Source organism: Sphingomonas gellani, assembly GCF_900110035.1.
Taxonomy (GTDB): domain Bacteria; phylum Pseudomonadota; class Alphaproteobacteria; order Sphingomonadales; family Sphingomonadaceae; genus Sphingomonas; species Sphingomonas gellani.
The window spans coordinates 222,595-335,598 of sequence record NZ_FOCF01000005.1 but is presented as its reverse complement, the minus strand read 5'-3'; the positions used below and the strand labels follow the sequence as shown (position 1 = coordinate 335,598).

The window sequence follows — 113,004 nt, the reverse complement described above, 5'->3', positions numbered from 1 at the left end:
CTGGCTTGTCGGGATGGGCATGGCTGCCGGTTTCCGCAACAACCTGCTGATGAAGTCGGCCGCGCGGGTCGGCGTGGATGCCAAGGGCGTGGTGACGGTCGCGACCGACATGACCGACATCGGCACCGGCACCTACACCATCATTGCCCAGACGGCGGCTGAGACGATGGGCGTTCCGCTCGACAAGGTTGTGGTTCTGCTGGGCGATTCCTCGTTCCCGGCGTCCGCGGGGTCGGGCGGGCAGTGGGGTGCTAACAACTCCACCGCCGGCGTGTATGCGGCCTGCATGAAGCTGCGCGCGGATGCTGCGCGGCGGTTGGGCATGGACCCGTCCACCGCGACCTTCGCCGACGGCAAGGTGTCCGACGGCAAGCGGAGCGTCGCCTTGTCCAAGGTCGCCGGACTGTCCGCGGAGGACGCGATAGAATATGGCGACCTGGACAAGCGGTTCCAGCAATCGACCTTTGCCGCCCATTTCGTGGAGGCGGCGGTGGACGCCTATACCGGCGAGGTCCGCGTGCGGCGCATGCTGGCGGTGTGCGACGCAGGTCGCATCCTGAACCCCAAATCGGCGCGTAGCCAGGTCATCGGGGCGATGACCATGGGCGTCGGCGGTGCGCTGACCGAGGAACTGGCCGTCGACACCCGGTTCGGCTTCTTCGTCAATCATGACCTGGCCAGCTACGAGGTGCCGGTTCATGCCGACATCCCGCATCAGGAGGTGGTGTTCCTGGACTATCCGGACGCCAAATCCTCCCCGATGAAGGCCAAGGGCGTGGGAGAGCTGGGGCTGTGCGGCGTCGGCGCCGCGATTGCCAACGCGGTGTACAATGCGACGGGCGTGCGGGTGCGCGATTACCCGATAACGCTGGACAAGCATCTGGCGAAGCTGCCGCCGGTCGCCTGACCGGCGGTGGCCCGCTACTCCGCCGCGTGCAGCTGGGTCGGGTCGGTCGAGAGCTCGATCCGATCCCGGCCCAGCCGCTTGGCGCGAAACAGCGCGCGGTCGGCCGAGACCACCAGCGTGTCCGGCGCACGGACGCTGCCCGGCGCCCAGACGTCGATGCCGAACGACATGGTGACGGGCCCCAGCCGCTGCCCGGCGTGATCCACGGTCATGTCGCGGATCGTGCGGCGCAGATCCGCGACACGGCGGCAGATCAGGTCCCGCGACGCGCCGGGAGCGATCACGGTGAACTCCTCCCCGCCATAACGGCACACGATATCGCCGTGGCGGAAATGGGTCTGGATCTGCGCGGCCACCGCCCGCAGCAGCGTGTCGCCCGCATCATGGCCGTGGCCATCGTTGAAGCGCTTGAAGTGATCCACGTCCGCCATCACAACCGCCAGCGACGTGCCGTTGCGTTCCGCCCGCGCGGTTTCCAGTTGCAGCGCCTCTTCCAGATAGCGGCGGTTGAACAGCTTGGTCAGGGGATCGCGGATCGACTGTTCGCGCAGGCGTGATCGTAGATTGTCGTTGACCAGGGCCAGCGCGACATTCTCCATCAGCACGCCCAGCCGGAATTGCTGTTCGTCCTCGGCCAGTCCCTCGACATAGATCAGGCCCAGCACCTCGCCACCCGCGATGATCGGTTCGCACAACCGCTCCACGGGCATGTCACCGGCGGCATGGGCGCAGATCATGTCCGATCCCGGCCGGTCCACCGCATGCGCCTGTCCGCGCCGGAGTGCCCAGCACTGGTTGGGGGCGAACGTCTCCGGCGCGGCGCCGGGATCGCCCCAACTGGCCCGGCGAACCAGCATGTTGCGCGAATGGTTGTGAACGTACAGCGCGCCGGCAATGTCCGGAAACACCTTCGGCAGGAAGCAGCTCAGGACCTCGTCCAGCTCCGTTTCGTCCTGCACGGCATGTAGGCGCCGGGCGACGCCGCTCAGCAGCTCCATCGATTGCTGGCGCGCCTGCAACGTCTCTCCGCGTGCACGCAGTTCGGCATTCGCGTCCGCCAGCTCCGCGCGGACGGCCTGCGCCTGGTCCATCGCCGCGAGCAGGCGCTCGGCCGTGTCGTTATAGGCACGCGCCAGCCGCCTGAATTCCCGACTGCCCAGCCGCCGATCGACCAGTGCACGCGCGTTGCGATCCCCCTCGCCAAAGCGCGTCACGGCATCGAGCAACTGGTGAAGCGGGTCGGACATGCCGGTGCGAACCTGCCACGCCACCGCACCGATCAGCAGCACCAGCACCGGGCAGCCGAGGAGCAGGAGCAGGCGCAACGTGCGGCTGTGGTCGTTCGCCTCCTCCGTGCGCAGGACCATCAGGCGATGCTCCGCCTGTCGCATTGTTTCGGCCTCACGCATGATCCGCGCCATGACGCGGCGGGCGCGATCGCGCTCCGCCGGCACGGCCGCCTGACGCGGGCCGAGCACGCGCGCGCGGGCGATCGCGCCGTTCATCAACTGCGCCTTGGCCTGGGCAAAGCGCTGAAGGGACAACGCGTGCCGCATCTGTTCGGGATTGTCGGCGACCAGCGTCACCAGCGCCGCGCTCACGGTTTCGGCCTCGCGCAGATTGCCATCGAAGCGGGACAGGTAACCGCGATCGCCCGTCATTAGATAGCCGCGCAGCCCGGACTCGGCCTCTCCCAGGTCGCTGGTCAGCGTGTTGATGCTGATGATGACGGTCTGGGTATGCGCGACCCAGCCGAACGCGTCACGCGATCGGTTGCCTGCCTGGAGCAACAACGCACCCAGCAACAGCGCGAGCGCCGCCGACAGGGCGGTCGCGCCATAGATTCGTGCGCCGAGAGACGAGAGCAGCCTCATGCGCGCAACCCTTCGGCGCCAGCGTCGTCCGCCGGCCGCGCAATCAGGCGCTCGAAGTCCTTGGCCGGCATGGGATGGCCGAACAGATACCCTTGGCCGCTGCGGCAACCGCTGACCTGCAACAGCGCCCTTTGCCCCTCTTCCTCGATACCCTCCGCGATGACGTCCAGCCCCAGTCCGTTGCCCAGTGCGGCGATGGTGGACACGATCAGCGCGTCGGTATGGTCGGTCCGCATGTCGCGAACGAAGCTGCGGTCGATCTTCAGGCGGGTGAGGGGATAGGTCTTCAGCACGCTGAGCGATGCGTAGCCGGTGCCAAAATCGTCCAGCGCGATGCCGACGCCGCTGTCGTGCAGCGTCCGCAACGCGTCGAGCATCGTGGCATCGTGGCGCAGGATGATGTTCTCCGTCACCTCCAGCTCCAGGCCGGCCGCGTCCAGTCCGCACCGGTCCAGCACCGCCGCGACCAGCGCCGCCAGCGTGCCCGTGCCGAATTGCGCGGAGAACAGGTTCACCCCCATGCGGAAGCCCGGCAGGATGCGCCGCCACGCGACCGCCTGAGAACAGGCGACTTCCAGGATCCAGGTGCCGATCTCCGTTGCCAGCAGGCCCTGTTCGATCGCGGGCAGGAAATCGCCCGGGCCGACCAGTCCGCGCTCCGGATGGTTCCAGCGCAGCAGGGCCTCCGCCCCGATCAGGCGTCCGTCGGCCAAGTCGACCTGTGGCTGGTAGAACAGCTCGAACTCGTCACCGTCGATCGCGCGGCGCAGTTCCTCCTCACGTTCGCGGCGCGCCAGTGCCTGTTCCCGCAAGGCGACGTTGAACGTACGCCGGCAGCGGCGCCCCTCGCGCTTGGCCTGATACATCGCCAGGTCGGCGCCCGAGATCAGCTCCTCGGCCGAATGGGCATGGGCGGGGAAGGAGGCGATGCCGACACTGGCACCAAGATGCACAGCCTGACCCTCCACCGCATACGGTTTGCCGAGTGAGGCGATGATGCAATCGGCCGCGTGGTCCGGGTCGTCGGTCGGCGCGCCATGCCCCTCTGACGGGACGATCAGCACCGCGAACTCGTCGCCGCCGATCCGCGCCACGGTATCGACCGCCCCCACGCACTCGACCAACCGGTCGCCCACCTGCTTCAGCACGGCGTCGCCGACCCCGTGACCGGCGGTGTCGTTGACGGGCTTGAACCCGTCCATGTCGACGAACAGCAGATGGGCGGGGCAGTGTTGGTCGATCCGCTCCGCGATGCGGTCGAATAACACGTTGCGATTGGGCAGGCCGGTCAGCGGATCGTGATGCGCCAGGTGGAACAGCTTGTCTTCGTTGCGCCGCCGCTCGGAGATGTCGCGCATGATCGCGCCAAAGCTGGCATGACCATCCTCCCGCCACATCGACAGCGACAATTCGATTGGGAACTCGTGTCCGTCCCTGTGCATCGCGTTCAGCTCGATGGTCTTGCCGACCAGACGCGGTGCGCCCCCGCCGGCAACCCGGTGCAGGCCGTTGCCATGACCGCCGCGCATGTGGTGCGGGACGATCAGGTCCAGCCCGTTGCCGATCGCCTCCGCGCGGGTGAAGCCGAACAGCTTTTCCGCGGTGGCGTTCCAGAAGGTGATACGGCCCTGATCGTCGGCGCAGACGATCGCGTCCGGCGATGTCGCCGCGATGTTGTGGAACCGCCGCTGTCCGGCTCGGCGCGCGGTTTCCAGGCGCCGCTGTTCCAGCTTGTTGAGCGCCAGTGCCGCCAGTTCGCGCAACGCCTTGCGATCGCGCGCGGGCAGCCCGGCACGCGGCTGCGGATCGATAAGGCACAGCGTGCCGAGGACGTGGCCGGCATGGTTGCGCAGAGGAACGCCGGCATAGAAGCGGATGCCCGGCTCGCCGCTTACGAGAGGGTTGTCGAAGAAGCGCGGATCGAGCCGCGCGTCCGGCACGACCAGCAGATCGTCGCCGTCCAGCGCGTGCGAGCAAAAGGAGACGTTCCGATCCGTGCCGCAAAGCTGGGTACCCGTGCGCCCCGCGAACAGCTGGCGCGTGTCACCGACCAGCGTGACCAGCGCGGTGGTGACGCCGAACAGTCGGGCAGCGAGGTCGGTGACGTCGTCCAGGCCCGAGTCGACCTCTCCCTCCTCGACACCATATTCGTCCAGCGCGGCCAGGCGCTCGCTCTCATCGGGAAGGAGCTTGGCAATTCTCACAGACTAACCCTTTCTCGCACAAGGGGATTAGGGGCGGGGGGTTAACATCCTCTTCGCCGTGTACGTCCGTTTCCGGTTCCGGACGCCGGCCATGCACGCGCCGCTCTGGCATTGCGGCCCCCATATGCCGCATAGCCGCCGCCATGTTCTTCGCTGCACAGCGCCGCCATCTCGACGACCTTGCCTCGGCCGGACGGACCCGGCGGCTCTCGCCCCGTGCCGGCACGGATTTCGCATCCAACGATTATCTGGCGCTCGCATCCTCGCCCCGGCTTCGTGGCGCGTTGGCCGAAGCGGTGGAGAGGGGCGTGCCGGTTGGCTCCGGCGGGTCGCGGCTGCTCCGTGGCAACGACCCCGAGCATGAAGCGCTGGAGACGGAGGCGGGCGCCTTCTTCGGCGTGGAGGCGGCGCTGTTCCTGGGCAGCGGCTATGCGGCCAATACCGCCCTGTTGTCCGCCCTGCCGCAGCGCGGCGACCTGATCGTGTACGATGCGCTGGTGCATGCCAGCACGCTGGACGGCGTGCGGCTGGGTCGGGGGGATGCCGTCGCGGCACGGCACAACGACGCGGACGCCTTTGCCGACGCGATCGCGTCGTGGCGGGGGCGGGGTGGCACCGGAACGCCGTGGATCGTCGCGGAGAGCCTGTACAGCATGGACGGCGATTTCGCGCCCTTGGCCGCGTTGGCGGAGATTGCTGACCGACACGAAGCGATCCTGTTGGTCGATGAGGCGCACGCGACCGGCGTCTGGGGCATGGACGGGCGTGGTTGTGCGGACCGGCTGGACGGCCGACCAAATGTCATCACGCTGAAGACTATGGGCAAGGCGATGGGGTGCGAGGGCGCGCTGGTCTGCGGCCCCGCGTTGGTGCGCGACTTCCTGGTGTCGCGCGGCAGGCCCTTCATCTTTTCCACGGCACCGTCGCCGCTGATGGCTGCGGTCGCACGGGAAAGCCTGACCATCCTGAGGGACGAGCCGCAGCGTCGCGACGTCTTGCAACGTCTGATCGCCTATGCGGCAGAGCGGCTGGGCTCGGTCGGCGCAACGGCGACGGGGTCCCAGATCATGCCGCTGGTGATCGGTGACAACGCGGCCACCATGCGCGCGGCGGAGGCGGTGCAGGCGGCGGGGTTCGACGTGCGCGGCATCCGGCCGCCGACGGTGCCCGACGGCACCGCGCGACTGCGCATATCGCTGACGCTGCATGTCGGGACGGACGAGATCGATGCCCTGGGCGATGTCCTGAACGCGGTGCTGCGATGAGCCGCGTGATCGTGGTGACCGGCACCGACACGGATGTCGGCAAGACGGTGTTCGCCGCCGGATTGGCCGCCGCACTCCGCGCGCATTACTGGAAGCCGATCCAGGCCGGGCTGACCGACGGCACCGATGCGAACAGCGTCGCAGGTCTGGGGGTGCCCCCCGACCATGTGCTGGCGGAGGCCTACCGCCTCCGTACGCCCTGCTCCCCGCATCGCGCCGCCGAACTGGACGGCGTGGCGATCGACGAGGAGCGGCTGGCGCTGCCGTCGGTGGACGGAACGCTGGTGGTGGAGGGGGCGGGGGGGGCGCTGGTCCCCGTCACGCGCGACCTGCTGTTCGCGGACCTGTTCGCGCGCTGGCGTCGGCCGGTGGTGGTGGTCGCCCGCACGGCGCTCGGCACCATCAACCACAGCCTGCTGACCATCGAAGCTCTGCGCGCGCGTGGCGTGCCGTTGCTGGGTGTCGCGTTCATCGGCGACCCGGTCGAGGACAGCGAGCAGACGATCGCGACGATCGGCGGGGTACGACGCCTGGGCCGGTTGCCGATCCTGCCACGGCTCGATGCCGCCACGTTGCACGCCGCCTTTGCAGAGGCCTTCGACCTGGCGGATCTCCGATGACCAGCTCACCGATCTGGCATCCCTTCACCCAGCATGGGCTGGGGGAGCCGATCCCGCTGGTCACCCGTGCCGACGGTGCCGCGCTGTTCACCGCCGATGGGCGCCGGGTGATCGACGCCATTTCGTCCTGGTGGGTGACGACCCACGGGCACAACCACCCCCGCATCGTCGCCGCTATCCGCGAACAGGCGGAGCGGCTGGACCAGATCATCTTCGCCGGCTGGACGCATGAGCCCGCTGAACAGCTGGCGCGTGGGCTGACCGCGATCATGCCACCCGCGCTGACCCGCGTCTTCTTTTCGGATTCCGGATCGACCAGCGTCGAGGTCGCGTTGAAGATGGCGCTGGGATATTGGAACGCGCGCGGCGAACCGCGGCATCGCATCGTGGTGATGCAGCACAGCTATCACGGCGACACGATCGGCGCGATGTCGGTGGGTGAGCGGGGCGTGTACAATCGTGCCTATACCCCGCTGTTGTTCGACGTCGGCACGATCCCCTTTCCGCATGCCGGGCAGGAGCAGGCGACCCTGGACGCGCTGGAGCGGGAATGCGCCGCCGGCGCCGCCGCCTTCATCGTGGAGCCGCTGGTGCTGGGGGCAGGCGGCATGCTGATCTATCCGGCGTCGGTACTGGCTGAGATGCGCGCGATCTGCGCGGCGGCGGGCGTGCTGTTCATCGCTGACGAGGTGATGACCGGCTGGGGTCGCACCGGCACGCTGCTCGCCTGTCATCAGGCGGACGTGGTGCCCGACATCCTGTGCCTGTCGAAGGGGCTGACCGGCGGTGCCGTTCCGCTGGCGGTCACGATGGCGACCGAACCCCTGTTCGCGGCGCATTACGCCGCCGACCGGTCGCGCATGTTCTTCCACTCGTCCAGCTACACCGCCAACCCGATCGCCTGCGCCGCCGCTAACGCCAATCTCGCCATCTGGCGCGACGAGCCGGTCGCGGCGCGGGTCGCGACCTTGTCACAGCGACAGGCGGAGCGCGCATCCCGGCTTTCCACGCTGCCGGGAGTGCGCGACGTGCGGACGCTGGGGACGATCGCAGCGCTGGGGGTAGGGGACGGGTCCGGCTATCTGTCGAACCTTGGGCCAAAGCTTTTGGCGTTTTTCCGGGAGCGGGACCTGCTGCTGCGACCGTTGGGCGACACGATCTACGTCATGCCGCCCTTTTGCATCGATGAAGCGGACCTGGACGCGGTCTACGATGTGATCGCCGATGCGGTCACGACCTTTGGTCAGGCGACGGCCAACACCTGATCGACATAGTCGCCATAGCCTTCCGCCTCCATGCGCTCCCGCGGTACGAAGCGGAGCGAGGCGGAGTTGATGCAATAGCGCAGGCCGCCGCGATCGCGTGGGCCGTCGTCGAAGACATGGCCCAGATGGCTGTCGCCATGCTTCGATCGCACCTCGGTACGCACCATGCCGTGGGTGCGATCGGACAGTTCGGCGACGTTGGCGGGCTCGATCGGCTTGGTGAAGCTAGGCCAGCCACAGCCGGATTCGTACTTGTCGCTAGACGCGAACAGCGGCTCGCCCGACACCACGTCGACATAGATGCCCGCCTGCTTGTTGCCAAGATACTCGCCCGTGCCCGGACGCTCGGTCCCGCTGCGCTGGGTGACGTGGAACTGCTCGGGGGTCAGGCGGGCGATCGCCTCTTCGCTCTTGCTGTACTGGGCCATGAACACGCTCCTGGCGGCCGGCGCACCATCGGTCCGGCCTGGTTGAATGACCGAGCCGATATAGTGCGCCGCCCCTTCACCAGAAGATGTCGTACACCACGTCCACCACCTGGCCGTAACGCAGGTCGACCAGCAGTGCGTCGTTGTAATAGCGGACCCAGCGATAGGGGCCGTACACCGGCGGCAGCTCATACCCCTGCGGCTCGTCGATCCAGTAATCTTCCGCAAACAGCGGCTGGCTCAGCACGACCCCGACGGAGAAGCGGCGATAGCCGCGCGTCCAGCTGTGCGGGGCGTAGTAGCGCGGCAGGTGGAACCGCCCGCGATCCATCGCGCGACGGCGCGACCAGTCATAGCGTTCGTCCGAGCGCCAGCCCCGGTTCCACGCCGCGCGATCCTGGAAATCGCGGTCGTTGCGATAGGAGTCGATCCAGTCCGCGCGTTCGCGCTGCCAGCCGGTGGAGGGGCGGTTCCAATCGCCACCCCAACGCGGACGCTCGCCACGCGGTCCGCCGGGCCGGCTGGGGTTGCCCCATTGGCCGTCCCAACGGCCGCCGCCGTTGCCGTGCCAGTCCGGGCGCGGTTGGCCGGGGCGCGGCTCACCAACGGGCGGCTGATCGGGACGCGGGTTGGGCTGGCCCATGCCGGGGGGCCGCCACTGCCCACCGCCGTTGCCGCCCCAGGACGGCGGCCGCTGGCCCCAGCCCGGTCGCTGCTGGTTGCCCGCTTCTGGTCGTTGTTGCCAGCCGGGCGCGCCCGCACCCGGGGTTCCGCCGGGCCGCTGCCAACCCGGCCCGCCCGCTCCCGGGGCACCCCCCTGCCGCTGCCAGCCCGGCTGCTCGCCGCCCGGCGGACGCCCTTGTCCGCCCTGCCATGGCCGTATTTGCCCGTCCGGCCGGCGCCAACCGCCATTGTCGCCCGAAGGTGGCCGGGCTCGCTGGCCCTCGCCATGCAGCGAGGCCTGCATGCCGCGCGCATGCTCTCCCGGTACCACAGCGCCCTCCTGCGCACTTGCCGCTCCGGGAATAAGGGCCCCGGCCGCCAACAGCAGTCCCCAAAGCCTGCGCATCGTCTGCATCCTATCCTGCCGGCGCACGAGCCGGCCCCGATGATAGCCACTTTATGGGCGCCCGGTGGTGATCCGTCGCTGAACCGGCCGGTCAGCCGATTGAAAGCTCTATCGCTCGCGGCTCGACGTTTTCGGGGGCACCAGCGCGGGAACGAGCCGCGCGCTGTCCTCCGGTGAGATGCCGGGGCGCGGACCGGCCGGAATGGTCTCCTCGCCACGCATCGCCCGCCCGGCGCGCTGCACGGCCTCGACCAGGCGCGGATAGATGCCGCAACGGCACAGGTTGGTCAGCTCCGCACGGATGCGATCCTCCGACGGGTCGGCGTCGCGGCGCAACAAGGCCGCGGCCGCCATCACCATGCCGGGGATGCAGAACCCGCATTGGCCGACATTCTCGGCCAGGAAGGCCAGCTGGACCGGATGATTGCGCTCCCGCGACAGGCCCTCGATCGTGGTGACGTAGCTGCCCTCGATCGATCCGATCGGCACCTGACATGCCCGGCGTGCCTGGCCATCGATATCCACCGTGCACGCGCCGCATTGCCCCGTGCCGCAGCCATATTTGGTGCCGGTCAGGTTGGACGCGTCGCGCAACGCCCACAACAGCGGCGTCTGCGGATCGAGCCGGTATTCGGTCGGCTGGTTGTTGACGGTGAAGCGGCTCACGGAAGGATCAGGCCGCCGTCGGACCAGCCGCGTGGTTTGACACGAGCCGTCAGAACGCCGCGATGCCGGTGATCGCGCGTCCCAGGATCAGCGCATGCACATCGTGCGCGCCCTCATAGGTGTTCACCGTCTCCAGGTTCATCAGGTGGCGCATCACGTGGTACTCGCCGGAGATGCCGTTGCCGCCATGCATGTCCCGCGCGACGCGGACGATGTCGAGCGCCTTGCCGACATTGTTGCGCTTGACCAGTGAGACCATCTCTGGCGCGAACCGCCCCTCGTCCATCAGGCGTCCGACGCGCAGGGACGCCTGAAGCCCCAACGCGATTTCGGTTTCCATGTCGGCCAGCTTCTTCTGGTACAGCTGCCGTCCGGCCAGCGGCGTGCCGAACTGCTTGCGATCCAGCCCGTACTGGCGCGCCGCGTGGAAGCAGAACTCGGCCGCACCCAGCGCGCCCCAGCTGATGCCGTAACGCGCGCGATTGAGACAGCCGAACGGCCCCTTCAGCCCCTCGACATTGGGCAGCAGGGCATCGTCGCCGACCTCCACATCGTCCATCACGATCATGCCGGTGATGGAGGCGCGCAGCGACAGCTTCCCCTCGATCTTCGGGGCGGACAGGCCCTTCATGCCCTTTTCCAGCACAAAGCCGCGGATCTGGCCGTCATGCGCGTCCGACTTCGCCCAGACGACGAAGACATCCGCGATCGGCGAGTTGCTGATCCAGGTCTTCGTACCCGACAGGACATAGCCGCCATCGACGCGCCGCGCGCGCGTGGTCATGCCGCCCGGATCGGAACCCGCGTCCGGTTCGGTCAGGCCGAAACAGCCGATCCACTCTCCGCTCGCCAGCCGGGGCAGATAGCGTCGACGCTGATCCTCGGAACCGTACGCATGGATGGGGTACATCACCAGGCTGGACTGAACGCTCATCATCGATCGATAGCCCGAGTCGATGCGCTCCACCTCCCGCGCGACCAGGCCATAGGCGACATAGGAGGCGCCGGCACCGCCATATTCCTCCGGGATGGTCGGCCCCAGCAATCCGGTTTCGCCCATCTCGCGAAAGATCGCCGGATCCGTGCTTTCCTGAGCAAAGGCGTCGACGATGCGCGGGGCCAGCCGATCCTGGGCATAGGCGCGCGCGGTGTCGCGGATCATCCGCTCGTCCTCGGTCAGCTGATCGTCCAGCAGAAACGGGTCCGCCCAGTCGAACCTGCCCATCCCTGATCCCGTGCCCGCCATACCATGCTCCTCTACCCGACAGCGCTTCGCGCCGGGCGCGGGGGTTGTCCAGCCCCCAGCCGCCGTTCCCGCGTCATTCCTCGATAACCAGCGCGGTCAGGTCGGTGCGGACGCTCGCCCCGTCATCCTCGATCCGGTCGATCGCCAGGCTGGCGAGCAGCTGACCGCGCATCGGTATGTCCGCGCGCGGCAGGTCGGCGATCCACCGGCCGAGCGTCGGCGCGCGCGGAGCGACCAACGTGATGGTCACCCTGGTGCCGACAAAGGTCGCGCTGGCCCAGGTGCGCCCGCTCGCCTCCTCGACATGCGCGGCCAGCCCGCTGCGTCCGGCGCACGCGACCAATGCACGCGAGATCTGTGCGACCGCGTCGCGCCCGCGGACCGGTTGCACCATCATGGCAGCTGCTTTGCCATGAAGAAGCGCAAACGCTCGGTTACGCGCGATCCCGGGCAACGTCCCCGGCGAAGGTCGCTGACCAACCTCGGGTCCTTTACGGCCAAGCGGCCGAACTTCGTCTCCGGCATGCCCGTACGCCTGAGATAGCGATCGATGTCCGTCATCAACGTCATGGGTGAACACTCCGACTCCCGTCTTGCTGTTCCCGATACGTTCCGCTACTTTTCCAACATGTCTAGGAATTTTTCCTCGGGGAATGATCCGATGCCGATCCACATCGACCGTTCGGCCACTCGCGGGACCGTTGCCGACCCGCGCGACGCGCTGGTCGCTGCGGCCACCCGTCGCGGGGAAAGCCTGACCGCGCTGTCGACCATGCTCGGGCGCAACGCCGCCTATCTTCAGCAATATGTCCGTCGCGGCACGCCGCGCGTGCTGGATGCGCGGGACCGCCGCCTGCTGGCCCAGCATCTCGGCCTGGACGAGGTGGCGCTGGGCGGCACCGTGCGCGACGCCGCGCTGCGCCTGCCGGTGCTCGACATCGCCGCTTCGGCGGGGCCGGGGTCGCTGGTGGACGAGGAGGTGGCGGTCGGCGCAGGGACGCTGGATGCGGCGCTGGCCCGCTCGCTGGGACTGAGGCCCGGACAGGGCAGCGTGATCGGCGTGCGCGGCGACTCGATGGAGCCGGGCATCATGGCGGGCGACCAGTTGGTGGTGAACGCCGGGGATCGGCGACCCGACGCGGCCGGCGGCGTCTACATCATCCGCGTCGATGGCGTGGTGATGGTGAAACGCGTAAGTGGGCGGGGCGGGGCCCTCGTCGCGGTCAGCGACAATCCCGCGGCCGATCCCGTCCCCGACTTGCCGATCGAGGTGATCGGCCGGGTGGTGTGGCAGATGCGCCGCCCGCGCTGATCGCGATGCGGTGTCCCACCGCGCTTACCGGCGGCCGGAGCGCCAGATCAGCAGGGATGCCGCGATGCCGAGCGCGATGCCGGCGAAGAAGCCGATGGTGGTCTGATCCAGCGCGAAGCCGATGGCCGCGCCACCGATCGCGCCAAACGCGATAAAGGCGCCACCGCCAGCGGAAGAAGGTTTGTCGGCCATGCGCCGCCCCTGCCATGTCCCACGCCGGTACACCAGCCGTGCCGATGCGGCACAGCCGGGACAGGTGCGACATCGCGCACCCAACGCCGTTTACCCTCGTGTCCCGCCGTTTCGTAGCGTGTGGTCTCGCTGGCACGGCGCCTGCGTGGGGTGCGGCGATGCAGCTCTATCTTTCCGATGCCGCCGCGGTCGCCGATGCGGCCGATCTGATCCATCGTTTCGGCGGCGACGCGGAGTTCGAGGCCGCCGCACGCGCCAACCGATCCCGCAATCTCGGCAATCACCTGCATTTCTGTCGCTGGCGCCAGATCGAGCGGCTGATCGCGCTGCTTGGCGACGACGAGCCGACCGGCAGCATCCACTAAGCGACAGGACGCGCGCGGGCATATTGTCGGCCCGCGTCCCGGCTCCTAGGAGCCGCTGCATGGTATCGCGCGTCGGGCGGTCCGCGCCTCCGGCCGCCGCCATGCTCCTGCTGATCACGACACCGGCGGCGGCGCAGGATGCCTCCGTGCCGGTGGCCGCCATGCCGTCGCTTCCCGCAACGGCCGCGCAGGTACAGCCTCAACTCGATCCCAACGCGCCTCTCCAGGCCTTGCCGGGGATCGGGGTGGATTGGCCGTCGCTGCCGACCGACTCCGAGACGGGCACCGCCACCACGACCGATGCCGCGGCCGAAACCCGCTATCGCTGGCGGATCGACGGCATCGACGGGATCGGCGATGCCCTGCTGCGACAGCGCTTCGCCGCGGGCTCCACGCTGGACGCGAACGATCGTGAACCGGCCAATGCCGCGCAACTTGATCGCCGCGCGCGAGAGGATGCGGACCTGCTGGTCAGCCTGCTGCGCGCCGCCGGATATTATGATGCGCGCGTGACGACGCGGGTCGATCGCGGCGACCGGCCGCTGGTCGTCCTGTCGGCGGAACCGGGCACGCTGTACCGGTTCGCGGGCGTGCGGCTGGCCGGCGTGGCGGCCGCGGGTGACAAGGCACCCGCGCTCGAACGCAGCTTTGGCGTGGCGGAGGGCGATCCGGTCGATGCGGACAAGGTCAATGCCGGCGACGCGCAGCTGCGCCAGCGCATCGGCGAACAGGGCTTCCCCTTCGCGGTCATTGGCGATCCGCAACTGGTGGTCGATCACGCCACCCGCACCGCGACGCTGGACATGTCGGTCGCGCCCGGCTCCGCGCGGCGGTTCGGGCGCATCGTTGCGTTGCCCGGTAACGGCGTCTTCGACCCCCACCATGTGCAGGAGATCGCACGGTTCCGGTCGGGGCAACCCTATGACTCCACCGATCTGGACGACCTGCGCCGCGCGCTGATCCAGACGGGACTGGTCGCCGCCGCGGAGGTGAAGCCGGTCGAGGGCGCTGACCCCGGCACGGTTGATATCGGCGTGAAGCTGGACCCGGCGCCCCCGCACACGGTTGCCGGCGAGCTGGGCTATGGCACGGGCGAAGGGGCGCGCGCGGAGCTGAGCTGGACCCACCGCAACCTGTTTCCGCCAGAGGGTGCGCTGACGCTGCGCAGCGTGATCGGCACGCGGGAACAGCTGTCGGCCGTTGTGTTCCGCCGCAACAACTTCCACGCGCGCGACCGTGTTCTGACCGGACAGTTCGCACTCTCCCACACCCAGCGCGATGCCTATGACGCGCGCACCCTGGCGGTGTCGGGTAGCCTGGAGCGGCAGACCAACATCTTCTTCCAGAAGACGTGGACATGGTCTCTGGGCGCGGAGTTGCTGGCTACCGATGAACGCGACGTGATTGCCGCGACGGGAGAGCCGCGGCGGCGCACCTTCCTGATCGCGGCGGCGCCGACCAGCCTCAATTACGACGGATCGGACGACCTGCTGAACCCGACACGGGGCTTTCGTCTGGGCGGGCGGGTCAGCCCCGAATTGTCGTTGCAAGGGTCCGCGTTCGGCTACGCCCGCACCCAGCTTGATGCCAGCATCTATCGACCGGTGACGTCGGGGGTGGTGCTGGCGGCGCGGACACGCCTCGGCACGATCCTGGGCGCGCCGCGTGAACAGATCGCGCCGTCCCGCCGTTTCTATGCTGGGGGCGGTGCGTCGGTGCGCGGCTATGGCTACCAGTCGATCGGCCCGCGCGACCCCGACAACGACCCGATCGGCGGCCGCAGCCTGGCGGAGTTCTCTATCGAAGCGCGAGTGAAGGCATTCGGGAATTTCGGGGTCGTGCCGTTCCTGGATGCAGGCAACATCTACACATCGCCGCTGCCCGACATGTCCGGATTGCGGTTCGGCACCGGCATCGGCGTGCGCTATTACAGCAATTTCGGACCGATCCGTCTCGACGTCGGCACCCCCATCAACCCACAGCCGGGTGATGCCAAGGTGGCGGTGTACGTGTCGCTGGGCCAGGCGTTTTGACGCAAGGCCCGCCTGAGGCCCCTCCGGCGCCACGCCCGTGGCGCTGGGTGCTGGGCGCGTTGGCGGGCCTGATCGCCATCCTTGCCGGTGCATTGCTGCTGCTGGACACGGCACCGGGGCACCGCTTCGTCGCGGAACGGATCGGCTCGGTCCGCCTGGCGAACGGCTTGCGCTTTACCGTCGGGCGGATCGACGGATCGCTGTTCTCGAACACGCAATTGTCCGACCTGCGGGTCCATGATCGGCAAGGATTGGTCTTTATCGCGTCACGGGTGGACTTGGACTGGCGCCCCGCCGCCTGGCTGTCCAATCGGCTCGACGTGCGCAGTCTGGTCATTCCGCGTGCGGTTCTGCTCCGGACGCCGCGCACGGTGAAGACCGGGCGGCAGGGCCCGATCCTGCCCGACTTCGACATCCGGATCGGACATCTGTCCGTCGGACGGCTGGACCTGGCCCGCGGCGTCTTGGGTCACACGCGCACCGGCCGGCTGGAGGGACAAGCCGATATCCGACATGGCCGGGCGCTAGTCGCGCTGGACATGGCGGTGGCGGGCAGCGATCGCCTGCATCTGCGACTGGATGCTGCGCCCGATCGCGATCGCTTCGACGTCGATTTCGCCGCATCCGGTGGAGCCGGCGGCATCCTTTCGCGTGCCGCAGGCGGTCGTGCTCCGGTCGCCTTGCGGATCGACGGCAACGGGCGCTGGTCCGACTGGCGCGGCCGGGCAGCGGGCCGGATCGGCCAACGCCCCGTGCTCGACCTGATGCTCCGCGCGCAGTCGGGCCGATACCTGCTCGGCGGCACGATCACCGCGTCGCCGTTCCTGACCGGCAAGCTCCAGCGCGTCACAGCGCCGCGCATGCTGGTGGAGGGCAACGCCACGCTGGACAATCGGCGGCTGACCGGTGCGCTCGCCATGCGCTCCGCCGCGCTGGCCGCGCAGGCGACCGGGACGCTGGACCTCGGCCGGTCCGCGCTCAACAACGTACGTGTCCGGGCGCGGCTGTTGCGGACGCAGGCGCTGTTCCCGAACATGAGCGGGCGGAACGTCGCGCTGCGTGCGATCCTCGATGGGCCGATCGGCACGGCCAGCTTCGACTATCGCCTGGATGCCGATCGCTTCGCCTTTGACGACACAGGGTTCGAGAATGCGCATGCCGCGGGGCAGGGGCGTTGGGGCTCGGCGCCGGTCGCGGTACCGGTCCGCTTCACGGCCAGCCGGGTGACCGGCGTCGGCGACGTCGCCGGCGGCATCCTGCGCAACCTGTCCGCCACCGGCATCCTGCGCGTCACACCAACGATCCTGACCGGCGACGGGTTACTGGTGCGATCCGACAAGTTGACCGGGCGCATATCCCTCCTGCTGAATTTGCGCAGCGGGCAGTATCAGGTCGGCGTCAACGGCGCTTTGGGTCGATACCTGATCCCCGGACTGGGTGTGGTGGACGTGCAATCGCAGCTGCGCGTCGTGCCCGGCCCCGGCGGGCATGGAACGCGTGTGGTGGGGCAGGGCAGCGCGCAGGTGCTGCGCCTGGACAACGCGTTCTTCCGCAGCCTGGCGGGCGGATTGCCCCGGATCGTCACGGGGCTGGAGCGGGGCCCCGACGGCGTGATCCGGTTCACCGACCTGCGCCTGGTCGCACCGTCGATCCGACTCCAAGGTTCGGGCTTCCGACGGCGCGACGGCACCTTCCACTTCGAGGGCACGGGGCAACAGGCGAGCTATGGCCCCCTGTCGCTGGTGTTGGATGGCCAGATCGATCACCCGACGCTGGACCTTCGCTTCGCCCGGCCGAACCAGGCGCTGGGCCTGTCCGACGTGCGCGCGCACCTCGCACCGACGCCGCAGGGCTTCGACTTCCAGGCGGCGGGCACGTCGCGCCTCGGCCAGTTCACCGCGCGCGGCAGCATCCTGCTGCCCAATGCAGGCGACGGGCAGATCGTCGTGGATGACCTTTCCGTTGCCGGCAGCCACGCGTCGGGCCGGATCGACATCGTGCCCGGCGGCTTCGATGGAAAACTGGCGGTGACGGGTGGTGGGCTGGATGGCACCGTGATGTTCCGGCCGGACGGCGAGGTGCAGCGGGTGGAGGCGCATCTGGACGCGCGCGGGGCGCGCCTGGGCAACGGCGTGACCCTGCGCCAGGGCCGGCTGGACCTGATCGTCCGCCTCGATCCGGCGGGCACCGACCTCAGCGCGACGGCGAGCGGTGTGGGCCTGCGTCGCGGCGCATTGAGTCTGGCGCGCTTTGCCGGGTCCGCGAAGCTGGTGGACGGGGTGGGAGAGGTGCGTGCTTCGGCCGCCAGCTCGCGCGGTCGCGCCTTCGACCTGCAAACCGTCATCCAAGTGGGGCAGGACAGTTATTCGGCGGTCGCTCAGGGCAATCTGGACAAGCGTCCGCTGCGGCTTGCCGAGCCGGCGCGGATCACCCGATCGGGCGACGTGTGGCGCCTCTCCCCCACGCGCCTGACTTTCGGCACGGGCGAGGCGGTGCTTTCGGGCAGCCTGGGCACGTCAGGCACGGCGCTGGATGCCACGCTTAGCCGCATGCCGCTGGCCCTGCTCGACATCGGTTATCCGGGTCTGGGCCTGGGCGGCACCGCGTCGGGACGCGTGCGGATGCAGGCGGATGCGGGAGCGCAGCCGACCGGCCGGGTCGACCTGACCGTCAGCGGGCTGACCCGGTCGGGACTCGTCCTGTCATCGCGTCCGATCGACCTGGCGCTGGCGGGCGTGCTGAGCGCAGACCGGCTGGGCGTGCGCGCGGTGGCGGGCTCCGGCGGCCGACCGATCGGCCGGGTGCAGGCGCTGCTGTCGCCGCTGGGCAGCGGGGGGCTGGCGGAGCGGATCCTTCGGGCGCCGCTGACCGCGCAGCTGCGCTATGCCGGCCCCGCCGACACGCTGTGGCGCCTGACCGGCGTGGAGCTGTTCGACCTGTCCGGCCCCGTGTCCATCGGTGCCGATGCGACGGGAACGCTGGCCGATCCGACCATCCGGGGCGCGGTGCAGGCCAGCGGTGCGAGGATCGAAAGCGCGACCACCGGCACCGTGCTGACCGATGTGCGCGCGGCGGGCCGCTTTGCCGGATCGCGGCTGCAGATCGACAGCTTCGCGGCCACGGCGGGGAAGGGTGGCCGCGTCTCGGGCACCGGCGCATTCGACTTCGCCGGTGCACACGGCATCGGTCTCGACATACGCTTGCAGGCGGATCATGCCGTGATGATCGCACGCGACGATATCGGCGCCACCGTGTCCGGCCCGCTCACCTTCCGCTCCGACGGGACCGGCGGGACCATCGCGGGCGACGTGGTGCTGGACCGCAGCCGCTATCGCCTGGGTCAGGCCGCCGCCGCCAGTGCCGCGCCGCGTCTGAACGTGCGAGAGATCAACCTGCCGCCCGGCGCCGACGCGGACGACGAAGCGCCGGCCGCGCCATGGCGGCTGGCGATCCATGCCCGCGCCCGCAGCGGACTTCGCGTCAGCGGCCTTGGCCTGTCAAGCGAGTGGTCTGCCGACCTGCAACTCGGCGGCGCGCCCGACAACCCCGCGATCAGCGGCCGCGCGGCCCTGATCCGTGGCGATTACGAATTCGCGGGACGGGAGTTCGAACTGGTGCGCGGCGTGATCCGCTTCGACGGGCAGGCACCCGCCAATCCCGCGTTGGACATCGAGGCGGATGCGACCTCCACCGGTTTGAACGCGTCGATCCGGGTCACGGGCAACGCCTTTAAGCCGGAGGTCGGCTTTACCAGCACCCCCGCCTTGCCGCAGGACGAGTTGCTGTCGCGCCTGCTGTTCGGCACGTCCATCACCAACCTGTCCGCGCCGGAGGCGTTGCAGCTCGCCGCCGCCGTCGCCGCGTTGCAGGACGGGGGCAACGGCCTGAACCCGATCAACGCGGTGCGCCGCGCCGCCGGGCTGGACCGGCTGCGCATCCTGCCCGCCGATCCGCAGACGGGGCAGGGCACCTCCATTGCCGCCGGTAAATATGTGACGCGGCGGCTTTATGCGGAAATCGTGACCGATGGTCAGGGCTATTCGGCGACCAATGTGGAGTTCCAGGTGACCCGCTGGCTGTCGCTGCTGTCCAGTATCTCGACGCTGGGACGCACCAGCGGCAACGTGCGGGTATCCCGCGACTATTGAGGTGCATGGCACAAATCCGGACGATCATGCATTAGTCGGGGCATGACCCGTTTGTTTCACGTCAGCGATGTCCATTTCGGTGCGGAGGACCTAGAGGCGCTCGCCTGGTTCGAGCGGCTGGTGGCCAAGGAGCGGCCCGACGCCGTCATCATGACCGGCGACCTGACCATGCGCGCGACATCCGACGAGTTCCAGCGCGGCGGCGATTGGCTGCGCGGACTTGGCGTGCCGGTGACGCTGGAAGTCGGCAACCACGACATTCCCTATTACTGGGATCCGTTCCGCCGGCTTATTTCTCCCTACACCCGCTATGCGGCGGTGGAGCGGATGATCGAACAGCCGCTGGACCTGCCGGGCATCACGGTCGTCCCGCTCAAGACCACCGCGCGGGCGCAATGGCGCTGGAACTGGTCGAAGGGGCGCGTCAGCCCCAGCTCGTTGCGTCGCGCGCTTCAGCTGATAAAGGAGGCGCCGGCCGGCGACACGATCCTGGTCGCCGCCCACCATCCCCTGATCGAAGGAGGAACGCGCGGCACCGCGCGCACGCGACACGGCGATTCTGCCCTGACCGCGCTCGCGGAGGCGGGGGCGCATGCTGTCCTGTCCGGCCATGTCCATGATCCCTTTGACGTGCCGGTGGAGCGGAGCGGTCGGACGATCCGGATGATCGGTGCAGGGACGCTGTCCAAGCGGGTGCGCAGTACGCCCGCCGCGTTCAACGAGTTGCGCGTTCAGCCCGGCGGCCGGATCGAGGCAATCGCGCGGACCCTGAGCGATGCGCCCGCCTTGCCGATCAATCAGGCACTCGCGACTGGGCAGCTTTGACGCGACCCGCCGGTTGCGTCGCCGCCACGACCCACTTAGCCTGACACCGATTACACGGAAGGGCTTAGCATGCACGACCTGACCCGGCCGGACGGCACGTTGCCGCAGGACCTGCACGTCTCCCGTCGGACGGCTGCGGGCTTGTTCTTTGCCGGCTACGCACTCGCCGCCGTGTCGGCGGAGGCGTCGCCGATCACCACGCCGGCGGACGGCCTGCTGATCGAAGAGGTGCTGATCCCCAATGGCGTGACGGGACAGGGTGGACCCGGTCCATTGCCAGCCTATGTCGCGCGACCGAACAAGGCTGGGCGACATCCTGCCGTGATCGTCGTCAACGAGATCTTTGGCGTCCATGACTATATCAAGGACATCTGCCGCCGACTGGCCGGGTTGGGTTACGTCGCTGTCGCACCGCAGTTCTTCTATCGCTCCGGCGTGAACCTGCCCGCGCTGACCGATCGGCAACAGATCATGGCGGTCGTGAGCCAGGCATCGCCCGATCAGGTCGACGGCGACGTCCGCGCGGCCTCTGTCTGGCTGAAGGGCCGGCCGTTTGCCAATCCGGCACGGATCGGGATCACCGGCTTCTGCTGGGGCGGCCAAGTCGTCTGGCGGGCCGCGATGGTCGACCCGGACATTCGGGCCGGCGTCGCCTGGTACGGCCAGCTCAAGGACGTCGTCGATCGCGCGGGCGAGCTGAAGGCGCCGGTGCTCGGCCTTTACGCCGGCAAGGACCAAGGCATCCCGCTGTCCGATGTCGAACGTATGCGTGCCGCTCTGAAGGCGGTCGGACGCAAGGGATCGGATATCCGCGTCTACCCGGGTGCGTCGCATGGTTTCCACGCGGATTACCGCGCCAGCTACGATCAGGCTGCGGCCACTGATGGCTGGTCCCGAATGCTGGCGCACTTCCGCGCGCACGGTGTGGGATGACGACACGAGGCTTGGGCAACGCCGAGGCGGATATGGCCGAGGGTTGAGGGTGTGCGGCGAGCGTCTACGTTCCGTCGGCAGATCGACGGTGACGGCGTTGCTGACGCGTGAGCGGTAAGAATTACCACGGGCGAAAAGTGGCCGTTCTGAATGGCAGGCGTGACTTGTGTACGTACCGAGCCGCTTTCTGCCCATGAGCCTCGTGGGCACCCATACCACCAGTGATCGGCACCTGGTATTTGGGCGTACAGCGTAAGGTGACGACACAGCGCTTGAGCAAACCCATGGCGGGTATGGTTGAGGGTGGGCAGCTAGCGCGCAACCTTCATCAGCGGATTAGTGGCGGCGGCGTTGATGACGCGCGAGCGGGTTGGGCTCCGAAGGCTTGAGCCCGGCCGTTCCGGTTGTCAGGCGGAGCTGTGGTAAGAAGCGAGACCACCTAATCCAGGAGCCTTGATGGCGCCTATAGCCCCGGTGATCGGCATCTGGTCTCCGGCGAAATGCCTGCAGCTTCCCGGCTCTTCCCCGCGAGACAAAGATGCCTACAAGCGCCACCACGCGGGGCTTCGATGGGCAACGCTTCGGTGGCATCGAGTTCCGCCTTAGGACAGAACTCTAACCAGACGCAGCCGGCGCATGGTCTGAAACTTGCCGCTCGACTGAAAGGCAGGGCAGCGCCTCCTTCGCACCGCCCTCCCTTACGCGACACACGTCTATAGACGCGGTCGTCAAAATCCTAACCGGCCGGATCAGCTCTTCTTGCGAGCGCGGCGTGGCGCGGCCGCAGCCTCGGTATCTTCCTCCTCGTCATGCTCTTCCTCGCCGGCCTCGGTCAGTGCCTCGCCCAGTGCGCGAAGCTTGTCGGCGTTGGTGTCGGCGCGTTCGGCGATGCGGGTCGTGGCCGTACCCAGGCGATGCAACAGCGAGTGAACGCGGTCGGCATCCGGCTCGTCCCGCTCCAGCTGCTTGCGCAAGGAGGCCAGGTCACGCAAGATTCCCTTGGCACCGGGCACATCGGTGTCGGCCAGCGCGGCTTCCCAGTCCTCCACCATATCCGCGCCCTTGGCCGCCTTGGTGCTGTCCAGTCCGCGATTGATCGCGTTCATCGTTCCGGCGAACTTCAACGCCATTACCCAGTCCCTTCCTATTCGTCATGCCGTCATGATCGCGGCGGGTGGGTCAACGCTGGCGCTCGTCCCGCTTTCCAGCGGGCCGGCAGCATATATCGGCCGGCGATGCTCTAGATTATCGTTTCGGACGATGGCGATACGCCGCCAACGAAAACCGCCGCCCGGATCGCTCCGGACGGCGGTGTTTCGCTCAGCTCAAGACGTGATGCCTAAGCTTCAGTCCTCCGAACGCTCCAGATACTCACCGGCATCCTCGTCGCGGCCCTGACCGGAGGTCACGACCTCGGCCAGCGCGTCGCTGCCGGTGCCGGCCTCGTCGCGAACCGAGCGGGCCTGCTCGGCTGCCCGCTCTTCCGCCGCGCTCGCCGGGGCGACGAAGCTTGCCGCCGACAGGGCCCGCTGCTGCGCACGCAGCGCCGCATCGCGGCTGGAGGCCGCCACGCGCAGACGGTTCATGCCCGCGCCGGTGCCCGCCGGGATCAGCCGGCCGACGATGACGTTCTCCTTCAGGCCCATCAGCGTGTCCTGCTTGCCCTGGACCGCCGCCTCGGTGAGGACGCGGGTCGTCTCCTGGAACGACGCCGCCGAGATGAAGCTGCGGGTCTGCAGCGACGCCTTGGTGATGCCCAGCAGGATCGGCTTACCCATAGCCCGCGCCTGGTTCGGCTCGAGCTTCTCGTTGACCGCGTCCATTTCCTCGCGATCGACCTGCTCGCCCTTGAGCAGCGTGGTGTCGCCGCCCTCGGTGATCTCGACCTTTTGCAGCATCTGGCGAACGATCACCTCGATGTGCTTGTCGTTGATCTTCACGCCCTGCAGTCGATAGACTTCCTGGATTTCCGACACGAGGTATTCGGCCAGCGGCTCGATACCCAGCGTCTCCAGGATGTCGTGCGGATCGGGGCTGCCGCCGATCAAGTTGTCGCCACGCTTGACGTAGTCGCCTTCCTGAACGTCGATCACCTTCGACTTCGGCACCAGATACTCGACCACATCGCCGCCATCCTCGGGCTGGATGCCGATCTTGCGCTTGGCCTTGTAATCCTTGCCGAACACGACCCGGCCGGAAACCTTGGCGATGATCGCCGCTTCCTTGGGGACGCGCGCTTCGAACAGTTCGGCCACACGCGGCAGACCGCCGGTGATGTCGCGGGTCTTCGCGCTTTCACGCGACACACGCGCCAGCACGTCGCCGGCCTGGACCTCCGCATTGTCGTCGACCGACAGCACCGCGCCCGATGCGAGCATGTAGCGCGCGGCCTCCGAGCTGTCCGCGCCCGTCAGGGTCAGACGGGGACGTAGGTCCTCCTTCGACTTGGACGTGACGCGGTACTCGATGACGACGCGCTGGGCGATGCCCGTCGCTTCGTCGGTCTGCTCGGTCAGCGTCTTGCCTTCCAGCAGGTCCTGGTACTTCACGATACCGGCGGTCTCGGTGATCACCGGCATGGTGAACGGGTCCCACTCCGCCATGCGATCGCCCTTCGACAGCATGTGGCCGTCGTCGAACATGACATAGGCGCCGTACGGGATCCGGTGCACTGCCAGTTCGCGGCCGTCCATGTCGACGATCGCGATCTCACCCGAACGGCTGAGCACCACGCGCCGGCCACGCTGGTCGACGATGATGCGCAGGTCGCGGTACTGGGCGGTACCGTCGACCGGCGCCTCCAGGTTCGACTGCTCGTTCAGCTGCGCCGCGCCGCCGATGTGGAAGGTACGCATGGTCAGCTGCGTACCCGGCTCACCGATCGACTGCGCCGCGATGACGCCGACCGCTTCGCCGATGTTCACCGGCGTACCGCGGGCGAGGTCACGGCCATAGCACTTGCCGCACACGCCGATCTTGGACTCGCAGACCAGCGGGCTGCGGATCTTCATGCCCTGCACGCCGATCGCCTCGATCCGGGCGACCATCGGCTCGTCGAGCAGCGTGCCCGTCGGGATGACGACCTCGCCGGTCTTGGCATCGACCACGTCCTCGGCCGTGGTGCGTCCCAGGATACGCTCGCCCAGCGACGCGATGGTGCTGCCGCCCTGAACGATCGCCTTCATCTCCAGCGCGCGCTCGGTGCCGCAATCCTCCTCGATCACGACGCAATCCTGCGACACGTCGACCAGACGGCGGGTCAGGTAACCCGAGTTCGCCGTCTTCAGCGCCGTGTCCGCCAGGCCCTTGCGGGCGCCGTGGGTGGAGTTGAAGTATTCAAGAACGGTCAGACCTTCCTTGAAGTTCGAGATGATCGGCGTTTCGATGATCTCGCCCGACGGCTTCGCCATCAGCCCGCGCATGCCGGCCAGCTGCTTGATCTGTGCCTGCGAACCACGGGCACCGGAGTGCGCCATCATGTAGATCGAGTTGATGTCCTTCTCACGGCCGTCGTCGTTCTTACGAACGGCCTTGATCTCGTTCATCATCGAATTCGCGACCTGGTCGCCGCAACGGCTCCAGGCGTCGATCACCTTGTTGTACTTCTCTTGCTGCGTGATCAGGCCGTCCTGATACTGCTGCTCGAAGTCCTTCACCTGCTCGCGCGTCTCGTCGACCAGCTTGTCCTTGTCCGGCGCGATGATCATGTCGTCCTTGCCGAACGAGATGCCGGCACGGAACGCGTGGCGGAAGCCTAGGCTCATGATCGCGTCGGCGAACAGCACCGTCTCCTTCTGGCCGGTGTGACGATACACCTCGTCGATCACGTCGCCCACGTCCTTCTTGGTGAGAAGGCGGTTGACGATCTCGAACGGCACCTTGTGGCTCTGCGGCAGGGTCTCGCCCAGCAGCATGCGGCCCGGAGTCGTCTCGTAACGCTTCAGATACTGCTTGCCGCTCTCGTCGGTCTGCGGAACGCGGCTGACAATCTTGGTATGCAGCGTCACGGCACCGGCCTGTAGTGCCTGATGCACTTCCGCCATGTCGCCGAGCAGCATGCCTTCGCCCGGCTCGTTCTCCTTCATCATGGACAGGTAGTACAGGCCGAGCACCATGTCCTGCGACGGCACGATGATCGGCTTGCCGTTCGCGGGCGACAGGATGTTGTTGGTCGACATCATCAGGACGCGCGCTTCCAGCTGTGCCTCGAGGCTCAGCGGGACGTGCACGGCCATCTGGTCGCCATCGAAGTCGGCGTTGAACGCGGAGCAGACCAGCGGGTGCAGCTGGATCGCCTTGCCCTCGATCAGCACCGGCTCGAACGCCTGGATGCCCAGACGGTGCAGCGTCGGCGCGCGGTTCAGCATGACCGGATGCTCGCGGATCACCTCGTCCAGGATGTCCCAGACTTCCTTGCGCTCCTTCTCGACCCACTTCTTGGCCTGCTTCAGGGTCATGGACAGACCCTTGGCGTCCAGACGCGCGTAGATGAACGGCTTGAACAGCTCGAGCGCCATCTTCTTCGGCAGGCCGCACTGGTGCAGCTTCAGCTCCGGACCGGTCACGATGACCGAACGGCCCGAATAGTCGACGCGCTTGCCGAGCAGGTTCTGACGGAAGCGCCCCTGCTTGCCCTTCAGCATGTCGGACAACGACTTCAGCGGACGTTTGTTGGCGCCCGTGATCGTGCGACCGCGGCGACCGTTGTCGAACAGCGCGTCGACCGCTTCCTGCAACATGCGCTTTTCATTGCGGACGATGATGTCCGGCGCACGCAGCTCCATCAGCCGCTTCAGGCGGTTGTTGCGGTTGATGACGCGGCGGTACAGGTCGTTCAGATCCGACGTCGCGAAGCGGCCACCGTCCAGCGGCACCAGCGGGCGCAGCTCGGGCGGGATGACCGGCACGACCTCGAGGATCATCCATTCCGGCCGGTTGCCGGACTCCAGGAAGCTCTCAACGACCTTCAGGCGCTTGATGATCTTCTTGGGCTTCAGCTCCGACTTGGTCGTCGCCAGCTCTTCCAGCAGGTCACGCTTCTCGCCCTCGAGGTCGAGGGACTCGAGCATGATGCGTACCGCTTCCGCGCCGATGCCGGCGGAAAAGGCGTCCTCACCATATTGATCCTGCGCGTCGAGCAGCTCGTCTTCGGTCAGCAGCTGGTACTTGTCGAGCGGGGTCAGGCCCGGCTCGATCACGATGTACGCCTCGAAGTACAGCACGCGCTCGAGCTGCTTCAGCTGCATGTCGAGCAGCAGGCCGATACGGCTGGGCAGCGACTTCAGGAACCAGATGTGGGCGACGGGAGCGGCCAGCTCGATATGGCCCATCCGCTCGCGGCGGACCTTCGACACCGTGACTTCGACACCGCACTTCTCGCAGACGATGCCCTTGTACTTCATGCGCTTGTACTTGCCGCACAGGCACTCGTAATCCTTGATCGGACCGAAGATGCGCGCGCAGAACAGGCCGTCACGCTCAGGCTTGAACGTCCGGTAGTTGATCGTCTCGGGCTTCTTGATCTCGCCGAACGACCAGGAACGGACCTTGTCCGGGGACGCGATGCCGATCTGGATCTGGTCGAAGGTCTCGGGCTTCGCGATCGGGTTCGCGAAAGGGGTCATCTCGTTCATAACTTCGTCCCTCTACAGGGTGAATTTCGTCAGCGGCGGGGAAGGTGGGACGCCGTGCCGTGACACGGCGCCCCCACGATCACTCCGCGGCCTCGGCCAACTCGTCGCCGTCCTCGACCGACTTCAGGTCGACGTTGAGGCCCAGCGAGCGCATTTCCTTGACCAGCACGTTGAAGCTTTCTGGAATGCCAGCCTCGAACGTGTCGTCGCCCTTGACGATCGCCTCGTAGACCTTGGTGCGGCCGACCACGTCGTCCGATTTCACCGTCAGCATTTCCTGCAACGTGTAGGCCGCGCCGTAAGCCTGGAGCGCCCAGACCTCCATTTCGCCGAAGCGCTGTCCGCCGAACTGTGCCTTGCCGCCCAGCGGCTGCTGGGTGACCAGGCTGTACGGGCCGATCGACCGGGCGTGGATCTTGTCGTCGACAAGGTGGTGCAGCTTCAGCACGTACTTGTAGCCGACGGTCACCTTGCGGTCGAACGCGTCGCCGGTGCGGCCGTCGAACAGCGTCACCTGACCCGACTCATCGAGCCCGGCGAGGCGCAGCATGTCCGCCACGTCGTTCTCCACCGCACCGTCGAACACCGGCGTGCCCATCGGCACACCCGTGCGGACGTTGTCGGCCAGGTCCAGCAGTTCCTCCGGCGACCGCGCGTCGATCTCTTCGACGTAGCTTTCGCCATAGGCGACCTTGAGCAGGTCCTTGACCGCCTCGGGCGGCTGACCGGCCTGCGGGCTCGGGTTGTCCGCACGCCAGGAGTCCAGCGCCTCGCCGATCTTCCGGCCCAGACCGCGCGCGGCCCAGCCCAAATGCGTTTCGAAGATCTGGCCCACGTTCATGCGGCTCGGCACACCCAGCGGGTTCAGCACGAAGTCGACCGGCGTACCGTCCTCCAGGAACGGCATATCCTCCTGCGGCAGGATGCGGCTGATGATGCCCTTGTTGCCGTGACGGCCGGCCATCTTGTCGCCCGGCTGCAGCTTGCGCTTCACCGCGACGAACACCTTGACCATCTTCAGCACGCCCGGCGGCAGCTCGTCGCCACGCTCCAGCTTCTCGCGACGATCCTCGAACTTATCGCGGATCAGCTTCACGGCATCGTCGTACTGCGTCTTCACCGCTTCCAGGTCGGACTGGCGCGCGTCGTCCTGAACGGCGAACTTCCACCATTCGTGACGATCGACGCTGTCGAGCACCTCGTCGGTGACTTCGCTGCCCTTCTTGACGCCCTTAGGTGCGGCCGTCGCGACCTGACCCAGCAGCATCTCGCGCAACCGGCTCCAGGTCGCGCGGTTGAGGATCGTGCGCTCGTCGTCCGAGTCCTTCTTCAGGCGCTCGATCTCCTCGCGCTCGATCGCCATCGCACGCTCGTCCTTGTCGATGCCGTGGCGGTTGAACACGCGCACGTCGACGATCGTACCGGCGACACCCGGCGGCAGGCGCAGGGACGTGTCGCGCACGTCGCTCGCCTTTTCACCGAAGATGGCGCGGAGCAGCTTTTCCTCCGGCGTCATCGGGCTTTCGCCCTTGGGCGTGATCTTGCCGACCAGGATGTCACCCGGCTCGACCTCGGCGCCGATGTACACGATGCCCGCCTCGTCGAGGTTGCGCAGCGCTTCCTCACCGACGTTCGGGATGTCGCGAGTGATGTCCTCCGGCCCCAGCTTCGTGTCGCGGGCCATCACCTCGAACTCGTCGATATGGATCGACGTGAATACGTCGTCCTTCACGATCCGCTCGTTGATGAGGATCGAGTCCTCGTAGTTGTAGCCGTTCCAGGGCATGAACGCGACCAGCACGTTGCGGCCCAGCGCCAGCTCGCCGAACTCGGTTGACGGGCCATCGGCGATGATGTCGCCGGCCTTCACCACGTCGCCCACCTTCACCAGCGGACGCTGGTTGATGCAAGTCGATTGGTTGGAGCGCTGGAACTTCATCAGCGTGTAGATGTCGACGCCGCTGACGCTCGCATCCACCTCACCGGTGGCACGCACGACGATACGCGTCGCGTCGACCTGGTCGACCACACCGGCGCGCTTGGCGGCGATCGCCGCGCCGGAGTCGCGGGCGACCGTTTCCTCCATGCCGGTGCCGACGAAGGGCGCTTCCGCCTTCACCAACGGCACGGCCTGGCGCTGCATGTTCGATCCCATCAGCGCGCGGTTCGCGTCGTCCTTCTCCAGGAAGGGGATCAGCGACGCGGCGACGGAGACCAGCTGCTTGGGCGACACGTCCATCAGCGTCACCGTTTCCGGCAGCGCCATCAGGAACTCGCCCGCCTGACGAGCCGAGACCAGCTCCTCCGCGAACGAACCGTCCGTGTTCAGCTCTGCCGATGCCTGCGCGACGGTGTGCTTCTGCTCCTCCATCGCGGACAGGTACACGACCTCGCCCGACACCTTGCCGTCGACGACACGGCGGTACGGCGTCTCGATGAAGCCGTACTTGTTGACACGCGCAAAGGTCGACAGCGAGTTGATCAGGCCGATGTTCGGGCCTTCCGGCGTTTCAATCGGACAGATGCGGCCATAGTGCGTCGGGTGAACGTCGCGAACCTCGAAGCCCGCGCGCTCACGCGTCAGGCCGCCCGGCCCGAGCGCCGAGACGCGACGCTTGTGCGTCACTTCGGACAGCGGGTTGGTCTGGTCCATGAACTGCGACAGCTGCGACGAGCCGAAGAACTCGCGCACCGCGGCAACAGCAGGCTTCGCGTTGATCAGGTCGTTCGGCATGACGGTCGAGACGTCGACCGACGACATGCGCTCCTTGACCGCACGCTCCATGCGCAGCAGGCCGACGCGATACTGGTTCTCCAGCAGCTCGCCGACGGAACGCACGCGGCGGTTGCCGAGATTGTCGATGTCGTCAATCTCGCCCTTGCCGTCCTTCAGGTCGACCAGCGTCTTGATGACCGACAGGATGTCCTCGGTCCGCAGCGTCGTCACCGTGTCCGGCGCGTCCAGATCGAGGCGCATGTTCAGCTTGACGCGGCCCACTGCCGACAGGTCGTACCGGTCGGGATCGAAGAACAGGCCCGCGAACAGCGCTTCGGCCGTCTCCAGCGTCGGCGGTTCGCCGGGGCGCATCACGCGATAAATGTCGCTCAGCGCCTGCTCGCGCTCTTCGGCCTTGTCGACCTTCAGCGTGTTGCGGATCCACGGCCCGGTCGCAACATGGTCGATGTCGAGCAGCTCGATCGTGTCGACGCCCGCCTTGTCCAGCTTTTCGAGGTTCTCGGCGCTGATCTCGTCACCGGCCTCGACATAGATCTCGCCCGTCGCCTCGTTGATGAGGTCATAGGCGGAATAGCGGCCGAAGATTTCCTCGGTCGGGATCAGCAGGTCGCTCAGGCCGTCCTTCGCCGCCTTGTTCGCGGCGCGCGGGCTGATCTTCTGTGCGGCGGCGAACACGACCTCGCCGCTGTTCGCATCGACGATGTCGAACGCCGGCTTCACGCCGCGCCAGTTCTCCGCCTGGAACGGAATCTTCCAACCACCTTCGCCGCGGACGAACGTCAGGCGATTGTAGAAATAGTTGAGGATTTCCTCGGAGTTCATGCCCAGCGCATAGAGCAGCGCCGTCACCGGCAGCTTGCGCTTGCGGTCGATACGGACGTTGACGATATCCTTGGCGTCAAACTCGAAATCCAGCCACGATCCGCGATACGGGATCACGCGGGCCGCAAACAGGTACTTGCCCGATGCATGCGTCTTGCCGCGATCGTGGTCGAACAGCACACCTGGCGAACGGTGCATCTGGCTGACGATTACGCGCTCGGTGCCGTTGATGAAGAAGGTGCCGTTCTCCGTCATGAGCGGCATGTCGCCCATGTAGACGTCCTGCTCCTTGATATCGATGACCGACTTGGCCTCGGTATCGGGATCGACCTCGAACGCGGTCAGGCGCAGGGTGACGCGCATCGGCGCGGCATAGGTGATCCCCCGCTGACGGCATTCCTCGACGTCGAACTTCGGCGGCTCGAGGACGTAGTCGTCGAAATCGAGATAAGCGGTGCCGGCGAAATCCTGGATCGGAAACACGCTGCGCAGCGTCTTCTCCAGGCCGGAGACATGGCCCGTCGACTTGTCGGAGCGCAGGAACTGTTCGTAGCTCTCACGCTGCACCTCGATCAGGTTCGGCATCTGCACCACTTCGTGGATGTTGCCGAAAACCTTGCGGATGCGACGCTTGGCGGTGCCGCCCTTCTGCTCGCGCCGTGCGGTTCCGCCGTCGATCGGATTGGTTGCCATGGGTTGTACTTGCCTCATCAGCCAGAAATTTCAGCGCGAATGCCCAGCGACGCAAAAAAGCCGATCGCAGCCATGTGCGTCGGCTTTCAGCGTCGTGGACGCCGCAACTTCCCATTCGTACGGTGCGCTGCGCAACGGCGCTCCATGTCCCGAAAGCTGTGGCAGACGGCTCATATAGTCCGCCCGTGCGGCATTGCCAAGAGCGGCTTTGCGGGTCATCGGGCGGGCTCGGTTGGGCGCCGTTCGGGTCCGGTTCATGTGCGGACGGCTTGCTGGCATGGGACGCGTCAGGTCTGACGGCCGGCGGATGATGGGTGAAAGACTGGAGCATGGTGGTGGGGCGGCGCGGTGTTCAGGATGTGGTGATTGCGATGGGACTGGCGGTCGCTGCCGCGGCACCAGCGAGCGCCCAGAGCAATCTCCAGGCAATCCCTGACAATTTCAGCCTGCCGCCGGGCAATTCCGCGGGCGACCAGATTCCCGCGCCGGCGCAGGTCCCGTTGCCCAGAGTTCGCATCGCGCCGACGCCATCGATTGCGCCGACGACGCCCGCGCCTGTAATCGCAGAGCCGACCACCAAGGCGACCCCGCGCAAGTCGCAACCCGCGCCGCAACCGGCGGCTACCGAGACCGCAACGCCATCACGGACCGCCACGCCGACCCCCAAGGCGGAAGCGCCTGTCTCGACCCCTGCGGAGGCGGAGCCGGTCCCTGTGGCGGCCCCGCAACCGGCTCCGGTCGTAGAACAGCCGGCGCCGCCTCGTACCGCTCCGGCTCCGCGCGAAAGCGTGCGGCCGACGGAGCCGATCGAACCCGTGCCGCTTGGTGAGGGCGCCGGGGGCAGCCCGGCTCCGCAAAGCAGTACCGGCATCGAATGGTGGGTCGGCGCGCTGGCGGCTCTAGTCGTTTTAGCGGCGACGCTGGTCGTCGCGCGGCTGTTGATACGCCGGCGTGGCCAGACGGCGATGGCGGAAGCAACGGCGGCTCCGCATCGCGCCTCGGCTGATCCTCAACCGGTCGCGCGCGACGTTGCGCCGGCGGTCGGCCCCAGACCTTCGCAGCGTCGGGAAACCATGGGAGACGGTCTGACCATCGACTTCCAGCCGAGCAGGGCGGGGCTGAACCTCCTCACGGCGACGGTAACGGGCGAGGTCCTGATCACCAACACCGGCCCGGCCCCGGTCGAGAAGGTGAGGGTGGAGGCACGGCTCATCAGTGCGCATGCCGACCAGGACGGCGAGATACGCGCGATCCACGAGGCAGAGATCGGCAGGCCACTCACCCCCGCATTCGCGTTGCAGCCAGGCGAAACGCGGCGCGTGAACGCCATCGTCGCCCTGCCACAAGGCGCGATCAAGGCGTTGAAGGCGGGTGAGCGCCCGATGTTCGTGCCGCTGGTCGTGGTGTCCGCCGCCTATCAACAGGGCAGCCTGACGCGCCGCGCGGGAGGCGCCTTTGCCGTTGGTGTCGAGCGGGGCGATTCCGCGAAGCTGGCGCCGTTCTGGCTCGACGGCACCCCGCGCATGCACACGCAGGTCGCCGCCCGCACGCACGGAACCCCCTATCGCGGCTGAGGAGCGGAGAACGGGTAGAAGGTCACGCCCTCGGGCAAGGCGCCAAGCGGCCGGCCTTCGCTGCCACCCACCACCGCGTCGATGATACCGGCCAGCTTGGTGGCGTTCGGGTGGTGATCCCCGCCTTGTACCACGAACACGCCGCCCTTGCGTCCGGCAGCGATCGCGGCCCGGTACAACTGGTTGCCCTGGGCGACGGGCACGACCTCGTCATCGGTGCCGTGGATCAGGAACAGCGGCTCGTCCAGTTCGGCGATGCTGGCCCGGTTGTCGTATTTCTCTCCGACAAAGGCACGGGCGATGCGGGGCGTCATGTCGCGCAGGCGGGTGAAGGCTCCGATCGTGACAAGGGCGCGAAGGCGCTGACGCCTTGCCAGGGCGAACGCCACGCCGCTGCCCAGGCTGTGGCCGATCACGATCACCGGGCGGCCATTCGCGATGGCCAGCGCATGGGCGTAGAAGGCGTCGGCATCGGCCGACAGACCTGCCTCGTCCGGACGACCGGGATTGCCGCTATAGCCTCGATATTCCGCAGCGATCATGCCGTAGCCGCGGTTCAGCAGCGGCGAGAGCCAACGCGCTGCGTCATCCGCTCCGCTGGCATTGCCGTGGAAGATCAGCAGCATCGGCTTGTCGGCACGACCCGCCACCTCGACACCGCTCAGCGTCAAGCCGTCCGCTGTCGTGACGTGGTCGATCGTGGCCCCCGGCAGACCCGCCACCGACAGGGGATCATGCGGCGCAGGATAAACGCGGTCGTGGATCAACTGCCCGGCGGCGGGCACGGTGGCCATCAATGCAAGCGGCAGCAGGGGCAGAATAGCTGATCGACGAAGGCGCATCGAGCGAATGCTAGCATGAAGCCCTCCACGCGGAAGAGCCCATGAAAAAAGGGGCGGCACCATCGCTGGCACCGCCCCCTTTCCATGTGCAGGACCGTTGACGACGCGGGCGGAGTCGCCCGCGTCCGATCCGGCAGATTACTTGAGCTCGACGGTCGCGCCGGCTTCCTCAAGCTGCTTCTTGACCTTCTCGGCCTCGTCCTTGTTCACGCCTTCCTTGACGGGCTTCGGCGCGCCTTCGACCAGGGCCTTCGCCTCGGTCAGGCCCAGGCCGGTGATCGCGCGGACTTCCTTGATGACGTTGATCTTCTTGCCACCGTCGCCGGTCAGGATCACGTCGAACTCGGTCTTCTCTTCGACGGCCGGGGCGCCAGCGCCACCGCCAGCGGCCGGAGCAGCCGCAACGGCGGCGGCGGCGGACACGCCCCACTTCTCTTCGAGCATCTTCGACAGCTCGGCGGCCTCGAGAACGGTCAGCTCGCTCAGCTGGTCAACCAGCGCGTTCAGGTCTGCCATGTCACTTCCTTTTGCGTTCGGGGGCGAGAAACCTGCCCCATGTGTCAGTCAAACAATCGCTTTCGCCTGAAATTCAGGCGTTTTCCTTCTCGGCATATGCCGACAGCACGCGCGCGATCTGCGCCGCCGGAGCCTGGGTGATGGTCGCCAGCTTCGTGGCGGGTGCCACGATAAGGCCGACGATCTTCGCCCGCAGCTCGTCCAGCGAGGGCAGGGTGGCGAGCGCTTGCACGCCAGCAACGTCGAGAGGGGTCGCGCCCATCGCGCCGCCCACGATTTCGAACTTGTCGTTCGTCTTCGCGAAGTCGACCGCCACCTTTGCGGCGGCGACCGGGTCGACGGAGCTGGCAAGCCCGACCGGACCCGTGAGCTTGTCGCCCAGCGAGGTATAGTCGGTGCCATCGAGCGCGATCTTGGCAAGCTTGTTCTTGGAGACCTTGTAGGTCGCGCCGGCATCTCGCATCGCGTTGCGCAGTCGGGTCGACTGCGCGACGGTCATTCCGTGGTTGCGGGTGATGACCACCACGCCGACCTCGGAAAAGGTCTGCTTGAGCTCGGCAACGGCCGCGGCCTTTTGAGCACGATCCATGCCATTCTCCACGTTCTGAACCCGTGGCGAGCACGGGTCCGGTTACAATCCGACGCCTGCGACGCATGTCGCGGGGACCGGGGTTGTCCATCGATGGGGAGCATGGACGCTGTCGCAACGAACCGCGCGGCAGACCGGAACGGCGCAGGGGCCGGCCGGAAAATCCTGTTACACCCCGTCTGGGCAGGACATTAAGCGAGGGCAAATCCCACGCACCTGCTGTCTTGGACGGATTGTCCGCCGAAGCGAACGCCGCGCCCTTATGCGAACCGGCGGTACACGTCAACCGCAGACGAAGCGGGCTGGGGATCTGCAATGAAACGGTCATGGGGGCGTCAGCCCCGTGTCACGCCGGCGACCCCCTTCTGTAGCGAACGTGCGCCATCCCCGTGCGATCCGGCCATCATGGCCGACCGGGGGGACGACCAAGATGAAGACGCCGAGCATCACTGCCATGAGCTACCACGACGGCGATACCGATACGAACCGCAGCGGCAATCCGCATATCGATGACCTCGTCAGCGCACGCTATTCCCGTCGCCAGACGTTGCTCGGCGGTTTGCAGGCGGCCAGCGCGGCGGTCTTCGGCGGCATGCTGTTGTCCGCGTGCGGCGATGGGGACGACGAGGCGGCGCTGGTGGATGCGGGGGCGTCCGCCAGCACGACATCGGGCAAGCTCGTGACCCTGAACGGCAGCGTCACGGGGCCGGCCGAGTCGTTCGGCTGGGCGCAGGTCAGCGGCCCCACTGTCGCCTTGTCCGGCGCGCAGACCACGACGGCGACCTTTACCGCGCCCAGCGTCGCCGCCGCGACTCCGCTGGTCTTTCGCCTGTCGAGCACCAGCCGCGATGGCGTACGGTCGCAGGCGGACACGACCGTGACCGTCGGTCCGGCTCAGCTGGGTTTTACCGCCGTTGCGAAGAGCCTTGCGGACATCGTTGCCGTGCCGGCCGGATACTCGGTCACGGTCCTGTACCGCCTGGGCGATCCGATCGCCGCCAACGTGCCGGCGTTTGCCAACAACGGCGCGGACACCAACTTCGCGCTGCGTGCCGGCGACCATCATGACGGGATGAGCTATTTCGGCATGGCTGCGACCGGCAACGCGCCGGACGCGACCAACTCGACGCGTGGCCTGCTCGCGTTGAATCACGAGAACATCACCCAGGCCTATCTGCACCCGAACGGTGCCTCCGGCATGGGCAGCGGCGGCGTCCGGCCGGAAGCGGAGGCGCTGAAGGAGATGGAGTGCCACGGCGTTTCCGTGATCGAAATCGTGCGGGGCGCGGTTGGCTGGTCCTATGTGCCGAACTCTGGGTTCAACCGGCGCGTGACTCCGCTGACTCCGATGAGCTTCAGTGGGCCGGCACGCGGCACGCCGCAGTTGCGCACACGCCATTCGCCCGACGCGACGACCGGCCGTGGCACGATCAACAACTGCGCCAATGGCACCATGCCGTGGCAGACCTATTTGACGAACGAGGAGAACTGGGCCGGCTATTTCCGGCGCGATGCGGGCGACGCGGCGATCCGGTCGGCGGCGGCCGCGGCCAAGGAGAATGTCTCGCTCGCCCGCTACGGCATCCGTGAGGGCGCTGGCGGCAACTACAAATGGACCAGCGTCACGCCCGCCGACGCGGCCAGCACCGTTTACGCCCGCTGGAACGCCACCGCCGCAAAGGATCAGCCGGCCGACGGCAGCGGCGATTTCCGGCATGAGCCCTTCCAGTTCGGCTGGGTCGTGGAGATCGACCCCTTCGATCCCGCCTCCACTCCGCGCAAGCGGACCGCGCTTGGCCGGATGAACCATGAGGGGTGCCAGATCGGTCGGACGATCACCGGAGTTCGCCCCGCCTTCTACATGGGTGACGACGCCCAGAACGAATATATCTACAAGTTCGTCTCCGTGACGCCCTGGACTGCGGCTGATGCCAGCGCGGCGAGCCGGCTGGCGGTGGGCGACAAATATCTCGATGCTGGCACGTTGTACGTGGCCAGGTTCAACGCGGATGGCACTGGTCAATGGATGCCGCTCGTCTTCGGGCAAGGTCCCCTGACGCCCTCGAACGCAGCCTACGCCTTTGCCGACCAGGCGGACGTGCTGGTCAATGCCAGGCTTGCCGCCGATGCGTTGGGCGCCACGCGCATGGACCGGCCGGAGTGGACCGCGGTCAACCCTACAACGGGTGAGATGTATTGCACCCTGACCAACAACTCCTCACGCACCGCGGCGGGCACGGATGCTGCCAACCCGCGCGCCTATAGCGACCCGAAGTCCACCGGGGGCGCCACGAGCGGCAATGCCAACGGCCATGTCATTCGTCTGCGAGAAACCGGGGACACGTCGGAGGCGACCAGCTTCGCCTGGGACATCTACGCGTTCGGCGCTGGCAGCGACCTGGACGCGACCAACATCAACCTGTCGGGGTTGGACGGCAGCAACGACTTCTCGTCGCCGGACGGCTTGTGGTTCAGCCTGCCATCGAATGTTGCGGGGCAGACGACGCCCGTGCTGTGGGTGGAAACGGACGACGGCGCCTTTACCGATCAAACCAACTGCATGCTGCTCGCCGCGATACCGGGCACCGTCGGCGACGGGGGCACGAAGACGGTGGTCAACACCCTTGGCGGCGCGTCCAGCAGCGTGACGATCCGGATCGGCAAGGCGCCCGGCACGACGCTCCGGCGCTTCCTAGTCGGGCCGAAGGAGTGCGAGATCACGGGCATTCACTCGACCCCGGACGGCCGGTCGATCTTCGTCAACATCCAGCATCCCGGCGAGAACGGATCGCCCGCCAACATCACGAGCAACTGGCCCTACAATCAGTCGGGCACGGCAGCCGCCGGAAACCGGCCCCGTTCGGCCACCATCGTCATCACCAAGGACGATGGCGGCGTTGTCGGGTTCTGACCTGTAGCGTTGTCCCAACAGGGCGGGCGTCGGATCCTACCGGCGCCCGCGATGTCCGCCATGGGTCGGACGCGCACTGTGCCGCTGCTGCGGCGGGCCACGGCGCTGTTGCGGCTCCGGCGCACCCTGCAGCAGCTCGATCCGGACACCGCTCTCGTCCTCGCCGGACGCATCTGCGGTCTTGGCCACCGCGTTCATGAAGCGGCTTGCGATGGCGTTCGGGATAGCGAACTGAGTCTCGCCAGCGCCGATCCGGATCGCCCCGACCTCCGTTTTGGTCACATGCCCGCGTCGGCAGATCAGCGGCAGGATCCAGCGCGGATCCGCGTTCTGGCGCCGGCCGATGTTCATGCGGAACCAGGCGACATCGTCGAAGCCCGGACGATGGCCCCGTTCCCGATCGGCCGGCGAGCTGTCCCGGTCGATCAACTCCTCCGGCGCCGGCATCGTGCCGCGATGCGCGCGCACCAGCATGCCGGCGAGCTCCTCCGGTGTCCGCTGCGCAACCAGGTCGCGCGCGATCGCCTGATCCTCCTCGTCGATCTCCACCGGCTGGAGCAGTTGCGCGAGCAAGCGCTCACGATCCTGTGCCCGGATCGCCTCGGGCGAGGGGACGGGCATCCACTCGGCGGCGATGCGCGCGCCGCGCAGCATGCCCTCCACGCGGCGGCGGCGGGGATACGGCACGATCAGGACGGCCGTGCCCTTCTTGCCGGCGCGACCGGTGCGGCCGGAGCGGTGCTGCAACACCTCCGCATCGCGGGGTAGCTCGACATGGATGACAAGGCTCAGCGTGGGCAGGTCGATGCCGCGCGCGGCGACATCGGTGGCCACGCACACCCGCGCGCGCCGGTCACGCAGCGCCTGGAGAGCGTGGTTGCGCTCGTTCTGGCTATGCTCACCCGACAGTGCGACTGCCCCGAAGCCACGCTCTACCAGGCTGGCATGAAGGTGGCGGACATTGTCGCGCGTGGCGCAGAACAGGATCGCCGTTTCCGCCTCGTAGAAACGGAGCAGGTTGATGACCGCATGCTCGATATCCGCGGGCGCCACCGCGACCGCGCGGTACGCGATGTCGCCATGGCCACGATCCTCGCCCACGGTCGAGATACGCAACGCATCGCGTTGATATGCCTTGGCAAGTTGTACGATCGGCCGGGGCAGCGTGGCGGAGAACAGCAGTGTCCGACGCTCCGACGGGCTGCCGTCGAGCAGTGTTTCCAGATCCTCGCGAAAGCCCATGTCGAGCATCTCGTCGGCCTCGTCCAGAACCGCGACGCGCAGTGCCGACAAGTCAAGCGCGCCACGCTCCAGATGGTCCTTCAGACGTCCGGGCGTGCCGACCACGATATGGGCGCCATGGTTCAGCGCGCGGCGCTCTCGGCTGGCATCCATGCCGCCGACGCAGGTCGCGATGCGGCCACCGGCCGCTGCATAGAGCCAGCTGAGTTCCTTGGCGACCTGCAGCGCCAGTTCGCGCGTCGGCGCGATGACTAGCGAAAGCGGCAGCGCGGGCGGGGGCAGAGCACCGTCGGCCAGCAGGTCGCCCGCCATGGCAAGGCCGAACGCTACGGTCTTGCCGGACCCGGTCTGCGCGGAAACCAGAAGGTCGCGGCCGTCGGCCTGTTCCTGCGTCACCTCGTTCTGAACGGGGGTCAGGGCCTCATAGCCGCGAGCGCGCAGGGCGTCGGCAAAGGCGGGGGGAAGATGTGTAAAGGACATGTCACTCGATATGCTTGGCGAGCGACAGGCCCGCGATCCGGTCGGCATTCCCATGGGCGCAAAGACAGATCGCGCAACGTCTTGGAATTCGACAAAAAACAAAGGGGCCGGGATCGCTCCCGGCCCCTTTCGATCATTTACCTAGGAAGCGGATCAGCCGCCTGCAACCTCGGTCACGTCGATGCGGATGCCCGGACCCATGGTCGAGGACAGCGCGATCTTCTTGACGTACTTGCCCTTGGCGCCCGACGGCTTCGCCTTGACGACCGCGTCGACCAGAGCGTCGAAATTGGCGCGCAGGTCCTCGGCGGGGAACGACGCCTTGCCGATGCCCGAATGGATGATGCCGGCCTTCTCGACGCGATACTCGACCTGGCCGCTCTTCGCGTCCTTGACCGCCTGTGCGACGTTCATGGTCACGGTGCCCAGCTTCGGGTTCGGCATCAGGCCCTTGGGACCCAGCACCTTACCGAGACGACCGACGACGCCCATCATGTCGGGGGTCGCGATGCAGCGGTCGAAGTCGATCGTGCCGTCCTGGATCGTCTGCATCAGGTCCTCGGCGCCGACGACGTCAGCTCCGGCCTCACGCGCCTCGTCCGCCTTCGCGCCGCGTGCGAACACGCCGACGCGGACGGTCTTGCCGGTGCCCTTGGGCAGGTTGACCACGCCGCGGACCATCTGGTCGGCGTGACGCGGATCGACACCTAGGTTCAGCGACAACTCGATGGTTTCGTCGAACTTGCTGGTGGCGTTGGTCTTGGCGAGGGCGATCGCCTCGTCGATACCATGCAGCGTCTCAGGCGAGATGTTCCAAACCTTCTGCTTCTTGCTCAGCTTGGCCATGATCTCAGCCCTCCACCACTTCGAGGCCCATCGCGCGGGCGGAACCTTCGATGATGCGGGTCGCCGCCTCGAGGTCGTTCGCGTTCAGGTCCTTCATCTTGGCGGTCGCAATCTCGGACAGCTGCGAGCGCTTGATCTTGCCTGCAGTCGCCTTGCCCGGCTCCTTCGAACCCGACTTCAGGTTTGCGGCCTGCTTCAGCAGATAGGTCGCGGGCGGGGTCTTGGTCTCGAACGAGAAGGACCGATCCGCATAGACGGTGATGACGGTCGGCAGTGGCGTGCCCTTGGGCTGCTCGCCGGTCTGGGCGTTGAACGCCTTGCAGAATTCCATGATGTTGACGCCGCGCTGACCCAGCGCCGGGCCGATCGGCGGCGACGGGTTCGCGGAGCCCGCAGGCACCTGCAGCTTGATATAGCCGGTGATCTTTTTTGCCATGACTCACTCTGTTTCAAGTTTAGCGGTCAGCGGACGCGCAAAGACGCCCTCCCGCAATGGTTTCCAGCGATGATCGGTGGAAGCGCGCGCCCTTATCACTCGTCGACTCGATATGCAAACGGCGCGGCATCGACCTGGTCGATATCGCGCCGTCCGGTTTGCGTGATGTGGCCGGGTTTCGGCCGAGCGAATTACTTCGACCGTTCGACCTGCTCGAAATCGAGTTCCACGGGCGTGGCGCGGCCGAAGATCGACACCGACACCTTGACCTTGGCCTTGTCGAAATCGAGCTCCTCGACCGTGCCGTTGAAGCTGGCAAACGGGCCCTCGAGCACCTTGACCGCATCGCCGATCTCGAAATCGACCTTGATCTTCTGCTTCGGCGCCGCGGCAGTCTCTTCCTTGGACTGAAGCATGCGAGCCGCTTCCGACTCGCTGATCGCCTGCGGCTTGCCCATGGCGCCGAGGAAGCCGGTCACCTTCGGCGTGTTCTTGACCAGGTGATAGACCTGATCGTTCATGTCGAGCTTGGCGAGGACGTAGCCGGGCATGAACTTGCGCTCCACCGCGATCTTCTTCCCGCGGCGCGCCTCGGTCACGGTCTCCGTCGGGACCTCGATCTGCTCGACCAGGCGCTCCAGGCCGAGGCGGGTCGCTTCCGACATGATCGCGTCGCGGACCTTGCCCTCAAACCCGGAATAGGCGTGGATGATGTACCAGCGCGCCATGAGTTTCCGTATCCCTTGCTTGTTTTAGTTGCTGGCGAGCTTCAGCAGCCCGGTAACGACCGCGTTGAAGAACGAGTCCACCGCCAGGAAGAACAGCGCCAGGATGGTTGTCATGATCACCACCATCACGCCGGTCATCACGGTCTCGCGTCGGGTCGGCCATACGACCTTCCGCGTCTCGGCCCGGACCTGGTTGAAGAACTCGATGGGGGTCGTCTTGGCCACGTTTCGCGCTTTCGCCCACTGGTGAATATAACCGCCGGCGAGGCATGGGGCCGCCGCCGGCAACTCCGTTTCGGAAGGCCGGCGAGAGAGGTCCTCGCTGTCGGATTGCGGGCGGATGTAACGGCGAGGGGCGGGGAAGGCAAGTGGTCCGCGGCCGGGCGTATGGGGCAGAGGTAGCCGGCTCGTCCACAAGATCGCATGGCAGGGGCGCTCGGATTCGAACCGAGGGCCTTCGGTTTTGGAGACCGACGCTCTAACCAGCTGAGCTACGCCCCTGTGCGGATGCGCCCCTTAGCGGGGCCACACGCCGGGTTCAAGCGCTTTCGGTCGGCCGTTGACCGCGCAGGCAGCGACGCGTATAGGCGCGCCCGTTCGATGTGGCAGGCCCTCATGCGGTCGGTCAGGCGAACACGCTTGAACATTGCTGGATTCATCAGGGCCCGGGCGACACCGCCACGGCCCTTTTCGTATTCGGTGGCTTTAGGCTCCAGCAAAGTAACCCTTTGAAAGGTGAAGGCTTCATGCCGACGATCAACCAGCTGGTCCGAAAGGGCCGCGAACCGCAGAAGGCCAAGTCCAAGGTCCCTGCGATGGAGCAGAACCCGCAAAAGCGCGGCGTCTGCACCCGTGTGTATACGACGACTCCGAAGAAGCCGAACTCGGCACTTCGCAAGGTGGCCAAGGTTCGCCTGACCAACCAGCGCGAAGTCATCAGCTACATCCCCGGTGAAGGCCACAACCTTCAGGAGCACTCGGTGGTGCTGATCCGCGGCGGCCGTGTGCGCGACCTTCCCGGTGTGCGTTACCATGTGCTGCGCGGCGTGCTCGACACGCAGGGCGTCAAGAACCGCAAGCAGTCGCGGTCCAAGTACGGTGCGAAGCGGCCCAAGTAAGTCGCTCCCGTATTTTCCAAGCTGATTGAAAGGTAAGCCACATGGCTCGTCGTCGTCGTCCCGAAAAGCGGGAAATCCTGCCTGATCCCAAGTTTGGGGATGAGGTTCTGTCCAAGTTCATGAACTCCGTCATGTATGACGGCAAGAAGTCGGTCGCCGAACTGATCGTCTACGGCGCGCTGGAAACGGTCGAGAACCGTGCCAAGCGCGATCCGCTGGGCGTGTTCCACGACGCGCTGAACAACATCAAGCCGGGCATCGAGGTCCGCAGCCGCCGCGTCGGCGGCGCCACCTACCAGGTTCCGGTCGAGGTTCGTCCGGAGCGTGCGCAGGCGCTCGCGATCCGTTGGCTGATCTCCGCGGCGCGCAGCCGGTCGGAGAACACCATGGCGGCACGCCTGTCGGGTGAGCTGATGGATGCGGCCAACAACCGCGGTAATGCGGTCAAGAAGCGTGAAGACACGCACCGCATGGCAGAAGCGAACCGCGCCTTCTCGCACTACCGCTGGTAAGCCCGGCGGCAGGCTTGGAAGCCACCGCAATCTGAACTATATGGTGGGGAGCCGGCGACGCGCCTGCTCCCCACATTGCTAAGGAAACCCGATCCATGGCCCGCAGCCATCCGCTCGAGCGCTACCGCAATATCGGCATCATGGCGCACATCGATGCCGGCAAGACCACGACTACCGAGCGTATCCTGTATTACACCGGCAAGTCCTACAAGATCGGCGAGGTCCATGAGGGCACCGCGACGATGGATTGGATGGAGCAGGAGCAGGAGCGCGGCATCACGATCACGTCCGCCGCGACGACCTGTTTCTGGAACGACAACCGCATCAACATCATCGACACGCCCGGCCACGTCGACTTCACCATCGAGGTCGAGCGTTCGCTGCGCGTGCTCGACGGCGCGGTTGCGTGCTTCGACGGCGTGGCTGGTGTCGAGCCGCAGTCCGAGACGGTGTGGCGTCAGGCCGACAAGTACGGCGTGCCGCGGATGTGCTTCGTCAACAAGCTCGACCGGACGGGCGCTGACTTCTATTTCTGCGTCAACTCCATCATCGAGCGCCTGGGTGCGCGTCCGGCGGTCCTGTACCTGCCGATCGGTATCGAGGGCGGGTTCAAGGGCCTGGTCGACCTGGTCGGGAACCGCGCGATCATCTGGCTCGAGGAGAGCCTGGGCGCGAAGTTCGAATATCAGGACATCCCTGCCGACATGGTGGAGAAGGCTGCGAAGTACCGCAGCGACCTGATCGAGATGGCCGTCGAACTCGACGACGAGGTCATGGAGCAGTATCTGGAGGGCAACGAGCCCGACATCGCGACGCTGAAGAAGCTGATCCGCAAGGGTACGCTCAGCATGGCGTTCGTGCCGGTCGTCTGCGGCTCCGCGTTCAAGAACAAGGGCGTCCAGCCGCTGCTCGACGCGGTGATCGACTATCTGCCGTCCCCGCTCGACGTTCCCGCGATCAAGGGCGTGAAGCTCGACGGCGAAACGCCGGACGAGCGTCCGTCCGACGACGCGGCACCGTTCTCGGCGCTGGCGTTCAAGATCATGAACGATCCGTTCGTCGGCACGTTGACCTTCGCCCGCATATATTCGGGCAAGCTCGAGGCGGCGTCGCAGGTCCAGAACTCGGTGAAGGACAAGAAGGAAAAGGTTGGCCGCATGCTGCTGATGCATGCGAACAGCCGTGAGGACATCACCGAAGCCTATGCCGGCGACATCGTCGCGCTGGCGGGCCTGAAGGACACCACGACCGGCGACACGCTGTGTGCGCAGTCGGCGCCGATCATCCTGGAGCGTATGGAGTTCCCGGAGCCGGTGATCGAACTGTCGGTGGAGCCCAAGACCAAGGCCGACCAGGAAAAGATGGGCGTGGCGCTCAATCGCCTCGCTCGCGAAGATCCCTCGTTCCGCGTGTCGTCGGATGCCGAATCGGGCCAGACCATCATCAAGGGGATGGGCGAGCTCCACCTCGAGATCCTGGTCGACCGCATGAAGCGCGAGTTCAAGGTCGAGGCGAATGTCGGCGCTCCGCAGGTGGCGTATCGCGAATACCTGAAGAAGCCCGTCGACATCGACTACACCCACAAGAAGCAGTCGGGCGGCACCGGTCAGTTCGGCCGCGTAAAGGTGAAGCTGACGCCGGGCGAGCGCGGCGCGGGCATCATCTTCAAGGACGAGATCAAGGGCGGTAATATTCCCAAGGAATATATCCCCGCGATCGAGAAGGGCTTCCGTGAGACGGCGGCCACGGGTTCGCTCGTCGGCTTCCCTATCATCGACTTCGAGATCACGCTGTATGACGGCGCGTATCACGACGTCGACTCCTCGGCGCTGGCGTTCGAAATCACCGCCCGCGGCGCAATGCGCGAAGCGGCGCAGAAGTCTGGCATCACGCTGCTCGAGCCGGTCATGAAGGTCGAGGTCGTTACCCCGGAGGATTATCTGGGTGACGTCATCGGCGACATGAACAGCCGTCGTGGCCAGATCCAGGGCACCGACACGCGCGGTAACGCCCAGACGGTCGAGGCGATGGTGCCGCTGGCCAACATGTTCGGTTACGTCAACGCGCTGCGCTCGTTCACGCAGGGTCGAGCGCAATACTCGATGCAGTTCTCGCACTATGACGAAGTGCCGCAGAACGTCGCCGACGAGGTGAAGGCGAAGCTGGCCTGATCGGGCCTGCCGGTCCCAGGGCTGGCATAAGCTGAAAACACCCGCTATGGGGCCGCGTCCGGCGCGGCTCCGTAGCGAATCCGGAACCAAACCCACGAAGGTAGGAAACAATGGCAAAGGCGAAATTCGAGCGGAACAAGCCGCACCTCAACATCGGCACCATCGGTCACGTCGACCATGGCAAGACCTCGCTGACCGCGGCGATCACCAAGGTGCTGGCCGACACGTCGGGCGGCGTCGCCGTCGACTTCGCGAACATCGACAAGGCGCCGGAAGAGCGTGAGCGCGGCATCACCATCTCGACCGCACACGTCGAGTACGAGACCGCCAACCGTCACTATGCGCACGTCGATTGCCCCGGCCACGCCGACTATGTGAAGAACATGATCACCGGCGCGGCGCAGATGGACGGCGCGATCCTGGTCGTGTCCGCGACCGACGGCCCGATGCCGCAGACCCGTGAGCACATCCTGCTCGCGCGTCAGGTCGGCGTGCCCGCGATGGTCGTGTTCATGAACAAGGTCGACCTGGTCGACGACGAAGAGATCCTGGAGCTCGTCGAGCTCGAGGTTCGCGAGCTGCTGTCCTCGTACGAGTTCCCGGGCGACGACATCCCGATCATCAAGGGTTCGGCGACCGCCGCTCTCTCGGGTTCGGACCAGAAGCTGGGCCAGGACGCCGTTCTGGAACTGATGAAGGCCGTCGACGACTACATCCCGCAGCCGGATCGTCCGCTCGACAAGCCGTTCATGATGCCGATCGAGGACGTGTTCTCGATCTCGGGTCGCGGCACCGTGGTGACCGGCCGCGTTGAAACCGGCCAGGTCAAGGTCGGTGAGGAAGTCGAGATCGTCGGGATCAACGACACCCGCAAGACCACGGTCACGGGCGTCGAGATGTTCCGCAAGCTGCTCGACTCGGGTCAGGCCGGCGACAACATCGGCGCGCTGATCCGTGGCGTGGCGCGTGACGAGGTGGAGCGTGGCCAGGTGCTCGCAAAGCCGGGTTCGATCACCCCGCACACCGACTTCCAGTCGGAAGTGTACGTCCTGTCGAAGGATGAGGGTGGCCGTCATACGCCGTTCTTCGCGAACTATCGTCCGCAGTTCTACTTCCGGACCACGGACGTGACCGGCACCGTCGAGCTGCCCGAGGGCACCGAGATGGTGATGCCGGGCGACAACGTCGCTCTGGGCATCAAGCTGATCGCCCCGATCGCGATGGACGTCGGTCAGCGTTTCACCATCCGTGAGGGCGGTCGTACCGTTGGCGCCGGCGTGGTGAGCGGCATCGCCAAGTAAGGCGCGGCGCGGGGGTTACCCGCGCAGCTGAAAAAAGGTTCCGCCCGATGCACCGAAAGGAGCGTCGGGCGGTTGCCTTTTTATGAGGGTGCCGTTATGCGGCCCCACTCACGAGACAAAAGAGTAACGCTCTTTCTCCGCTTTCTCCGCTTTCCTCAGCGGGGATCTCATCCCGCCGGCTCCCGCCTGCGGCACGAGCCTCGGACCGGCATGGTCCGGGAAGCGGCCGAGGTGTTGCGCACGAACCGGTAGGGACCATGGACAACAATATCCGCATCCGCCTGAAGGCGTTCGATCACCGCGTTCTCGACCAGGCGGCCGGCGACATTGCCGACACCGCGCGTCGGACCGGCGCGCTGATCCGCGGCCCGATACCGCTGCCGACCCACATCGACAAGTTCACCGTGAACCGCGGCCCGCACATCGACAAGAAGTCGCGCGAGCAGTTCGAGACGCGCACCTACAAGCGTCTGCTCGACATCGTGCAGCCGACCCCGCAGACCGTCGACGCACTGATGAAGCTCGATCTCGCCGCCGGCGTTGACGTCGAGATCAAGCTGGCGTAAGGGCCGCACCTCGCCGCGGTCGACTCCGGTCCCGCCGCGTTGTGGCATTTAAGATACCGCCGGTTGCTTGTCAGCCGGGACAGCGTCTTCCGTCGTGTTCCTGCGCTCATGCGTGGGTTCAACCGGCCCGGGACGGGGCTCGCTTCGAATAATCCGGGCTGACCCGATCCTCGCTTCGGCGGGGGTCGCACGCACCCATGGGATGGGCCTGTGGGTGCCTCTGTCAAGGAGTAGTGGATCATGCGTACTGGCGTGATCGCGAAGAAAATGGGGATGACCCGCCTGTTCGGGGACGACGGCCGCCACGTGCCGGTTACCGTCCTGCAGATCGAGGCGCTTCAGGTCGTCGCCCGTCGCGAGATGGATCGGGATGGCTACACCGCCGTCCAGCTTGGCGCAGGTATCGCCAAGGCGAAGAACGTCGCAAAGCCGCAGCGCGGTCATTTCGGCAAGGCCGAGGTTGAGCCGAAGGCGGTTGTTGCCGAGTTCCGCGTGACCGAGGACAATCTGCTCGACGTCGGTGCCGAACTGGCCGCCGATCACTTTGTCGCAGGCCAGCTGGTCGATATCCAGGGTCGTACCCAGGGTAAGGGCTTTGCCGGTGCGATGAAGCGCTGGAACTTCGGCGGCCTGCGCGCGACGCACGGCGTCTCGGTCAGCCACCGTTCGCACGGTTCGACCGGTAACCGCCAGGATCCGGGTCGCGTCTTCAAGAACAAGAAGATGGCCGGCCACATGGGCGATCGCAACCGCACCCAGCAGAACCTCGAGATCGTGTCGACCGACGTCGAGCGCGGCCTGATCTTCGTAAAGGGCTCGGTGCCTGGCTCGAAGGGTGGCTGGCTGTTCGTCAAGGACGCGGTCAAGGTCGACCGCCATGCCGACGCTCCGATGCCGGCCGGTTTGAAGACCGCCAATTCCAACACCGCCGAGGCTGCTCAGAGCGCCGGGGCGAGCGACGCCCAGGAGGCATAAGTGCAGGTCAAGGTTCAATCCTTCGCCGGCGCCAATGCGGCGGACATCGAGCTCTCGGACGAGGTCTTCGGCCTCGACCCGCGTGCCGACATCCTGCACCGCGTGGTGACCTGGCAGCTCGAGAAGCGCCGCGCGACCGCGCGTGGCACGCGCGAGCGTTCGGACGTTGCGCGTTCGGGCAAGAAGCTCGGTCGCCAGAAGGGCGGCGGCGTCGCCCGTCACGGCGATCGGCGCGCTCCGGTGTTCATCGGCGGCGGCAAGGCGCACGGCGCTCGCGTCCGTGACTTCAACCCGTCGCTGAACAAGAAGGTTCGCGCGCTGGGTCTGAAGATGGCACTGTCCAGCCACGCAAAGGCGGGTTCGCTGATCGTCCTGGACGGCTTCGAGGTCGCGAAGACCAAGGAGCTCCAGGGCCACTTCGCAGGCCTGAGCACGGGAAAGCGGACGCTGGTCATCGACGGCGTCGCTGGCGACAGCTTCCTGGCCGCTCGCAATCTGAAGGGCGTGGACATGCTCCCGGCCGTGGGCGCGAACGTCTATGACATCATCAAGGCGGACACGTTGGTTCTGACCCGCGCAGCCGTCGAACAGCTGGAGGCGCGCTTCAATGGCTAAGCCGCAGAACCAGGTGGACGTGCGTCACTATGACGTGATCGTCGCGCCGCACATCACCGAAAAGGCGACGCTCATGTCCGAGCAGAACGCCGTGGTGTTCAAGGTCGCCAACACCGCGACCAAGCCGCAGATCAAGGCGGCCGTCGAGGCGCTGTTCGGCGTCACCGTGAAGGGCGTCAACACGATCGTCCAGAAGGGCAAGACGAAGCGGTGGAAGGGCGTGCCCTACACCAAGTCCGACGTGAAAAAGGCGATCGTCACGCTCGCCGACGGTCAGTCGATCGACGTGACGACGGGGGTCTGAGGGTCATGGCACTCAAGCAATACAACCCGACGAGCCCGGCCCGGCGTGGCCTGATCCTCGTCGACAAGTCGCAGCTCTGGAAGGGCAAGCCTGTCAAGGCTCTGACCGAGGGCAAGCTGAAGACGGGCGGCCGCAACAACAAGGGTCATGTGACCAGCCGCGGCATCGCGGGCGGTCACAAGCAGAAGTACCGTTACATCGACTTCACCCGCCGCAAGTGGGACGTCGAGGGCACGGTCGAGCGGCTGGAATACGATCCCAACCGTACCGCCTTCATTGCGCTGGTGTCCTATGGCGACGGCGAGCAGGCCTACATCATCGCGCCGCAGCGTCTGCAGGCCGGTGACAAGGTAGTCGCGGGCAAGAAGACCGATGTGAAGCCGGGCAATGCCATGGAGCTGGGCCAGATGCCCGTCGGCACGATCGTCCACAATGTGGAGATGAAGCCGGGCAAGGGCGGTCAGATCGCGCGGTCCGCCGGAACTTACGTCCAGGTCGTCGGTCGTGATCGCGGTATGGTGATCGTCCGCCTGAACTCGGGCGAGCAGCGCTACATCCGCAGCGATTGCATGGCGACGGTTGGTGCGGTGTCGAACCCCGACAACCAGAACCAGAACTTCGGCAAGGCCGGCCGCACCCGCTGGATGGGCAAGCGTCCGCTGACCCGCGGTGTCGCGAAGAACCCGGTAGACCACCCGCACGGCGGTGGTGAAGGCCGGACCTCGGGCGGCCGTCATCCGGTCACCCCGTGGGGCAAGCCGACCAAGGGTGCGCGTACGCGCCACAACAAGAGCACGGACAAGATGATCATCCGTAGCCGCCACGCGAGGAAGAAGTAATGGCTCGCTCTGTCTGGAAGGGCCCGTTCGTCGAACTGAGCCTGCTCAAGAAGGCCGAAGCCGCGCAGGACGCCGGTGGCCGTGCGCCGATCAAGACTTGGTCGCGCCGTTCCACCATCCTGCCGCAGTTCGTCGGTCTGACGTTCACGGTATACAACGGCAAGAAGTTCGTGCCGGTGTCGATCAACGAGGACATGGTCGGCATGAAGCTGGGTGAATTCGCGCCGACGCGCTACTTCCCCGGCCACGCCGCGGACAAGAAGGGCAAGCGCTGATGAGCAAGCCAGCATCCCCCCGCAAGGTCGGCGACAAGGAAGCCCTGTCCGTCGGCACGCAGATCCGCGGATCTGCGCAGAAGCTGAACCTGGTCGCGGGCCTGATCCGTGGCAAGAAGGCCGGCGACGCGCTGAACATCCTGCAGTTCTCGACCAAGGCGATGGCTGTCGACGCTCGCAAGGTGCTCGCTTCGGCGATCGCCAATGCCGAGAACAACCACAACCTCGACGTCGACGCGCTCGTCGTCGCCGAGGCGTCGGTCGGCAAGTCGATCACCATGAAGCGGTTCGCCACCCGCGGCCGCGGCAAGTCGACGCGCATCCTGAAGCCGTTCTCGCGGCTTCGCATCGTCGTCCGCGAGCAGGAAGAAGCATAATGGGTCAGAAGTCTAACCCGATCGGTCTGCGTCTGCAGATCAACCGCACCTGGGACAGCCGCTGGTTCGCCGAGGGTGCGGATTATGGTCGCCTGCTGCTGGAGGATCTGAAGATCCGCCAGTACATCATGAAGACGTTGCCTCAGGCCGCGATCTCGAAGGTGGTGATCGAGCGCCCGGCCAAGCTGTGCCGTATCTCCGTCTTTGCCGCACGTCCCGGCGTGATCATCGGCAAGAAGGGCTCGGACATCGAGAAGCTGCGCAAGACGCTGGGTGCGATGACGTCGTCCGACGTGTCGCTGAACATCGTCGAGATCCGCAAGCCCGAGGTTGATGCGCGTCTCGTCGCGCAGTCGATCGCCGACCAGCTGGAGCGTCGTATCGCATTCCGTCGCGCCATGAAGCGCGCGGTACAGTCGGCGCTTCGTCTGGGTGCGGAAGGCATTCGCGTCGCTTGCGGCGGTCGTCTGGGCGGCGCCGAAATCGCGCGTGCCGAAAGCTACCGCGAAGGCCGTGTGCCGCTGCACACGCTGCGTGCGAACATCGACTATGCCGAGGCCGAGGCGCATACCTCCTACGGGGTATGCGGCGTGAAGGTCTGGGTGTTCAAGGGCGAGATCCTGGGTCACGACCCGATGGCGACCGACCGGCTGATGATGGAGGCCCAGACCTCCGGCGTCCGTCCGGCTCGCGACGACCGTCGCTGATCCGACCCCGCTAAGGAGTAACGAAAAGTGCTGCAACCAAAGCGCACCAAGTTCCGCAAGGCGTTCAAGGGCCGCATCTCGGGCAAGGCGCCCGGTGGTACCGACCTGAACTTCGGCGCCTATGGCCTGAAGGCCATGGAGCCGGAGCGGATCACCGCCCGCCAGATCGAGGCGGCTCGCCGCGCGATCACCCGCCACATGAAGCGCCAGGGGCGTTTGTGGATTCGCATCTTCCCGGACGTTCCCGTCTCGTCGAAGCCTGCCGAGGTCCGCATGGGCTCAGGTAAGGGCGCGCCCGAGTTCTGGGTCGCCCGTGTCAAGCCGGGCCGCATTCTGTTCGAGCTCGACGGTGTCGACGGCAACCTCGCCCGTGAAGCGTTCGAGCGTGCTGCGATGAAGCTGCCGATCAAGACCAAGGTCGTTGCCCGCCTGGGCGACACCTCGCACCTCGGAGGCGAGTAAGATGGCCAACAAGATCGATTACGCCGGCCAGAGCGACGATCAGCTGGGTGAGAGCCTAAGCAACCTGAAGCGCGAGCAGTTCAACCTGCGCTTCCAGGCCGCCACCAGCCAGCTGGAGAAGCCGAGCCGCGTGCGTGAGGTCCGCAAGGATATCGCGCGCATCAAGACCCTCCAGGCGCAGCGTTCGGCTGCGGCTGGCAAGTAAGGACAAGAGCACATGCCGAAGCGCGTGCTGACCGGGCTGATCGTCTCCGACAAGGGCGACAAGACGGTGGTCGTGAACGTGGAGCGCAAGGTCAAGCACCCGCTCTACGGCAAGATCATCCGTCGTTCGAAGAAGTATCACGCCCATGACGAGGCGAACGAGTTCAAGGCTGGCGAAACGGTGCGGATCGAAGAGACCGCGCCAATGTCCAAGCTTAAGACCTGGAAGGTGCTGGAGCGCGTGGGCGCGATGGCGGCTCCGGATCGGGTGGACGTCGACGCCTGAGCTTGGCGGCCCGGTCGAAAGGCTGGGCCACAAACGGGAGTGCTTGCATTCCCGGACGTGAGACGGTAGGGGCGTCGCTCCCCCTGGTGCGGCGAGTCCGCGCCGGGGTTCGTTTTTTATAGGCGGGGCTGGGTCGGTATCCACCCCAGGTAAGAGAAGGAAGCAGGATCCATGATCCAGATGCAGTCCAATCTCGACGTCGCTGACAACAGCGGCGCGAAGCGGGTGCAGTGCATCAAGGTGCTTGGCGGTTCGAAGCGTCGTACCGCCGGCGTCGGCGACATCATCGTGGTGTCGATCAAGGAAGCGCAGCCGCGTGGGCGCGTGAAGAAGGGTGACGTGCATCGCGCCGTCATCGTCCGCACCGCGAAGGACATTCATCGTGCGGACGGCTCGACCATCCGCTTCGACAGCAACGCCGCCGTTCTGGTGAACAAGAACGAGGAGCCGATCGGCACCCGTATCTTCGGCCCGGTGGTGCGCGAGCTGCGTGGCAAGAAGCACATGAAGATCATCTCTCTTGCGCCCGAGGTGCTGTAATGGCCGCCGCGAAGATCAAGAAGGGCGACCGCGTCGTCGTTCTGTCCGGCAAGGACAAGGGGAAGACGGGCACCGTCACCCAGGCGCTGCCGAAGGACGGCAAGGTCGTGGTCGAGGGCGTGAATGTTGCGACCCGCCACCGCAAGCCGACCCAGGCCAACCCGCAGGGCGGTCTGGAGCGTTCCGAAGCCCCGATGCACATCTCCAAGGTCGCGCACGTGACCGCGGACGGCAAGCCCACCCGCGTCCGCTTCGAGACGCAGGACGGCAAGAAGGTCCGCGTGGCCGTGAAGACCGGGGAGGCGATCAATGGCTGATTCCTACAAGCCGCGAATGAAGGCGATCTATGACGATCGCATCGTCAAGGCGATGGTCGACAAGTTCGGCTACAAGAACGTGCTCGAGATCCCGCGCATCGAGAAGATCGTCCTGAACATGGGTGTAGGCGAGGCGACCCAGGACAAGAAGCGCGTCGACCAGGCGGCATCCGAGATGGAGCTGATCGCCGGTCAGAAGCCCGTGATCACCAAGGCGAAGAAGTCGATCGCGCAGTTCAAGCTGCGTGAAGGCATGCCGATCGGCGTCAAGGTGACGCTGCGTCGGGAGCGCATGTACGAGTTCCTCGACCGTTTCATCACGATTGCGCTGCCGCGCGTTCGCGACTTCCGTGGTCTGAACCCCAAGAGCTTCGACGGTCGCGGCAACTATGCCTGCGGCATCAAGGAGCAGATCATTTTTCCCGAGATCAACTATGACCGCATCGACAAGGTGCGCGGCATGGATGTGATCGTCACCACCTCGGCGAAGACCGACGAAGAGGCGCGCGAGCTGCTTCGTTTGTTCGGCTTCCCGTTCCCGCAGGACCAGGCCGCCGAAGAGCGGCAGGCCGCGTAATAACGACCTGTCCCCCGGCTTTCGGGTCGGGGGGCCAACTGGAAGAGCTTAAGTCCAATGGCGAAACTGAGTTCGATCAACAAGAACGAGCGTCGCAAGAAGCTGGTGAAGCAATATGCCGGCAAGTACGCGAAGCTGAAGGCCCAGGCCAACGACAAGACGTTGGATGATGGTGAGCGCATGATCGCCCGCCTGAAGATGGCCGAACTGCCGCGCAACGCGAACCCGACCCGCATCCGCAACCGGTGCGAGCTGACGGGGCGCCCGCGCGCTTATTACCGCAAGTTCCGTCTCGCACGCGTCATGCTGCGCGATCTGGCCAACAAGGGCCTGATCCCCGGTGTCGTGAAGTCGAGCTGGTAAGGACACGATCATGGCAGTGACCGATCCCCTGGGTGACCTGCTCACCCGCATCCGCAACGGCCAGCGTGCGCGCAAGGACTCCGTCCTCTCGCCCTCCAGCAAGCTGCGTGTCCGCGTTCTCGACGTGCTGCAGCGCGAGGGATACATCCGTGGCTACAGCGAAGAGCAGATGGGCCCCGCCGCCGGCGTGCGCATCGAGCTGAAGTATTTCGAAGGCCAGCCCGCGATCAAGCATGTTGCGCGCGTGTCTAAGCCCGGTCGTCGCGTCTATAGCGGGTCGCAAGACCTGCCGCGCGTGATGAACGGCCTGGGCATCACCATCGTGTCGACGCCGCGTGGCGTTCTGTCCGACGCCGAGGCGCGCGAGCAGAATGTCGGTGGCGAAGTGCTGGCGGAGGTGTTCTGATGAGCCGCATCGGCAAAAAGGCCGTGGCGATCCCGGCCGGGGTCACCGCGACGACGCAGGACGGTCGGCTGACCGTGAAGGGTCCGAAGGGCTCACTGTCTCTGCAGATGGTTGAGCAGGTCACGTACGACGTGCAGGGCGATCAGATCGCAGTGCAGCCGGCGAACGACACAAAGCGGGCGCAGGCCTTTTGGGGCATGCAGCGCACGCTGGTCCAGAACCTGGTCACCGGCGTGACGCAGGGCTTCTCCAAGAAGCTGGTCATCACCGGCGTCGGCTACCGCGCGGCAGCGCAGGGCAAGATCCTGAAGCTGCAGCTCGGTTACAGCCACGACGTCAACATCGACGTGCCGGAGGGCCTGGAGGTGAAGACCCCCGATCCCACCACCGTCGAGATCAGTGGCGCCGACAAGCAGAAGGTCGGCCAGCTCGCAGCGGTGGTCCGTCAGTGGCGGAAGCCTGAGCCGTACAAGGGCAAGGGCATCAAGTACGACGGCGAGTTCATCTTCCGCAAGGAAGGGAAGAAGAAGTAATGGCCAAGGGTCTTTCTCTTTTCGAAAAGCGGCGTCGCCGCAATCGTACCGCGCTTCGGGCGCGGTCGGGTACGCGTCCTCGTCTGTCCGTTCATCGCTCGGGCAAGCACATCTATGCCCAGGTGATCGACGACGAGGCTGGTCGGACCGTGGCTTCGGCATCGACGCTGGCCGGGCACGAGGGTGCCACAGCGAACGTCGACGCGGCGACCGCAGTTGGTCGTCGTGTCGCGGAGGCCGCAAAGGCGGCGGGCGTGACGCAGGTCGTGTTCGACCGTGGCGGCTTCCTGTATCACGGTCGCGTCAAGGCGCTGGCCGAGGCGGCTCGTGAAGCCGGACTGGAGTTCTAATCATGGCTGACACCAACGAAATCCAGGCGCAGCCGGGCGCTCCGGCAGAGGCCGGCGCCAGCGAGGCTCCTCAGTCGCGCGGCCCTCGTGGCGGTCGTGGGCGTGGTGGTCCGGGCGGCGGTGATCGCGGTCGTGGTGGTCGTGACGGCAATCGCGGTCGTCGCGACGATCGTCGTGGCGCCGAGGATGGTGGCGAAGAGCTGATCGAGAAGCTCGTTCACATCAACCGCGTGTCAAAGACGGTGAAGGGCGGCAAGCGCTTCGGGTTCGCGGCGCTGGTCGTCGTAGGCGACGGCAAGGGTCGGGTCGGCTTCGGTCACGGCAAGGCGCGCGAGGTGCCTGAGGCGATCTCCAAGGCGACTGCGGCGGCCAAGAAGGCGATGGTCCGCGTCCCGCTGCGTGAGGGCCGTACTTTGCATCATGACGGCAACGGGCACTTCGGCGCGGGCCGCGTGACCGTACGTTCGGCGCCTCAGGGCACCGGCATCATCGCGGGTGGCCCGATGCGCGCTATCTTCGAGAGCCTGGGCGTGGCAGACGTGGTGACCAAGTCGGTCGGTACGTCCAACCCGTACAACATGATCCGCGCGACCTTTGAGGCACTGGGCGACCAGACCAGCCCGAAGAGCGTTGCGCAGCGCCGTGGCAAGAAGATCGCCGATCTGCTTGGCCGTGGTCAGAACGCGACCGCCCAGTCCGCCGAGGCGGATGCCGCGGCCGTTGTGGAGTAAGCGAGCATGGCGACGATCAAGATCAAGCAGACCGGATCGCCGATCCGCCGGACGAAGGACCAGCGCGCGACGCTGGTCGGTCTGGGCCTGAACAAGATGCACCGGGTTAGCGAGCTTCGGGACAGCCCTGAAGTGCGCGGCATGATCCGCAAGGTGCAGCACATGGTCGAGGTTCAGGAGGGCTGAGCCCTTCTCGACTTCACAGGTGACAAGTACGGGGAGGGGGGCTAAGCGGCCCCCTTCCTTTTTCCATCAGCGCGACAAAAGCGAAAGCGAGTGCACATCATGAACCTGAACGATCTCCGCGATAATCCCGGTTCCCGCAAGTCCAAGATCCGCGTCGGACGCGGTATCGGCTCCGGCAAGGGCAAGACTGCCGGCCGCGGCCAGAAGGGTCAGAAGAGCCGCGAGGGCGTGTCCATCGCAGGCTTCGAGGGCGGCCAGATGCCGCTCCACATGCGTCTGCCGAAGCGTGGCTTCAACAACATCTTCGCCAAGGATCATGCCGAGGTGAACCTGGGCGCGATCCAGAAGGCGGTCGATGCGGGCAAGCTGACCGGCACCGACATCGATCACGCCGCGCTGAAGGCGGCCGGACTGGCCCGTGGCGGCAAGGACGGCGTGCGTTTGCTCGCCAAGGGTGAGTTCTCGGCCAAGCTGAGCTTCACGGTTGCGGGTGCGTCGGCGTCCGCACGTGAGGCGGTCGAAAAGGCCGGTGGATCGGTGACGATCCCCACGATCGTCCCGGCCGCGGAAAAGGCCGCTGCCAAAAAGGGCAAGACGAAGGCCGCGAAGAAGGCGTAAGCCGCTGCAATCAGGCCGGACGATGTGTTCCTCGGGATCCACTCGTCCGGTTTGATGACGTCGCTGTTGCGACCAGCATTAGACAAGGCGCCATTGACGCCTATATGAGCGGCGGGGCGGGTCACAACGCATCCCGCCGCTTTTGTTTCCAGGCCCGAGGACCGCGAGCGTCGTCGGGAGTACGCACCAGGATACGCACACACGATGGCATCCGCAGCCGACCAGATGGCGCAAAGCATCAGCCTAGCGAAATTCGCTCAGGCCACCGACCTCAAGAAGCGGCTGTGGTTCACGATCGGCGCGCTGATCGTTTTCCGCCTGCTGAGCTATGTGCCGCTGCCCGGCGTGGACCCGACGGCGCTCGGCATCCTGAGCCAGCGGACCACCGGCGGTGTGCTCGACTTCTTCAACACCTTCTCGGGTGGCTCGCTCAGCCGCATGAGCCTGATCGCGCTTGGCGTGATGCCGTACATCACGGCGTCGATCGTCGTGCAGTTGGCGACGTCGCTCAGCCCGCAACTTGCCGCCATCAAGAAGGAAGGGGAGTCTGGCCGCAAGCGGCTGAACCAATACACCCGCTACGGCACGGTCGCGCTGACCGCCGTACAGGGTTACTTCATTGCCGTCGGCCTCGAGACGTTGGGCGCGAACTCTGGCATCCAGGCGGTGATCGAGCCGGGCTTCATGTTCCGTCTTGCCGCCGTGATCTCGCTGATCGGCGGGACCATGTTCCTGATGTGGCTGGGTGAGCAGATCACCACACGCGGCATCGGCAACGGGGTGAGCCTGATCATCATGGCGGGCATCGTGGCACATCTGCCCACGACGCTGGTCAACCTGCTGGAGGGTGGCCGCACGGGGTCGATCGATCCCGTCCGCCTGATCGGCATCATCGTCGCGGTGGTCGCGCTGGTGCTGTTCATCTGCTTCATGGAGCGGGCGCAGCGGCGCATCCTGATCCAGTATCCGAAGCGTGCGACGCAACGGGGCATGCAGGCGGACCGCAGCCACCTGCCGCTGAAGCTGAACACGGCGGGCGTCATTCCTCCGATCTTTGCGTCGTCGCTGCTGCTGATGCCGCTGACGATCAGCCAGTTCGCCGGGCAGCGCGTGGCCGGTGAGAGCAAGTGGGGCGATTTCATCATCACCCTGAACCAGTATCTGCAGCATGGCAGCCCGGTGTACATGGCGCTGTACGCCGCCGGGATCATCTTCTTCTCGTTCTTCTACACGGCGGTGGTGTTCAACCCCGAGGAGACGGCGGACAATCTTAAGCGGCACGGCGGGTTCATCCCCGGCATTCGCCCAGGCAAGAACACCGAGACGTATTTCGACTATGTGTTGACGCGCATCACGGTGCTTGGCGCGGCGTATCTGACGATCATTTGTCTGCTGCCCGAATATCTGGTGTCGGCTCTGTCGATACCGTTCTACCTGGGCGGAACCAGCCTTCTGATCGTGGTCAACGTCACGATGGATACGGTGACGCAGATCCAGAGCCACCTGCTGGCGCAGCAATATGGCGACCTGATCAAGAAGGCGAAGTTGAGGGGCCGGCGCGTCCGCTGAGCGGGCGGGAGCGCCGGACGGCGCGCGGCTGACGATAATCTGGGGAGTGCGATCGCGTGGACATCATCCTGCTGGGGCCGCCTGGGGCGGGCAAGGGAACCCAGGCGCAGCGGCTGGTCGCGGAGCGCGGCATGGTGCAACTGTCCACCGGTGACATGCTGCGTGAGGCGGTCAAGGCGGGGACGCCAGCGGGCCTGAAGGCGAAGGCCGTGATGGAAGCCGGCGAGCTTGTATCCGACGCGATCGTCTCGGCGCTGATCGGAGAGCGGCTGGATGCGATGGATATCGGGTCCGGCGCCATTTTCGACGGATTTCCCCGGACCGAGGCTCAGGCGGAGGTTCTGGACCTTCTGTTGGCCGAACGCGGCCGTAAGCTCGATCATGTGATCGAGCTGGAGGTGGACGAGGGTGCGCTGATCGAGCGGATCGTCGGCAGGTACACCTGTGCGGTGTGCGGGACCGGGTATCACGACCGCTTCAAGCAGCCTGCGGTCGAAGGCACTTGCGACGTATGCGGTTCGACGGAGTTCAAGCGGCGCCCTGACGACAATGCGGACACCGTTCGCACCCGGATGGCAGAATACCGGGCCAAGACCGCGCCGATCCTTCCCTTTTACGAAGAGCGTGGATTGGTGTCGCGGATCGACGGCATGGCCGACATGGCCACCGTGGGCGAGCAGATTGTGGCGGTTCTCGACAGCCGCGATTGATCGCGGCGATTTCGCTTTCTCGCGGTCGTTCTTCAGAACATGCGGTGACCCGGCATGTTTCGGCGTGGGCGGCATACCCGCGAAAACGATAGGTTGTTGAACTCGTGGCTGGGCTGCCCTGACGTGGGCCCGATCAGATCGGGGGCGTGCGCATTCGCACGGTAGCCGGCCACGAAGCTGCGTTAGATCTCGCTAAGTCTCGGTCTCAGGTGCCGCACAACTTAGCCGCTAAACCCGTTGCGCAGCGCTACCATGCTCACGGGCGCGGGCGGCGCCCCGGCTCGGCCGAGGCCGCGCGATCTCGGCGCTGTTGCCCCCGACGGTGCATGACAGCTTTTTCACGCCCCGGTCACCGCTATCTGCATGAGAGCGTTGCTATAAAACACCTCTCGACGCCGATGCGTCGCAAGAGATATCCAGCTCGGCGCCCGAACTCCCGGGGGTGCCGTCGGGGGCCGGCGGGAAGCGTGCTTTCCGTCGGCCTTTCGCGTCAGACCGCAAGTGCTGAAAGGCCGCCATGTCGCGCAAGATCCTGATCGTGGAAGACGACACCTCCACCTCCTCCTATATCGCCAAGGGCCTGGTCGAGGCGGGTTATGCCGTAGAGACGTGCGGGAATGGCCGTGACGGACTGTTCCTGGCTAGTGAGGGCATTTTCGACCTCATCATCGCGGACCGCATGCTGCCCGGGTTGGACGGGCTGGCGATGGTCAGCGCGATCCGGGCCGCAGGCATTGCGACGCCGGCGTTGATCCTGTCGGCCCTGGCCAGCGTCGACGACCGTGTAGACGGGTTGAAGGCCGGCGCCGACGACTACCTGTGCAAACCCTTTTCGTTCGCCGAGCTGTCGGCGCGGATCGAGGCGCTGGTGCGCCGCACCGATCGCACCAGTGCGGAGCCGATGAAGACGCGATTGGGCGTCGGTGATCTGGAGATCGACCTGCTGGCGCGGTCGGTCACCCGCGCCGGGCGGGCCATCCCGCTTGGCGCGCGGGAGTTCGGTATCCTGGAGTTCCTGGCGCGTCATGCCGGGCAGGTGGTCACCCGCACGATGATGCTGGAGAAGATCTGGAACTACCATTTCGACCCGGGATCGAACGTGGTTGACGTGCATATCGGCCGCCTGCGGCGCAAGCTGGAGGATGGCTTCGCGACGCCGATCCTGCACACGGTGCGCGGGGCGGGTTACAAGCTGTCGGCGGAGGGCTGACCGGGGGTGCGGCTGTCGGTTTCCGCGCGCATCACCCTTTTGTCGATCGCGCTGGCGCTGATATCCAATCTGGTGCTGGTCGGCTTCGTCTGGAAGCAGACGCATGACCAGACGATCGCCGAGGTGCGGCGCGAGACGGTGGAGCGGACCGACGCGCTGCTGGCGGTATGGCGCACGGGCGGCCAACCCGCGCTGGTCGAAGCGCTGCGCGGACCGCGCGTTCCGGGCGACATGACCCTGATCGGGGCCCTGATCGATGGTCAAGGCAGGAAGGTCGTGGGGCGCGGCCCGGATCATCTTGCGGCGCGGCTGGAGACGCTGCCGTTCGCGGTGGGGCATGTGTCCGACGCGCCCGGCTGGAGCGAGCGTGATGCCGGCTTCGCCCTGCATCCCATCGGCTCGCACTGGCTGCTCACCGGTCGCATGCTGGACGTGATCGCGGCGGAGGAGCGGGCCATAGAGGGGGCACTGGGCCTTGCGGTGTTGCTCAGCCTTGTCCTGGGGATCGGTGCCGGGCTGGTGGTCGCGCAATATGTCTCGCGCAGGATGGACGCCATCGCGGGCGTGGTGGAAGCGGCCGGGGAGGGGGACCTGTCCCGCCGCGTGCCCGCCGCGTCGGGTGGCGATGCCTTTGATCGGCTGGGGGTACGGCTCAACGCCATGCTGGCCAAGGTGGAGCGCCTGATGAGCGAGTTGCGGCTGGTCACCGACAGCCTGGCCCATGACCTGCGCTCTCCGCTCGCCCGCCTGCGCACGCGAGCCGAACAGGCGGTGTTGATGTCCGAGGCCGGCGGGCGCGAAGCGGCACTGAACGGGTTGCTGACCGAAACCGATCTGGTCATGCGCATGCTGACCACGGTGATTGAGATCAGCCGTTCCGAAGCGGTATCCCGTGATCGTTTCACGCAATCCGATCCGGCCGAGCTGATCGGCGCCATCGCCGAATTGTACGAACCCGTAGTGGAGGAGGCGGGCCTGGCGTTCGACGCAGGCATCGCGGCTGGCCTGCCGACGATGCCGCTGCACCGCGAGCTCTTGAGCCAAGCCGTCGCCAACCTGCTCGACAATGCGGTCAAGCATGGCGGGTCGGGTGGCACCGTCACGCTGACGCTGGGTCATGCGGAGGGTGGTGTGGCGATACGCGTCGCCGACCACGGGCCAGGCATCGCGGTTGCCGACCGCGCGCAGGCATTGAAGCGGTTCGGCAGGCTGGACAGCGCGCGCACCACGCCCGGCGCGGGGCTGGGCATGGCGTTGGTGGAGGCGGTGGCGCGTTTGCATGGTGGACGCTTCGAGCTGGCCGATAACGAACCGGGCTTGGCCGCGACGCTGATCCTGCCGGCTACGTCGATCTAGACTTGACTGCCGTGGCAATGGTTGCCACGGCACCTGTATGGCTTTCTACGATTCGGTGTGCTTCGAGCCTGAGAGCTCCATTGGCTATCAGGTCAAACGCGTTCACCAGGCGATGCTCTTCGCCCTGGAGCCGGTCTTCGCTGCGGAGGGCGTATCCCATGTGCAGTGGTCGGTTCTGGTGTCGCTGCATTACGAACGGGGCCGCACTTGCGCCGAGCTGGCCCGCGACCTTGCCCATGACAAGGGTGCGATGACCCGGCTGATCGACATGATGGAGCAGAAGGGGTGGGTCACGCGGGAGCGGGACACCACCGACCGGCGCAACGTCTTCCTTTCGCTGACGGACGAGGGCGAGGCACTGGCGCAGCATGTTCGCGATCGGGTGGCGCAATGCTGGAACGAGTGGCTGGGCGACCGGCCGGTGGCAGAGGTGCAGCGCTTGATCGACGATCTCGCCTGGCTGCGCGGCCGCATCGAGGGGGCGACACCATGCACATGAACAGGCTGGGCTGGATGGTCCCGGTGTTGCTGGCCGGCTGCGCCGCACCGGAGAGCCGGCCGGCACTGGCGCCGGTCGCCATGGAGGCGCTGGGCCTCGACGCTGCGAACGCACCGGCGATCGATTCCGCGTGGTGGCGCGGCTTCGGCGATCCGCAGTTGGACCGGCTGGTCGACGCCGCAACGGCGGGCAATCCGTCGCTTGATGCGGCCATGGCGCGGGTGCGGCAGGCGCAGGCGGTGCTCTCGGCAAGGGATGCGGAGAATGGACCGAACCTGACGGCCGACGGCACGGCGCTGGGTCAGCGCCTGTCGGGCCGCTACACGATCCCGCCGCCTTATGCGGGCACGGTGCGGTTCGTCGGCACCGCGCAGGCGAACCTCGATTGGAACCTGGACCTTTTCGGGCGGCAGCGGGCGGCGATCGAGGGGGCGACCGCTTCCGTACGCGCCGCCGGGCTGGACCTGTCCGCCGCGCGGATGATGCTCGCCGGATCGGTGGTGCAGACCTATCTGGACCTGTCGCGGGCCGAGCAGGAGGCCGCGGTGGCGCAGCGCGCGATCGCCGCGCGTGAGAATTCGGTGCGCCTGACTCAGGTTCGCATCCGCAATCGGCTGTCGTCGAAGCTGGATGCAGAGGCGGTCGGGACGCTGTTGTCCCAGGCGCGCGAGGAGCTGGTGCGGGCGCAGGGCGCAAGCATGTTGGCGGCGAACGGGCTTGCCGCGCTGGTCGGACGCGGCGCGGACTTCCCGGCGACGCTGACACCGACGCGATTGGCGCTGGATGCCGCCCTGCCGCTACCGTCGCGGGTCCCGGCGGACCTGCTGGCGCGGCGACCCGATGTGCTGGCGGCCCGGTCGCGTATCGATGCCGCAGCCGCCGGACGGCAGGTGGCTCGCCGCGCCTTCTACCCCAACGTCAACCTGACCGCGCTTGCGGGATTGCAGGCGATCGGCATCGGCAACCTGTTCTCGCTGGACGCGGGCACGGCGGGCGGTGGCGCGGCGGTGCATCTGCCCTTGTTCGACAACGGCCGGCTCCGCGCCGACCTGGCGGGCGCGACCGCAGCCGAGGACCTGGCGATCGCCGACTATAACGGCCGCGTGATCGGCGCGGTGCGGGAGGCGGCCGATGGCCTTGCCCGTATCCGCAGCGTCGATGCGCAGCGGGTGCAGGCGGCGGCCGTGGTGCGCGGCTTTGCAGAGACGGGCCGGTTGAACGGGCTGCGCGTGAGCAGCGGCCTGTCGTCGCGCCTCGACCTGGTCGACAATGACGTGCGGCTGCTGGACGCGGAACTCGGCGCTGCCAACCTTCTTCATGATGCCGCTGCGGCGCGGGTCCAGCTTGTGCTGGCGCTCGGCGGCGGATTCGATCCCGTTCAGGACAGCAACCCATGACCGACACCCGTGTGCCCGCCGATCCTGAGGCGATCGTCCAACCGCGCGAGCAGGTGCCGCCACCCGCGAATGGCCGGCCACGTGCGCGTCGCCTGGGTCTGTTGATCCTGGGTGCGATCGTGCTGGTGGGCGTGGCCGTATGGGCGGTGTTCCACTTCCTGCTGGCGGCGCCGGAGGAAGAGACCGACGACGCCTATGTCGCCGGCGACGTGGTGGCGATCACCGCGCGCGACCCCGGCACCGTTACCGCCCTGCACGCGGACAACACGCAGTCGGTGCGGGCGGGCCAGCCGCTGATCGACCTGGACCCGGCGACGGCGGACGTGAACCTCGCCTCCGCCGCGGCGGAACTGGCGCGCGCGGTTCGCACGACCCGCGCCAGCTTCAGCCAGGTGAACGAGAGCGGCGCCAGCGTGACGCAGGCGGAGGCGCAGCTGTCCGCCGCGCGCAACGATTATGCCCGCCGCCGCGGTGCCGCCGCAGAGGGTGCGGTGTCGGGTGAGGAACTGGCCCACGCCGCCGACGCGGTGAAGGTCGCACAGGCCAACCTGACGCTGGCCCGAAGCCAGCAGGCGCAATCGCGCAGCGCGGTGTCAGGCACTGATGTGAACACCAACCCGGCCGTGCTGGCGGCGATCGCCGCCTATCGCCGGGCCGCGATCACGCGGGGGCACATGCACGTCATCGCGCCGATCGACGGCGTCGTCGCTCAGCGCACGGTCCAAGTTGGGCAACAGGTCAACGCCGGCACGCCGCTGATGGCGGTGGTGCCGCTGGACCGGCTGTGGGTCGATGCGAACTTCCGCGAGACCCAGCTGAAGGATTTGCGCGTAGGGCAGCGGGCGACCGTGACCGCCGACGTCTATGGTTCGGGCGTCACGTATCACGGACGTGTCGTGGGATTGGGCGCCGGGTCCGGCAACGCCTTTGCGCTGTTGCCGCCGCAGAATGCCAGCGGCAACTGGATCAAGATCGTCCAGCGCGTGCCCGTCCGCGTCGCGTTGGAGCCGAAGGAACTGCGTGCCAACCCGTTGCGCGTCGGCCTGTCGGTGACGGCGGTGGTCGATACCGCCGACAAGGGTGGGCAGCGCCTGGCCGCACAGGCCGCGCAGCCCTACACCGGGTCGGTGTCCCCCGCGACCGACCCGGCCGTCGAGGCGCGCATCCGGCAGATCATCGCGGCCAACCGCTGATGGCCGGCCCCCCCGCCGTGGAGCAGCCGCCGCTGACCGGCGGGCGGCTGGCCCTGATCGCCTTTGCGCTGGCGCTCGGCACCTTCATGATGGTGCTGGACTCGACCATCGCCAACGTGTCCCTGCCGACGATCGCCGGCAATCTGGGCGTGTCGAGCGACAATTCGACATGGGTGGTCACGGCCTTTGCCGTCGCGAACGGAGTCTTCGTGCCGCTGACCGGATGGCTGATGGGCCGGTTCGGCGTGGTGCGGACGTTCTGCACGGCAGTAGCGCTGTTCACCGTCGCGTCGTTCCTGTGCGGGATCGCGTGGGACCTGCCGTCGCTGATCCTGTTCCGCATCATCCAGGGCGGCGTGGCGGGGCCGATCATGCCCGGCAGCCAGGCGCTGCTGATCTCCATCTTCCCGCACGACAAGCGGTCCACCGCTCTCGGCATCTGGTCGATGACCACGCTGGTCGCGCCGGTGATGGGACCGATCCTGGGCGGGTACATCAGCGACAATTATCATTGGAGCTGGATTTTCCTGATCAACGTGCCGTTCGGCATCTTCGTGTCGCTGATCTGCTGGCGGGGCATGAAGAGCCGGGAGACGCCGACGCGCAAGCTGCCGATCGACACGGTCGGCCTAGGGCTGCTGGTGCTGTGGGTTGGTTCGCTTCAGGTGATGCTGGACCTGGGCAAGAATGCCGACTGGTTCCATGACACCACCATCTGCGTGCTGGCGGTGGTGGCGGCGGTCGGATGCGTGGCGTGGGTGATCTGGGAACTGACGGACGCGAATCCGGCGGTCGACCTGTCGCTGTTCAAGAGCCGCAACTTCACGCTCGGCTCCGTGGTGTTCTGCATCGGCTACGCCCTGTTCTTCGCCAACACGCTGTTGCTGCCGCTCTGGCTGCAGACGCAGATCGGCTACACGGCGACCTGGGCCGGGTTGATCGCGGCGCCGAGCGGGGTGGTCGCGGTTCTGCTGACGCCCTTTGTCGCGCGGCTGACGGGCAGGATCGACGCCCGCTGGCTGGCAACGATCGCGTTCGTGTTCTTTGCACTCAGCTATTACATGCGATCGGGCTACACGACCAATGCGAGCGTGTGGGACTTCATGGTCCCGCTGATGGTGCAGGGGGTGTCGATGAGCACCTTCTTCCTGGCGATGCTGACCATCTGTCTCGACAAGATCCCACCTCAGCGGCTTCCGTCGGCGACCGGCCTGTCGAACTTCACCCGCATTGTCGCGGGATCGTTCGCCGCCTCGATCATCACCACCGCATGGGATCAGCGGGAGGCGCTGCATCAGGCGCGGCTGTCCGACTCCGTGGGCACGGGCATGCCGTTCCAGATGGCGCGCCAGGCGCTGGGCAACCTTGGCCTGACGGACACGCAGGCGGCGGGCGCGATCACGCGGCAGCTTGTCGGCCAGGCCTATCTGCTTGCGTCGACCGACCTGTTCCGCCTGTCGGCGTGGCTGGCCGCGGGATCGATCGTGCTGGTCTGGCTGACGCGGCGGCCGTCCCCACCGGCCGGGCCCGTCGCGGCGGATTAGGCGCTGTTCGGACCGCGCACGCCGCGATATCATGGCGTGCCGGGCCGGAACGGCCGGCCCGCCGAAAGGGAGCAGCATCGATGGCCGACGAAACCCCGCCGCAGGATGGCACCGCGCCGCAGGATGCCGGCTTCGCTCCGCACGGAGCGCAGGCCGCACAGGACTTCGGTGAGCGTGCCACCGACGCCGCGCGGAGTGCCGCGGAGACGATGAGAGAGGCCGGCCGCAACACCATGGAAAGCGGCGCGACGATCAGCATGAAGCTGATCGATCAGGCGGAAAGCAACGCGCGCGAAGCCTTCGCCGCGATGCGTGCCGCTGCGGCCGCCAAGGACGTCGGCGACGTCATGCGCATCCAGAGCGAGTATCTGCGCGACCAGAGCGGACGCGCCATGTCACAGGCGCGCGAGATCGGCGAGTTGATCGCGCAATATGGCAAGGATGCTGCGGCGACCTTCCGGACGGGCGGAGCGGACTAAACCGCCCCTGACGGTATTAGCCGGCGGGTTTGTCCGTGACCGGCAACGGTGTGTCCGGACGTGGCGCGCCGGTCGGCGTCACCGGCCGCGGGCCGTCGGCGGTTGCTTCCAGGCTGTCGTCGCCGCCCAGCGCCCGGTACAGCGTCGCACGGTTGCTGGCGCCGATCAGTCGGGTGGCGATCAACGTGCGCTGAGCGCCGTAAAGCGACCGCTGCGCGTCCAGGCTGGACAGGAACGTCTCGATCCCGCCGCGATAGCGCGCGTTGGTGAGGTTCAGCGTGTCCGACGCAGCCCGTACGCCGAGCTCGTTCGCACGAAGCTGATCCGCCACCGTACCGGAGCGTGACAGGGCATCCGCCGTCTCGCGAAAGGCGGACTGGATCGCGCGCTCGTAGGTGGCGAGCAGGGCGTCCCGCTGTGCCTGTGTGTACCGGACGTTCGCACGGCCTGCGCCGGCCCGGAAGATCGGATAGCTGACCGACGGCGCTGCCGAATAGCTGAAGGCGCCACCGTCGAACAACGAACTCAGCGCGCTGCTGGCGAAGCCGACCAGGCCGGTCAGCGAGATGCGGGGGAACAGCTCCGCTCGCGCGGCACCGATCTCCGCATTGGCGGCGCGCAGTTCGTACTCCGCCTGCACGACGTCGGGACGACGCAGCAGGATGCCGCTGCCGAGGCCGGCCGGGACGTCGGCGACTGTGGGCGCCGCCTGATCGATCGATCGCGACAACAACCCCTGGTCGACCGGGGCGCCGACCAGCAGCTCCAGCGCGTTCTTGTCCTGTGCTAGCAGGGTGCGTTGCAGTGCCAAATCCGCCTGGGCGGTGGCCAGTATGGTCTGCGCCTGCGTCACGTCGGTGCGCGGGCTGACGCCACCGGCACGACGCGCATCCGTCAGCCGCACGCTGCTCTCGGCGACCTGCGCCGTCTGTTGCGCGAGCTGTAGAAGCGAGGAGTCGGCCGCATAGTTGAGCCAGGCGGAGGCAATATCGCCGACCAGCGCGAGGCGCGTGGCGCGTGCCGCCGCCTCCTGAGCGAAATAGCGATCGAGCGCGGCGCGGCTAAGCGACCGGACGCGACCGAACAGGTCGAGTTCGAAGGCGGTGGTGCCGAGATCGACCTGGAACGCGCTGCCCCGGCGCGAGGTGATGACCGTGCCGCCGGATCCAGTGCCGCCCCCCGTACCAGTCCCTGTTCCCGAGCCGGTGCCCGTCCCGGACCCGGTGCCACCGCCGGCATTGCCGTTGCCCGTGCCGGTGCTGCTGCCCGCGGTGGAGTTCGTGCCGTTGCCGCCGCCCGAATAACTGTAGCGGCCGGTGGCATCGACCTGCGGGAACAGGTCCGCGCGCTGGATGCGGTACTGGGCGCGCGCCGCCTGCACATTGGCGGCGGCGACGCGCAGGTCACGGTTGTTGCGCAGCGCCTGCTCGATGATCTCCTGCAACCGGGGGTCCCGGAACACGTCACGCCATGCCAGCGACGGCAGCTGTGCCTCGTTCACCTGGAGGTAGGAGTCGCCCACCGGCCATGACGGCGGGACGGGCAGGTCGGGCCGGACATATTTCGGCGCCATCGAACAGGCCGACAGGCTGGTGATCGCGAGCAACGCCGCGACGCGGGAAAACGGTGTAGGCATCATGCACCCTCTGGCGCGGGCAGGGCGGGGCGGTTCGGCGGCGGCGGCAATTGGGGCGGAGTCGGCCCCGACGGGCCACCATGGGGTCCGCCATCGCCGTCCTTGCCGTCCTGATCGTCGTCGTGGAAGCCGGTGGGCTTGCCCCGCAGCCGGGCCAGGCCATCGCGAACGCCGCGCCGTACCAGCACGAAGAACAGGGGGATGTAGAAGATGGCGAGGAAGGTTGCGGTCAGCATGCCGCCGATCACGGCCGTCCCGATCGCGATCCGGCTGTTCGCGCCCGCACCGGTCGAAATGGCGAGCGGGAACACGCCGAAGATGAACGCGAAGGACGTCATCAGGATCGGGCGCAGACGGATGCGCGCCGCCTCCAGCGCCGCGTCGATCACGCGCTTGCCCTCGCGCTCCGCCTGTTCGGCAAACTCGATCATCAGGATCGCGTTCTTCGACGCGAGGCCCATGGTCGTGAGCAGCCCGATCTGGAGGTACACGTCGTTGACCAGTCCGCGCAGGGTGACCGCTGCGATCGCGCCGACGAGGCCGAGCGGCACCACCAGCAGGACGGCGAACGGGATCGACCAGCTTTCGTACAAAGCCGCGAGGCACAGGAACACGACCAGCAACGACAGGCCGTACAGGATCGGCGCCTGACCGGAGGACAGCCGTTCCTGATAGGACAGGCCGGACCAGGCGACGCTGGTGCCGGGAATGTCGCGAGCCAGCTTCTCGATCGCGGCCATCGCCTCGCCCGAACTCTTGCCGGGCGCGGCGGAACCCTGAAGCTCGTAGGACGGGATGCCGTTGAAGCGGGACAAGCTGACGGGCGCCTGGCCCCAGCTGGTCTGCGCGAACGACGAAAACGGCGCCATCTGGCCTGACGATCCGCGCACGAACCATTGCGACAGGTCGGATGGCTTCTGCCGGAACTGCGCGTCGCCCTGGACATAGACCCGCTTCACGCGCCCGCGATCCAGGAAGTCGTTGACGTAACGGCCGCCCCATGCGGTCGACAGGGTGGTGTTGACGTCGGTCTGGGTCAGGCCCAGCGCGGCGAGCTTTTGCTGGTCCACATCGACTTTCAGCGTCGCCACGTCGGGCAGCTCGGTCAGGCGTACGCCGACAAGCGATGGATCGTCGGCCGCCTTCGCCAGCAACTGGTCGCGGGCCTGCGCGAACTTCTCGGCCGTCATGCCGCTGGAGTTCTGCAACTCCATGGTGAAACCGTTGGACTGGCCAAGCCCGCGGATCGCCGGCGGCACCAGCGCATAGACCTGCGCGTCGCGAATGTTGCGAAACGCGCCAGAGGCACGGCCGGTGATCGCGTCGGCGCTGTTGTCCTTGCCGTGCCGGTCGTCGTACGGCGATAGGGCGAGGAAGGCGAGGCCGGTATTCTGCCCGCCCGGCGCGCCGCCGCCGCCGCGACCGGTGGCGGAGAACATGGTCGCGACGTTGGCGCTCTCGTTCTTGGCGAAATATTCCTCAACCTGCTTCTGCACGGCGGAGGTGCGGACCTGCGTCGCGCCCGGCGGCAGCTGGAACTGGACCAGCGCGATGCCCTGATCCTCCGTGGGCAGGAAGCCCGTCGGCAGGCGCAGGAACAGGATCGCCAGCACCGCCACCGTGACGGCGTAGATGCCGAGGAACAGCCACTTGCGCCCGATCAGCGCCTTCACCCCGTCGCGATACTTGTCGCTGACCGTGTTGAAGCCGTTGTTGAACTTGTCGCGAGCGACCCCGAAGAAGTGCGCGACGCGCGGGAAGTGGCGGCCCAGCCAGCCATCCTCGATCGCATGCCCCTCATCGTTGCGCTTCTTCTGCTTGAGCAGCGTGGCGGTCAGCGCGGGGCTGAGGATCAGTGCCACGAAGACGGACAGGATCATGGCGGACACGATGGTCAGCGAGAACTGGCGATAGATTACGCCTGTCGACCCGCCGAAGAACGCCATGGGCAGGAACACGGCCGACAGCACCAGCGCGATCGCGACCAGCGCCACCGTGATCTCGTCCATCGACTTGATCGTCGCCTCTCTCGGCGAAAGGCTCGGGTCCTCCTCCATCAGGCGCTCGACATTCTCGACCACCACGATCGCATCGTCGACCAGCAGGCCGATCGCGAGGACCAGCCCGAACAGGGTCAACGTGTTGATCGAGAAGCCGGCGAGGTAGAAGATCGCGAATGTGCCGAGCAGGACGACCGGCACGGCGATCGTCGGGATCAACGTCGCGCGCCAGCTTTGCAGGAACACGAACATGACGATCACGACCAGGATGATCGCCTCGATCAGGGTCTTGACCACCTCGTCGATCGACAGCTTGATGAAGTTGGTGCTGTCGTTGGCGTAGGCATACTTGAAACCGGCCGGGAAGTTCTTCGCCGCCTGGTCGATCTGCCCCTTTACCAGTTCGGCGGTCTTCAGCGCGTCGGCACCGGGGGCAAGCAGCACGGCGATGCCCGCGCCGGGATGCCGGTTGATGTTGCTGCGGGTGGCGTAGTCCTCCGCGCCCAGTTCGATATGACCGACATCCTTCAGCCGCACGGTGGCGCCGCTCGACAGCGTCTTCAGCAGGATGTTGGCGAACTGCTCGGGCGTCTGGAGCCGCGACTGCGCGGTGACGGTGGCGTTCAGATATTGCGTGTCCGGCTGTGGCTGTGCACCCAGCTCACCGGCGGCCACTTCCGTGTTCTGGTTCTGGATGGCGGTGACCACGTCGCCCGGCATCAGCTGATACGCGGCGAGCTGCGTCGGATCGAGCCAGATGCGCATCGCATATTGCGATCCGAAGACGTTGGTGTCGCCTACGCCCGGAATGCGGCCGAGCGGGTCCTGAAGGTTGGACGCGAGATAGTCGGACACGTCCTGCGACGTGCGTTGATCCGTCTCGTCGTACACCGCCGCGATCAGCAGGAAGTCGGGGTTCGACTTGCGGACCGTCAGGCCCTGTTGCTGCACCTGTTGGGGCAGGCGCGACAGCGATTGCTGCACCTGGTTCTGCACCTGGACCTGCGCGATGTCGGGGTTCGTCCCCTTGCGGAAGGTGGCGGTGATGGTGACCGATCCGCGTGCGGACGAGGATGAGCTGAAGTACAACAGGCCGTCGATGCCGGTCAGCGTCTGCTCGATCACCTGCGTGACCGAATTCTGCAGCGTCTGCGCGGATGCACCGGGATAGTTGGCCCGGATCGACACCTGTGGCGGCGCGACATCGGGATATTGCGCGATGGGCAGGCCCATGATGCCGCCCACGCCCGCCAGCATCACGATGATGGCGATGACCCAGGCGAAGATCGGCCGGTCGATGAAGACGCGTGACAGCATGTTCGGTCAGCCGGCCCCGCCGCCGGAGCCGCCCTTGCCGCCGGCGCCGTCCTTGCCCCCCTGGCCCTGCTTTGGCGGCGCCACCTGTTGCGGCGTGTCGGCGGGAACGGGCTTCACCGTCTGGTTCGGGCGCACCTTGCCCAAGCCCTGCACGATGATGCGGTCACCGTCGTTCAGGCCGGAGGTCACGACCCAATATTGATCCTGCGTACGTTCTGCCGCGACCTTGCGCTGCACGACCTTGTTGCCGTCACCGATCACCATGATCGTCGCGGCGCCCTGGGGATCACGGGTGACGGCACTCTGCGGCACCAGGAAGGCACGGGTGTTGATCGCCTGCGCGAAGCTGGCGCGCACGAACATGCCGGGCAGCAGCAGGCCCTGCGGATTGGGAAAGCGCGCGCGCAGCGTCACCGTGCCGGTCGACGGGTCCACCACCGCTTCGCTGAACTCGACGGAGCCGGTCTGCGGATAGGTGCCGCCATCGCCGAGCTTCAGCCGGACGACGGCGCGCGTCGGGACCAAGCCGTTCTGGCTGAGCGAGCGGCGCAGCGACAGCATGTCGTTGGCCGATTGCTGGATGTCGACGAACATCGGGTCCAGCCGCTGGATCTGCGCCAGGGGATCGGCCTGGCTGGCGGAGACCAGCGCGCCGACCGTGAACAGCGAACGCCCGATCCGTCCCGTGATCGGCGCCGGGACGGTAGTGAAGCCCAGGTTCACCCGCGCGGTGGCGAGTTGCGCATTCGTCTGGGCCACCGATGCGCTGGCCTGACGCGCCTGCGCCACGGCGTTGGTATATTCCTGCTTGGACACCGCCTCGATCTCGGCGAGGGGGCGATACCGATCCGCCTGGATGCGCGTCGCCTCCGCATTGGCGCGGGCGCTTTGCAGATTGGCCTGCGCCTCGTTGACGGCCGCGCGATATACGCGCGGATCGATCTCGTAGAGCGGCTGGCCCTGGCGCACCAGCGCCCCTTCGGTGAAGAAGCGGCGGCGGATGATGCCCGACACCTGCGGCCGCACGTCGGAGCTTTCAAACGCGCTGGTTCGGCCCGCGAGTTCGGTGGTCAGTGCCGCACTGGACGGCCGGGCAACGACGAAGCCGACCTCCGGCGTTCCTTGCCCCGGCTGTCCGGCGCGCCCGCCGCCCTTTTGCTCGGCATCCTCCTTGCCGCCGCATCCGGCGAGCAACGCGGAAAGTATCAGGAGGCTGGCGGCGGAGCGGCGTGGACGGAACAACAAGGACAAGGGCGCTCCTGCGCTTGACGGACGTGTGAATCGGAAACCGGAGCCACGCGATTGCGGCGGCAAATGCCCCATCGCCCGATTGGTTGCAATTGCTGACCTAAATTTCCGTAATGGCACGAATAAACCCGTAGGCGTTTCCGCGCCTCGCGCGTTTAGCCGATCATGCAGGACGACGACAAGGTCGCCGCCGCGCGCGCGGCGGTCGCGGAGGTACGGGACGGGATGCTGGTCGGGCTGGGCACGGGATCGACCGCGTCGCATGCCATACGGCTTATCGCGGAGCAGGCGCGGGCCGGTTTGCGGGTTGAGGCGGTGGCCACATCGGAGGCGAGTGCCACGCTTGCTCGTTCTCTCGGCTTGACGGTGCTGGATTTCGCGACGGTGTCGCGCGTAGACCTGACCATCGATGGCGTGGATGAGATCGACTCCTGCTGTCGGGCGGTGAAGGGCGCCGGCGGTGCGATGGTGCGCGAGAAAATCGTGGCGGAAGCATCCGACCGGATGATCGCGATTGCCGATGGTACGAAGCGGGTCGAGCGGCTGGGTGCGGCACTCCTGCCGGTCGAAGTGCTGCCCTTCGCGGCGGCGTTCGTCCTTCGACACCTGAGCGGGATGGCGTTGGCGGCGGAGGTCCGTGCAGCGGGCGCGAAGCCGTACTGGACGGACCAGGGCAATTTGATCCTGGATTGCGCGGGCCTTGATCCCGAAGCGCTCGACGACACGGCACAAGCGATCGACGCGCTGCCCGGCGTGCTGGGCCACGGCCTGTTTCTGCGCGAAATCGACGCCGCGTTCATCGCCAGAGACGGGCAGGTCGAACAATTGTTAGCGCAAACGGTTACATGATGGCGTGGCCCGTTGCCCGGCGGTACGCCAGCGCCTAAGGCCCTATTCAAGACCGCAACCCAAGCCGGCGCGCGTGCGTTCCGGCATGAACGAGCGAGGCAACTTCTTTCATGTCCACCAACGATATCGCCGCACGCGCCGCACAGGACGTCGAGGCTCATGAGGACGGCAGCCCCGCACGGCTGGCCATCGACACCATCCGCACGCTGGCGATGGACGCCGTGCAAAAGGCGAATTCGGGCCATCCCGGCACGGCCATGTCGCTGGCGCCGATCGCCACCACGCTGTGGACGAAGTTCCTTCGCTACGACCCCAAGACGCCAGACTGGCCCAATCGCGACCGCTTCGTGCTGTCGGTCGGCCACGCGTCCATGCTGCTCTATGGCCTGATCCACATGGCCGGCATCGATGAGATCGACGCGGACGGCAAGAAGTCGGGTGCCGAGGCGGTCAGCCTGGACGATATCAAGCAGTTCCGGCAGCTGTCCTCGAAGACGCCGGGCCACCCGGAATATCGGCACACCACCGGCGTCGAAACCACGACGGGTCCGCTGGGGCAGGGCTGCGGAAATTCGGTCGGCATGGCGATCGCGGAGCGCTGGCTCGCGGCGCATTTCAACAAGCCCGAATTTCCGGTGTTCGACCACGATGTCTATGTGTTCTGTTCCGACGGCGACCTGATGGAAGGCGTGGCGGCGGAGGCGGCATCGACGGCGGGTCACCTGAAGCTGTCCAACCTGTGCTGGATCTACGACAGCAACAACATCACGATTGAGGGGGACACCAACCTCGCGTTCGACGAGGATGTGGCGAAGCGTTTCCGCGCCTATGGCTGGAAGACGCTGGTGATCGAGGATGCGGAGGATACCGGCGCCTTCGCCAAGGCGATCGAGGAATTCCGCGCCACCGACGACCGACCCACGTTCATCCTGGTGCGATCGGTGATCGGCATCGGCTTCCCGACCCGCGCGGGCACGCACAAGGCGCATTCCGATGCGCCGGGTGAGGAAGAGATCCGCGGCGCGAAGAAGGCTTATGGCTGGCCCGAGGACGCGCAGTTCCGCGTGCCGACCGAGGCGACGGACTGGTTCCGTGAGTGCATGGCAGACCTGGGTGGCAAGACGCGCGAGGCGTGGGACGCGATGTTCGCCCGCTATGCGGAGGCATATCCGGAACTCGCCAACCAGTTGCAGCACATGCGCCAGGGCAAGCTGCCCGACGGCTGGCAGGACAAGCTGCCCGTGTTCGACGCCGACGCCAAGGGCGTCGCCAGCCGCGATGCCGGCGGCAAGGTGCTGAACGCGATTGCGCCCGACATCGAGTGGCTGATCGGCGGCGCGGCCGACCTGTCCCCGTCGACCAAGACCGACGTGAAGGGCGCTCCGTCGTTCGAGCCGGGCAATTACGGCGGCCGCAATCTCCACTTCGGCATCCGCGAACACGGCATGGGTTCGATCGCGGTCGGCATGGCCCTGTCCTATGTGCGGCCGTACACCGGCACCTTTATGGTGTTCTCGGATTACATGCGGCCGCCGATCCGCCTGTCGGCCATCATGGAACTGCCGGTCACGTTCGTCTTCACGCACGATTCCATCGGCGTCGGCGAGGACGGACCGACCCACCAGCCGATCGAGCAGCTGGCGGCGCTGCGTGCGATCCCGGGTCTGGACGTGATCCGTCCCGGCGACGCGAACGAGACGACGCAAGCATGGCGCGCGGCGCTGGAGGCGAGCAGCCATCCGACCTGCCTGATCTTCTCGCGCCAGGCGCTGCCGACGCTGGATCGCGGCAAGTACGCCTCCGCCGACGGCGTGATGAAGGGCGGCTATGTCCTGGCCGACTGCGACGGAACGCCGGACGTGGTGTTGATCGCGACGGGGTCCGAGTTGAGCCTGGCAGTCGAGGCGCATGAGACGTTGGCGGGCGAGGGCGTGAAGAGCCGGGTCGTGTCGCTGCCCAGCTGGTTTCGTTTCGAGCGCGAGGATCAGGCCTATCGCGATTCCGTGCTGCCGCCGGCGACGAAGGCACGCCTGGCGATCGAGATGGCGGGCGAGATGGGCTGGGCGCGTTACGTCGGCACGCACGGCGATACCGTCACCATGTCGACGTTTGGTGCCTCCGCCCCCATATCCAAGTTGCAGGACAAGTTCGGCTTCACCGTCGACAACGTCGTTGCCAAGGCCAAGGCGCTGATCGCCGAGGCTGTCTCGACCGACAAGGAATGACCATGAGCACGCTTTCCGATCTGTCCGCCAAGGGCACGGCCGTCTGGCTGGATTTCGTCGACCGCAAGTTCCTGAACGCCGGCGGCCTGCAAAAGCTGGTCGAGGAGGATGGCCTGACCGGCGTGACGTCCAACCCGTCGATCTTCGAAAAGGCGATGGGGCATGGCGATGCCTATGACGAGAGCATCGCCGCGTTCGACAAGGCCAATCCGGGCGCGGCCACCATCGACCGGTATGAGCATCAGGCGATCGAGGACATCAAGGCGGCGGCGGACACGCTGCGGCCCGTCTATGACCGGCTGGACGGCAAGGACGGCTATGTCAGCCTGGAAGTGTCGCCGTACATCGCGGACGACACCGACGCGACGATCGCCGAGGCCGAAAAGCTGTGGCACGCGGTCGACAAGCCGAACCTGATGATCAAGATCCCCGGCACGCTCGCGGGTGGGCCGGCGATCAGCGCGACCATCGCGAAGGGTATCAGCGTCAACGTGACGCTGCTGTTCGCGCTGGACGCCTATATTCGCGTGGCGGAAGCGTATGCGACGGGGCTGGAGGAGCGCGTTCGTCAGGGGCAGCCGATCGATCATATCGCGTCGGTGGCCAGCTTCTTCGTCAGCCGCATCGACACCATGATCGACAAGGAGATCGATCGCCGGGTGGGCGAGGGCGATGCCGACAGCGACGCGCTGAAGGCGCTGCGCGGCAAGGTCGCGATCGCCAATGCCAAGATGGCGTATCAGTGGTTCCTCGACTTCGGGAAATCGGACCGCTGGCAGGCGCTGGCCGCCAAGGGCGCACAGCCGCAGCGGCTGCTCTGGGCGTCGACGGGCGTCAAGGACAAGGCGTACCCGGACACGCTGTATGTCGACACTTTGATCGGCCGCGACACGGTGAACACCATGCCGCCCGCGACGATGGATGCGTTCCGCGAGCGCGGCACCGTGGCGGAGACGCTGACCGCCGATGTCGATCAGGCACGCCACGTCATGGCGGAGGCGGACCGGCTGGGGCTGAACCTGACAGGGGTGACGGACACGCTGGTGGCGGAGGGCGTGGCGTCCTTTGCCAAGGCGTTCGACGATCTGCTGGGCTCCATCGCCAAGAAGCAGCCCGCGTCGAATTGATCGCGGTCATTGGCGGGGTCGATCGGGAAACCGTTCGGCCCCGTCGGCCGTTTGGTTGCTCGTAAACCCGACAACCACAGGATTGCAGCATGAAGATCGGCATGATCGGCCTTGGCCGGATGGGCGGAAACATGGCCCTCCGGCTGATGAAGGGTGGGCACCAGATCGTCGCGTACGACCGGGACGAGAGCGCGGTCGCCAAGCTGGCGGCAGATGGCGCGGAAGCGGCCAGTTCGTTGGAGGACGTAAGGTCCAAATTGGACAGCCCAGCCATCTGGTGGGTGATGCTGCCCGCCGGCGAGATCACCGAGGGCACGGTGGAAGCAATCGCGGCGAACGCCAAGCCGGGCGACATCGTCATCGACGGTGGCAACAGCTTCTACAAGGACGATATCCGCCGGGCGAAGGCCCTGGCCGAAAAGCAGCTTCATTATGTCGATGTCGGCACGTCCGGCGGCGTATGGGGTCTCGATCGCGGATATTGCATGATGATCGGCGGCGACGACGAGACGATGGCGTTGCTCGACCCGATCTTCCGTACGCTTGCGCCCGGACGCGGCGATATCCCCCGCACGCCCGACCGCAGCATTGACAATGGCGAGGATGACCGTGCGGAATTCGGCTACATCCATGCCGGCCCCCCGGGATCGGGCCACTTCGTCAAGATGGTCCACAACGGCATCGAATACGGCCTGATGCAGGCATATGCCGAAGGGTTCGACATCCTGAAGTCCAAGTCCTCGGACAAGTTGCCGGAGGACGAGCGTTTCGACCTGAACCTGACCGACATCGCAGAGGTATGGCGGCGCGGCAGCGTGATCTCGTCCTGGCTGCTCGACCTGACGGCGGCGGCGTTGGCGAAGGACATGAGCCTGGCGAAGTTCTCGGGCCGGGTAGCCGATTCGGGCGAGGGACGCTGGACCGTCGATGCCGCGATGGAGGAGGCGGTGCCCGCGCACGTGCTGACCGCGGCCTTGTTCGCCCGGTACCGGAGCCGCGTCGATCACACTTTTGGCGACCAGGTCCTGTCTGCCATGCGCTTCGGGTTCGGCGGCCATGTGGAGATGCCGCAATGACGCAGCCGATCCGGCTGCTCGTGTCTGATGTGGATGGAACGCTGGTCGACAAGGAAAAGCGGCTGACGCCCGCCACGGCGGATGCGGTCCGCCGGCTGGAGGAGGAGGGTGTGCGCTTCACCCTTATCAGCGCGCGTCCGCAATCCGGGGTCATGCCGCTGGCCGACACGCTGGGCATCGACGGGCCGATCGCCGCGTTCAATGGCGGCCTGATCTTCCGCCGGGACGGGACGGTCGACAGCCATCATGTTCTGGATGCGGAGGTTGCGCGGACCGCGATGGAATTGGCGGCCGACGAGCCGGCCGACCTTTGGGTGTTCGCCGACGGCAAGTGGCATGCGTCACAGGCGGAGGGGGAGCATGCCGACCGGGAGCGCCTGTCCGCAAACCAAGAACCGGTGGTGTGCGACGACTTCACCGCCTTGGCCGACAAGGTGGACAAGATCACCTTCGTGTCCGACGATCCGCCTGTCCTCGCGCGGCTGATGGATCGCTGCGTCGCGGCGTTCGGCGGCAAGGCGACGGTCGTTCAGTCGCAGACCTATTATCTGGACATCACCGCGCTTGCGGCGAACAAAGGTGACGGCATCGTCGCCCTGTCGGACGCGTTCGATGTGCCGCTGGAGGCGGTGGCGGCGATCGGCGATCAGATGAACGACGTGCCGATGCTGGAGCAGGCGGGCCTGTCGATCGCGATGGGCAACGCGCCCGAGGCGGTACGAGCCGTTGCGGGCTATGGCACCCGGAGCAATGACGCGGATGGCGTGGCCTACGCCATCGACACGATAATTCTACCACGAAAGGGAAATGGGGAATGAAGCAGCTGGTCGCCTTCGACCTGGATGGGACGCTCGCTGAGAGCAAGCAGGCGTTGCAGCAGCCGATGGCCGAAGCGATTGCCGATCTGCTCGGTGTCGCGCACGTGGCGGTGATTTCGGGCGGAGACTGGCCGCAGTTCGAGAAGCAGGTCGCCAGCCGCATGCTGGACCGTGCCAAGCTCGACCGGCTATGGCTGATGCCGACCACGGGTACGAAGCTCTATACGCATCGCAACGGCACCTGGTCGGCGGTTTATGCCGAACTGTTCGATGACGAGACGAAGGCAAAGATCCTGCGCGAGTTCGACGCATCGCTGGAGGCGACCGGCTTCGTGCCGGAGCAGACCTGGGGCGAGCGGATCGAGGATCGTGGCTCGCAGATCACCTTCTCTGCGCTGGGGCAGCAGGCGCCGCTGGAGGCCAAGGAGAAGTGGGACCCGGACTTCGCCAAGCGCAAGGTGATCCAGGCCGACCTGCAGAAGCGGCTGCCCGGCCTGTCGATCAACATGGGCGGCGCGACCTCCATCGACATCACGCGCGAGGGTGTCGACAAGGCATACGGGCTGCGCAAGCTGCACGACGCCAGCGGCATTCCGCTGGATGCCATGATGTTCATCGGGGACGCGATCTTTCCGGGCGGGAACGACTATCCTGCCAAGCAGATGGGGCTGGACACGGTCCGGGTTCGCGACCCGCAGGAAACGGTTGCGGTGATCGAGGGCATCGTCGCCTGCCTCAAATGAGATGACGGACGGCGGCGTGTCAGGTGCGACACGCCGCCACCGTGGCTAAGGCCAGCCGTAGAAGGTCACGGATGCGCGGCCGGTGCGAGACCCGACGCCACCGGGACGAAGTCAGGGCCGACCGATACCCATCCGGGCCAGCTCACGGCGGCGATCGATCAGCTGATGCTTCAGCGCGCCTGCGACGTGCAGGACAAGCAGCGCGAGCATGATCCACCCGCCCAGCAGATGCGCGCCCTCAATGCGTTCATGCAGTTCGCGCTGCTCCGGCACTCCCTCCGGCGTGCGACCCATCGCGTTGATCGGCGCGATCAGCGGCAGCTTGAAGATCCCCCAGATCATGACCGGCCCCCGCTTGCGCGGCGGCTGGCCACCGCCCTTGCCCTCTCCGGCCGGGCCACCTGTCGCCTGTCGATCCGGGCCACCGGTGGGTGCGGGTGGAGGTGGCGGCGGCCGATGCGCCTCCGCCCAGGCGGCACCCGGCGACCCGGCGGGCGGATTGGCCGACACCATCGCCCATCCCGACAAGGGCAGCAGCAGCATCGCCGCGTAGAGCAGCAGATGTACCCCGTGCGCGGTGATCCGCTCCCAAGGAGCCATCGGCAATAATGGCGGCGGCCGGTGCGTGATGCGCCACATGATCCGCACCAACGTCAGCGCCAGAATCGTGATGCCCGACGAGATGTGGAGCACGAAGAAGCCGCGCGGCAGAACCGGTCGGAGCAGGCCGGACGCCAGATTGTACAGGATCAGCAGGGCGATCGCCCAATGCAGCGCGATCGCCACATTGGTGTACCGCAGATACCGGTTTCCGTCGTACGCCTGACCCATCGCCATGTCCCGCGCCTCCTGACCCGCCCAGCATGGAAGGGGAGGCATGCGCCCGTCAAGGGAGCCGGCCGGAACCTCGCTGACCGCGGTCCCTTACAGCGGGCGATAGGTGATGGTCGCGCGCCCGGAGACGCGGACGGGCATGAACAGCCCCTGGCCCGTCGCCTTGATGACCCCGTTCTCCACCCGATCGACCTGCGTCGCCAGCAGGAAATCGCCCTCTCGCCGCGAGCCGATGGCCCGGCGCGCGGAATCGAGTACCTTGGCGTAGTCGGGGGCGAAGTCGTGCGACAGGCCGCCCCGGATGCTCTCCTGAACCCCGGCGTCGTTGAACAATGCGACCAGCAGGTCGGTGACGCTGCTGTCGGTATGGGTGGTCAACGACAGGTCGCGCACCTCGACCCGCTGACTGCCCGGCCGGTTGAAGGGGATCGCCGTCAACCAAACCTCTCCACGCGTGGACAGCAGCGACGTGCCCTGCGCCTTCACATTGGCCTGGATGCCGACCGCGAGGTGATCGTTGGTGGTGGCATAGACCGTCACCTTTCCGAACCGGGCATCGACCGGGCCGACGCCGGTCAGCGTGATGCCCTTCGCCGCCCGCTTCTCCAGCGCGCGCTTCACGACAGGCTCCAGTTGCGCGTAATCGGCAACCACCGGGATGAAGAAGCGCAGGCCCGGCGTGCCCGTCACTCGGCTGGGCGGGGGAAGCGGGGTGGCCGGCGGGTCGGTCGGCCGCTTACCCACGAACGTCTGCGTCAAAGCATCGGCCGACAACATCATGGTGAGGCGGCCTTCCTCGATCCGGTACCCGCCGAAACCGAGCCGCTGCGGCGCGATCCGCATCCAGACCGGCGGATTGTCGCGATTGAGCGAAACGGCCGTGAACGCCCGGCGCCAGACATCGGCAAGCTGGCGATCCAGGCGCAGCGCGGCGAGCTGTTGCGGCAGCGTCTTTTCCAGTTTGGCGACGACGGGTTGCAGGCGCTGGTCCGCCTTGTCCACGAAGACGATGCGCTGGCCGGCGAAGTCGATGCCCGGCGGCTCCGTCCAGTCATAGTCGATCGACACGCGTGCCGACGGGATCCAGTCCGGGCGGATCGACAGGTTGGCGACGGCATGGACGATCGCAGACCCGGTCGCGGTCTTCGACAGGACCCCGCCGACCTTGCGCGCGGCAATGGTCGCGTGGACCGGCATGGCGATGGTCAGCCGCGACCCGCTGCCGCCTAGGGTGACCGGACCCCGCACCACCTGTCCGACGATTCGACAGCCCAGGTCGGGAGTCAGCTTCACCCGCCCGATGCCAAGATTGACCCGCTGTGCCGGGACGCATCGCTCCACCTGCTGGTCTATCGTCCAAAGCTGACGTGGCAGCTCCTTCTCCACCGCTCGTTCCAGATCGTCGAGCGAGGCGGAGACCGGCACGATGACCGTGGAGCTCTCCTTTGGGAAGCTGATCGGTGCGGTCACGCGCGGGGGTGCCGGCATCGACACGTTGCGGTGGCAGCCGGCCAGTCCGATCGCACCCCCAATGGCCAAGAACGTCGATACCCTGAGGTGAAACGTGCAGGCGGGGCGCACCGATAAAGTCCCTTTGGCTGGCAACGGGACCCGGCGAGTCCCTGGTGCGCATATCGATCCGAACCGGCCTGATCCGTCAAGCCGCGTGCTTGTCCTCCCGGCGTTGCCCGACCATCAATCGCTGTTCCAGCCTGGCACACAGCGCGACGTAATAGTCCGACAGGAATCCGCGATCGTCCCCGTCGTCTGGCATGTCCGCCTTTGCCCGGATGATCCCGGCGACCGTCTCGATCGCGTCGGGTCGGCCGGCGCGCAGCACCTCCTCCAGTGTCTGGAGCTCATGGATGCCGTACAGGTTCAACGCGGCATCCGAAAACACGCGTCGATCCGCCGGGGCGGCCTGCACCAGATCGCCGGCCAGCCGGGCGCGGGATGACCGCACGACCCAGGTCCCCGCCACCAGATCACCGACGCGCAGCCGGTCCCGGTTGAACAAGGGGAAGAACAGGAAGATGCCGCTCCATGACAGGGCGAACAGCGTCAGGAAGGTGTCGGCCACCCCCTGTGCCGTCTGCATGCCCAGGAAGGAGAGGGGCAGGAACACCTCGATCTCGCGCATGGCGTTGCGCGCGATCACGGCGCCTGCGGTCAGGCGCGCGCCGTCGCGTGCGACGACCCGCAGGCCCAGCAGTCGCTTGCCGGGGGTGGCGCCGCGCCCGCCCAGCTCGAACAGGGTGAACCAGCCGTTGCGCAGGGCGAAGGCGCCGAGCAGCCACAGGATGGCGAACACCTCCCCACGCACGCTGCTAAGCAGCAGATAGCCGATGGCGATCGTCGCCAACACGAGGATCACCAGCATCAGCAGCGCGTCGACGACGAACGCGCCCGCGCGCGCGCCGGCTGGCCCCAGTTCCAACCGCAGGTCGACGCCCTCCGGCGTCACGAAGCGCCGGCGCATGGTGGCGGGCGCGCGAGCCCTACGCCGTGGCCAGCGCATGACGCCCCCGCGGAAGGTAGAAATAACACAGCCAGCCGGCCAGCATCGTCAGCCCGATCGCCAGGCGCGGCAGATCGCCGGTGACGGTCTGCCGCCCGATCCCCTCCAGCAACCCGGCCACCGCCAGCATGACCACGGTGCCCGCCATGGCCACAGCCGCCGATCGCCCCGCCACCATTGCGGCATCGAGCCGGGCGAGCCGGCCGGGAAAGGCGATGGCGATGCCGATCCGCAGCCCCGCCGCGCCCGAGAGCATCACCGCGAACAACTCCGTCGTGCCGTGGATCGCCAGCCAGCAGGCGAAGCCGACGCCCACCCCCTTTGGCACGAACACGGCCAGAAAGGCGCCGAGCATCAGGCCATTGTAGAGGATCAGCAGCACCGTCGGCACGCCGAACGCGAAGCCCAGGGCAAAGGCGAACACCGCGATCTGGGCGTTATGCGTGAACAGATAGGTGGCGAATGTCGCCAGCATGTCCTTTTGCGGCGTGTACAGCGTCTGGCGCAGGCTTTCGGCGGAGGCGGACGGGTCGCGACCGCTCGACAGTCCCTCGGGTATGATCGCGCCGAACCAGCCGGGATCGGCGCGGATCAGCAGGAACGCCGTCACCGCGCCCGCGATCGTCAGGGCGAGCATGACCAGCGTTTCCCGCCACAGGTCGCGCACGGCGTCGGGCCATCCCCGCGCGAAGAACCTGCCGAGCTGGGTCCAGGCGGACGTCGGCACGCCATAGATCTGGAAATACGCGCGGGTGGACAATTGTTCGAGATAGTCGACCAGCGCGCGGTCCAGCGACGTCTCGCGCGCCAGCGACAGCGACGACAGGGTCGCACGGTAGAGGACGGGCAGGGCAAGCAGGTCGTCATCGCTCAGCGCACGCACCGATCGTTTCTCGATACGCGTGACCAGCCGTTCCAGACGGTCCCAATCGTCGCCATAGGTCGCACGGAAGCGGCTGGCATTGACCGGAACCGCACCGGCGGTGTCGACGGGCGCGGTCACAGCATGTTCCTCCGCTTCAGTTCGACATAGCGCTGCACCAGCCGCTCCCCCACCCGGTCGTGTTCCGCCTCGACGACCTGTACCCCCATTCTTTGCAGGCGGAGCAGCACGGTCTGACGTGCGCGGAGCAGTTCGGCGGCCGTGACCGCGCGCGCGACATCGTCCGCCTCCGCCGGTTCTGCCGCGACGATCGATTCCAGCTCCTCGTCCTGCAGAACCACCACGATCAGAAGGTGCCGCGCGACGATCAGTTGCGCGGCGCGGATCATGAAGTCGGCGCTGGTCAGGTCGACGATCTCCGTGAACAGGACCACGGTCGATCGGCGGTGCAGCCGTGCCGCCAGCGTGGTCAGCGCGAATGTGTAGTTGGTCTCGTCCTCGCTATAATCGATGCGCGCGGCCAGCCGTCGCAGGTGAGCGAACGCGCCGGTGCCGCCGATCGCGCCGCTCGCGATGCGGGGTTGCGAGTCGAAGGCGTGGAGCGCCACGCGATCGCCGAGCTTCAGCGCCACCCAGGCGGCGAGCAGCATGGCCGATACCGCACGGTCGATGCGGGGCAGACCCGCCACCGGGTCGGCCATCTGGCGCCCGGCATCCACCGCGAACACGATCTGGTTGTTGCGCTCCACACGGACGTCTCGGGCGTAGAGCTTGCGGTGGCGGGCGGACTGTTTCCAGTCGATCGTGCGGCGCTCCATGCCAGCCTGGAACTCCACCAGCGCCTCGAACTCGGTGCCGTCCCCGCGCTTGGCCTGGCTCAGTAGGCCTTCGATGGCGTGACGTTCGACCAGCTGCGCGCCCTTGTCGCGGACGGGGCGCATGTCCGGCAGGATCAGCGTCTCCGCAGGCGCTGCCACGATCGTCTGACGCCACGCCAGTCGCAAAGGTCCTCGCCAGCGCAACCACGCCGTCTCGACCCGAGCATGGCCCCGGCGCGTCGCATGCAGAACGATGGCGGCAGCGCCGCGCCCGTCCTTGAGCGCGACGGTGGTCACGTCGTTGTCCGGCGTCAGCAACGGGTCAGTCGCGACCGCAACCTCGGCGGATCGCGGCAGCTGGCTGCCGTCCACCTCGACCCGTGCCGTCGCGATCAGCTCCTCTCCGACGCCGACGGTGGCAGGCAGTGTAAGCGTCAGACGCCCGCGCCGGCCGCCGACCAGCCCGTCCGCCAGGGTCAACGCCACCAGGCACAAGGGCCATGCAAGCCCGAGCGGCCAGCGGTCGGGCATCGCCACCGCCACCAGCAGCGCGACGGGGGCGCCCGCCGCCGTTGCCAGCACTGCCAGCCGGGTCGGATAGATCACGGTCGCGAAGTCCCCGCCGCCATCCGATCAGCGCGGCGCGTCGATCGTGTCGATGATCCCCGCCACCACGTCCTCGATCGCCCGTCCGTCGATTTCCGCCGCGGGCGACAGGATCAGGCGATGGCGCAGCAGGGCAGGGGCAAGCGTCTTCACATCGTCCGGGATCACGAAGTCGCGTCCGTCGATCGCCGCCCGGGCACGCGCCGCGCCTGCCATCATGGCACCCGCGCGCGGCGACGCTCCGCCCGCCAGATCGGCGACGCGCCGCGTGCCCCGGACCAGCGCGGCGATATAGTCCACCACCTCGTCGACCAGCCGCACCGTCTCGACCGCATCGGCGGCCGCGGCAATGGCGGATGCGTCCAGCACCCGCTCGACCCCCCAATCGTCGGGCGTCATCACCGATTGGCGGCTGCCATGCGCCGCGATGATGCGGCGTTCCTCCTCGGCGGAGGGATAGCCGACCAGCTGCTTGAACAGGAACCGGTCGAGTTGCGCCTCGGGCAGCGGGTACACGCCCTGTTGCTCGATCGGGTTCTGCGTCGCGACCACGGTGAAGCGAGGTCCCAGCGGCAGGGTGTCGCCATCGATCGTGACCGTGCGTTCCTGCATCGCCTCCAGCAGCGCGGCCTGCGTCTTGGGCGGCGTGCGATTGATCTCGTCGGCGAGCAGCAGGTCGCAGAAGATCGGGCCGCGCGTCAGGGAAAAGCTGGACGTCTGGAAGTTGAACAGGTTGGCGCCGATGATGTCGCCGGGCAGCAGGTCGGGCGTGAACTGGATGCGGCCGAAGCCCAATCCGGTCGCGCGCGCGAAGCTGTGCGCGATCAGCGTCTTGGCCGTCCCCGGTGGCCCTTCGAGCAGGATGTGTCCGCCCGACAGCAGCGCGACGAGCATCAGTTCGACCGTCTGCTCCTGACCGACCACGGCCTTGCCCACTTCGGCCCGGACGCGCTGGGCAAGCGCGGGCACCTCATCAAGCGTCACTGCGTCCTGTCTCCCCTGTGCCAATCATGAAGGTCGCGCGCGGTGGCGAGTACCGCCTCGCGCGTGTCGGCCGCGGCGGCGGCGGCGGCCAGTTCGGAAAAGCGCCGTGGTCGCTCCAGCCGGTCTAGATACGCGTCCAGCTCCGTGCCGGACAGGCGGGCGGGTGCGCCGAACGCCAACGCCGCGCGTTCCCGCGCCAGCTCGGCATAGCGCGGGCCGAGCATGCCCCAGCGGCCCGCCTTGCGGATCAGCGCGGCGGTGTTGTCGATCAGCGCCGCCTTGCCGAACGCGATCGCGCGCGGCAGCCGGCGGGGGGCGCCGAAACGGACGGTCGCCTGCCACCCGACCAGCAGCAGCGCCGCGAGGATCGCCAGCGTCATGGCGAGGAAGGGCGGCTCCAGCGCCAGCTTCAACGGGCTGCGCGTGCGGGCGAAGCCGTTCAGCGTCACGTCGAACGAGATGCCGTCCGCCTCGTTCGAGTTCAGCCAGTCGAGCAGCGCCAGCGCCGACGCGGCGTCGTTTTCGCGCCGCATACCCTTGTTGTTGAGCAGGTCCGGGTCGGCCAGGATGTAGACGGGCCGATCCGCGACCTTGACCAGCACGGCATGACCCTGGCGATCGGTGATGATCGGGATCAGGCCGGGCGTCAGGCGGCGTTCGCCCTGCACCATCACGGGGCGGTTGGCGATCACCTGCAGAGGGCGGGGCGCGCGAAAGGTGATGGCCGGGGGCAGGTCGCCCGCGTTGACCAAAGGCTGTCCGCCGCTTGGCACGCGACCTATCGACAGGGGGGTGGCTGGCGCGAGCACTCCGCCCGGGTCCCCGGCGTGCAACAACCCTGCCTGTCGCACCCATCCGGCATGTCGCTTGTCGGGCACGGTCTGCCATTTCGGCAGCACCATCAGCGTGACCCGGCCCTGCCGATGCGACAGGACGGGATCGACGTCGACGCTGCCATGTTCCGGCGTTGCGACCAGCAGGTTCTCGGTTTGCAGGCCCGCTTCGTCCCGCACCACACGCGGGTTGCGTCCCGTCTTCTCGGCGAGGCGGATCAGGCCTGCATAGCCGGTCGCGCCGTTGGACAGGGCATGCGCGCCGCCATTGTGCCCGCCGCGCCAATCCGGCGCATAGGCGCTCAGCACCAGCGTGCCGAGAAAGCCGACGACGCCGACGACCAGCAGTAGCGCGATGACGGCGGGTCGGAATGTCGGCCGGTCGAGCCGAGTGGAAGAACCGCCGCTCACGCGCGCCACGCCTCCGCCAGCGTCATGCGGGTATAGGCATCCCGAGCCGCCAGCCACTCTTCCCGATCGACTCCCCGCCCGCCGAACAGGCTGCGCTCCACCAGCGCAGCGATGTCGGCGAACAGCGTGCGGGCGGCGGCAGGGATGGCACCGGCTGCGCCAAGCTCCCGGCTGGTCAGCGCGGGGCGGACCAGCCTGGGGCGTCGGCGTGCAATGTCCTCGACCGAGCGGAACAGCAGCCGATGCGCAGCCTCCGCATAATGGCCGTCGGCCGCGAGGGCGTCAGCCTCCTGCAACCAGGCGTGGACCGGCGCTGCATCGGGCGACCATTCCTCCTCGAGCGCCACGTCGCTCGCCACCGCCTTGCGACGCCAGCGGGGCAGACGCCACGCGCCCTCACGAATCCTGTTCCATGCCGCCCATGCCATGGCCGCAACCGCGATCGCGATCACGCTCCACAACAGCGCGCGGGCATAGGGCGCGTCGGGCATCCAGCTGCCCAGCCACCGCAGCCCACGTCCCACCGGCCGCAGCAGGTCGCGCAGCCATCGCCCCAGCGCCACCAGCCATGCCGGCGGCGGGGTGGGGGGCGCCATTGGCGGCAACAGGAACTGCACGTCGCCGTCCGCACGCAGCGCGGCATGCGCCTGGTGCAGGCGCCGGGCGGCGCCAGCCGCAGCGTGCAAGTCTGCCGATCCCAAATGATCCCCCGTGTCGATCACGAGATTAGCCGGCCGTTCCGGCGGTGCAACGGCTAAATGGAGGATGACAGGCCGAGTGGAGGCTGGCGCGCCCGGCTGGATTCGAACCAGCGACCACAAGCTTAGAAGGCTCGTGCTCTATCCAACTGAGCTACGGGCGCGCGCGATTGTCGACCTAGCGCGGATTGCGCGGGCGCGAAACCGGCATCATGACCATGGGGCATGGACAAGGACCAGACGACGCCCGACGCGCCGCGTAAAGTGGAGGCAGGAGCGGTGCGCGGCGGCGAGTTGCGCTATTACGACTTCGTGATGGCGGCGTTCGTCGTCGTGCTGCTGCTGTCCAACGTCGTGGGGGCGGAGAAGCGGTCGGTCATCACCCTTCCCGGCATCGGGACCTGGCCGTTCGGCGCGGGGATCCTGTTCTTCCCGATTGCTTATGTCATCGATGACGTGCTGACGGAGGTCTATGGCTATGCCCGTGCGCGACGCGTGATCTGGGCCGGCTTCGCCGGATTGGCGTTCATGGCGATCATGGAATGGACGGTCGTGCACCTGCCGGTCGCGCCGGGGTGGAACGGACAACCGGCGTACGAGCGGGTGTTCGGGGCCGGCTGGCGCATCATCGGCGCATCGCTGGTCGCGTTCTGGGCCGGCGACTTCCTGAACTCGCTGGTGCTCGCCAAGATGAAGCTGTGGACGGACGGGCGCTGGCTGTGGACCCGCACGATCGGCTCCACCATCGTGGGGGAGGGGGCGGACAGCCTGTTATTCTATCCGCTCGCCTTTTACAGCCTGCCCGACTGGCCGACCGGGGCGCTGGGCGCCGTGATGCTGAGCCAGTTCGTCCTGAAGGTCGCTTGGGAGGTGGTGCTGACGCCGGTCACTTATCTGGTAGTCGGATTCCTGAAGCGGCGGGAGGGCATCGACGTGTACGACCGTCACACCGACTTCTCGCCATTCCGCACGCGGGTGTGACCCCGACGCGCGGCCGGATCAGGCGCCGACCGCCTCCAGCAATCCTTCGAACAGGCGCCGGCCGTCGGAGCCACCATGCGCGGATTCGACGCGACGCTCCGGATGGGGCATCATGCCCAGCACGTTCCCGGACGCGCTGACGATGCCGGCAATGCGCCGGGCCGAACCGTTGACCTCTTCGCCGTAGCGGAATGCGACCCGCCCTTCGCCCTCCAGCCGGTCGAGCGTGGCGTCATCCGCGAAGTAATTGCCGTCATGGTGCGCCACGGGGACGCTGATCGTCTCGCCTGCCTCATAACGGCTGGTGAAGGCCGTCTGGCTGTTCTGCACCACCAGCGGCACGTCCCGGCAGACGAAGTTCAGCCCGGCATTGCGCATCAGAGCCCCCGGCAACAGCCCGGCCTCCGTCAGGACCTGGAAACCATTGCACACGCCCAGCACGGGCAGGCCGCGGTTCGCCTGTTCGACGACCGCGCGCATGACCGGCGACCGCGCCGCGATCGCGCCGGAGCGGAGATAATCGCCATAGGAGAAGCCACCGGGCACTGCGACCAGGCCAACGCCGTCGGGCAACGCCGAGTCGCCATGCCACACCATGTCCGGGCGGGTGCCGGTCACGTCCTCCAGCGCCACAGCGAGGTCGCGGTCGCAATTGGAGCCCGGAAAGACGATAACGGCGGTCTTCACGCCCGTTCCACCCGGTAATTCTCGATCACCGTGTTGGCGAGAAGCTGGCGACACATCGCGTCGATCGCCGCGTCGTCGGTGTCATCGGCGACCTGCATCTCGATCAGTTTGCCGGCGCGAACATCGTCCACCCCTGCGAAGCCGAGCGAGCCCAAGGCGTGGTGGATCGCGCGGCCCTGCGGGTCGAGGACCCCCGGCTTGAGCGTGACAAAGATACGAAGCTTCATGGCGTGGTGTCTGTCCCGGCTGTGACGCGCGCCGCTATGCCGCCCAGCCGGTCCGCGGGCAAGGTTTGCATCGGCTTTACCATCGGGCGGAAGGCGATGTTCACCCGCGCCGACGACGATGCGGGACCTGCCGAACGGGTGACCGGCGGCGTCGGAAAGGAAGTGCCATGGCGGGTCTGGCCATGATCATGTTCATCGCGTTGTTCGCGTTCGGCAATCAGTTCGTCGGCTGGGACGATCCCGCGGGGCATGTCCAGCTGGCGCTGTTCACCACCTTCCTGTTCGGCATCATCTGCGGCTACCGCGTCCGGACCTGATCGTCCGGACACGGGCGCACAAGGATCAGCGGCCGCGCTTCTTGCGGTGTTCGTCCATGTCCAGCACCGCAGTCTCGCCACCCTCCGGCAGCAGGCCGAGGCGACGCGCCACCTCCTGATAGGCTTCCACCTCGCCGCCCAGGTCGCGGCGGAACCGGTCCTTGTCGAGCTTTTCGTTGGATTCCATGTCCCACAGCCGGCAGCAGTCGGGGCTGATCTCGTCGGCCAGGATGATGCGGCCGTAATCATTGTCCCAAATGCGACCGAATTCGAGCTTGAAGTCGACCAGACGGATGCCGACGCCGGCGAAAAGGCCGGTCAGGAAGTCGTTCACGCGGATCGCCAGGTCGGCGATGTCGTGCATCTCCTCCTGCGTCGCCCAGCCGAATGCGGCGATGTGCTCGTCCGTGATCATCGGATCGCCGAGCTCGTCAGACTTGTAGGCGTATTCGATGATCGTGCGAGGAAGCTGCGTCCCCTCTTCGATGCCCAGCCGCTTGGACAGGCTGCCGGCCGCGATGTTGCGGACCATCACCTCCACCGGCACGATCTCCACCTGACGGATCAGCTGTTCGCGCATGTTCAGCCGGCGGATAAAGTGGGTCGGCACGCCGATTGTGCCGAGCAGCGTGTAGATGTGCTCGGAGATCCGGTTGTTCAGCACGCCCTTGCCGTTGATCGTGCCCTTTTTCTGGGCATTGAAGGCGGTGGCGTCATCCTTGAAATACTGGATCAGGGTGCCTGGCTCGGGACCCTCGTACAGGATCTTGGCCTTGCCCTCATAGATCTGGCGGCGGCGAGCCATCGGCGGAGTCCCCTGGAAACGGTGCGGCCCCGTCGAGCGCGACTGACCGTCGCGTTGCCGGGGCCCGGCTGGCGGCGGCCTATAGGCCATGGGGCAGGGGGGTGCAATCGTGGCTGCCGTGCCCACGGCACCTCGATCAGTGCACGCGTTTACCATTCGTTAATCTCCGAAGTGCACCATTCGTTAACGGATTGGGCCCTTGCTGAAGGCCGCCGGCATTTGGAGATCGACATGACCATCCGCGGCCTCGCTTTATCGGCGATGCTCGCGCTCGCCCTTCCGGGGTGCGCATCGCATCAAGCGGTCGTGTCGGCCAAGCCGGCGGCGGTCGTCGAGCTGGCGCACGCGGGCCAGACGCCGACTTGGCAGACGATCGCCACGCCCGCCGACATCGCGCGAATCGAGGCGCTGCCCGGACGCCTGGCGCAGGCGCGCGCCGGTGTACCCGCGCATCTGGCGGGGCGGATGCGTGCGGAAGGGCCGCTGGTCGACACCGACGCTGCGCAGCAGATGCCGCAACTGCCGCCCGGCTCCTATTACTGCCGGTTGCTGCGCTTCGGCGGTCGAGGCCGCTTTCAGGCGTTCGCGCCCGACTTCTGCTATGTCGATATCGGGCCGAAGGGGCTGTCCTTCACCAAGCAGACCGGGTCCAACCTGCCGCAAGGCTATCTGCATCCCGATGGCGACAGGCGACAGGTGTTTCTGGGCACGATGCGGACCGCCGGCGTGCGCGGCGGTGGCGGTACCTATGGGCAGGATGCTTCCGCCGATCAGGTCGGCATCGTGGAGCGGGTTGCGCCGTTTCGCTGGCGCCTGATCATGGACAGGGCCGGGCAGGGCGCAGCGCTGGACATGTACGAACTGGTGCCCGTGCCCGGGACCGTACCCGGTGCAAAGCCGGCCACCCAACCGGGCTGAGGCGCGGAGGCACCGCGACGGGAACCTTACCTTTACCGGATGGTGGGTAAGGGGGCGGCATGAAGGTCCTCGTCCTGTCCAGCCTGTTCCCCAATGCGGTCCAGCGGCGCCACGGGATCTTCATCGAGCATCGCCTGGCCCACACCCTGAGCCCGGCGGACGAGGCACGCGTGATCGCGCCGGTGCCGTGGTTCCCCTTCGCCGGTGAGCGCTGGGGCCGGTACGGCGAGATGGCGCGGGTCGCTGCCCGGGAGAACCGACGCGGGTTGCAGATCGAGCATCCGCGCTACCCCGTGGTGCCCAAGGTCGGGCAGACGATCGGGCCGATGCTGATGGCGGCATCGCTGTACGGCCCGCTCAGGCGGCTGCGCCGCACGTTCGATTTCGACGTGATCGACGCATATTATCTATACCCGGACGGGGTTGCGGCGGCGTGGCTCGCGAAACGGTTCGACCGGCCGCTGGTCATGTCGGCGCTGGGTACCGACGTCAGCCTGATCCCGCATTGGGCGCCCAGCCGCGCCATGATTCTGGATGCCGTGCGGCAGTCTTCGGCGACCACGGCCGTCTGCGGCGCGTTGGTCGATGCCCTGGCGGAGATGGGCGCCCCGCCGGAGAAGTTGCATGTCGTGGAGCACGGCGTCGATCTGGAGCTGTTCGTCCCGCCGGTGAACCGCTCGGCCACTCGGGCGCGGCAGGGCTTCGACGGGCCGACTGTGTTGTCGGTCGGGCATTTGATCGAGCGCAAAGGACACGATTTTGCGATCCGCGCGATTGCGGAGATGCCGGGGGTACGGCTGGTGATCGCCGGCGACGGCCCTTGCGAGGGAGCGTTGCGGCAACTCGCCCAGAGCCAAGGCGTCGCCGATCGCGTCCGCTTCCTCGGCCATGTCGACCAGGCCGACTTGCCCGACCTGTACGGCGGTTCGGACGTCACCGTGCTGTGTTCGGATCGGGAGGGCATCGCCAACGTGCTGCTGGAAAGCATCGCCTGCGGCACCCCGCTGGTGGCTACCCCGGTCTGGGGCTCCCCCGACGTGGTGCGCGTACCGGAGGCGGGGGTGCTGGCCGCGGACCGGTCGGACGAGGCGATCCGGTCGGCGCTGCAGACGCTTCTCGGCAATTTGCCCGATCGTGTCGCCACGCGTCGCTATGCCGAACGCTATGACTGGGCGGAGACGGGACGCCAGCACCGCGCCTTGTTGCAGCGTGCGGTGGCGGAACATCGGCGTTCCTGAACCCGTTCCCGATGACGGAACAGAGGCGGAACTCGCCTAAGGCGCGATCCGCTGCTATTCGTGGCTGCAATGGCTACAGACCTTTCCGATCCGTTCGACGCGATCGTCGATGCGCCCTTCGATTCCGCCTTGTCGGAACGCTATCTGGTGTACGCGCTGTCGACGATCACCGCGCGGTCGCTGCCGGACGTACGCGACGGGCTGAAGCCGGTTCATCGCCGCCTGTTATGGGCGATGCGCCTGCTGCGATTGGATCCGGCATCGGGGTACAAGAAGTGCGCGCGCGTGGTCGGCGACGTGATCGGCAAGTACCACCCGCATGGCGACCAGTCGGTGTACGACGCCATGGTACGCCTGGCCCAGGATTTCGCGCTGCGGTATCCGCTGGTCGACGGGCAGGGCAATTTCGGCAACATCGACGGCGATAACGCCGCCGCCTACCGCTACACGGAGGCGCGCCTGACCACGGTCGCCATCGACCTTATGGACGGGCTGGACGAGGATGCGGTCGCGTACCGCCCGACCTATAATGGCGAAGAACAGGAGCCGGAGCTGTTCCCGGGCCTGTTCCCGAACCTGTTGGCGAACGGCGCCAGCGGCATCGCGGTCGGCATGGCGACCAGCATCCCGCCGCACAACGCGGCCGAGCTGCTCGACGCGGCGATCGCGCTGATCGACGACCCCGCCGCCGATCCGCTCGATCATGTGAAGGGACCCGACTTTCCGACTGGCGGCCTGGTGGTCGATCCGGCGGCCGTGATCCGCGAAAGCTACGCGACCGGGCGCGGCAGCTTCCGCGTCCGCGCGCGCTGGACGGTGGAGAAGGAAAAGGGCGGCGGCTGGCAGGCTGTCGTCACCGAAATCCCTTACGGCATCCAGAAGGGCAAGCTGATCGAGCAGATCGCCGGCCTTATCAACGATCGGAAGCTGCCGATCCTGGCGGACGTGCGCGACGAGTCGGACGCGGCGGTGCGCATCGTGCTGGAGCCACGCGCCCGCACGGTGGATGCGGGCGTGATGATGGACGGCCTGTTCCGGCTGACCGATCTCGAAACGCGCATCGGGCTGAACCTCAACGTCCTGGACAAGGATCGCACCCCGCGCGTCATGTCGCTGCGCGAGGCGTTGTTCGCATGGGTGGAGCATCAGTTCGTGGTGCTGCGCCGCCGGACCGAGCATCGGCTGGCCAAGATCGCCGATCGCATCGAACTGCTCGACGGCTATCTGGTCGCTTACCTCAACCTCGACCGGGTGATCGAGATCATCCGAACGGAGGATGAGCCGAAGGCGGTGATGATTGAAGAGTTCAGCCTGACCGACCGGCAGGCGGAGGCGATCCTGAACATGCGGCTGCGATCGCTGCGCCGGCTGGAGGAATTCGAGATCCGGGGCGAGCGTGCCAAGCTGGACAAGGAACAGGCCGATCTGACGCAGCTGCTGGGGTCCGAGGCGCGGCAGCGGACGCGCATGAAGCGGGACCTGACGCGCGTCCGCGACCGCTACGGCGCCGACACGGAACTTGGCCGGCGGCGGACCGGGGTGGAAGAAGCGGCGCCCGCGCGCGAAATCCCGCTGGAGGCGATGATCGAGCGGGAGCCGATCACCGTGATCCTGTCCAAACGCGGATGGATCCGCGCCATGAAGGGGCATGTCGAACTCGCCTCCGCCGAGACGCTGAAGTTCAAGGAGGGTGACGGCCCGGCCTTCGCCTTTCATGCGCAGACCACGGACAAGCTGTTGATGGCGGCGGAGAACGGGCGGTTCTACACGCTCGCCGCGGACAAGCTGCCGGGCGGACGCGGCTTTGGCGAGCCGGTGCGCGCCATGGTGGACCTGGACGGCAACGCCGGCATCGTCACCCTGCTTCCCGCGTCCCGCGCGGCCAAGCTGCTGGTCGTGGCATCGGACGGGCGCGGCTTCGTCGCCAATGTCGCGGAGGTCATGGCGGAAACGCGCAAGGGCAAGACGGTGCTGACGCCGCGCACCGGCGCCGTGCTGAAGGTGGCGCGCGCCATCGCGGTCGGTGACGATTACGTCGCCGTGATCGGCGACAACCGCAAGATGCTGGTGTTCCCGCTCAACGAGCTGGTGGAGATGGGTCGAGGGCAGGGGTTGCAGGTCCAGCGGTACCGGGACGGCGGCCTGTCGGACGCGGTCACGTTCCGCTATGCCGACGGCCTTAGTTGGCCGATGGGTGGGGAAACCGGGCGGACGCGGTCGGAGGCGGACCTGGGACCATGGCGCGCGGCGCGCGGCGCGGCGGGGCGGATGCCGCCCACGGGTTTCCCGCGAAACAACCGGTTCGCAGACAGTTGAGTTTCAGCGGGTCTTAACCTTCCTGCGTTAGGCGGGACGGGTCATGGGCTTACTCGCGTCCATCCTGTTCCAGCCTGCTGCGCCCGACCCGATCGAGGCGGGGCTCCAGTTGGTGTCCGTTCCGGCGGCGCATGTAGTGCGTGTCGGTGAGGGTTTCCGGCTGGACGACGTCAACGCGGCGTTCCGTCAGGCTAGGCTGGGCGAGGGTGAGACGTCGCCGTTCCTGGTGGCCAGCGCGGCGCAAATCGACGCCTTTCTTCGCTCCGACGAGGTGCGGCGCGACTTCGAGTGGGAACAGGGCGAGTCGTTCGAACGGCGGCATTACCGGGTGACGATCGCCCGCGCTTCTGCGGCCGACGCGAATCGATGCGTCGTGACGCTGCTCGATCAGACCAGCCAGCATCAGACCGAACGCAGCCTCCGGCGGGAGATGACCACCGACAGCCTGACCGGTTTGCCGAATCGGGAGGCTTTTTCCGACCTGATCGAACAAGCGGCGCAGGATCATCCGCATCATGCCGTGCTGGTGGTGGACCTGTCGCGATTCGGGCGGTTCAACGCCTGTCTCGGCTCGCTGGCCGGGGACGAGCTGCTCATCACCGTGGCGCGCCGGCTCCGCGGAGCCCTGCGCGCGCGCGACACGCTGGCCCGGATCGGCGGGGACGAGTTCGGCATCCTGATGACCATCGACGATGGGCCGGAGGACGCCCACCAGGTCGCGCAGCGAATCCACCGCGCATTGGCGACGCCCTTCCGACTGACCGATTACGAGATCGGCGTGGAATGCTCGATCGGCATCGCGCTGGGTACGGATTGTGCCGGCGACGTCGAGGAATTGATCCGTCACGCCCAATTCGCGGTAAAGCGGGCAAAGGCGACCGGCGCCACCGAAACCTATCAACCCCAGGCATTCGCCATCGCGCGCGAGCAGTTCGGCATGGAGACCGCGCTGCGCCGCGCCATCGAGGACCGGCAGCTTCGGCTCAGCTACCAGCCCATCCACGATCTGGTGACCGGCCATCTGGTCGGCTTCGAATCGCTCGCCCGCTGGACGGATGACGATGGGCGGGCGGTGGAGCCCGGGCAGTTCATTCCCGTCGCCGAGGAGTCGGGGCTGATCGTGCCGCTTGGCCGATGGGCGCTGGACGAGGCGGCGCAGACTCTTGCACAGTGGGATGCGGTGACGGGCGGCCATTGCGGCGCGCGCATGGCGGTCAACCTGTCCGCGATCCAGCTGCAACGGGACGCCGTACCGGACGCCGTCGCCGAGGCGCTGACCGCGGCGGGCATCTCGGGCGATCGGCTGACGTTGGAGCTGACCGAAAGCGCCCTTGTCACCGATCCCGACCGGATCGCCGGGGCCATGTGGTCGTTGAGGGAGCTGGGCGCCACGCTGGCGCTGGACGATTTCGGCACCGGCTATTCCAACCTCGCCTATCTCCAGAAACTGCCGATCGACATTCTCAAGATGGATCGCAGCTTCGTCACCGGCATGCTGGCCGACCGCGACAAGATCGCGATCGTGCGCGCGGTGCTGAGCCTCGCCCAGGCGCTGGGCAAGCGAACGGTGGCGGAGGGGATCGAGACGGTGGAACTGGCCCAGACGCTGGCCGCGATGGGATGCGATTTGGGGCAGGGCTATTATTATGGACGCCCGCTGGAGGTCGAGGACGCGCTGGCGCTGCTGCTATTGAGGAATGACGCAGCCACCACGTCGGCAAGCTGATCGACCCGCGCCGCGTCGGGAAAGCCCTCAGCGACCCAGTGTCGCTCCACCTCGCGCAAGGCTTGCGCGACGACCGGCCCTTTCTCCAGACCCCGCGCGACCAAAGCGCCGCCGCTTACCGGCAGCCTGGGTGGGGACCAGCCGACCACCGTTGATGGGTCCTGCCCTGTGATGAGCAGGCGGTCGACGGCTTGCGCCGCACCCACGCGATAGGCGAGCCCGCGCGGCCCCTCGTCACCCGTGCCCGCCGTCGCGCCGATCAGCCGCTTCCGATCCGCGTTCGACAGCTTCAGTCGCGCGCCGACGCCCTCCGACGCTTCGGGGGGAAGCAGCGCGGCGAGGCGGCGGATCGCGTCGGGGGCTATGCCGGCCGCCGCCTCCCTGAGCGCCAGAGACGCGAGCCGCGCACAGCCCTCCCCGTCAATCTCGGGCAGGACGGACAGCAAGATGCCGCGTTCCACCATAAGGCCGACGACCTCGACAGCGTTCGAGGTCACCAGCAGCTTGAGCATCTCCCCGGCGATACGCTCCCGCGACAACGCCATCAGGTCACGGGATCGCGCCACACAGGCGTTCAGGCCGTCCGCATCGATCGCGTCACCAAAGCGCGCATGGAAGCGGAAGAAACGCAGGATGCGCAGATGATCCTCCGCAATCCGCTGTAGCGGGTCGCCGATGAAGCGCACACGTCGCGCCGCCAGGTCCGCCAGCCCGCCGAAGAAATCGCTGATCGCGCCCGTCGCGGGATCGGCATACAGCGCGTTCATTGTGAAGTCGCGGCGCGCGGCATCCTCGCGCCAGTCGTCGGTGAACGCGACCAGCGCATGGCGACCGTCGGTGGACACGTCGCGGCGCAGCGTCGTCACCTCCACCGGTTGCCCGGACGCGAGCACCGCGGTGACCGTGCCATGCGCCAGGCCGGTGGGCACCGCCTTAATCCCGGCATCGCGCAGCTTGGCGATCACCGCTTCCGGCGCATGAGAGGTGGCGATGTCCACATCAGCGACCGGAATGCCGAGCAGCGTGTCGCGCACCGCGCCGCCCACATAGCGGGCCTGTCCCGCGTCCGCCCCGAGCACCATGGCCAGGTCGGCCAGTCCAGCAAAGGCATCCCAACGATCAGGCGCTATGGTCACGCCCATGCCAGCCGCCGTGACAGATTGACGATGATCCCCGCTGTCGCGCCCCAGATGCGCCGGTCCTGCCACTGTATCTCGTGGAAGTGCCGCTCACGCCCCTTCCACATCGCATGCGCCGGGCGGTGATTGGCGGGGTCGAGCAGATGGCGCAAAGGGACCTCGAACACGCTCGCCACCTCCGCCTCGCTGGGTCGCAAGGGCAGGCCGGGTGGCACCACGGCTACCACGGGCGTGATGTCAAAGCCGGTGCCGGTGCGATACCGGTCCGTCACGCCTGCCACGCGTACCGCTTCGGGGGGCAGGGCGATCTCCTCGTCCGCCTCGCGCAGTGCCGCCGCGACGGGGCTTTCGTCGCCGGGATCAATGCGCCCGCCGGGAAAGGCTATCTGTCCGGCATGGTGCCGCAGGGTCGCGGCGCGTTCGGTCAGGATCACGCCCGGCTCCACGCGGTCGATGACGGCGATCAGAACGGCCGCCGGGACAAGCTGGATCAACGCGTCCGACAACAGGCCATCGTCGCCCGCAAGAAACATCGTTTCGGAAGAAGGGGAGGCGGATAACGATGCCGCGAGCCGATCGGCCAGGGTCATCCTGCCTCCAGCGCGAAAAAGGCGCCGTCGCTCCAAACGCCCGTTCGGCCATCCGGCGACGTCACCGCGCGCTCGACCAGCTCGTAGAAGACGGGGCGGGCGATCAGGGCGTCCAGCTGTCCGCGCACCCGTAGATAAGGACGCGGGCCGTCGGTTGCGTCGATCAGGTGCAGCGGCCGGTCGGGGCCTGCGACGACCAGATCGCCGGTGTTGATGCGAAACGCCAGCTGCGCATCCGCGCCATCGCCCTCCGCCTTCAACTCCACGGCCACGAACGGCGCGTCCTCGACCACGATCGCCAGCTTCTCCACCGGTGTGACCAGCACGTGGCTGCCATCCGCTTCCCGGCGCAGGACGGTGGCGAACAGGCGCACCATCTCCGGACGAGTGATCGGGCTACCCTGATGAAACCAGGTGCCGTCGCGCGCGATACGCATCTCGCTGTCGCAGCAATGATCGGGGTTCCAGCTGTCGACCGGCGGCAGTTTCGAGTCTGCCGACCAGCGGGCGATCTCCGCCAGGCTCAGCGCGGACAATTCGGGCGGCGGCGGCATCGGCATATGGGCGAGGTAGGTCCTGGGCCTCCGCCAGTCCAGTGGTCAGCCCGTGCGCGCCGGTCGATCCGCCGGCCCCAGATCACCCGCCACTGCGGGGATGCCGTCGCCACGCGCGAGAAGGCGGTGCCGCTCCACCGGCCCGGGCAGCCGCCAGTCACCGGTCGCCGTCGCCGCGAAGCCGAAGAAGCGTCCGTAATATTCCGGGTCACCGATCAGCATCAGCGCATGGCTGAGACCCGCGTCCTGCGCCGCGTCGAGCGCGCGGTGAATCAGCAAGCGGCCGATCCCGCTGCCCTGCCTGTCCGGTGCCACCGCGACCGGACCGACCATCACCAGGGGAGTGGTCGCGCCATCGTCACCTCTCAGTGAGACCGGCCAGCACTGGATGGTCCCGATCAGCATACCGCCGTCGATCGCCGCGAAGCTGAGCTGCGGCAGGGCGATCGCATCTCCGCGCACCTTATACGCCGTACGCGCATGACGCTCCGGCCCAAAGGCGCGGTCCAGCAGTGCCTCGACCTGTTCCGCCGGGACGCTTCCGATGGGCAACAGTTCGATGGCAATGCCGGCAACCGGGGGAGAGGCGTTCATATCGCGAGGCATTCCTGATGGGCGCTGAAAGGAGAGGTGCCCGGGGCGGGCGCTTTATCGCTTCGCGACGCGAACGCAACGGGATGGGCGGGCCCCGCATCGGGCTAGCCGGCGACAGGCCTTTCGCACCGTGTGCGACATGCTACAGGCGCGCGATGGACGACAGCCTTCAGCTCGAAGTGCACGATATCGAGGTCCAGGTGCTGACCGGCATCTACTCGGAAGAAACGCACCTGCCCCAGCCGCTCAGGATTTCGCTGACGGTCGACCTTGACTGCCCGCCCCGGTTCGAGCCGGACACCCCCTTGTCCGCGTCGAAGAACTATCTCGACCTGAAGCGGGCGGCCACGGAGGCGCTGCCGCCTGGCGTGCATTTCACGCTGATCGAGGCGCTCGGCGACCATATCTGCGAAACGCTGTTCCTCGGCGATACGCGAGTTCGCCGTGTGCGCGTCAAGATCGTGAAGCTTGCCATCGCGGAGGCCGGCGAATCGATTGGCATCACGCTGGTGCGGCACCGGCGCTGACTACATCGGCGGCCCTGGTGCGGCCGCACGGGCCCAGCGCGGACAGAACGAATCGGTAATCCTCCTGCGCGGCCGCCGCATCTTCGGCCGTCAGGTCGGCGGTGCTGCGGTCAGGCAGGGTGGCGGGCAGCGCACAGGCTAGCCGGTACCACAGCAATGTCGCCGGACGGGGCGGAGCTGCCGCCTCGTCGACGATCTCGGACAGCGCCACCGCCCAGCGCGGCCGCTCGCCCGGCCGACGCAGCACGCTGATCGACACCGGGCGACCATCGGCCGTGGTCAGGAACAACTGCGTCTCGCCCTCGCCGGGCAGGGAGCCGGGAACATGGAAGGCGTGCCCGACCCCCGTGATGCGGGGCGGCGTGTCAGACGCCAACGCCTCCCGGCTGATCGCGCGGGCAGTGGCGTCGAGCGCGGGCGACCACGTTCGCTGGGCGTCCGGCGCAACCAACTGCAGCTGCGCCCCGTCTCCGCCGGCGACCTGCCGGGCGAAAACCAGAACCCGCTCCTTCTTCAGCTTGGGCAGGCGACCGGCCGCGTCCGGTGCGACATCCAGCACATAGCCGATGCGGGGCGGGATGCCGCCGGCACCACGGATCAACGCGGTCAGATCCGCCTCTACATACAGCCTGGCGTGGCCTTCGGGCACCCCGGCCGCCTCCGCACCCTTGATCCGGGTAGTCGAGCGGATGACCGCGTCCGCGATGACGGGACTCGCCAGCACCAGGTCGGCGACATCGGCATAGGGTATCTGCTGCCCGGATACTGCTGTCATCGGCGCCGCAGGTGCGTCCGATTGCGCCGCGACGGGGATGGGCGAGGACAGCGCGAGCAGCAGGGCGAGGGGCGTGGGTTTGGTGGCCATGGGCATTTCGCTACGTTCGTGTACCTGAATGTGACAGAAATAAATCTAAAAGCCGGCACAGATACGTCGAAAGCTACTTACAAAGCGTTTGCGTAGGGAAAGGGGTGGCGATAGGACTCGCTCAGCCGCCCGACGGGACCGCTACCGCAAACGGTAGCCAGGAATCCTGCGCCGCCCGAAGGAGCGGCAGGCCGGCCGAGAAGGAGTTTCGTTGCTGAATGGCCTATGCTGACCAGAAGATGTCCGGGGGCAGAATCACGGCGATTATCATCGTCGCGCTGATCCATGCCGCTCTCGGCTACGCCTTCGTCACCGGTCTCGCGACCAATTTCGTGAAGAAGGCGACGGAGAAGTTGGACACGTTCAACGTGGAGGAGCCACCGCCTCCGCCACCCGATGAACCGCCGCCCCCGCCGCCGGATCAACCCAACCTGCCGCCGCCGCCGACCACGGTCGTGTCGCCGCCGCCGATCATCCAGACGCCTGTTCCGGCGCCTGTGATGAACGTCACGCCGGTGATCCCGCCCAGTCAGCCGACTGCGCCACCCGCTCCTCCGGCTCCTCCGGCCCCGCCCGCTCCGCCGGCTCCGCCGCGCGTGTCGCAGGCCGCCGGTCTGCGCGGTAATCCGGGTGAGTTCTTCGGCGCGGACAACTACCCGGCGGAGGCGCTGCGCGCCGAGGCGCAGGGTCGTGTGGTGGCCAGGCTCAGCGTGGGTACGGATGGTCGCGTGACCGACTGTTCGGTCACGACGTCCAGCGGCAACTCGTCGCTCGACTCGACGACCTGTCGTATCGCCAAGAGCCGCGTGCGGTTCACGCCGGCGAAGGACGAGAACGGTCAGTCGATCGCGTCCACCTACACGCTGCCTGTGCGTTGGGTTCTGCCGAGGGATTGAGAAGGGGGCGGAGCACGAGGCTCCGCCCACCGATAGTCGCGTCTCCACGTCTTCTTGTTTAAGGAAAGTTCGACCATGATCACCACCATTCTGGCCGCGGGCGGGACCGCGGCGGCGGAGAGCCAGTTCGGTCTCCAGCAGGCCCTCAAGGAAGGCGGCATCATCTCGCAGTCGGTCTTCACCATCCTGGTGCTGATGTCGGTTGTCTCCTTCTACATCCTGTTCTCCAAGCTGTTCGAGCAGCAGAAGATCCTGAACCAGGCCAAGCGCGTGCGTCAGGGTTTCTGGTCGTCCAACTCGCTGCGCGAGGGTTCGGCCAAGCTGGACAAGAATTCGGCCTACAAGCAGCTGGTCGACGACGGTCTGGCCGCTCAGGACCAGCACAAGCAGCTGACCGATCCGGTCGAGGCGCATGACTGGCTGCACGGTTCGCTGGCCCGTTCGGAAGCGGCGATCAACTCCAAGCTGGGCGGTGGTCTGGCGTTCCTTGCGACGGTCGGTGCGACCGCGCCGTTCATCGGTCTGTTCGGTACCGTGGTCGGCATCTACCGCGCGCTGATCAAGATCGGTGCGTCGGGCGATCCCTCGATCGACAAGGTCGCCGGCCCGGTCGGTGAGGCGCTCATCATGACCGCCCTCGGCCTCGTCGTCGCGGTTCCGGCCGTGCTCGCCTACAACTGGCTGCAGCGCCGTAACAAGTCGATCTCTGAGGACCTGTCGGCCTTCTCGAACGACGTGCTGGGCTACCTGGCCTCGAACGGTGCGGTGAAGCCGGTCAGCGCGGCTGCTGCTGCTCGCCCGACCCCGGCCGCAACCCGTCCGACCCCCGGCACGACGACCGCCGGCACGACGGGCGGCGTCGAGAAGCGCGCCTGAAGACCGAACGACATGGGCGGGGTGGCGCTGGTGCCACCCCGTTCAGCCGGTTCCCCTGGGACGCTGGCAAGCATGAGGATAGGATAGCCGTCACATGGCGATGAGCGTTGGTGGAGACTCCACCGAAAAGCCGATGTCGGACATCAACACGACCCCGCTGGTGGACGTCATGCTGGTGCTCCTCATCATCTTCCTGATCGCGGTTCCGGTCGCGATCCAGACGGTCAAGGGCATCAAGCTGCCTTCGGTCCGCTTCGACCCCACGACGACAAAGCCGGAGAACGTGTCCCTCTCCGTCACCGAAGAGGGCGGCCAGTGCGCGGTGTACTGGAACGTCAGCCGGGTGAACCACGAGGAACTGCTCAATCGGGCAGTGGACAAGCTGAAGGCGGAGATCGCACGTCAGGGCGGCGTGAACGCAGCCAATCTGGACCTGCCGGAGGCGCATATCCGCGCTGACGTGAACACGCCTTACCGGTGTGTGGGTGCGACCATCTACACGATGCAGCAGGCGGGTTTTGCCCGCGTCGGCTTCATCTCTCAGCCGTCCGTCGGCGATGCCGCAGCAAGCTGACGGCCAGGATCAGGAGTAACCGACATGGCAATGAGTGGCGGCCGCGACGACGGCGAGCCGATGATGGAGATGAACACGACGCCGTTGATCGACGTCATGCTCGTTCTTCTCATCATGTTCATCATCACCCTTCCGATCCCGACGCATGCGGTGAAGGTCGACCTTCCGGTCAATTCGCCCAACACGCCGAAGCCCCCGATCGATGCCGAAAAGAACAAGGTGTCGATCGCGCAGGACGGCACGATCTCCTGGAACGGTGCTCCGGTCGACGAGGTGACGTTGCGTCAGTATCTCGACCAGACGGCCGGCATGAACCCGGAGCCGGAGCTGCACTTCCAGCCGGACCCGCAGGCCCGGTACGACGTGGTCGACAAGGTTCTGGCGGTCGTGAAGCGTTCCAACGTCAGCAAGCTCGGCTTCATCGGCAACGAGCAGTATCGCAACGATTTCTGATCGATCGTTTCACGGTAACGAACAGGGCGGCCCTCGGGTCGCCCTTTTTGTATGTGCCGGCGGAGGTGAGTCGGCCGGTCTGTCGATGGCCGCTTATCGTCACCGGCCGCAAGGCTGAGCGGGAACTCCTCTCATGTGAGAAGGAATGCTGCTCAGACTGGCGCTTTCGGTACCGGGCATAAGAGGGCGATAATCCGTCTTTCCGTGCCTGACCGCAGAGCCGCCGACTGACTAGAGGCAATGTAGGCGGCTGAGGTGATGTAGGTCCCCGGCTACATCCCCGGCGTTTGCTACCGTGGGGCTGGCTGGGTCAGAACGTGCACTGCAAGCAGCAGCCTTGGATTTGATGCTACCGATTGCATGTGCCGAGCGTCCTCGGCACGCAATCGTAAGGGCACACCGATCCAAAGGCGTAACGAAGCCTGAGCAGTGGTCGGAGCCTGGGCTTGCAGCCTCTCTCCGCCCCTACTCGCGGCTTGCCCGTTAAATCCGTTCTCATGATCTCACGCCGCCGGTCGTTGAACTTCAGCGCCGTGTACGGTGGCCTTGACTCGCTGCACCCACACTTCCGTTCGCAGCCCAAGCGCTATTCCGTCTCAGGAAACTGCGGGCGAAACAGTGTTGCGGTTACCGCCCGCCGGCGTTCGGCTTGCGAGGGGGCGACAAACGGATTGCGGGCGCCTATATCGCCGGCCAGACCAGCGGCGGGCGACATGCTGACCACCAATCCCTTTGATGACGACACGCTGCACGAAGAGTGCGGCATTTTCGGTGTTTCGGGCAGCGAGGGCGCGGCCGCGCTGGTTGCGCTGGGCCTGCATGCGCTCCAGCACCGCGGTCAGGAGGCGGCGGGGATCACCAGCCTGGATCAGGGCCACTTCCACACCCACCGGGCGATGGGTCATGTCGCAGGCAACTTCGACCGGGACGAGGTGATCCGTTCGCTCCCCGGCGCGGTGGCGGCTGGCCATGTGCGTTACTCGACATCTGGCGACACCGCTCTGCGCAACGTGCAGCCGCTTTATGCGGAACTGCAATCGGGCGGGTTTGCGATCGCGCATAACGGCAACATCTCCAACGCGATGCGCTTGCGGCGCGAGCTGGTGCGGCGGGGTTCGATCTTCCAGTCGACGTCCGATACAGAGACGATCATCCACCTGGTCGCCACGTCCAACTACCGGACCCTGCTCGACCGCTTCATCGATGCGTTGAAGCAGATCGAGGGTGCTTACTCCCTGATCGTCATGACGCCGGAGGGGATGATCGCCTGTCGCGATCCGCTGGGTATTCGGCCGCTGGTCATGGGCCGGCTGGGCGACGCGGTGATCTTCGCCAGTGAGACTGTCGCACTCGACGTGGTCGGAGCGACTTTCGAGCGCTCGATCGATCCGGGCGAGCTGGTGATCGTCCAAGGCGACACGATCCGTTCGGTTCGGCCTTTTCCGCAGGTTTCGGCGCGACCGTGCATCTTCGAATGGGTCTACTTCTCCCGGCCCGACTCGATCGAAGGCGATCGGTCGGTCTATGACGTACGCAAGAATATCGGTGCGCAGCTTGCGGTCGAGTCGCCGGTCGAGGCCGATCTGGTGATCCCGGTGCCCGACTCGGGTGTGCCTGCCGCCATCGGCTACGCTCAGGAATCGGGCATACCGTTCGAACTCGGCATCATCCGTTCGCACTATGTCGGGCGCACTTTCATCCAGCCGGGCGACAAGGTCCGCCACCTGGGCGTCAAGCTGAAGCACAACGCCAATCGCGCGCTCATCAAGGGCAAGCGCATCATCCTGATCGACGACTCGATCGTTCGCGGCACCACCAGCCTGAAGATCGTGCAGTTGATGCGGGAGGCCGGCGCGGCGGAGGTCCACATGCGCATCGCGAGCCCACCGACGCGGCACAGCTGCTTCTATGGTGTCGACACACCGGAGCGCGCCAAGTTGCTGGCGGCCAAGCTGGACCTGGGCGAGATGACCGACTTCATCCATGCCGACAGCCTGGCGTTCGTGTCCATCGACGGCCTCTACAAGGCGTTGGGCGAGGCGCGGCGCGCGGACATACGGCCCAGCCACTGCGACGCGTGTTTCACCGGCGACTATCCGACCACGCTGACCGATCAGGACGAAACCGAGGCGGTGGACCAGTTCGCGATGCTGGCCGAGCGCGTGATCTGACGCAGGCGGTGCGGGCTTGATCCCCCGTGCCTCTGTCGTCATCAGCCAAGTCATGACCGACCCCGCTTCATTCTTCGTCGCCCTCGTCACCGGTGCCAGTCGAGGGATCGGTGCGGCGACGGCGGTCGCCTTGGCCGGTCGCGGCGCGCATGTGGTGTTGACCGCGCGTTCGTCCGACGGGCTGGAGGCGGTCGAGCAACAGATCTTCGATGCGGGCGGATCGGCCACGATCGCGCCGCTGGACCTGACGCAGAACGACTCGATCGCGAAGCTGGCGGCCGCGATTGGGGAGCGCTGGGGCCGGCTGGATGGACTGGTGCTCAACGCGGCGCAGTTGGGAGCGTTGGCGGCGGTGCCGGCGATCGACCCTAAGGAGCTGGCGGCGCTGTTGACCCTGAACGTGAGCGCGCCAGCGGCACTCATCGCCGCGTTCGATCCCCTGCTTCGTCGGGCGGATCACGGCCGGGTGGTCGGCGTGACCTCCAGCGTCGGGCGCCAACCGCGCGCTTATTGGGGTGCCTATGGTGCGTCCAAGGCGGCTTTGGAGACGCTGCTGGGTGCCTATGGCGATGAGATGGCGGCGATCAGTCGTGTTCGGGTCGCAATTGTCGATCCGGGCGCGACCCGGACCCGCATGCGCGAGCGCGCCTATCCCGGAGAGGATCCGGCTACCGTGAAGGAGCCCGGTGTCGTCGGTGACCGGATAGCCGAGCTGGTCATGACCGGTTTCGACGCCGGGCACCGTGAAAGGATCGATGGCTGACACCCCTTGTGTCGCGGTCGATCGAGGTCGCGGCGTTGGGGTGAGTCGGGTGAGTGTCCGCGGCGGGCGGCGTGATGATCCCGCTGTTTGTGTCGGGAACGGACGGGGGAAACAGCATGGCGATCATGTCCGATCGATGGATCAGGGAACGCGCGATCGCGGATGGCATGATCGAGCCGTTCGTCGAGGCGCAGCGGCGCGAGAACTGCATCTCCTACGGCCTGTCATCCTATGGCTATGACGCGCGGGTCGCGGACGAGTTCAAGATCTTCACCAACGTCGACAACGCGATGGTCGACCCGAAGAACTTCGCCCACAACAGCTTCGTGGACCGGCAGACCGACGTTTGCGTGATCCCGCCGAACAGCTTCGCCCTGGCGCGGACGGTGGAATATTTCCGGGTGCCGCGCGACGTGCTGGTGATCTGCCTGGGCAAGTCGACCTATGCCCGGTGCGGGATCATCGTCAACGTGACGCCGCTCGAACCGGAATGGGAGGGGCACGTCACGCTTGAGTTCTCCAACACGACGCCGCTGCCTGCCAAGATCTATGCCAATGAGGGCGCGTGCCAGTTCCTGTTCCTGGCCGGAAACGAGCGGTGCGAGACGAGCTACGCCGACCGGGCGGGGAAATATATGCGGCAGCGGGGGGTCACGCTGCCACGTTTGTGAGCCGCAGCGCGCGACGCCCTGGCGTTAGCGTTTGGTGACTGTTCCGAAGGAGTGGTCGCAGGCCGGCTGCGGCCACTTCCGATGACTGCATGGAGAGACTAGGGGGCGATCATGATCGATGATCGCGACACCGGCCTGTCTCTTCGCCCTCGCTTCGACGCCGCCGGGCTGCTCACCGCGGTGGTGCAGGATGCCGCCACGCGGGAGGTGTTGATGGTCGCACATATGGATGCGGAGGCGCTGCGTCTGACGCGCGAAACCGGTGCGGCGCATTTCTGGTCACGGAGCCGCCAGCGCATCTGGAAAAAGGGCGAAAGCTCCGGAAACGTGCTGCACGTCGAGGAGCTGCGGATCGATTGCGATCAGGACGCGGTGCTGGTGCTGGCGCGACCGGCCGGCCCGGCCTGTCACACCGGCGCGCGCAGTTGCTTCTATCGGGTGATTGCGGACGACGTGCTGGTGCCGGCGGGGTGAAGGGGGCGCGTGCCTGTCTGCTGACCCTGCTGCTCAGCGGATGCGGTCCACCGCAGCGGTCAGAGCAGTCCGAAACGCCCGGTGCCCGGCTGGAGGCGGCGGCGACGCGGGCCGGGCTTATCGCGGATCCGGCGGCGGGATCGCTGGTAGGCGCTTGGATGCTCGATACCGATCGCGCGTGCATCGTCCCGGCGGGGCGAGGCGTCAGCCGGATCGGTGTGCTGGTCGATTATGGCGAGGGACAGGGCTGCGTCGCGAGCGGGACGTTGACGCGCAAGGGAGGCGCGCTGGACATCAGGCTCGGCGACGACTGCCGCATCGATGCGAAGTTCGACGGCACGCGCATCATCTTCCCGCCTGCGGTGCCCGAGGGGTGTCGGACCGTCTGTCGCGGCCGTGCGTCGCTCGAGTCGTTTACGGTGGAGCAGGTGAGCCAATCGGTGTCCGAGGCGGGCACGTTGCGGGGCGTCGACGGCGCGCCGCTGTGCGCCACGCCCGGCGGCTGAACAGCGATCGGTCTGATTTGCCGTGGGTCTGGAGCCCTGTGCGATCAGTCCAGCTTGGAAGAAGGCTTGGACGGCCGGTCCGGTACAGGCTCTGCGGACCGCCTACGCACGCCGGGCAGGGGGGCCAGAGGAGCGGTGGGCGGGGCACCGGACTGCGCTGGTTTCGGTGGCGTGGTCGGTTCCGCAGGAGCCGCGGAGGACAAAGCGACCCGCGGCTTCATGCATTCGCGCGGATCGGGGCGGGGGAACTGGCGGCAGTTCCACAACATGCGCTCAAAGCCAGCCGCCCGATCGCGCAGGTAGCTGAAGGACATCAGCATCATCTGGTCGGGCGTGATCGCCTCCACAGAGGCAGGCGTCGCCTGCGCGCTGACCCAGCCGAGCAGCTTGCAGCGCGGACGTTCGCCGCAGGTTTTCAGCGCCACGAAGCGGAACGCGTCCGGCCGCAACCGTGCATCGAGCGTGACGGCGAAACTGTCGGCGTTCGCATCCGACTGAGTCGTGGGAGTGGCGGGCGGCGCAGCCAGAGCAGCGCTTTCTTCCAACGCCGCGGCCGCATCGGCATCGGCCTGGGCGGTGCGATGCGCGTCCGACAGCGGAGCCAGCGCGGCGATGACCGGCTCCGCCGCCGACGGATGGCGGTTGAACGCCGGCGGCGTGCCCCACCATCCGCTCCACCGGAAGAATAGGTGGGTGCGAACGGCCGCGATTTTGTCCAGGCTCGATTGCCAATACGGCACCACCCAGTCGGTGTGGTAATGCGTGGCATATCCGACCGGCGCGTAGACCCCGCCCGACAAGGCCGCCGCGGCGATGTCGCGGGCGCGGCGCCAGCCCGCGGCGGACGGCGTCCACCGGGTCAGTGCACCGTCGCAGGTAAAGGTGAACTGGCAACCGGTGCTGCGCTCCGCACCTTCGAACACCACGGCACACACCGATTTGGGGAAGGCGGGGTGGCGCAGGCGGTTGAGCACGACCTGAGCCACGGCACGCTCGCCCGGAGCATCGTCGCCGGCCTCGTACAGCACGGCTGCGGCGAGGCAGTCCTGCGCGCGCGCGCGATCGTCGGTGGAGCCGGCAAAGCGGAACGCGCGCGCGGCCGGATTGGGATCGGTCGAAAACGGCACCTCCGCGTTGAACGCGCGCGCTTCGTCAGGCGACAGGTCGACGAGCTTGACCGGCTCCACGGCGGGGAGTTCGACCGGTGGCACCACGCGCTGTACCGCCTGGATCGCGCCGACACGGCGAGCGACAGGTACGGGCAGCGACGGTGGGTGGGTGACCACAACGGCCGGCGCGATCACCGCGGCTGTGGCGATCAGCGCAACGCTGGCGGCGGTTGGTAATGACGGACGGCCGGAGATTGGCGTCATGAACGGGTCCTTCCGCGACAGGGGGCGACAGCCCCTCGTCGCGGAGAGGGCGACATGGCGGGGCGGGATCAGCTCTCCGGCAGGAAGTCCGGCACCGACAGGTATCGCTCGCCCGTGTCGTAGTTGAAGCCGAGCACGCGGACGCCGTCCGGCAGGTCGGGCAGCTTCTGCAGGATTGCGGCCAGCGTCGCGCCCGAACTGATGCCGACCAGCATGCCCTCTTCGCGCGCGGCGCGGCGCGCCATGTCCTTGGCGACGGCGGCGTCCACCTCGATCACGCCGTCGAGCGCATCGGTGTGCAGGTTGCGGGGGATGAAGCCGGCGCCGATGCCCTGGATCGGGTGCGGACCCGGCTGGCCACCGGAGATGACGGGGGAGGCGGCGGGCTCCACCGCGAACACCTTCAGATCCGGCCACTGCTTCTTCAGCGTTTCGGCGACACCCGTGATATGGCCTCCGGTACCGACGCCGGTGATGATCACGTCTATCGGCGTGTCGCGGAAATCCTCCAGGATTTCCTGCGCGGTGGTGCGGGTGTGCACCTCTACGTTTGCCGGGTTCTCGAACTGCTGGGCCAGCCAGGCACCGGGCGTCTGGTCGACGATTTCCATCGCGCGCTCGATCGCACCCTTCATGCCCTTTTCACGCGGGGTGAGGTCGAAGGTCGCGCCATAGGCCAGCATCAGCCGGCGGCGTTCCAGCGACATCGATTCGGGCATCACCAGGATCAGCTTGTACCCCTTGACCGCCGCGACCATCGCCAGGCCGATGCCGGTGTTGCCGCTGGTCGGCTCCACGATCGTGCCGCCGGGCTTCAGGTCGCCGGAGGCCTCCGCCGCCTCCACCATGGCGAGCGCGATGCGGTCCTTGATCGAGCCGCCGGGGTTCGACCGCTCCGACTTGATCCACACTTCCGAGCCGGGGAACAGGCGCTGCATGCGGACGTGCGGGGTGCGGCCGATCGTGTCGAGGATCGTGTTGGCCTTCATGGCTTGGCTTCTCCGTGCTGCGGTTCGGTTTCGAGTATCTCCGGGGGATCAAAGGTCCGGGCGCGCTTCAGTTCCGGGAACAGGCGTGCCCAGAGCAGCGTCACCGTGATCGCGCCGACGCCGCCGAACACCACCGCACCGACCGGCCCGAGCAGAGAGGCCATGACCCCGCTCTCGAACTCGCCCAGCTCGTTGGAGGCGGAGATGGTCAGTTGCGACACGGCACTGACCCGGCCGCGCATCGCGTCGGGGGTGTGGAGCTGGATCAGCGACTGTCGCACGTACACCGACACCATGTCGGCACCGCCGGCGACGATCAGGGCGAGCAGGCTGACGATGAAGATGCGCGACACGCCGAAGGTCAGGATGGCGAGGCCGAAGATCACCACCGCGATCAGCATCTTCACCCCGACGTTCGACTTCATCGGGCGCACGGAAAAGAACACGGCCGTGATGGCCGCGCCGATGCCCATGCCCGCCGCCAGGATGCCCAGCCCCTGCGACCCGACATGCAGGATATCGCGCGCATAGACCGGCAGCAGGGATGTCGCGCCCGCCAGCAGCACTGCGAACAGGTCGAGCGTGATGGTCGCCAACACCAGGCGGTTGTCGCGGACATAGCGGAACCCCTCTGCGATGCGGGCAAGGGGGCGGTGGTCGGGCTGCGCAGGCGGTTGCGGCACCGGCCCGATCAGGAAGATGAAGATCAGCGCGACCGCGAACAACAGCGTGGCGGTGCCATAGGCCACGTCGGGATGGATCGCGTAGAGCAGGCCGCCCACGCTGGGACCCGCGATGGTGCCGACCTGCCATGCGATGGAGCTGACCGCGATGGCGGTGGGCAGGTTCTCGCGCGGCACCAGATTGGGGGCAAGCGCGGAATAGGCCGGCCCCGAAAAGGCACGGGCGACGCCGAAACACACCGCCGCCGCGAACAGCGCGAACAGGGTCAGCCGGTTGGACCAGGTGAGATAGCCAAGCGTGCCGGCCACCACGACCAGCAGCGCGGTGGTCGCACGCACGATCCAGCGCCGGTCGAACGTATCCGCGATCAGTCCCGTGAGCGGCGTCAACAGAAACAACGGCACGAACTGTGCGAAGCCGATCATGCCGAGCATGAAGGCCGCTTCCTTGATGCCCATCGTCTCGCGCGCGACGTTGTACACCTGCCACCCGATGACGATCGACATCGCGCTGACCGCGATCGTGCCGGTGAAGCGGGACAGCCAGTATGCGCGGAAGTTCGCGATCAGCAGGGGGTGTCGGGCGGTTTGGGGGACGGAGGCCATCGCCTGAGGCTTTGCCGTTTGCGGGGCGGTGGGGCAACCGCCATATCGAACGGGCCGGGCAAAGCTGTGCTTTCGCGATCGTCAGTGAAGGGCGCGGGAAAAGGGACGCGCGATAACCAGCAATGCTTTGTCAGACGGCAGGGAATTGCCCTTTTCGGGAAGCGGCCTAT

General features: G+C 67.0%; 109 protein-coding genes and 2 tRNA genes (1 of these 111 only partly in view). 68 read left to right on the top strand and 43 right to left on the bottom strand.

The features are described 5' to 3' along the window. A protein-coding gene (paoC, locus tag BMX37_RS11990) for an aldehyde oxidoreductase molybdenum-binding subunit PaoC (protein ID WP_093665970.1) crosses the window boundary here: on the top strand, positions 1-907 show its 3' end. The gene continues 1,304 nt to the left of window position 1, outside the view; the window shows 907 of its 2,211 coding nt (coding positions 1,305-2,211); its start codon lies off the left edge, out of view; it ends in the stop codon at positions 905-907. Positions 908-921: 14 nt separating this feature from the next. On the opposite strand, the gene BMX37_RS11985 is transcribed toward paoC, so the two are convergent. Together BMX37_RS11985 and BMX37_RS11980 are read right to left on the bottom strand one after the other, a co-directional pair. Then, on the bottom strand, positions 922-2,781 hold the full coding sequence (locus tag BMX37_RS11985; protein WP_093665969.1) for a diguanylate cyclase: 1,860 nt from the start codon (positions 2,779-2,781) through the stop codon (positions 922-924). Beyond that, positions 2,778-4,985 (bottom strand): putative bifunctional diguanylate cyclase/phosphodiesterase, encoded by a 2,208-nt coding sequence (locus BMX37_RS11980; protein ID WP_212611442.1) that lies wholly within the window; start codon positions 4,983-4,985, stop codon positions 2,778-2,780. The genes BMX37_RS11985 and BMX37_RS11980 overlap by 4 nt, the downstream gene beginning before the upstream one ends. Before the next feature lie 143 nt (positions 4,986-5,128). On the opposite strand from BMX37_RS11980, the gene BMX37_RS11975 reads away from it, so the two are divergent. The 3 genes from BMX37_RS11975 to BMX37_RS11965 are packed head-to-tail and all read left to right on the top strand — an operon-like array spanning position 5,129 to position 8,135. Beyond that, entirely contained in the window at positions 5,129-6,250 is a 1,122-nt protein-coding gene (locus tag BMX37_RS11975) for an 8-amino-7-oxononanoate synthase (RefSeq protein WP_093665968.1), read from the top strand. Beyond that, positions 6,247-6,870, top strand: coding sequence for a dethiobiotin synthase (gene bioD, locus BMX37_RS11970; RefSeq protein ID WP_093665967.1), 624 nt, complete (start codon positions 6,247-6,249; stop codon positions 6,868-6,870). Before BMX37_RS11975 ends, bioD begins: the two co-directional genes overlap by 4 nt. Then, entirely contained in the window at positions 6,867-8,135 is a 1,269-nt protein-coding gene (locus BMX37_RS11965) for an adenosylmethionine--8-amino-7-oxononanoate transaminase (RefSeq protein WP_093665966.1), read from the top strand. The genes bioD and BMX37_RS11965 overlap by 4 nt, the downstream gene beginning before the upstream one ends. Here BMX37_RS11965 and msrB read toward each other — a convergent pair. The 5 genes from msrB to BMX37_RS11940 form a co-directional block, all read right to left on the bottom strand. Further along, the gene (msrB, locus tag BMX37_RS11960) at positions 8,114-8,563 is read right to left on the bottom strand and encodes a peptide-methionine (R)-S-oxide reductase MsrB (protein ID WP_093665965.1); all 450 of its coding nucleotides are present in this window, start codon (positions 8,561-8,563) and stop codon (positions 8,114-8,116) included. The two genes, BMX37_RS11965 and msrB, sit on opposite strands and share 22 nt — an antisense overlap. A gap of 76 nt (positions 8,564-8,639) precedes the next feature. Beyond that, positions 8,640-9,632 carry an RcnB family protein gene (locus tag BMX37_RS11955; protein ID WP_093666013.1) on the bottom strand — a complete coding sequence of 331 codons (993 nt, stop codon included), beginning with the start codon at positions 9,630-9,632 and terminating at the stop codon, positions 8,640-8,642. A gap of 108 nt (positions 9,633-9,740) precedes the next feature. Beyond that, positions 9,741-10,298, bottom strand: a complete 558-nt coding sequence (locus BMX37_RS11950) for a (2Fe-2S)-binding protein (protein WP_093665964.1) — start codon at positions 10,296-10,298, stop codon at positions 9,741-9,743. A gap of 49 nt (positions 10,299-10,347) precedes the next feature. Further along, positions 10,348-11,523, bottom strand: a complete 1,176-nt coding sequence (locus tag BMX37_RS11945; protein WP_170841952.1) for an acyl-CoA dehydrogenase — start codon at positions 11,521-11,523, stop codon at positions 10,348-10,350. 94 nt (positions 11,524-11,617) lie between these two features. Then, positions 11,618-11,941, bottom strand: coding sequence for a hypothetical protein (locus tag BMX37_RS11940; RefSeq protein ID WP_093665962.1), 324 nt, complete (start codon positions 11,939-11,941; stop codon positions 11,618-11,620). 264 nt (positions 11,942-12,205) lie between these two features. On the opposite strand from BMX37_RS11940, the gene BMX37_RS11935 reads away from it, so the two are divergent. Next, positions 12,206-12,856: a S24 family peptidase gene (locus tag BMX37_RS11935; RefSeq protein ID WP_093665961.1), complete on the top strand. Its 651-nt coding sequence runs from the start codon at positions 12,206-12,208 to the stop codon at positions 12,854-12,856. Between the two features lie 24 nt (positions 12,857-12,880). Here the strand turns inward: BMX37_RS11935 and BMX37_RS18835 are convergent, their stop codons facing one another. Beyond that, positions 12,881-13,048: a hypothetical protein gene (locus BMX37_RS18835; RefSeq protein WP_170841951.1), complete on the bottom strand. Its 168-nt coding sequence runs from the start codon at positions 13,046-13,048 to the stop codon at positions 12,881-12,883. A gap of 158 nt (positions 13,049-13,206) precedes the next feature. Between BMX37_RS18835 and BMX37_RS11930 the strand changes: the two genes are divergently transcribed. The 5 genes from BMX37_RS11930 to BMX37_RS11910 all read left to right on the top strand — a co-directional run bounded on the left by BMX37_RS11930 (position 13,207) and on the right by BMX37_RS11910 (position 21,352). Beyond that, positions 13,207-13,413, top strand: coding sequence for a hypothetical protein (locus BMX37_RS11930; protein WP_093665960.1), 207 nt, complete (start codon positions 13,207-13,209; stop codon positions 13,411-13,413). A 59-nt stretch (positions 13,414-13,472) separates the two neighbouring features. Then, entirely contained in the window at positions 13,473-15,446 is a 1,974-nt protein-coding gene (locus tag BMX37_RS11925) for an autotransporter assembly complex protein TamA (RefSeq protein WP_425288457.1), read from the top strand. A gap of 47 nt (positions 15,447-15,493) precedes the next feature. Further along, complete coding sequence (locus BMX37_RS11920) at positions 15,494-19,594, top strand: translocation/assembly module TamB domain-containing protein (protein ID WP_244501549.1); 4,101 nt, start codon at positions 15,494-15,496, stop codon at positions 19,592-19,594. A 42-nt stretch (positions 19,595-19,636) separates the two neighbouring features. After that, positions 19,637-20,419, top strand: a complete 783-nt coding sequence (locus tag BMX37_RS11915; protein ID WP_093665958.1) for a metallophosphoesterase family protein — start codon at positions 19,637-19,639, stop codon at positions 20,417-20,419. Between the two features lie 69 nt (positions 20,420-20,488). Next, a complete protein-coding gene (locus BMX37_RS11910; RefSeq protein WP_093665957.1) occupies positions 20,489-21,352 on the top strand; it encodes a dienelactone hydrolase family protein in 864 nt (287 codons plus the stop codon). Between the two features lie 749 nt (positions 21,353-22,101). Here the strand turns inward: BMX37_RS11910 and BMX37_RS11905 are convergent. The 3 genes from BMX37_RS11905 to rpoB form a co-directional block, all read right to left on the bottom strand. Further along, the gene (locus BMX37_RS11905) at positions 22,102-22,482 is read right to left on the bottom strand and encodes a hypothetical protein (RefSeq protein ID WP_170841950.1); all 381 of its coding nucleotides are present in this window, start codon (positions 22,480-22,482) and stop codon (positions 22,102-22,104) included. A gap of 216 nt (positions 22,483-22,698) precedes the next feature. Then, complete coding sequence (gene rpoC, locus BMX37_RS11900; RefSeq protein WP_093665956.1) at positions 22,699-26,985, bottom strand: DNA-directed RNA polymerase subunit beta'; 4,287 nt, start codon at positions 26,983-26,985, stop codon at positions 22,699-22,701. A 79-nt stretch (positions 26,986-27,064) separates the two neighbouring features. Beyond that, entirely contained in the window at positions 27,065-31,237 is a 4,173-nt protein-coding gene (gene rpoB, locus BMX37_RS11895; RefSeq protein WP_093665955.1) for a DNA-directed RNA polymerase subunit beta, read from the bottom strand. A 314-nt stretch (positions 31,238-31,551) separates the two neighbouring features. Here rpoB and BMX37_RS11890 point away from each other — a divergent pair, with 314 nt between their 5' ends. Continuing rightward, positions 31,552-32,811 (top strand): hypothetical protein, encoded by a 1,260-nt coding sequence (locus BMX37_RS11890; RefSeq protein ID WP_139198082.1) that lies wholly within the window; start codon positions 31,552-31,554, stop codon positions 32,809-32,811. Here the strand turns inward: BMX37_RS11890 and BMX37_RS11885 are convergent. The 3 genes from BMX37_RS11885 to rplJ form a co-directional block, all read right to left on the bottom strand. Beyond that, the gene (locus BMX37_RS11885) at positions 32,799-33,653 is read right to left on the bottom strand and encodes an alpha/beta hydrolase (protein WP_170841949.1); all 855 of its coding nucleotides are present in this window, start codon (positions 33,651-33,653) and stop codon (positions 32,799-32,801) included. The genes BMX37_RS11890 and BMX37_RS11885 overlap by 13 nt on opposite strands. A 138-nt stretch (positions 33,654-33,791) precedes the next feature. Then, positions 33,792-34,169, bottom strand: coding sequence for a 50S ribosomal protein L7/L12 (gene rplL / locus BMX37_RS11880; RefSeq protein WP_093665952.1), 378 nt, complete (start codon positions 34,167-34,169; stop codon positions 33,792-33,794). 73 nt (positions 34,170-34,242) lie between these two features. After that, a complete protein-coding gene (rplJ, locus tag BMX37_RS11875) occupies positions 34,243-34,758 on the bottom strand; it encodes a 50S ribosomal protein L10 (protein WP_093665951.1) in 516 nt (171 codons plus the stop codon). A 454-nt stretch (positions 34,759-35,212) separates the two neighbouring features. On the opposite strand from rplJ, the gene BMX37_RS11870 reads away from it, so the two are divergent. Continuing rightward, positions 35,213-37,669: a PhoX family protein gene (locus tag BMX37_RS11870; RefSeq protein ID WP_244501548.1), complete on the top strand. Its 2,457-nt coding sequence runs from the start codon at positions 35,213-35,215 to the stop codon at positions 37,667-37,669. A gap of 36 nt (positions 37,670-37,705) precedes the next feature. Here the strand turns inward: BMX37_RS11870 and BMX37_RS11865 are convergent, their stop codons facing one another. The 6 genes from BMX37_RS11865 to BMX37_RS11840 form a co-directional block, all read right to left on the bottom strand. Next, positions 37,706-39,391: a DEAD/DEAH box helicase gene (locus BMX37_RS11865; protein ID WP_093665949.1), complete on the bottom strand. Its 1,686-nt coding sequence runs from the start codon at positions 39,389-39,391 to the stop codon at positions 37,706-37,708. A 153-nt stretch (positions 39,392-39,544) separates the two neighbouring features. Further along, positions 39,545-40,237: a 50S ribosomal protein L1 gene (gene rplA, locus BMX37_RS11860; protein ID WP_093665948.1), complete on the bottom strand. Its 693-nt coding sequence runs from the start codon at positions 40,235-40,237 to the stop codon at positions 39,545-39,547. 4 nt (positions 40,238-40,241) lie between these two features. Then, positions 40,242-40,673 carry a 50S ribosomal protein L11 gene (gene rplK / locus BMX37_RS11855; RefSeq protein WP_093665947.1) on the bottom strand — a complete coding sequence of 144 codons (432 nt, stop codon included), beginning with the start codon at positions 40,671-40,673 and terminating at the stop codon, positions 40,242-40,244. A gap of 191 nt (positions 40,674-40,864) precedes the next feature. Beyond that, positions 40,865-41,401, bottom strand: coding sequence for a transcription termination/antitermination protein NusG (gene nusG / locus BMX37_RS11850; RefSeq protein ID WP_093665946.1), 537 nt, complete (start codon positions 41,399-41,401; stop codon positions 40,865-40,867). 24 nt (positions 41,402-41,425) lie between these two features. Next, a complete protein-coding gene (gene secE, locus BMX37_RS18830) occupies positions 41,426-41,626 on the bottom strand; it encodes a preprotein translocase subunit SecE (protein WP_170841948.1) in 201 nt (66 codons plus the stop codon). Between the two features lie 199 nt (positions 41,627-41,825). Continuing rightward, positions 41,826-41,902: transfer RNA gene (locus tag BMX37_RS11840), tRNA-Trp, on the bottom strand. A 245-nt stretch (positions 41,903-42,147) separates the two neighbouring features. On the opposite strand from BMX37_RS11840, the gene rpsL reads away from it, so the two are divergent. The 34 genes from rpsL (at position 42,148) to BMX37_RS11670 (ending at position 66,691) form a co-directional block, all read left to right on the top strand. Then, positions 42,148-42,519, top strand: coding sequence for a 30S ribosomal protein S12 (rpsL, locus tag BMX37_RS11835; protein ID WP_093665944.1), 372 nt, complete (start codon positions 42,148-42,150; stop codon positions 42,517-42,519). A 41-nt stretch (positions 42,520-42,560) separates the two neighbouring features. After that, complete coding sequence (rpsG, locus tag BMX37_RS11830; RefSeq protein WP_093665943.1) at positions 42,561-43,031, top strand: 30S ribosomal protein S7; 471 nt, start codon at positions 42,561-42,563, stop codon at positions 43,029-43,031. A 95-nt stretch (positions 43,032-43,126) separates the two neighbouring features. After that, positions 43,127-45,202 carry an elongation factor G gene (gene fusA / locus BMX37_RS11825; protein ID WP_093665942.1) on the top strand — a complete coding sequence of 692 codons (2,076 nt, stop codon included), beginning with the start codon at positions 43,127-43,129 and terminating at the stop codon, positions 45,200-45,202. Positions 45,203-45,312: 110 nt separating this feature from the next. Next, on the top strand, positions 45,313-46,503 hold the full coding sequence (tuf, locus tag BMX37_RS11820) for an elongation factor Tu (protein ID WP_093665941.1): 1,191 nt from the start codon (positions 45,313-45,315) through the stop codon (positions 46,501-46,503). A gap of 257 nt (positions 46,504-46,760) precedes the next feature. After that, positions 46,761-47,069: a 30S ribosomal protein S10 gene (gene rpsJ / locus BMX37_RS11815; RefSeq protein WP_033921125.1), complete on the top strand. Its 309-nt coding sequence runs from the start codon at positions 46,761-46,763 to the stop codon at positions 47,067-47,069. Between the two features lie 240 nt (positions 47,070-47,309). Beyond that, a complete protein-coding gene (rplC, locus tag BMX37_RS11810; RefSeq protein ID WP_093665940.1) occupies positions 47,310-48,044 on the top strand; it encodes a 50S ribosomal protein L3 in 735 nt (244 codons plus the stop codon). Continuing rightward, positions 48,045-48,659 (top strand): 50S ribosomal protein L4, encoded by a 615-nt coding sequence (rplD, locus tag BMX37_RS11805; protein ID WP_093665939.1) that lies wholly within the window; start codon positions 48,045-48,047, stop codon positions 48,657-48,659. After that, positions 48,652-48,963, top strand: a complete 312-nt coding sequence (locus BMX37_RS11800; RefSeq protein ID WP_093665938.1) for a 50S ribosomal protein L23 — start codon at positions 48,652-48,654, stop codon at positions 48,961-48,963. The genes rplD and BMX37_RS11800 overlap by 8 nt, the downstream gene beginning before the upstream one ends. 5 nt (positions 48,964-48,968) lie before the next feature. Next, positions 48,969-49,802: a 50S ribosomal protein L2 gene (gene rplB, locus BMX37_RS11795; protein ID WP_093665937.1), complete on the top strand. Its 834-nt coding sequence runs from the start codon at positions 48,969-48,971 to the stop codon at positions 49,800-49,802. Then, positions 49,802-50,077 (top strand): 30S ribosomal protein S19, encoded by a 276-nt coding sequence (rpsS, locus tag BMX37_RS11790; protein WP_093665936.1) that lies wholly within the window; start codon positions 49,802-49,804, stop codon positions 50,075-50,077. Before rplB ends, rpsS begins: the two co-directional genes overlap by 1 nt. Further along, on the top strand, positions 50,077-50,454 hold the full coding sequence (rplV, locus tag BMX37_RS11785) for a 50S ribosomal protein L22 (RefSeq protein WP_093665935.1): 378 nt from the start codon (positions 50,077-50,079) through the stop codon (positions 50,452-50,454). Before rpsS ends, rplV begins: the two co-directional genes overlap by 1 nt. After that, positions 50,454-51,161, top strand: coding sequence for a 30S ribosomal protein S3 (gene rpsC, locus BMX37_RS11780; protein ID WP_093665934.1), 708 nt, complete (start codon positions 50,454-50,456; stop codon positions 51,159-51,161). The genes rplV and rpsC overlap by 1 nt, the downstream gene beginning before the upstream one ends. Before the next feature lie 27 nt (positions 51,162-51,188). Continuing rightward, positions 51,189-51,623 (top strand): 50S ribosomal protein L16, encoded by a 435-nt coding sequence (rplP, locus tag BMX37_RS11775; protein ID WP_093665933.1) that lies wholly within the window; start codon positions 51,189-51,191, stop codon positions 51,621-51,623. 1 nt (position 51,624) lies between these two features. Then, on the top strand, positions 51,625-51,828 hold the full coding sequence (rpmC, locus tag BMX37_RS11770; RefSeq protein WP_093665932.1) for a 50S ribosomal protein L29: 204 nt from the start codon (positions 51,625-51,627) through the stop codon (positions 51,826-51,828). Positions 51,829-51,840: 12 nt separating this feature from the next. Continuing rightward, on the top strand, positions 51,841-52,113 hold the full coding sequence (rpsQ, locus tag BMX37_RS11765) for a 30S ribosomal protein S17 (protein ID WP_093665931.1): 273 nt from the start codon (positions 51,841-51,843) through the stop codon (positions 52,111-52,113). 171 nt (positions 52,114-52,284) lie between these two features. After that, positions 52,285-52,653 (top strand): 50S ribosomal protein L14, encoded by a 369-nt coding sequence (rplN, locus tag BMX37_RS11760; RefSeq protein ID WP_093665930.1) that lies wholly within the window; start codon positions 52,285-52,287, stop codon positions 52,651-52,653. Next, positions 52,653-52,970 carry a 50S ribosomal protein L24 gene (gene rplX, locus BMX37_RS11755; RefSeq protein WP_093665929.1) on the top strand — a complete coding sequence of 106 codons (318 nt, stop codon included), beginning with the start codon at positions 52,653-52,655 and terminating at the stop codon, positions 52,968-52,970. The genes rplN and rplX overlap by 1 nt, the downstream gene beginning before the upstream one ends. After that, the gene (gene rplE, locus BMX37_RS11750) at positions 52,963-53,547 is read left to right on the top strand and encodes a 50S ribosomal protein L5 (protein ID WP_093665928.1); all 585 of its coding nucleotides are present in this window, start codon (positions 52,963-52,965) and stop codon (positions 53,545-53,547) included. Before rplX ends, rplE begins: the two co-directional genes overlap by 8 nt. Positions 53,548-53,604: 57 nt before the next feature. Further along, positions 53,605-53,910 carry a 30S ribosomal protein S14 gene (rpsN, locus tag BMX37_RS11745; RefSeq protein WP_093665927.1) on the top strand — a complete coding sequence of 102 codons (306 nt, stop codon included), beginning with the start codon at positions 53,605-53,607 and terminating at the stop codon, positions 53,908-53,910. Positions 53,911-53,920: 10 nt separating this feature from the next. Next, positions 53,921-54,316 (top strand): 30S ribosomal protein S8, encoded by a 396-nt coding sequence (rpsH, locus tag BMX37_RS11740; protein ID WP_093665926.1) that lies wholly within the window; start codon positions 53,921-53,923, stop codon positions 54,314-54,316. Then, entirely contained in the window at positions 54,316-54,849 is a 534-nt protein-coding gene (gene rplF, locus BMX37_RS11735) for a 50S ribosomal protein L6 (RefSeq protein WP_093665925.1), read from the top strand. Before rpsH ends, rplF begins: the two co-directional genes overlap by 1 nt. Continuing rightward, positions 54,849-55,199, top strand: a complete 351-nt coding sequence (rplR, locus tag BMX37_RS11730) for a 50S ribosomal protein L18 (protein WP_093665924.1) — start codon at positions 54,849-54,851, stop codon at positions 55,197-55,199. The genes rplF and rplR overlap by 1 nt, the downstream gene beginning before the upstream one ends. A gap of 2 nt (positions 55,200-55,201) precedes the next feature. Next, a complete protein-coding gene (gene rpsE, locus BMX37_RS11725; protein ID WP_093665923.1) occupies positions 55,202-55,930 on the top strand; it encodes a 30S ribosomal protein S5 in 729 nt (242 codons plus the stop codon). Between the two features lie 6 nt (positions 55,931-55,936). Continuing rightward, complete coding sequence (rpmD, locus tag BMX37_RS11720) at positions 55,937-56,116, top strand: 50S ribosomal protein L30 (protein ID WP_093665922.1); 180 nt, start codon at positions 55,937-55,939, stop codon at positions 56,114-56,116. Between the two features lie 99 nt (positions 56,117-56,215). Continuing rightward, entirely contained in the window at positions 56,216-56,734 is a 519-nt protein-coding gene (gene rplO, locus BMX37_RS11715; protein WP_093666010.1) for a 50S ribosomal protein L15, read from the top strand. A gap of 204 nt (positions 56,735-56,938) precedes the next feature. Continuing rightward, positions 56,939-58,303 carry a preprotein translocase subunit SecY gene (gene secY / locus BMX37_RS11710; RefSeq protein ID WP_093665921.1) on the top strand — a complete coding sequence of 455 codons (1,365 nt, stop codon included), beginning with the start codon at positions 56,939-56,941 and terminating at the stop codon, positions 58,301-58,303. Between the two features lie 56 nt (positions 58,304-58,359). Further along, entirely contained in the window at positions 58,360-59,013 is a 654-nt protein-coding gene (locus BMX37_RS11705) for an adenylate kinase (RefSeq protein ID WP_093665920.1), read from the top strand. 517 nt (positions 59,014-59,530) lie between these two features. Further along, the gene (locus BMX37_RS11700; protein ID WP_093665919.1) at positions 59,531-60,223 is read left to right on the top strand and encodes a response regulator transcription factor; all 693 of its coding nucleotides are present in this window, start codon (positions 59,531-59,533) and stop codon (positions 60,221-60,223) included. A 6-nt stretch (positions 60,224-60,229) separates the two neighbouring features. Beyond that, the gene (locus tag BMX37_RS11695; protein WP_093665918.1) at positions 60,230-61,579 is read left to right on the top strand and encodes a sensor histidine kinase; all 1,350 of its coding nucleotides are present in this window, start codon (positions 60,230-60,232) and stop codon (positions 61,577-61,579) included. Positions 61,580-61,616: 37 nt separating this feature from the next. After that, on the top strand, positions 61,617-62,078 hold the full coding sequence (locus BMX37_RS11690) for a MarR family winged helix-turn-helix transcriptional regulator (RefSeq protein ID WP_093665917.1): 462 nt from the start codon (positions 61,617-61,619) through the stop codon (positions 62,076-62,078). Continuing rightward, a complete protein-coding gene (locus tag BMX37_RS11685) occupies positions 62,069-63,475 on the top strand; it encodes an efflux transporter outer membrane subunit (protein WP_093665916.1) in 1,407 nt (468 codons plus the stop codon). The genes BMX37_RS11690 and BMX37_RS11685 overlap by 10 nt, the downstream gene beginning before the upstream one ends. Then, complete coding sequence (locus BMX37_RS11680) at positions 63,472-64,668, top strand: HlyD/EmrA/EmrK family protein (protein WP_093665915.1); 1,197 nt, start codon at positions 63,472-63,474, stop codon at positions 64,666-64,668. The genes BMX37_RS11685 and BMX37_RS11680 overlap by 4 nt, the downstream gene beginning before the upstream one ends. Continuing rightward, on the top strand, positions 64,668-66,212 hold the full coding sequence (locus BMX37_RS11675) for a DHA2 family efflux MFS transporter permease subunit (RefSeq protein ID WP_093665914.1): 1,545 nt from the start codon (positions 64,668-64,670) through the stop codon (positions 66,210-66,212). The genes BMX37_RS11680 and BMX37_RS11675 overlap by 1 nt, the downstream gene beginning before the upstream one ends. Before the next feature lie 80 nt (positions 66,213-66,292). After that, complete coding sequence (locus BMX37_RS11670) at positions 66,293-66,691, top strand: phasin family protein (RefSeq protein WP_093665913.1); 399 nt, start codon at positions 66,293-66,295, stop codon at positions 66,689-66,691. 16 nt (positions 66,692-66,707) lie between these two features. On the opposite strand, the gene BMX37_RS11665 is transcribed toward BMX37_RS11670, so the two are convergent. The 3 genes from BMX37_RS11665 to BMX37_RS11655 are packed head-to-tail and all read right to left on the bottom strand — an operon-like array spanning position 66,708 to position 72,895. Further along, positions 66,708-68,330, bottom strand: a complete 1,623-nt coding sequence (locus BMX37_RS11665) for an efflux transporter outer membrane subunit (protein ID WP_244501547.1) — start codon at positions 68,328-68,330, stop codon at positions 66,708-66,710. Then, positions 68,327-71,644, bottom strand: coding sequence for a multidrug efflux RND transporter permease subunit (locus BMX37_RS11660; RefSeq protein WP_093665911.1), 3,318 nt, complete (start codon positions 71,642-71,644; stop codon positions 68,327-68,329). The genes BMX37_RS11665 and BMX37_RS11660 overlap by 4 nt, the downstream gene beginning before the upstream one ends. A gap of 6 nt (positions 71,645-71,650) precedes the next feature. After that, entirely contained in the window at positions 71,651-72,895 is a 1,245-nt protein-coding gene (locus BMX37_RS11655; RefSeq protein WP_244501546.1) for an efflux RND transporter periplasmic adaptor subunit, read from the bottom strand. Between the two features lie 162 nt (positions 72,896-73,057). On the opposite strand from BMX37_RS11655, the gene rpiA reads away from it, so the two are divergent. From rpiA to BMX37_RS11625, 6 genes are all read left to right on the top strand, one after another. Continuing rightward, the gene (gene rpiA, locus BMX37_RS11650) at positions 73,058-73,741 is read left to right on the top strand and encodes a ribose-5-phosphate isomerase RpiA (protein WP_093665909.1); all 684 of its coding nucleotides are present in this window, start codon (positions 73,058-73,060) and stop codon (positions 73,739-73,741) included. 110 nt (positions 73,742-73,851) lie between these two features. Beyond that, entirely contained in the window at positions 73,852-75,966 is a 2,115-nt protein-coding gene (gene tkt, locus BMX37_RS11645; protein WP_093665908.1) for a transketolase, read from the top strand. 2 nt (positions 75,967-75,968) lie between these two features. Then, positions 75,969-77,093 (top strand): transaldolase, encoded by a 1,125-nt coding sequence (gene tal, locus BMX37_RS11640; RefSeq protein WP_093665907.1) that lies wholly within the window; start codon positions 75,969-75,971, stop codon positions 77,091-77,093. Positions 77,094-77,182: 89 nt separating this feature from the next. Further along, a complete protein-coding gene (gene gnd, locus BMX37_RS11635; protein WP_093665906.1) occupies positions 77,183-78,169 on the top strand; it encodes a phosphogluconate dehydrogenase (NAD(+)-dependent, decarboxylating) in 987 nt (328 codons plus the stop codon). Continuing rightward, positions 78,166-78,987 (top strand): Cof-type HAD-IIB family hydrolase, encoded by an 822-nt coding sequence (locus BMX37_RS11630; RefSeq protein ID WP_093665905.1) that lies wholly within the window; start codon positions 78,166-78,168, stop codon positions 78,985-78,987. Before gnd ends, BMX37_RS11630 begins: the two co-directional genes overlap by 4 nt. Next, the gene (locus BMX37_RS11625) at positions 78,984-79,730 is read left to right on the top strand and encodes an HAD-IIB family hydrolase (RefSeq protein ID WP_093665904.1); all 747 of its coding nucleotides are present in this window, start codon (positions 78,984-78,986) and stop codon (positions 79,728-79,730) included. Before BMX37_RS11630 ends, BMX37_RS11625 begins: the two co-directional genes overlap by 4 nt. A 111-nt stretch (positions 79,731-79,841) precedes the next feature. Here BMX37_RS11625 and BMX37_RS11620 read toward each other — a convergent pair whose 3' ends face one another. The 9 genes from BMX37_RS11620 to BMX37_RS11580 all read right to left on the bottom strand — a co-directional run bounded on the left by BMX37_RS11620 (position 79,842) and on the right by BMX37_RS11580 (position 88,479). Next, positions 79,842-80,609, bottom strand: a complete 768-nt coding sequence (locus BMX37_RS11620; protein WP_139198081.1) for a cytochrome b — start codon at positions 80,607-80,609, stop codon at positions 79,842-79,844. A gap of 45 nt (positions 80,610-80,654) precedes the next feature. Continuing rightward, the gene (locus BMX37_RS11615; protein WP_244501545.1) at positions 80,655-82,103 is read right to left on the bottom strand and encodes a DUF4403 family protein; all 1,449 of its coding nucleotides are present in this window, start codon (positions 82,101-82,103) and stop codon (positions 80,655-80,657) included. Positions 82,104-82,221: 118 nt separating this feature from the next. After that, on the bottom strand, positions 82,222-83,043 hold the full coding sequence (locus BMX37_RS11610; RefSeq protein WP_244501544.1) for an RDD family protein: 822 nt from the start codon (positions 83,041-83,043) through the stop codon (positions 82,222-82,224). A 19-nt stretch (positions 83,044-83,062) separates the two neighbouring features. Further along, positions 83,063-84,085, bottom strand: coding sequence for a stage II sporulation protein M (locus tag BMX37_RS11605; protein WP_093665902.1), 1,023 nt, complete (start codon positions 84,083-84,085; stop codon positions 83,063-83,065). Further along, complete coding sequence (locus tag BMX37_RS11600) at positions 84,082-85,389, bottom strand: DUF58 domain-containing protein (RefSeq protein WP_093665901.1); 1,308 nt, start codon at positions 85,387-85,389, stop codon at positions 84,082-84,084. The genes BMX37_RS11605 and BMX37_RS11600 overlap by 4 nt, the downstream gene beginning before the upstream one ends. A 27-nt stretch (positions 85,390-85,416) precedes the next feature. Then, a complete protein-coding gene (locus BMX37_RS11595; RefSeq protein ID WP_093665900.1) occupies positions 85,417-86,373 on the bottom strand; it encodes an AAA family ATPase in 957 nt (318 codons plus the stop codon). After that, entirely contained in the window at positions 86,370-87,617 is a 1,248-nt protein-coding gene (locus BMX37_RS11590; RefSeq protein WP_093666007.1) for a hypothetical protein, read from the bottom strand. Before BMX37_RS11590 ends, BMX37_RS11595 begins: the two co-directional genes overlap by 4 nt. Next, complete coding sequence (locus BMX37_RS11585) at positions 87,614-88,303, bottom strand: DUF4129 domain-containing protein (RefSeq protein ID WP_244501543.1); 690 nt, start codon at positions 88,301-88,303, stop codon at positions 87,614-87,616. Before BMX37_RS11585 ends, BMX37_RS11590 begins: the two co-directional genes overlap by 4 nt. Before the next feature lie 99 nt (positions 88,304-88,402). Further along, positions 88,403-88,479 (bottom strand) — tRNA-Arg (locus BMX37_RS11580). Between the two features lie 61 nt (positions 88,480-88,540). Here BMX37_RS11580 and BMX37_RS11575 point away from each other — a divergent pair. Further along, a complete protein-coding gene (locus tag BMX37_RS11575; protein WP_093665899.1) occupies positions 88,541-89,296 on the top strand; it encodes a queuosine precursor transporter in 756 nt (251 codons plus the stop codon). Between the two features lie 18 nt (positions 89,297-89,314). Here the strand turns inward: BMX37_RS11575 and purQ are convergent, their stop codons facing one another. Then, a complete protein-coding gene (gene purQ / locus BMX37_RS11570) occupies positions 89,315-89,983 on the bottom strand; it encodes a phosphoribosylformylglycinamidine synthase subunit PurQ (RefSeq protein ID WP_093665898.1) in 669 nt (222 codons plus the stop codon). After that, positions 89,980-90,210: a phosphoribosylformylglycinamidine synthase subunit PurS gene (gene purS / locus BMX37_RS11565; RefSeq protein ID WP_093665897.1), complete on the bottom strand. Its 231-nt coding sequence runs from the start codon at positions 90,208-90,210 to the stop codon at positions 89,980-89,982. Before purS ends, purQ begins: the two co-directional genes overlap by 4 nt. 167 nt (positions 90,211-90,377) lie before the next feature. Between purS and BMX37_RS18825 the strand changes: the two genes are divergently transcribed. Then, on the top strand, positions 90,378-90,527 hold the full coding sequence (locus BMX37_RS18825) for a hypothetical protein (protein ID WP_170841947.1): 150 nt from the start codon (positions 90,378-90,380) through the stop codon (positions 90,525-90,527). A gap of 25 nt (positions 90,528-90,552) precedes the next feature. Here BMX37_RS18825 and purC read toward each other — a convergent pair whose 3' ends face one another. Further along, a complete protein-coding gene (purC, locus tag BMX37_RS11560) occupies positions 90,553-91,332 on the bottom strand; it encodes a phosphoribosylaminoimidazolesuccinocarboxamide synthase (RefSeq protein ID WP_093665896.1) in 780 nt (259 codons plus the stop codon). A 231-nt stretch (positions 91,333-91,563) separates the two neighbouring features. Between purC and BMX37_RS11555 the strand changes: the two genes are divergently transcribed. The 4 genes from BMX37_RS11555 to BMX37_RS11540 all read left to right on the top strand — a co-directional run bounded on the left by BMX37_RS11555 (position 91,564) and on the right by BMX37_RS11540 (position 97,530). Then, positions 91,564-92,250 (top strand): DUF4893 domain-containing protein, encoded by a 687-nt coding sequence (locus tag BMX37_RS11555; protein WP_139198080.1) that lies wholly within the window; start codon positions 91,564-91,566, stop codon positions 92,248-92,250. Positions 92,251-92,309: 59 nt separating this feature from the next. Next, a complete protein-coding gene (locus BMX37_RS11550; RefSeq protein ID WP_093665894.1) occupies positions 92,310-93,488 on the top strand; it encodes a glycosyltransferase in 1,179 nt (392 codons plus the stop codon). Between the two features lie 69 nt (positions 93,489-93,557). Then, positions 93,558-95,804, top strand: coding sequence for a DNA topoisomerase IV subunit A (parC, locus tag BMX37_RS11545; protein ID WP_093665893.1), 2,247 nt, complete (start codon positions 93,558-93,560; stop codon positions 95,802-95,804). A gap of 43 nt (positions 95,805-95,847) precedes the next feature. Further along, on the top strand, positions 95,848-97,530 hold the full coding sequence (locus BMX37_RS11540) for a putative bifunctional diguanylate cyclase/phosphodiesterase (protein WP_093665892.1): 1,683 nt from the start codon (positions 95,848-95,850) through the stop codon (positions 97,528-97,530). Here the strand turns inward: BMX37_RS11540 and BMX37_RS11535 are convergent. Genes BMX37_RS11535 through BMX37_RS11520 form a run of 4 tightly spaced genes read right to left on the bottom strand, consistent with a single transcriptional unit; the run spans position 97,449 to position 100,407 of the window. Next, on the bottom strand, positions 97,449-98,672 hold the full coding sequence (locus BMX37_RS11535; protein WP_093665891.1) for a CCA tRNA nucleotidyltransferase: 1,224 nt from the start codon (positions 98,670-98,672) through the stop codon (positions 97,449-97,451). The two genes, BMX37_RS11540 and BMX37_RS11535, sit on opposite strands and share 82 nt — an antisense overlap. Next, on the bottom strand, positions 98,663-99,259 hold the full coding sequence (locus BMX37_RS11530) for a CoA pyrophosphatase (protein ID WP_093665890.1): 597 nt from the start codon (positions 99,257-99,259) through the stop codon (positions 98,663-98,665). The genes BMX37_RS11535 and BMX37_RS11530 overlap by 10 nt, the downstream gene beginning before the upstream one ends. Next, complete coding sequence (locus BMX37_RS11525; RefSeq protein WP_093665889.1) at positions 99,256-99,819, bottom strand: DUF1285 domain-containing protein; 564 nt, start codon at positions 99,817-99,819, stop codon at positions 99,256-99,258. Before BMX37_RS11525 ends, BMX37_RS11530 begins: the two co-directional genes overlap by 4 nt. Positions 99,820-99,858: 39 nt before the next feature. Next, a complete protein-coding gene (locus BMX37_RS11520) occupies positions 99,859-100,407 on the bottom strand; it encodes a GNAT family N-acetyltransferase (RefSeq protein WP_093665888.1) in 549 nt (182 codons plus the stop codon). A gap of 155 nt (positions 100,408-100,562) precedes the next feature. On the opposite strand from BMX37_RS11520, the gene BMX37_RS11515 reads away from it, so the two are divergent. After that, entirely contained in the window at positions 100,563-100,934 is a 372-nt protein-coding gene (locus BMX37_RS11515; protein WP_093665887.1) for a dihydroneopterin aldolase, read from the top strand. Here the strand turns inward: BMX37_RS11515 and BMX37_RS11510 are convergent. Next, on the bottom strand, positions 100,909-101,799 hold the full coding sequence (locus BMX37_RS11510; RefSeq protein WP_093665886.1) for a hypothetical protein: 891 nt from the start codon (positions 101,797-101,799) through the stop codon (positions 100,909-100,911). The genes BMX37_RS11515 and BMX37_RS11510 overlap by 26 nt on opposite strands. 218 nt (positions 101,800-102,017) lie before the next feature. Here BMX37_RS11510 and BMX37_RS11505 point away from each other — a divergent pair, with 218 nt between their 5' ends. From BMX37_RS11505 to BMX37_RS11465, 9 genes are all read left to right on the top strand, one after another. Then, positions 102,018-102,695, top strand: a complete 678-nt coding sequence (locus tag BMX37_RS11505; RefSeq protein ID WP_093665885.1) for an energy transducer TonB — start codon at positions 102,018-102,020, stop codon at positions 102,693-102,695. Between the two features lie 75 nt (positions 102,696-102,770). Then, positions 102,771-103,571 carry a MotA/TolQ/ExbB proton channel family protein gene (locus BMX37_RS11500; RefSeq protein ID WP_093665884.1) on the top strand — a complete coding sequence of 267 codons (801 nt, stop codon included), beginning with the start codon at positions 102,771-102,773 and terminating at the stop codon, positions 103,569-103,571. A gap of 94 nt (positions 103,572-103,665) precedes the next feature. Beyond that, positions 103,666-104,145 (top strand): ExbD/TolR family protein, encoded by a 480-nt coding sequence (locus BMX37_RS11495; RefSeq protein ID WP_093665883.1) that lies wholly within the window; start codon positions 103,666-103,668, stop codon positions 104,143-104,145. A 24-nt stretch (positions 104,146-104,169) separates the two neighbouring features. Next, positions 104,170-104,598, top strand: coding sequence for an ExbD/TolR family protein (locus BMX37_RS11490; RefSeq protein WP_170841946.1), 429 nt, complete (start codon positions 104,170-104,172; stop codon positions 104,596-104,598). A gap of 713 nt (positions 104,599-105,311) precedes the next feature. Further along, a complete protein-coding gene (gene purF, locus BMX37_RS11485) occupies positions 105,312-106,769 on the top strand; it encodes an amidophosphoribosyltransferase (protein ID WP_093665881.1) in 1,458 nt (485 codons plus the stop codon). Positions 106,770-106,821: 52 nt separating this feature from the next. Then, complete coding sequence (locus BMX37_RS11480) at positions 106,822-107,532, top strand: SDR family NAD(P)-dependent oxidoreductase (RefSeq protein WP_093665880.1); 711 nt, start codon at positions 106,822-106,824, stop codon at positions 107,530-107,532. 116 nt (positions 107,533-107,648) lie between these two features. Continuing rightward, a complete protein-coding gene (gene dcd, locus BMX37_RS11475) occupies positions 107,649-108,203 on the top strand; it encodes a dCTP deaminase (RefSeq protein WP_093666005.1) in 555 nt (184 codons plus the stop codon). 111 nt (positions 108,204-108,314) lie between these two features. After that, positions 108,315-108,677 (top strand): phosphoribosyl-AMP cyclohydrolase, encoded by a 363-nt coding sequence (gene hisI, locus BMX37_RS11470; protein WP_093665879.1) that lies wholly within the window; start codon positions 108,315-108,317, stop codon positions 108,675-108,677. Further along, a complete protein-coding gene (locus tag BMX37_RS11465) occupies positions 108,674-109,183 on the top strand; it encodes a hypothetical protein (RefSeq protein ID WP_244501542.1) in 510 nt (169 codons plus the stop codon). Before hisI ends, BMX37_RS11465 begins: the two co-directional genes overlap by 4 nt. Before the next feature lie 44 nt (positions 109,184-109,227). Here BMX37_RS11465 and BMX37_RS11460 read toward each other — a convergent pair whose 3' ends face one another. The 3 genes from BMX37_RS11460 to BMX37_RS11450 form a co-directional block, all read right to left on the bottom strand. Beyond that, entirely contained in the window at positions 109,228-110,556 is a 1,329-nt protein-coding gene (locus tag BMX37_RS11460; RefSeq protein ID WP_093665878.1) for a cell wall hydrolase, read from the bottom strand. A 68-nt stretch (positions 110,557-110,624) separates the two neighbouring features. Continuing rightward, positions 110,625-111,545 carry a cysteine synthase A gene (gene cysK / locus BMX37_RS11455; protein ID WP_093665877.1) on the bottom strand — a complete coding sequence of 307 codons (921 nt, stop codon included), beginning with the start codon at positions 111,543-111,545 and terminating at the stop codon, positions 110,625-110,627. After that, positions 111,542-112,834: an MFS transporter gene (locus BMX37_RS11450; RefSeq protein WP_093665876.1), complete on the bottom strand. Its 1,293-nt coding sequence runs from the start codon at positions 112,832-112,834 to the stop codon at positions 111,542-111,544. The genes cysK and BMX37_RS11450 overlap by 4 nt, the downstream gene beginning before the upstream one ends. Between the last annotated feature and the right edge of the window lie 170 nt (positions 112,835-113,004).

What these genes read in the sequence shown, in the direction of transcription:
- BMX37_RS11985 (WP_093665969.1), bottom strand. Translation starts at nt 2,781, where the DNA reads ATGAGGCTGCTCTCGTCTCTCGGCGCACGAATCTATGGCGCGACCGCC.
- BMX37_RS11975 (WP_093665968.1), top strand. Translation starts at nt 5,129, where the DNA reads ATGTTCTTCGCTGCACAGCGCCGCCATCTCGACGACCTTGCCTCGGCC.
- bioD (WP_093665967.1), top strand. Translation starts at nt 6,247, where the DNA reads ATGAGCCGCGTGATCGTGGTGACCGGCACCGACACGGATGTCGGCAAG.
- BMX37_RS11965 (WP_093665966.1), top strand. Translation starts at nt 6,867, where the DNA reads ATGACCAGCTCACCGATCTGGCATCCCTTCACCCAGCATGGGCTGGGG.
- msrB (WP_093665965.1), bottom strand. Translation starts at nt 8,563, where the DNA reads ATGGCCCAGTACAGCAAGAGCGAAGAGGCGATCGCCCGCCTGACCCCC.
- BMX37_RS11955 (WP_093666013.1), bottom strand. Translation starts at nt 9,632, where the DNA reads ATGCGCAGGCTTTGGGGACTGCTGTTGGCGGCCGGGGCCCTTATTCCC.
- BMX37_RS11945 (WP_170841952.1), bottom strand. Translation starts at nt 11,523, where the DNA reads ATGGGCAGGTTCGACTGGGCGGACCCGTTTCTGCTGGACGATCAGCTG.
- BMX37_RS11940 (WP_093665962.1), bottom strand. Translation starts at nt 11,941, where the DNA reads ATGATGGTGCAACCGGTCCGCGGGCGCGACGCGGTCGCACAGATCTCG.
- BMX37_RS11935 (WP_093665961.1), top strand. Translation starts at nt 12,206, where the DNA reads ATGCCGATCCACATCGACCGTTCGGCCACTCGCGGGACCGTTGCCGAC.
- BMX37_RS18835 (WP_170841951.1), bottom strand. Translation starts at nt 13,048, where the DNA reads ATGGCCGACAAACCTTCTTCCGCTGGCGGTGGCGCCTTTATCGCGTTT.
- BMX37_RS11930 (WP_093665960.1), top strand. Translation starts at nt 13,207, where the DNA reads ATGCAGCTCTATCTTTCCGATGCCGCCGCGGTCGCCGATGCGGCCGAT.
- BMX37_RS11925 (WP_425288457.1), top strand. Translation starts at nt 13,473, where the DNA reads ATGGTATCGCGCGTCGGGCGGTCCGCGCCTCCGGCCGCCGCCATGCTC.
- BMX37_RS11915 (WP_093665958.1), top strand. Translation starts at nt 19,637, where the DNA reads ATGACCCGTTTGTTTCACGTCAGCGATGTCCATTTCGGTGCGGAGGAC.
- BMX37_RS11910 (WP_093665957.1), top strand. Translation starts at nt 20,489, where the DNA reads ATGCACGACCTGACCCGGCCGGACGGCACGTTGCCGCAGGACCTGCAC.
- BMX37_RS11905 (WP_170841950.1), bottom strand. Translation starts at nt 22,482, where the DNA reads ATGGCGTTGAAGTTCGCCGGAACGATGAACGCGATCAATCGCGGACTG.
- rpoC (WP_093665956.1), bottom strand. Translation starts at nt 26,985, where the DNA reads ATGAACGAGATGACCCCTTTCGCGAACCCGATCGCGAAGCCCGAGACC.
- rpoB (WP_093665955.1), bottom strand. Translation starts at nt 31,237, where the DNA reads ATGGCAACCAATCCGATCGACGGCGGAACCGCACGGCGCGAGCAGAAG.
- BMX37_RS11885 (WP_170841949.1), bottom strand. Translation starts at nt 33,653, where the DNA reads ATGCGCCTTCGTCGATCAGCTATTCTGCCCCTGCTGCCGCTTGCATTG.
- rplL (WP_093665952.1), bottom strand. Translation starts at nt 34,169, where the DNA reads ATGGCAGACCTGAACGCGCTGGTTGACCAGCTGAGCGAGCTGACCGTT.
- rplJ (WP_093665951.1), bottom strand. Translation starts at nt 34,758, where the DNA reads ATGGATCGTGCTCAAAAGGCCGCGGCCGTTGCCGAGCTCAAGCAGACC.
- BMX37_RS11870 (WP_244501548.1), top strand. Translation starts at nt 35,213, where the DNA reads ATGAGCTACCACGACGGCGATACCGATACGAACCGCAGCGGCAATCCG.
- BMX37_RS11865 (WP_093665949.1), bottom strand. Translation starts at nt 39,391, where the DNA reads ATGTCCTTTACACATCTTCCCCCCGCCTTTGCCGACGCCCTGCGCGCT.
- rplA (WP_093665948.1), bottom strand. Translation starts at nt 40,237, where the DNA reads ATGGCCAAGCTGAGCAAGAAGCAGAAGGTTTGGAACATCTCGCCTGAG.
- rplK (WP_093665947.1), bottom strand. Translation starts at nt 40,673, where the DNA reads ATGGCAAAAAAGATCACCGGCTATATCAAGCTGCAGGTGCCTGCGGGC.
- nusG (WP_093665946.1), bottom strand. Translation starts at nt 41,401, where the DNA reads ATGGCGCGCTGGTACATCATCCACGCCTATTCCGGGTTTGAGGGCAAG.
- rpsL (WP_093665944.1), top strand. Translation starts at nt 42,148, where the DNA reads ATGCCGACGATCAACCAGCTGGTCCGAAAGGGCCGCGAACCGCAGAAG.
- rpsG (WP_093665943.1), top strand. Translation starts at nt 42,561, where the DNA reads ATGGCTCGTCGTCGTCGTCCCGAAAAGCGGGAAATCCTGCCTGATCCC.
- fusA (WP_093665942.1), top strand. Translation starts at nt 43,127, where the DNA reads ATGGCCCGCAGCCATCCGCTCGAGCGCTACCGCAATATCGGCATCATG.
- tuf (WP_093665941.1), top strand. Translation starts at nt 45,313, where the DNA reads ATGGCAAAGGCGAAATTCGAGCGGAACAAGCCGCACCTCAACATCGGC.
- rpsJ (WP_033921125.1), top strand. Translation starts at nt 46,761, where the DNA reads ATGGACAACAATATCCGCATCCGCCTGAAGGCGTTCGATCACCGCGTT.
- rplC (WP_093665940.1), top strand. Translation starts at nt 47,310, where the DNA reads ATGCGTACTGGCGTGATCGCGAAGAAAATGGGGATGACCCGCCTGTTC.
- BMX37_RS11800 (WP_093665938.1), top strand. Translation starts at nt 48,652, where the DNA reads ATGGCTAAGCCGCAGAACCAGGTGGACGTGCGTCACTATGACGTGATC.
- rplB (WP_093665937.1), top strand. Translation starts at nt 48,969, where the DNA reads ATGGCACTCAAGCAATACAACCCGACGAGCCCGGCCCGGCGTGGCCTG.
- rpsS (WP_093665936.1), top strand. Translation starts at nt 49,802, where the DNA reads ATGGCTCGCTCTGTCTGGAAGGGCCCGTTCGTCGAACTGAGCCTGCTC.
- rplV (WP_093665935.1), top strand. Translation starts at nt 50,077, where the DNA reads ATGAGCAAGCCAGCATCCCCCCGCAAGGTCGGCGACAAGGAAGCCCTG.
- rpsC (WP_093665934.1), top strand. Translation starts at nt 50,454, where the DNA reads ATGGGTCAGAAGTCTAACCCGATCGGTCTGCGTCTGCAGATCAACCGC.
- rpmC (WP_093665932.1), top strand. Translation starts at nt 51,625, where the DNA reads ATGGCCAACAAGATCGATTACGCCGGCCAGAGCGACGATCAGCTGGGT.
- rpsQ (WP_093665931.1), top strand. Translation starts at nt 51,841, where the DNA reads ATGCCGAAGCGCGTGCTGACCGGGCTGATCGTCTCCGACAAGGGCGAC.
- rplN (WP_093665930.1), top strand. Translation starts at nt 52,285, where the DNA reads ATGATCCAGATGCAGTCCAATCTCGACGTCGCTGACAACAGCGGCGCG.
- rplX (WP_093665929.1), top strand. Translation starts at nt 52,653, where the DNA reads ATGGCCGCCGCGAAGATCAAGAAGGGCGACCGCGTCGTCGTTCTGTCC.
- rplE (WP_093665928.1), top strand. Translation starts at nt 52,963, where the DNA reads ATGGCTGATTCCTACAAGCCGCGAATGAAGGCGATCTATGACGATCGC.
- rpsN (WP_093665927.1), top strand. Translation starts at nt 53,605, where the DNA reads ATGGCGAAACTGAGTTCGATCAACAAGAACGAGCGTCGCAAGAAGCTG.
- rpsH (WP_093665926.1), top strand. Translation starts at nt 53,921, where the DNA reads ATGGCAGTGACCGATCCCCTGGGTGACCTGCTCACCCGCATCCGCAAC.
- rplF (WP_093665925.1), top strand. Translation starts at nt 54,316, where the DNA reads ATGAGCCGCATCGGCAAAAAGGCCGTGGCGATCCCGGCCGGGGTCACC.
- rplR (WP_093665924.1), top strand. Translation starts at nt 54,849, where the DNA reads ATGGCCAAGGGTCTTTCTCTTTTCGAAAAGCGGCGTCGCCGCAATCGT.
- rpsE (WP_093665923.1), top strand. Translation starts at nt 55,202, where the DNA reads ATGGCTGACACCAACGAAATCCAGGCGCAGCCGGGCGCTCCGGCAGAG.
- rpmD (WP_093665922.1), top strand. Translation starts at nt 55,937, where the DNA reads ATGGCGACGATCAAGATCAAGCAGACCGGATCGCCGATCCGCCGGACG.
- rplO (WP_093666010.1), top strand. Translation starts at nt 56,216, where the DNA reads ATGAACCTGAACGATCTCCGCGATAATCCCGGTTCCCGCAAGTCCAAG.
- secY (WP_093665921.1), top strand. Translation starts at nt 56,939, where the DNA reads ATGGCATCCGCAGCCGACCAGATGGCGCAAAGCATCAGCCTAGCGAAA.
- BMX37_RS11700 (WP_093665919.1), top strand. Translation starts at nt 59,531, where the DNA reads ATGTCGCGCAAGATCCTGATCGTGGAAGACGACACCTCCACCTCCTCC.
- BMX37_RS11690 (WP_093665917.1), top strand. Translation starts at nt 61,617, where the DNA reads ATGGCTTTCTACGATTCGGTGTGCTTCGAGCCTGAGAGCTCCATTGGC.
- BMX37_RS11685 (WP_093665916.1), top strand. Translation starts at nt 62,069, where the DNA reads ATGCACATGAACAGGCTGGGCTGGATGGTCCCGGTGTTGCTGGCCGGC.
- BMX37_RS11680 (WP_093665915.1), top strand. Translation starts at nt 63,472, where the DNA reads ATGACCGACACCCGTGTGCCCGCCGATCCTGAGGCGATCGTCCAACCG.
- BMX37_RS11675 (WP_093665914.1), top strand. Translation starts at nt 64,668, where the DNA reads ATGGCCGGCCCCCCCGCCGTGGAGCAGCCGCCGCTGACCGGCGGGCGG.
- BMX37_RS11670 (WP_093665913.1), top strand. Translation starts at nt 66,293, where the DNA reads ATGGCCGACGAAACCCCGCCGCAGGATGGCACCGCGCCGCAGGATGCC.
- BMX37_RS11665 (WP_244501547.1), bottom strand. Translation starts at nt 68,330, where the DNA reads ATGATGCCTACACCGTTTTCCCGCGTCGCGGCGTTGCTCGCGATCACC.
- BMX37_RS11660 (WP_093665911.1), bottom strand. Translation starts at nt 71,644, where the DNA reads ATGCTGTCACGCGTCTTCATCGACCGGCCGATCTTCGCCTGGGTCATC.
- rpiA (WP_093665909.1), top strand. Translation starts at nt 73,058, where the DNA reads ATGCAGGACGACGACAAGGTCGCCGCCGCGCGCGCGGCGGTCGCGGAG.
- tkt (WP_093665908.1), top strand. Translation starts at nt 73,852, where the DNA reads ATGTCCACCAACGATATCGCCGCACGCGCCGCACAGGACGTCGAGGCT.
- tal (WP_093665907.1), top strand. Translation starts at nt 75,969, where the DNA reads ATGAGCACGCTTTCCGATCTGTCCGCCAAGGGCACGGCCGTCTGGCTG.
- gnd (WP_093665906.1), top strand. Translation starts at nt 77,183, where the DNA reads ATGAAGATCGGCATGATCGGCCTTGGCCGGATGGGCGGAAACATGGCC.
- BMX37_RS11630 (WP_093665905.1), top strand. Translation starts at nt 78,166, where the DNA reads ATGACGCAGCCGATCCGGCTGCTCGTGTCTGATGTGGATGGAACGCTG.
- BMX37_RS11625 (WP_093665904.1), top strand. Translation starts at nt 78,984, where the DNA reads ATGAAGCAGCTGGTCGCCTTCGACCTGGATGGGACGCTCGCTGAGAGC.
- BMX37_RS11620 (WP_139198081.1), bottom strand. Translation starts at nt 80,609, where the DNA reads ATGCCTCCCCTTCCATGCTGGGCGGGTCAGGAGGCGCGGGACATGGCG.
- BMX37_RS11610 (WP_244501544.1), bottom strand. Translation starts at nt 83,043, where the DNA reads ATGCGCCGGCGCTTCGTGACGCCGGAGGGCGTCGACCTGCGGTTGGAA.
- BMX37_RS11575 (WP_093665899.1), top strand. Translation starts at nt 88,541, where the DNA reads ATGGACAAGGACCAGACGACGCCCGACGCGCCGCGTAAAGTGGAGGCA.
- purS (WP_093665897.1), bottom strand. Translation starts at nt 90,210, where the DNA reads ATGAAGCTTCGTATCTTTGTCACGCTCAAGCCGGGGGTCCTCGACCCG.
- BMX37_RS18825 (WP_170841947.1), top strand. Translation starts at nt 90,378, where the DNA reads ATGGCGGGTCTGGCCATGATCATGTTCATCGCGTTGTTCGCGTTCGGC.
- purC (WP_093665896.1), bottom strand. Translation starts at nt 91,332, where the DNA reads ATGGCTCGCCGCCGCCAGATCTATGAGGGCAAGGCCAAGATCCTGTAC.
- BMX37_RS11555 (WP_139198080.1), top strand. Translation starts at nt 91,564, where the DNA reads ATGACCATCCGCGGCCTCGCTTTATCGGCGATGCTCGCGCTCGCCCTT.
- BMX37_RS11550 (WP_093665894.1), top strand. Translation starts at nt 92,310, where the DNA reads ATGAAGGTCCTCGTCCTGTCCAGCCTGTTCCCCAATGCGGTCCAGCGG.
- parC (WP_093665893.1), top strand. Translation starts at nt 93,558, where the DNA reads ATGGCTACAGACCTTTCCGATCCGTTCGACGCGATCGTCGATGCGCCC.
- BMX37_RS11540 (WP_093665892.1), top strand. Translation starts at nt 95,848, where the DNA reads ATGGGCTTACTCGCGTCCATCCTGTTCCAGCCTGCTGCGCCCGACCCG.
- BMX37_RS11535 (WP_093665891.1), bottom strand. Translation starts at nt 98,672, where the DNA reads ATGGGCGTGACCATAGCGCCTGATCGTTGGGATGCCTTTGCTGGACTG.
- BMX37_RS11530 (WP_093665890.1), bottom strand. Translation starts at nt 99,259, where the DNA reads ATGACCCTGGCCGATCGGCTCGCGGCATCGTTATCCGCCTCCCCTTCT.
- BMX37_RS11525 (WP_093665889.1), bottom strand. Translation starts at nt 99,819, where the DNA reads ATGCCGATGCCGCCGCCGCCCGAATTGTCCGCGCTGAGCCTGGCGGAG.
- BMX37_RS11520 (WP_093665888.1), bottom strand. Translation starts at nt 100,407, where the DNA reads ATGAACGCCTCTCCCCCGGTTGCCGGCATTGCCATCGAACTGTTGCCC.
- BMX37_RS11515 (WP_093665887.1), top strand. Translation starts at nt 100,563, where the DNA reads ATGGACGACAGCCTTCAGCTCGAAGTGCACGATATCGAGGTCCAGGTG.
- BMX37_RS11510 (WP_093665886.1), bottom strand. Translation starts at nt 101,799, where the DNA reads ATGGCCACCAAACCCACGCCCCTCGCCCTGCTGCTCGCGCTGTCCTCG.
- BMX37_RS11505 (WP_093665885.1), top strand. Translation starts at nt 102,018, where the DNA reads ATGGCCTATGCTGACCAGAAGATGTCCGGGGGCAGAATCACGGCGATT.
- BMX37_RS11500 (WP_093665884.1), top strand. Translation starts at nt 102,771, where the DNA reads ATGATCACCACCATTCTGGCCGCGGGCGGGACCGCGGCGGCGGAGAGC.
- BMX37_RS11495 (WP_093665883.1), top strand. Translation starts at nt 103,666, where the DNA reads ATGGCGATGAGCGTTGGTGGAGACTCCACCGAAAAGCCGATGTCGGAC.
- BMX37_RS11490 (WP_170841946.1), top strand. Translation starts at nt 104,170, where the DNA reads ATGGCAATGAGTGGCGGCCGCGACGACGGCGAGCCGATGATGGAGATG.
- purF (WP_093665881.1), top strand. Translation starts at nt 105,312, where the DNA reads ATGCTGACCACCAATCCCTTTGATGACGACACGCTGCACGAAGAGTGC.
- BMX37_RS11480 (WP_093665880.1), top strand. Translation starts at nt 106,822, where the DNA reads ATGACCGACCCCGCTTCATTCTTCGTCGCCCTCGTCACCGGTGCCAGT.
- dcd (WP_093666005.1), top strand. Translation starts at nt 107,649, where the DNA reads ATGGCGATCATGTCCGATCGATGGATCAGGGAACGCGCGATCGCGGAT.
- hisI (WP_093665879.1), top strand. Translation starts at nt 108,315, where the DNA reads ATGATCGATGATCGCGACACCGGCCTGTCTCTTCGCCCTCGCTTCGAC.
- BMX37_RS11460 (WP_093665878.1), bottom strand. Translation starts at nt 110,556, where the DNA reads ATGACGCCAATCTCCGGCCGTCCGTCATTACCAACCGCCGCCAGCGTT.
- cysK (WP_093665877.1), bottom strand. Translation starts at nt 111,545, where the DNA reads ATGAAGGCCAACACGATCCTCGACACGATCGGCCGCACCCCGCACGTC.
- BMX37_RS11450 (WP_093665876.1), bottom strand. Translation starts at nt 112,834, where the DNA reads ATGGCCTCCGTCCCCCAAACCGCCCGACACCCCCTGCTGATCGCGAAC.